The following is a 115,343-nucleotide window of genomic DNA, read 5'->3' on the forward strand; positions in this document are numbered from 1 at the left end:
AAGACCCCGTGGAGCTTTACTGTAGCCTGATATTGAATTCCGGTGCAGCCTGTACAGGATAGGTAGGAGCCTTGGAATCCGGAGCGCCAGCTTCGGAGGAGGCAATGGTGGGATACTACCCTGGCTGTATTGGACTTCTAACCCTTGCCCGTGATCCGGGCAGGAGACAGTGTCAGGTGGGCAGTTTGACTGGGGCGGTCGCCTCCTAAAGTGTAACGGAGGCGCCCAAAGGTTCCCTCAGAATGGTTGGACATCATTCGTAGAGTGCAAAGGCATAAGGGAGCTTGACTGCGAGACCTACAAGTCGAGCAGGGTCGAAAGACGGGCTTAGTGATCCGGTGGTTCCGCATGGAAGGGCCATCGCTCAACGGATAAAAGCTACCCCGGGGATAACAGGCTTATCTCCCCCAAGAGTCCACATCGACGGGGAGGTTTGGCACCTCGATGTCGGCTCATCGCATCCTGGGGCTGTAGTCGGTCCCAAGGGTTGGGCTGTTCGCCCATTAAAGCGGTACGCGAGCTGGGTTCAGAACGTCGTGAGACAGTTCGGTCCCTATCCGTCGCGGGCGCAGGAAATTTGAGAGGAGCTGTCCTTAGTACGAGAGGACCGGGATGGACATACCGCTGGTGTACCAGTTGTCTTGCCAAAGGCATCGCTGGGTAGCTATGTATGGACGGGATAAATGCTGAAAGCATCTAAGCATGAAGCCCCCCTCAAGATGAGATTTCCCATTACGCAAGTAAGTAAGATCCCTCAAAGAAGATGAGGTGGATAGGTCCGGGGTGGAAGCGTGGCGACACGTGCAGCTGACGGATACTAATCGATCGAGGACTTAACCTTAAAGTTATAAAGTACGGTTGAACTTGAAGTTCAGCAACAATGTCTGTTTTATCCGGTTTTGAGCGAACAAAATTATTTATTTTGAAAAAAACGCTTGCTTTATTCGCTAGATATGATATAATAAATCTTGTCTTGTGAAAAAAAATAGTCCAGTGATGATGGCGAAGAGGTCACACCCGTTCCCATACCGAACACGGAAGTTAAGCTCTTCAGCGCTGATGGTAGTAGGGGGCTTCCCCCTGTGAGAGTAAGACGTCGCTGGGCTGTCATTTCTAAAATGAACGTAATAAGATATGAAATACTTATTACAGTACTATTCCGCAGTAGCTCAGTGGTAGAGCAATCGGCTGTTAACCGATCGGTCGTAGGTTCGAGTCCTACCTGCGGAGCCAATTGGAGAGCTGTCCGAGTGGCCGAAGGAGCACGATTGGAAATCGTGTATACGCTAACCGCGTATCAAGGGTTCAAATCCCTTGCTCTCCGCCAGTTTTATTATCCACATATGGCCCCTTGGTCAAGCGGTTAAGACACCGCCCTTTCACGGCGGTAACACGGGTTCGAATCCCGTAGGGGTCACCATTTCTTAAAACTTAGATTCAGCGCAGATCCCGTTAAAATTGGGAGAAGCGAGCAGGACAAGGAAGCGATTGAGAGAGGGAAGGAGCGTACAACGGTACGTGACTGACTGAACGAATGAAGCTGACGCAGTAATGCGAAGCTTATCGCGATTTTAACTGGAGGATTAGCTCAGCTGGGAGAGCACCTGCCTTACAAGCAGGGGGTCGGCGGTTCGAACCCGTCATCCTCCACCATATATTTCATAATTAGTATTATCGCGGGGTGGAGCAACGAGCATAGCAACGTATGCGAGTAACACCGACAGCGAAGCGTAAGGTGTCCCTTATGCAAAAAGCGTAGCAAACATTAAATAGTAAGTATTATCATTATCGCGGGGTGGAGCAGTGGCAGCTCGTCGGGCTCATAACCCGAAGGTCGCAGGTTCAAATCCTGCCCCCGCAACCAAATGGTCCCGTGGTGTAGCGGTTAACATGCCTGCCTGTCACGCAGGAGATCGCCGGTTCGATCCCGGTCGGGACCGCCATTTTTATGTGGCTCAGTAGCTCAGTCGGTAGAGCAAAGGACTGAAAATCCTTGTGTCGGCGGTTCGATTCCGTCCTGAGCCACCATTTTTTATATTATGCCGGTGTAGCTCAGTTGGTAGAGCAACTGACTTGTAATCAGTAGGTCGTGGGTTCGACTCCTATCGCCGGCATATGCTTCTCTTGGTGGGGTAGCGAAGTGGCTAAACGCGGCGGACTGTAAATCCGCTCCCTCCGGGTTCGGCGGTTCGAATCCGTCCCCCACCACCATTATACAGGGGCATAGTTTAACGGTAGAATAGAGGTCTCCAAAACCTTTGGTGTGGGTTCGATTCCTACTGCCCCTGCCATTTCTGTTTAAGCTAAATTTCATGGCGGTCGTGGCGAAGTGGTTAACGCATCGGATTGTGGTTCCGACACTCGGGGGTTCGATTCCCCTCGTCCGCCCCATTCTATGCAGTATACAATTGAAAAATATATAATTATCATGGCGGTCGTGGCGAAGTGGTTAACGCATCGGATTGTGGTTCCGACATTCGGGGGTTCGATTCCCCTCGTCCGCCCCATTTGTTTTTTGGGGTATAGCCAAGCGGTAAGGCAACGGACTTTGACTCCGTCATTCGTTGGTTCGAATCCAGCTACCCCAGTTTGCGGAAGTAGTTCAGTGGTAGAATACGACCTTGCCAAGGTCGGGGTCGCGGGTTCGAATCCCGTCTTCCGCTCCAACTTTCTTACGGCGGCATAGCCAAGCGGTAAGGCACGGGTCTGCAACACCCTTACCACCGGTTCGATTCCGGTTGCCGCCTCCAACTTTCATGTATGCTGTAAGTAAATTGTTGTTATGCCCGAGTGGTGGAATGGCAGACACGTCGCACTCAAAATGCGATGCCGCGAGGCGTGCCGGTTCAAGTCCGGCCTCGGGTATCCACATTGAAAAGATGCAACCCAGGTTGCATCTTTTCTCTTTCCCAATTAGGGATTCTCGTTCAAACTTAAAAACGCTCCTTCCGATTTCACGGAAAGGAGCGTTTTCTATGGAATGGGAATGTATTGCTGTTTGGACACAAGTTATCACAGTTGGAAGGGACCAGTTCCGTCCATTAGAATAGAAGGATTCTCTTTATCCACCAGATAACAAGAGGCTTCTCCGCCGCTGATGGACGTGAACATCTTGCCACATGCCGTAGACAGTTGCAGAGCCTCTTCCTTGGCCATTGAAGGACGGATGAATAAGATATGGAGGGCATCCGTTGTCTCATCGGTGACGGCTGTTCTGATGGAGTCTACATAAGGGCTGCCGAAAGGGCTGTAATCGTCTTTTAATTGAAGTATATGGTTCAATGAGTTGAAGCGGCCATTCAATCCATCATAACCGTCGTCCTCCCCTCCAAGGGTCAATTGGACATCCCCAACAACTTTCGACAAGTCGTAGATGCCAGTCGGGATTTCATATTGGAGGGAGAAAAATGTATTGAGGTCAACCGCAGTATGGATGGTATGTAAGTAATTCTGCTTTTTGATCCTTCGGTAAAGGGCTTCCACGGATGGTCGGTATCGATTAGGGTCTGCTCCAAATGCTTTCCACGTTTCCCTCCATTCTTTGATGCCCGGAAAGTCGTTGAAAGGCTTGGTGTCCAATTCGAAGTAAAGCTGTTCCTGGAATAATTGGAGTCTCCCTTTTAGCATTTGAGGAGATTCCGACACTGTAATTTTGTTATAATGGATAATGCCCAATTTCAATCCGGGCATCTGTTGAAAAAGTTTTTCATCTATAGTTATTTTCATTTTATCACCTTTATCATCTTTTATTTTCAATCCTATCATAAAGGAGGCGGAACGTTGTGAATGTCGCTCAGCTACAGTCGTCAATAAAAGAATATGCAGCTACGATCGGCATCGATAAAATCGGCTTTACGACCGCAGCCCCTTTTTTAGAATTAAAAAATCGTTTGCGGCGTCAACAGGAATTGGGCTTTCAATCCGGTTTCGAAGAAAGTGATGTCGAAAAACGTACGGAGCCTGTCATGTTGCTTGATCGTGCTGAAAGCATCATATCAATAGCAGTCGCATACCCATCCAAAATGACAGATTCGCCAAGAGGGAAGAAGGGGGAGCGACGTGGCATCTTTGCAAGGGCATCTTGGGGAATGGATTATCATCATGTCCTTCGTGAAAAGTTGCAACTGCTCGAAACGTTTATTTCCGACATGATACCGAATGCTCAAATGCGTTCGATGGTGGACACCGGGGAGCTTGTCGACCGGGCTGTCGCGGTTCGGGCGGGAATCGGCTGGTCCGGTAAAAACTGTTCTGTCATCACACCGGAATTCGGTTCGTATGTCTACCTCGGAGAAATGATTACAAATATCCCGTTTGAACCCGATATTCCGATGGAAGACCAATGTGGGGATTGCACACTCTGTTTGGATGCGTGTCCTACAGGGGCTTTGATTCAAGGAGGGCAGCTTAATGCCCAACGATGCATCGCCTTTTTGACACAGACGAAAAAACCAGTTCCCGAGGAGTTTCGTGCGAAAATCGGTAACCGGGTATATGGCTGCGACACATGCCAAACTGTTTGTCCGAAAAACAAAGGGATGTACAATCTTCATCAGCCTGCATTTCAGCCGGAGCCCGAACTGGCAAAGCCGCTGCTTGTGCCGATGCTCAGGTTGTCCAATCGAGAATTCAAGGAGACTTACGGGCATATGTCAGGTTCTTGGAGAGGCAAGAATCCGATACAGCGGAATGCCATCCTTGCGCTTGCACACTTCAAAGACGAGACGGCCGTGCCGACTTTGACAGATCTGCTTGTAAACGATCAACGGCCGCTTATTCGCGGGACTGCTGCATGGGCACTCGGACAAATTGGAACGAGCGACGGTATCGCAGCAATTGAATTGGCGATACAGAAGGAAGAGGATCCCGACGTGCGTCTCGAGATGGAAAATGTATTAGAGACTAATTGAAGGAAGTGCTGAAATGGCGATACATGTCGCATTATTTGAACCATTGATTCCTGCGAATACTGGGAATATCGCCCGTACATGCGCGGGGACAGGAACGAAACTGCATTTAATAAAGCCGCTGGGATTTTCCACTGATGATAAAATGCTCAAGCGTGCAGGACTGGATTATTGGCAATATGTCGATATTACGTATCATGAAAATATACAGGAGTTTATTGGCGCTTATCCGGAAGCGCAGTTTTTCTTCATTACAAAGTTCGGGGAGAGGACCTACTCGGACTTTGATTATTCGGATCCTTCAAAGGATGTTTTCTTCGTTTTCGGGAAAGAGACGACCGGCTTGCCTGACGAAGTGATTGAACAGAACATCGAAAATTGCCTGCGCATCCCGATGAATGATCATATCAGATCGCTCAACTTATCCAACACAGCCGCTATTCTGATATACGAAGCCCTAAGGCAACAATCATTTTTAGATTTAACATAAAAAAACGGGACTGCCAATTAAGGCATGTCCCGTTTTTAGTAGTTCTTATTTTTTCACTTTACCAGGCTTGTCTTCATATCCACCTGTGAAAATCGCCGAAAGGAATGCAAAGGTAACGGCTAGAATAAGGATAAGATTCATCAAATGTACCTCCTGTAAAATCATTAGTCCTTCACATAGTATACCCTAATAAATATTAAATTGAAATGACCGAACTGAAAAATTGTGTCATTCTGATTAACAAATGGCTGGCATTATTCGTCAAAATTATGGAATACGGGTACAATAAATGTATACAAACTGTATAGGAGGGGAACGGAATGCATTATTTTGACGACAAGGTGACTCTATCGAACGGCGTGGAAATGCCTCAGCTTGGCCTCGGCGTTTACAAGATGACTGATTCAGATGAGACAATCAGGGCGATTTCATATGCATTGGAAGTTGGCTATCGGGCTATCGATACTGCTGCAATTTACGAGAATGAGATAGAGACAGGCGAGGCAATCCGGCAATCGGGCATTCAAAGGGAGCAGCTGTTCATCACTTCAAAAGTATGGAACACTGATCAAGGGTATGACGCAACATTGAAAGCGTTTGAAGCTTCTTTGAAGAGACTTGGTATGGATTATTTGGATCTGTATTTGACCCATTGGCCAGTAGCAGATACATTCGTGGATACATACCGTGCAATCGAGCGGCTCTATGAAGAAAAGCTGATCAGGGCCACAGGAGTGTCCAATCATCATATCCATCATCTGGAGAAGGTTTTCAACGTTGCCAATGTAAAGCCGATGGTGAATCAGATTGAATTGCATCCGCGGCTTACACAGGAGCCATTGCGGGAATTTTGCAATGAACATGGCATCGTCGTCACTTCCTGGTCGCCACTGGCGAGAGGAGGACTCATGGATGAGCCTACGTTGCAGCAGATCGGGTTAACATATGGCAAGACGCCGGCACAAGTCATTATTAAGTGGCATCTGCAACATGGATTGGTAGTCATTCCTAAATCAGTGACTCCGGCTAGAATCAAGTCAAATATCGACGTGAAGGAATTCGAGTTGACACCTGAGGATATGATGAAAATCGATGCCTTGAACCGTGATGAGAGAACTGGGACAAATCCAGAGAAATTCGATGAAGTGTGAATAAAGTCATATGAAAAACCCGCGGAATTTGACTCCGCGGGTTTTTTTATATGACTTCTATTGTTGTCTGCTCTTCTGTAAATGGATGCTTGAAGGAAACTTTCTTTGCAACCAAACGATAGTTTCCATCTTCGGTTTCGCTTCCGCCATAAAGTGTGTCACCTTTGACGGGATGTCCTATGTGTGAAAAATGAACTCGGATTTGATGAGTCCTGCCCGTTTCGAGACTAGCTTCAACAACTGTCGACTCATCGTTCCGCTCAATGACTCGGTAGCGGGTGATGGCATCCTGCCCGCCTGGTGAGACGCGGCGTCTCGTCGGATGATGGCGGTCCCGTCCAATCGGATATTGAAGCGTCCCTCTCATCCGTTTTAAACGTCCATCGACTTCTGCGTGATAGATGCGTGTAATAGCACGTTCCTCAATCATCCGATCAAAAAGCGCTTTTGCAATCGGATGTTTCGCAACAAGAACAATTCCGGCCGTACCTTTATCGAGGCGATTGATATGCTCTGCATACGCTCCGCCACTTCTTTCAACATATGCCATGATGGCATTCATAAAAGTGCCGCCTTCATCATGTTCATCTGGATGGGTGGCGATATCGGCAGGTTTCAGAGCTGCAAGTAGATGTTCGTCCTCGAAAAGCACGGAAACATCCGCGTGATCATCCGGCTTGTATGATGATACGGCGTCCTTGAAATGAAAGACAAGTTCTGTCCCAGCTTCCAGGGGCGTACGCCATTCGAAAGGCTGTCCGGCTGTATCCGTGACCGCCTTGTCCATTCTCATTTGATGGACGGTCTTTTTACCGGCTTTCCAATCATCCCGGAGCAGTTCCTCGACCGTAAGTCCATCTCGGTTAATTTGATAACGGAAAACTGTATTTAGTTTTTCCATCATTTATTATCATACTCATCGAAGAAAGCACGGATATCTTCCTCGGGATTCACCGGCAAACCAACGGAGCGGTTAACTTCTTTTCCATCTTCATAATGAATTAACGTCGGCCAAGACGTGATGCCGTATGGTTGGGCTTCTTTTTCGAATTCCAGCATATTATATTGATACACATGGATCCCTTTCTCTTTCGCAATCGGCATTAGGATCGGCGTCATCTCCATGCAATACGAACATTCGGGAGAAAAGAAGTAAGCAGTGACAGATTCTCCGGAAGAGACTTTTTCATAAAGTTCATCCGGGAGGACGATATTGCTGTAATTTTTGTTGCCAATCAAATCGATCGTCGCCTGTTTAAGATTCTTCGAACCATATGGATTGTCCTTTAACTTTTCTTTGTTGGATTGAGTATTCAACACGACAATTAAAGCAAAGATGGCGATGATGACACCACCGATAATCAGTAATTTCTTCAATTTAGTTAGACTCCTTTTGCCATTTCAATAAGAAGAGGCTTGTGATGAGGATCAGCACGAATGCCGTCAAAGCCATGAACGGAATTGTGATGAATCCTAGATAGTTCACATACTGGCCAGTACAGGAAACATTTCCGCAAGCCGGTGCACTGTCTTGTAAAAAACTCAGTTTCTGGATTCCATAATGGTAGAGCGAAATGGAACCTCCGACAATTGCGAAAACAGCTGTCGTCAACGCGATTTTTGCGTTTTTCTGGTATAAAGCGACACCGGACATCAAAACGATCGGATACATAAGGATGCGTTGATACCAACATAGAGTGCAAGGTTCATAGCCCCGAACAATAGAAAAGTATAAAGAGCCGAGTGTTGCAATGAGGGAAATGGTGAAAATGAAAACAAGGCCATTTTCCAACCGTTTGTGCATAATGTCAACTCCTGTTTCTAAGATTCCTCTTTGATTATACGGCGTGGGTGTATTCATGTAAAATAATCGGAACTACATGACTTTTCCTAGTCAATTATGGGTACATATTATGTAGAAAGGGTGAACTATGGATGAGTGAAGAAATTGATTTATCGTCATTTGAAATGAGCATGATCATCCGAGAGATGAAAGAGGATGACATCGTAAACATATTGAAAATGCAGGAGGTCTGTTTCCCGGGCATGGACCCGTGGGAGGAAGAGCATCTGAAAAGCCATCTGTCCATCTTTCCGGAAGGGCAATTCGTCGCTGAGCTGGACGGGAAAATTATCGGTTCCTGTTCGAGCTTGATCATCAATTTTGACGAATACGACGACCGCCATTCTTGGGATGATATTTCCGCAAAGGGCTATATTACGAACCATAATCCCGAAGGTTATAATCTATACGGCATCGAAGTGATGGTCCATCCGGAATACAGGAGGATGAAAGTGGGACAGCGGCTGTACGAAGCCAGGAAAGAGCTCGTCCAACGATTGAATCTGAAATCGATCATTATCGGGGGGAGGATACCGAATTATCATCGGTATGCAGCTGAAATGTCTGCAAGGGAATATGTGGAGGCGGTGACACGCCATAAAATCTATGACCCGGTTCTCACTTTCCAACTATTGAATGATTTCACCCTCATGCGGATCAATCCAAATTATATGCCTGATGACAAAGCGTCCAAAAAATATGCGACGTTAATGGAATGGAATAACGTGGATTATAAAGCAACGACTAAACGGCATTACAAGACAAGCTACCCTGTCCGTATTTGCGTTGTTCAATATTTAATGAGGAAAATATCGTCATTCGAGGAAATGGCCAATCAATGTGAATATTTCGTGGACGTCGCGTCCGATGCAGGTTCAGATTTTGTCGTCTTCCCGGAAATTTTCACAACTCAGCTAATGTCCTTCCTGGATGAGCCTTCTCCGAGCAGAGCGGTGCGGAAGATGACGGAGTATACGCCGCAGTATATTGAAATGTTCACGAATCTTGCGGTCCGCTATAATGTGAATATTATCGGTGGGTCTCATTTCGTCGAGGAAGAAGACGAGGAGATTTACAACATCGCCTATCTTTTCAGAAGGGATGGGTCGATTGAGAAGCAGTACAAAATCCATATTACGCCGAATGAACGGAAATGGTGGGGAATCAGCCAAGGAGATGAGATCCAAGTATTCGACACGGACTGTGGAAAAATCACCATCCAGGTCTGTTATGACATCGAATTTCCGGAACTCGCGAGAATTGCCACGGACAAAGGGGCAAATATTATTTTTACTCCATTCTGTACGGAAGATCGCCAAGGATATTTGCGCGTTCGGTATTGTGCCCAAGCCCGTGCGATTGAAAATCAGATCTACACAGTCATTTCCGGAACGGTTGGCAATTTGCCGCAAACAGAGAACATGGATATCCAATATGCACAGTCGGCCATCTTCTCTCCATCCGATTTCGAGTTTGCACGTGATGGTATCGTTGGAGAAACGAATCCCAATTTGGAAATGGTCCTTATCGGAGATGTCGATCTCGAGATTTTACGGCGTCAGCGTCAAGATGGGACAGTGAAGCAGCTGAAGGATCGCCGCCATGATTTGTATCGTGTGGAGTATAAGAAGGATTCTTGAAGAAATAAAAGACGGCATCCCCCTTTCAAAGTAGGGGAGATGCCGTTTTTATGTTGTTAAGACTCGACCTGTAAGTCGGCCGATCCAATCGCTTTTTCATTTTTTACCGCTTCCAAGTAGAGGATGTGATGTCCTTCCACGTCTTTCACGGTGAATTCATAACCTTGTTCAATGATTTTTTCACCCGGAACCGCCTCGAATTTTTCGGACATGAACCAGCCGCCGATCGTGTCGATATCCTCTTCATCAATATCGATGTCAAGAACGTCGTTAACGTTTTCAATCAACATTTTTGCGTCCAAAATAAAATGGTTTTCATTGATCATTTGTACTTCAGGCACTTCGTCCATATCAAACTCGTCTTGGATTTCTCCCACAATCTCTTCTAAAATATCTTCGATTGTCACGAGTCCGGAAGTCCCTCCATATTCATCCATAAGAATTGCCATATGGATTCGTTCGCGTTGAATTTTCAGCAACAGGTCGCCGATTGGCATCGTTTCGATGACTCGGATGATTGGTTGCATATATTCACTGACAGGCTGATTTCCTGTTGTAGGATCTTTTATGAATGCCGTCAGCAGATTCTTCATATTGACCAAGCCGATGACATGGTCTTTATCGCCATCTGTGACAGGATATCTAGTAAATTGCTCGACACCCATCATTTCAAACATTTCCCGCAATGTGATGTCTTTCTCGACCGTCATCATTTCGGTACGCGGCACCATGATCTCTTTGGCGACTCGATCATCGAATTCAAATATCTTATTGACGAATTTATATTCCGATTGATTGATTTCCCCGCCCTTCAGACTGTCGGTCAGAATGAGCCTCAACTCGTCCTCGGAATGGGCCACATCCGACTCGGAAGCCGGTTTGAAGCCGAAAAGACGGATAATGGAGCGCGCTGATCCATTCATCCCTTTAATGACTGGGTACATGATGACATAAAATAAAACGAGCGGTTTCGCTGTTGCCAGCGTAATGGCTTCCGCCCGCTGGATTGCAATTGTTTTAGGAGCCAATTCACCTACTACCACATGTAAAAACGTTACGACGGTAAATGCGATAATGAAAGAAAGGATAGACCCAGCATGCGGGGCTATTTCAAAGTGGGAGAAAACCGGCTTCATAAGCAGTTTTACGGTTGGTTCACCAAGCATTCCCAGTCCTAAAGCTGTTATCGTTATGCCTAATTGACAAGCAGATAAATATTCGTCGAGATTGCTGATGACTCTTTTTGCTGTGATCGCCCGGCGATTCCCTTCCGCAACAAGCTGGTTGATCCGTGTTGTTCGTACTTTCACAATTGCAAATTCACTCGCAACAAAAAATGCGGTGAGTGCGATCAAGGCAGCAAATGCTGCCAATCGTATGGCAATTTCCAAATAAGTTTACTTTGTTCCGCACCCGAATGAGGGGTAGAACAAAGTACACACCTCCTGTAAAATTAAAATGGTTAGTTAAGATAATGATAAATTATTTACAAGAAAAAAACAAATAGTATTGCTTAAGTCTTGTATAATGGACGAAGTACGTCTGGAGGTGTAGTTGTGAAGAAGCAAAAAAATGCTTTGGAAATTTTGCGCACATCATTGCTGCTTGGGCTTACGTCTTTCGGAGGTCCCGCAGCCCATATTGGTTATTTCAGGGATGAATATGTGAAGAAAAAGAAGTGGCTGGACGATAAAATGTATGCGGATATCGTGGCGTTATGCCAGTTCCTGCCCGGTCCTGCAAGCTCACAAGTTGGGATTGCAATCGGATTGATGCGCGGGGGGCTACTTGGAGGGATTCTTTCTTGGATCGGTTTCACATTGCCGTCGGTATTGCTGTTAATGGCATTTGCCTGGCTAGTTTCCTCGACAGCTTCATTTGATATCGGTTGGATAAAAGGATTGAAGATTGTCGCAGTCGCTGTCGTTGCACATGCATTGGTCGGGATGAGCAAGTCATTGACACCCGATCGGGCGAGAATAACCCTTGCCCTCGTTGCGGCAGTCCTGACATTACTGATTCCGACGGCAGTTGGTCAAATCGCGATCATCATCGGGGCAGGATTCATCGGTTATGCACTATATCGGAAGGAACAGGCACCGAAGCCCGAATCGATCACTCTTTCATTCGGCAAGAAGACCGGAGTGGCGGCATGGACGATTTTTTTCCTACTGCTAATAGGCGTTCCGGCAATCAGGTCTTTCATTGAAAATACGTTCCTCTCAATCTTCGACATTTTCTACCGGGTCGGTTCAATCGTTTTCGGCGGAGGGCATGTCGTATTGCCGATGCTTGAACGGGAAGTCGTACCGGCTGGATGGATGGACGCTGAGACGTTCATCGCGGGATACGGGGCGGCACAAGCTGTACCGGGACCACTCTTTACATTGGCCGGTTATTTGGGGCAACTGATGAATGGACCGTCGGGAGCTGCGGTTGCTGTACTCGCCATGTTCCTGCCGTCGTTCCTGCTAGTCATCGGCACATTGCCATTTTGGTCCGCCATTCGCTCGAAGCCAGGTATTCAAGCGGCTTTGAAAGGAGTGAATGCGGCAGTTGTCGGAATCTTGCTCGCGGCGTTGTATGACCCTGTGTTTACAAGTTCAATTGGTTCTGCCATGGATTTTGGAATCGCAATCATTGCTTTCGGTCTTTTACTGTATTACAAAATGGCTCCTTGGCTCGTTGTATTGATTACTGCTGTATTGGGGGCGCTATCCCATCTTTTGGTTGGGTGATACATACGGCAGGCATTATGTGCATACAATAAAAAATGCCAGGAAAATATCTCCTGGCACGCCCGTTTCTCTATATATACTTTGCCGTGGGGTTCTGATGATATACTTTGCTTTATATCATATACAACCGGTAGTAGACCACATCATTTGTTTCGTTGAGTGGTATATAGTTCATTTGTGTTGAAAGGTATTGACAAATGGAAATTGTCAATGGTACTGTTGAATTATTCGAAAATCAAAATAGTTGGGAAGGTGCGGAAAATGCAAAGAGTTCTTTTTATCAAACAACAAAATATGAATTCCGTGCTGACCTGCTCTTTTTCTATTCTATGAAATGTACCGGGGCGCCATGACTTAGTCGTCCCTTTTTTTTGAGCACACGCTTATCTTAGGAGGCGTGTGCCTTTTTTGTCTTTGGAATGAATTCCCGGTGTTTCCACGTTTACCAACGTGCAACCATAAAAAAACTATGAGAAAGGAGTGCTGATCATGAAAATTGTCAATCAGCAACGGAAACTATTAAAGAAGGAATCTCTTGAAAGTGGATAGTTAAGAGAATTGAAGGAAGAAGGTTGAAAATATGTTCTCGGTTTTATTTAAATTAAAGTGGTTTTTCAAGGAAAACCGCAAAAGGTACACGATTGCACTCATCCTCTTGATGGTGGCGAACGTGCTTGTCATCTTGCCGCCCTGGCTGATCGGGCAGGCGATTGACACCATTTATACAAGGACGATGACAACGCATCTGCTTGCACTCTTCATTGGTGCAATGTTCCTTATCATGCTTGTCGCGTATGTCGGAAACTTTGTTTGGCAATACCAGCTATTCGGCGGGGCGTATGTTATTGAACGGCAATTGAGGACGCGGCTCATGCGGCATTTCCTGAAGATGACCCCAACTTTTTATGAGAAGAATAAAACAGGTGATCTAATGGCGCGTTCGACGAATGACCTTCGCGCAATTTCAGAGACTGCCGGTTTCGGAATTATGACACTCGTCGACTCGACGGCGTATTTAGGAACGCTCATCATTACAATGGGGTTCGTCGTGTCTTGGAAGTTGACGCTCGCAGCGATTATACCGTTGCCGATCTTGGCATTCATTTTGCAGGTGCTCGGCAAGAAAATCCACGAACGGTATATGACGGCGCAGGAGTCGTTCGGGGAGCTGAATGATAATGTGCTGGAGGCCGTGGCGGGTGTCCGGGTCGTCCGCGCTTATGTGCAGGAACGTGCTTCGGAGCAACGGTTCGCGGATATGACGGAAGACGTGTACAAGAAAAATATGCATGTTGAAAAGATCGATGCCCTGTTCATGCCGTTTACGAAGGTGCTCACCGCATTGACGTATATGATCGGGCTCGGGTATGGTGCGTTTTTAGTTTCAACAGGAGAAATTACATTAGGGAAACTGGTCACATTCAATGTCTATTTAGGAATGATCGTCTGGCCGATGTTTGCAATCGGCGAACTGATCAACGTGTTGCAGCGCGGAAATGCATCACTGGACCGCGTTATGGAGACGCTTGATTATGAGGAAGATGTGAAAGATCCTGACAATCCGATTGACGTCGATCAGCCGGAAAGCGTCGGCTTCAACGACGTGAGCTTCACGTATCCGATGTCGCACGCGGTCAATCTGGATCATATCGAACTCCAGTTGGAGCGGGGACAGACGCTTGGCATCGTTGGAAAGACGGGAAGCGGAAAAACGACGTTCGTCAAACAGCTGCTTCGTGAATATCCGGCGGGTGACGGGGAAATCGTCTTCTCGGATGTCGCACTTCAATCATTGAAGAAAGATCAAGTCCGTGATTGGATCGGCTATGTGCCGCAGGATCATGTGCTCTTCTCGCGTTCTGTACGGGAAAACATTCTGTTCGGACGTCCGGAAGCGACAGAGGATGATATCTCGGAGTCTATCCGTCTGTCACATTTCGAAAAAGATTTAGAGATGTTGCCGGCCGGATTAGATACACTTGTCGGCGAAAAAGGTGTTGCGTTGTCAGGGGGGCAAAAGCAGCGGATTTCAATTGCGCGTGCTCTCGTTAAAAATCCTGAAATCCTTATTCTGGATGACTCGTTGTCTGCTGTCGATGCGAAGACCGAAGCGAAAATCATCGAGAACATCCAGTCGGAACGTTCAGGAAAGACAACAATCATTACGACACACAGACTATCCGCTATCCAACACGCGGATTGGATCATCGTGCTCGATGATGGACGTGTAATAGAAGAAGGAAGACATGAGGACTTGCTTGCGAACAACGGATGGTATAAAGAGCAATTCGACCGCCAGCAGATCGGGGAGGTTGAAGTATGACTACGGGTAAACGTTTAGTGCAGTATGCACTTGATTATAAGAAGCTTTTAATTACAGGAATCGTCCTACTCGGCTTCGCCGTCGCGGCGGATCTGATGGGACCGTTAATTGCGAAGAAGATCATTGACGATCATATCGCAACATCACTAGATAAGACGATCAATTTTACACCAATCGCCAAACTGCTGGCTGTATTTTTCAGCTTGGCGGTCGTGACAGCGATTCTAAGGTATTTCCAATATTTATTGCTGCAACAAGCCGCGAACCGGATTATCCAAAAGATGCGGAACGAATTGTATGGGCATATCCAGACGTTGCCAATCCGCTATTTCGATGATTTGCCTGCTGGGAAGGTGGTCGCGCGGATTACGAACGACACCGAAGCAATCCGGAATTTGTATGTGACGGTCGTTTCACAGTTTGCGATCAGCGGCATGTATATGCTTGGAATCTTCATCGCACTCTTTTACTTGGATCCAAAAATGGGAGCCATCACGCTTTTCGTCCTGCCGGTCCTTTACGTCTGGATGAAATTGTATCGGAAGTTCGCTTCAAAAGTGAACCATATTATCCGGAGCAAAAACAGTGAGATGAATGCGATGATCAATGAATCGATCAATGGCATGACGATCATCCAAGCTTTTCGCAGGGAAAAGCAGATGGATGGGGAATTCAATGAATTGAATGATGAGCATTATAAGTATCAAAGCAAATTATTGAAAGTCGAAGCGGCGACATCCCATAATCTCGTAGACATCATCCGGTCGCTCGCTTTCGTCTTTCTGATCTGGTATTTCGGCGGTGCTTCACTGTCGGCGGAGAGCGCCATTTCTGTAGGGATGTTGTACGCATTCGTCGATTATATTACCCGGTTGTTTAACCCGATTACGGGGGTTGTCAACCAGTTCGCTCGACTCGAGCATTCCCTCGTCGCCGCAGAACGCGTTTTTAAACTGATGGATCGCCAAGGGGAGCCGGTCAGCGATGAGAAGATTGCCCGTTATCGTGGAAATGTCCGATTCGAGGATGTCTGGTTCGCTTATAAGGATGAGGAATATGTGTTGAAGGACATTTCCTTCGAGGCGAGACAAGGAGAGACGGTCGCGCTCGTCGGTCATACTGGATCCGGCAAAAGCTCCATCATGAACTTGCTCTTCCGTTTCTATGATGTTTCGAAAGGGAAAATAACGATTGATGGAATGAACATCGCGAATATGTCACGCCAGACAATACGTGATCATATGGGAATCGTCTTGCAGGATCCGTATTTATTCAGCGGAACCGTGGAATCGAACATCAGTCTTGGCGATCCCCGCATTTCACGTGAAAAAGTCCAGGATGCCCTTGACGCAGTCGGCGGCGACCGTGTGTTGAAGCATTTGCCGGGCGGGATTGATGAGCCGGTCGTGGAGAAGGGCAGTACGCTTTCATCCGGCCAGCGCCAACTCATTTCATTTGCACGCGCACTAGCCTTTGACCCGGCCATCTTAATATTGGACGAAGCGACTTCCAATATCGATACGGAAACCGAGGAAATCATCCAACACGCAATGGATGTGTTGAAGAAGGGTCGGACGACGTTCATCATCGCCCACCGTTTGTCTACGATTAAAAATGCAGACCGCATTTTAGTGTTGGATCGCGGTGAAATCGTCGAGCACGGCAATCATGATGAATTGCTTGCGCTTGGCGGACAGTATGCGCAGATGTATAAACTGCAGGCGGGGACTAGTTCGAGAGTTGGTTGACTTATAGGTAGAGGCTGTCACGGAAAGTCGGATAAATGACTTTCTGTGACAGTTTTTTTGTGGTTGAGTTTGCGCGCGTCTAAAACGTGTCTTCCGAGCTCAAAGCGTGTCGCTCTGCGCTCAAAGCAAGCCGTTCCGCGCTCAAAGCATGCCCCGCTGCGCTCATAACAAGTAGTCCGCACAATTTTGCTGAAACTTTCAAGTTGTCGAACCGTAAATGTATTAGTAGAAGAGGGGAGATGATAGTGGTGAAATTTAATGCGAAGGATTGCCCAAAATGCGGCAGCCACGAGATAGGCAGAGGTAAGCAATCAGGATACGCAGGCGTGACACCTTACGAAAAAATGGGTTTTAACCATAGTTTGATACATCTGATTTGCACGGATTGTGGATGGGTAGTCGGTAGTTATGTTGAAAATCCAAAAGTTTTCAAGAAGACTGTAAGTGATTATATCCGTGGTATTTAGCAGAGCTGACCACATTGTACAGGGGAGAATGAGTTGCTTTTATATCACGTTAGATGTGATATAAAATCGGCTCTCTTTTCTATTCAGGCAAAAATTTAACTATCCTAAAAACTCTATTGCAGAATGTTTCACAAACACGTATATTTAGAGTGTCGAAGTAATTGTCAGGGAAAGTTGGAAATGTGGATGAAATGGTTTAGTGAATGGGGACGTAAATTCTCCTCCTTCAATCGGAATGTGAGGCTTTTTATCATAGGAAATGCGCTCATCCAGATCGGAATGGGTGTTTTCATGGTCATGTACAATTTATACATACGGGAGCTCGGAATGCCGGAAACAGTCAATGGTAAAGTCATTTCCATGACGGCAATGGCTTCTGCTATCATGCTCGTCCCTGCAGGCTTTTTAAGCGATCGATTCGGTCGGAAATGGATGATTGTCGGCGGTGCCGTCTTAACAGTGGCGACTCTCTTCTATCGAGGGATTGCAGTTGCAGAGACACCGATTATTGCCGCTGCATTTTTGACGGGTTTATTCATGGCATTTGTTCAAGTATCGGGCATCCCGTTTCTTGCAGAGAACTCATCTCCGACAGAACGGGTAAGGCTATTCAGCGTCAATTTTGCAATCATAACAATTGCGAATGTCGTCGGCAGCTTGGCAGGTGGGATTATTGCGGACGTGCTGGAAACTGTCTTCAATATCAGCACAGTGGAAGCGATCCGATTTGCATTGCTTTTGGGCTCAGCAATTTTCACGATCGGTTTGATCCCTTTATTCAAATTGCAGGAGAAATCAACTGAATCTGATATGGGGGAGAAGGAACATATTGAGGAATCTCCATCAGCGGATGTTAGCTTCAAGCGGAATCTCATTGTCATCTTCCATTTTTCATTCGCAAGCTTGCTGATCGGTTTCGGTTCAGGTTTGGTTATTCCATACTTAAATTTGTACTTCGTAAACCGTTTCGATGCCTCTAATTCCTATATCGGGCTTGTTCTATCATTAGGTTCGGCGATGACTGCGGTGGCGGCGATGATCGGTCCAGCACTTTCGAGGAAAGTCGGCAAGGTGAAGGCGGTAATTTTATTCCAGGCATTATCGATCCCTTTCCTGCTATTGACGGCGTACACGACGTCGCTCATGTTGGCGTCACTCGGCTTTCTCCTGCGACAGGCGCTCATGAACGCCGGCAATCCGATACAAAGTGCTGTAGCGATGGAAGTCGTGTCGGATAAATACAAAGGGCTCGCCAATTCCATGAACCAGATGGTTTTCAATCTGGGTTGGGCAACGATGGGACCTATTGCGACGGGGCTCGTTGTCGCGAACGGATCCTATTGGGGCTATGCGTATGCCTTCACGATTACTGCAGGACTGTATATTATTTCATCAATTTATTATTATTTCATCTTCGGCAGAAGGAAATTGGTTGGAGAATAAAAATAGGCAATCCCAGTTTATTTCTGGGACCGCCCTTTTTTATTCATCCAGACTCCGGGCGCCAGAGGCTCGGGGTCATAAGTCAAAGTTGCTCTGTGGCAAAAGACGCCACGCCGCATCTTCGCCTTATGCCTGAGGCCGGCAGGATGCCGGTCATGCAGTCGTTGCCGCAGGACGCGGCGAACTTAGACTGCGAACCTCTGCTATGCAGGCGCCCTGCGCTTTTGTTATTCGCCTCTTTTATACTGGGTTTCCTTCCAAGCATTTTGCTCTTCAGGCACCCGGCTTTTATCCTCAAAGACGTTTTCAGTTTTCTGGTTTTGAATCTTCAATTGTTCTTTTTCATTGTGTAATTGCTCAGGGGTCTTTTCTTTATCTTTAGCCATACATATCGCCTCCTTATCGAAGGATAGTATGTACGTAAAGTATGTCATCATTCATAAACGTGGAATGTCATTAGCTCATGAATCATTTTTTTGACGTTCTCTTCATCAGACGGTGTTCCACATGTCCAGACGATTGTGCCGTCCGGCTTGTAATCGCCTGTGAATCGTTCATTTTGATAAAAGAATGAAAATGTCCAGCCTGGCAAGCTGCCGCCTGCAAACATCGGTTTATAGCTGAAATGCTGTAGCATCGGATTGCTCCTTTCATAGACAAGCGCCCAACCGCATAAAGTGTACAAAAGATGCGAAAGGGTGCTGACGTGTTTGTTGATAAATTAAAGCAGGCAATTGAGGGTGAATACAAAGACTATTACTTTTACAAGTCGATGTATGATAAAACGGACGATCCGCTTTGGCGGGATTTCATCCAGCACGCGTATGAGGATGAAAAAAGCCATTATGAAATGTTGCAACAACTCTATTATATGATGACGGGGACATTTGTACAAAATCCGAAGAAACCAATTCCGTGTTACAACTTTAAGCAATGCGTTAAACAGGCGCTTGTCGATGAGTTGGATGGGGTGGAGACATATAAGGAAATGCTGTTGACGATTCCTATTCAGCAAGCATACAATCCTTTGTTCATCGCCATGCATGACGAAATGGAGCATGCCATCCGGATGTCTACGATCTATAATTCATTGAGATGAACGCAAACACGAGACCATCTTTACGATGCTCCCGTGTTTTTTACTGTCGAAGACTAGAAAGATGTTCTTGAAAATATACAGAAGCCTCCAACATCCTCGGTCCATACCAGAACATTTCCCCATCGATAAGGACCGGTTCAGTTTCTGGCATCATATCTAAAAACTCTTTTAAATGCTTTTCTTTGAATGGGAAGGGCTCCGATGACAGGAATACAAAGTCCAATTCAGCCCGCAGAAATTCATCCGCCGTGACTGCCGGATATCTGCCATCCGCTTCGGTGAATGGATTGATGAAACCCATCTTTTCGAGTAGCGAATTGATATATGTATCTTTCCCGACAACCATATACGGTTTCCGCCAAATGACGTAAGCTATACGCTTCCCAGTGGCCTTAGGCAAAGATTCAAATTGTCGGATAGCACCTGCCAATTCACTGGCAGCTTCGTTCCGATCCGTCAGGCATCCCATATCTTCGATCATCCTGAATGCGTCATCCACCGATTGCACTTCAGCGACATAGATAGGGAAGTGCTTCTCCAATTCTTCCACAATCTCTTTCGTGTTTTCCTCTTTTTCAACGATGATGAGGTCCGGTTGCACTTCTTGAATCGCTTCTAGTTTAATGTCCTTAGTGCCCGCAACTGCCGGCACATTTTCAACCTTCCCTTTCGGATGGATGCAAAAACGGGTCCTGCCGACAATTTCCGCATCCAGGTTGAGCGAAAATAATGTATCAGTAATGCCAGGACATAATGAGACGATCCTTTTTGGCGGGAAGCTAAAAGTGACACTTCTTCCGACCTGGTCCACAACTGTTTTATTCAAAACGATACTTCATTCCTTTCATACGAAAAACTTAGCTGCTGCCTTTGCCACATCTTCAGGAGCTTTCAAAGATAAAGGTTCCCCATGCAAATAATTGAACACATTCATATCGCTTGTTTCTAATGCTCCTATTGTCATGCGGGGAATCAGGCGGAAGTGGACTTGCTCTGCGCCATGCTTGTTCACAGGGATGAACATAGCGGCATTGAAGCTTTCCAATCCAACTTCCTTGAAATAGCTGAAGAAACGGAGAAGGCTTTTCGCAAGATCATCATAGTTGGCAGTAGTCAGTTCATTAAAGGAAGCCGCTTCGAAAACTCCGATGAAGTCGCAATGGCTCTTCGGAGCAAATGCATGCATCCAGTCAATAGAGCCTGCTTTGCCGATCCACCGTTCGCCAATTGTCCTTTCTTCAGCAACAAGCGAAGTGAAATAATTTTCACCTTCATTTTCATAGAAGGCATGACTTTTAGATGTGACCGCCGCCTGATAATTCGTCGGCTGCTCGGAAGCCAACACATGGATATGGGGATGAAGGATGCTTCCTCCCGAAGGCGGCAAGTAGTTCCAATTGATGGAGACATATTCGGTTTTCGAGTCGAACTCCAATACCTTTTCGATATACTGATGTGCAGCTTTAAAAGAATCCGAAATAAGTTCTTCCGTAAATTCTTCGGGCTTCACATAATGCTGCTCGGACATGCGAACAACGGCATTATGCTTGCTGTAAGGGAATAAATTCGGGAATACGACCGCTTCTTTCCCGACAAACCGTCCGCCTTCCACTAACTCATCGGGGAAACGCGGTGTGATTTTGGATACATTTTCAGTGCAGAAAGGGCATTTCTTACCTTCCGTCGCCTTAGCGAGTTCCGAATAATCCTTCGGCACAAATGGCGCACCCGGGTCAAAAATGATACGGGATGTTTCATCGGTTAACGGATCAAATCTGACTTCAGTTTTTCTGTCGATCAACTTCCCGTCTTGCATCGGATCATGGAAAGTGAAAAATTCTTCATGTTTGCGAAATGAAATTGGCATAGGCGTACTCCCCCTTAAAAACATCTTTCTTCCATTCTATCGTTAACTGACAGAAAAGTCAGCCGGTTGAGAGGTTATCGAAGCGTAGTTTTGACTTTTCCTTTTCCGTTTTCCACAGTCACTCTTCCGCTTGCCCCGTTTACAAATGTAATTTGCGGAGGCACATGACCTACATCGGCATCGTAAACGATCGGCAATCCGGTCAGCTCTTTTATTCTTTCCATTGAATCCAATACGGTGAATCCTTTAACTTCCTGACCGGCAGGGGAGCGACCGAAGAGGATGCCCGTTGAGTTTTCAAACCATCCTGCATAGACAAACTGAAGCATTGTCCGGTGGAAATCGGTAGCGTTCATTTCACAGTTCTCGAAATACCATAAAATCGGCTCATCGTTCAAAAAGTTTTTCTGGAATGAAGTAACATCACCATATGGCGTTACGACAAGGTGACGGATCGTATCCATACAGCCCCCTAAAAAGCGCCCTTCCAATTCAATGTTTCCTGATCCAACCGACTTCCATTCAGTCGGTGAATCCAATTTATAGACGTATGGATCATCCGGAGCATCATGTTGCCATTTGGATTGGAACTTTTCAGATGAATGTTGCTCAATATCTGATCCTGCAGTCGCTTGTAAGACATCCATGAATTTACTTGCAACAGGCTCCCATACATCGCTGCGCAATTCGACGAAGTTCGGTCCGTGCGCGGTTGCAATGCCGGTTTTCACTGTCAGCGCAAAAAGGAAGGTGCTCGTATCTGAATAACCTAAAATCCATTTAGGGTCAATGTCCTCCCAGTTAATGAGAGGCAAAATCTCCATCAGGATTTCCCCGCCCCATGGAGGAATGATTGTACTGATTTCCGGATTTTTGAACATAGCCATTAGCTCAGCCGCACGGATTTCTTTCTCTGCTGAAGCGGACTTGTTTTGTGTCCACACAGTATTGCCGACAGTCACTCGATAACCTCTTTTTTCAAATTGACGTCTAGCGTTTAGGACGAGATGGTGAAGGGTTTCATCAACACCTGACGACGGCGCTGTCACGCCGATTGTATTTCCTAGTTTCAAAGGATTTGGATAGCGGATCATAAGAATCACTCCATTTTCTTTCATAATTTATGGTAAGATAGTTGTATAGTAGTTTATCAAGAATTCTTAAAATTGTCCCGCACTATTTACTGAAGGGGGAGAGGGCTTGCTGAGATACAAAAAGATGTTTGCGCTGAGCGTCATTATTGCGGTTGCTTCCGCATTTATCCTGCCGGGGACTGAATCTGGATTCGGATGGCCGTTGGTATGGATAGAATATAATGGACACCCTCCTATTTCATTCGCATCAGAACTATTTCACCCAGACCATTTCAGATATGTTTCCTTCCACTTATGGAACTTAGTAATTGGGGCATTACTTATTTACGTTGTACTTTTATTGATTTACAAAGGGTTGAATAAAATAAATAAAGAAGTAGAGATAGGGGAAAAGTGAAGATGATCAAGTCCGCTACATTATATACAAACAATCTAAAAGCATTACGACGTTTTTACGGAAACGTGTTGGAACTTGATGTGATGGAATCGACAGTTGAGCAGTTCACCGTGAGGATCGGAGAATCACATCTTACATTCAAGCAAAGTGAACAACCGGCTTTTTATCACTTCGCAATCAACATCCCAGGCAATCAATTTTCTATGATGAAATATTGGATGCTGAATCGCGTGACGTTGAACCGTGAAGAAGGACGGGACGAAGTGTACTTCCCGAGCTTTGACGCAGATGCAATGTATTTTGAAGACCCGGTCGGCAATATCGTTGAGTTGATAGGCCGAAGAAAACGGGATCTATTTGGTGATTTGACAAAAGAATCATTCTTGAATATTAGCGAAATAGGTATAACGACACCGCATGTCGTCGAAGTGGGCGATGAACTGCAAGATCTCGGAATTCCGCTCCGTAATGGCACCGAAGTGGAACCGGATGAACTGAATTTTCTTGGACGAGGCGATAATTACATCGTCCTCGTTCCGCCAGGCCGTCGCTGGTATTTTTCAAAAAAAGTATCGGAAGCATATCCGCTTGAATTGACCTGGAATGAGGCACATATAAAAGTGGATGAAGAAGGAAGACTTTCATTCGAATAAATGATGAAAAGCCGATTGCATTCCAGCAAACGGCTTTATTCTTTTGTTTAAGTTCACTCAGAATACATCAAGCTCTACCATATCGAAAACTTTTTCCAAATCAACTCCTTCTGTTATAATGAAAACCGAACGAATCGGAAATAAGGTGAAGCGATGAATTTCTTATGGACATTGTTGTTTATGGCTTTAATCGGGGCGTTGATCGGGGGATTTACGAATCACTTGGCGATCAAGATGCTGTTCAGACCCCATGAGGCGAAATATATTGGAAAATGGCGTCTCCCTTTTACGCCAGGGTTGATTCCTAAACGGCGCGACGAACTTGCCGTGCAACTGGGGAGGACAGTGACGAACTATTTAGTCACTCCCGATGTATTGCGCAATAAATTATTGACACCTGAAATGGAAAGAAAAGCGGAGGCATTTCTCCAAAGTAAGATGGAAGAGCATGTGCTTGAGTCGGACAAGACATTGCATGATTGGCTGCAAGTGGCGGGCGCACATGACATCGTCGAGAAAGCAGAGCGCAAGATCGAGTCACTCGTCGATGCCCAGCTCATTAGCGTGCGAACGAAATTGACATCGGGCACGATTGAAGAGATCGTTCCGGCGGAGTGGCAGGAACGGGCGATAGCACATATTCCTGTAGTGACCAACTATATCCTGCAGCGAGCCGAGCAATTTGTGGATTCGGATGAAGGGAAGGTGATGTTCCAAAAACTGATCAATGATTTCCTTGAGTCAAAAGGGACATTTGGCGGTATGTTGAACATGTTCTTCGGGGATTCCAACTCTCTTGTTGAGAAGGTGCAGCGCGAAGCATTGAAGTTCATCAATGCGCCAGGCACGTACAATCTTCTGCATTCGTTGATCGACAAGGAATTTGCAAAGCTGCAAAAGCGTCCGATGGAGGAACTGCTTGCCGGATTCGATTGGGAGGGACTGTTCACTTCCATTAAAGCATATGCTAACAAGGAACTTGCGCTAGATACCCGTTTGGATAAAACAATCCACGATTACTGGCCAAAAGGTTCCGAGTGGACTTCTGAAAATTTGACGCCTAAAGTGATGCAATTCGCTTTCGATCAAGCCCAAAAGCAACTTGAGGAATCATTGAAAAGGCTGAAGCTAGACGAAATTGTCAAGGAGCAGGTAGATACGTTCCCGGTTTCTGTACTGGAAGATCTCGTCCTTGGCATTTCAAGGCGCGAATTCAAAATGATTACGGTCCTTGGCGCACTGTTAGGTGGTATTATCGGGATTGTGCAAGGCATGATCGTCTTTTTCACAAACTTATCATAGGGGGAATAAAAAATGGCTGTTAATATTTATGATGACTTGAACAAATTGGAGTCGACACTTCGAAAGACTGATGAATTTGCAGAAGTGCAAAACGCGATTGAGGAAGTAAAAAATGATGAGCAGGCACTAGAACTGTTCAAGAGCTTCCGAAAAATCCAAATGGATCTTCAGCAAAAGCAAATGCAAGGCGAAGAAATTGCGCATGAAGAGCTGGAGTATGCACAAAAGACAGCACAACTAGCTCAGCAAAATGAAAAGATCATGCAAATGCTTCAAGCGGAAATGAAGCTGAGCGGCCTGATTGAAGAAGTGAACCGCGTCTTAATGAAGCCGGTTCAGGAAATGTATGAAAGTATGCAATAAAAACCGGCTCAGCCGGTTTTTTTGTGTTATTATTTCAGTTAGTTAATGTTAGTTAATGATGAAAGTTGGAGTAAACCATGCAAAAAATAATCCTTACAAAATCATTCGAACAAGATTGGATCCGGATGTTCACCCATCTAGCCAATCTATTCTTCGAGCAATCTAAAGTGAGTACTGATCCTGAGGACGAAGGTATACTTATAGATTTATCCGTACATAAAGACAGTGCGGCAATCGTTGGCCAAGCCAATTTAACGTATGACGGCATTGAATACAGCGCCACTTTTTCTGAGGAAATGACAACCGACAATTCGGAAACTGAGACCCGTCAGCTGAAACGGATTTATTCTCACGTATTCCTTGAAGTTTTGGAGCAACTCACCGGAATGAAACAATCATGGGGAATACTCACCGGTATCCGTCCGATGAAACTATATCACAAATACCGCCAGCAAGGTCACGGAGTCGAAGAGGCAAAACGTCTCTTAATGGAGAGACACCGGATTTCTGAAGAGAAGAGTGAGCTATTGGCGACGATTGAAAATGTCCAGCTCCGGGCGATTCCCGATTTACATCAGATTCAAAACGATGTGAGCATTTACATCGGCATTCCGTTTTGCCCGACAAAATGTGCTTATTGCACGTTTCCGGCTTACGCCATCCATCGGAAAAATGGCCGCGTTGAATCGTTCCTCGACGGGCTCCATGAGGAAATCCGTGAAATCGGGAAATGGTTGACGGAACGTAACATCAAAATCACGACAATCTATTTCGGCGGAGGCACGCCGACTTCCATCGAAGCGGATGAAATGGATGCCCTTTATCAGACGATGTATGATTCATTCCCACATATGAAAGAAGTAAGGGAAGTGACCGTCGAAGCGGGACGTCCGGATACTATCACCCCTGCTAAAATCGATGTTCTGAAAAAATGGGGAATCGATCGGATCAGTGTCAATCCACAGTCGTATACCGATGAAACGTTGAAAGCGATTGGAAGGCATCATTCCGTCCAAGAAACGATCGATAAATTCTGGTTGTCCCGAAACATGGGGATGAAAAACATCAATATGGATCTGATTATCGGCTTGCCGAATGAAGGACTGGAAGAATTCCGCCACTCGCTCGACGAAACAGCAAAAATGCAGCCGGAGTCATTGACAGTCCATACGCTTTCATTCAAACGGGCTTCCGAAATGACGCGGAACAAAGAGAAATATAAAGTCGCTGACAGGGAAACTGTTGAACAGATGATGAAGATGGGGGAGCAATGGACGAAAGAAAACGGCTACGTCCCTTATTATTTGTATCGTCAAAAAAACATCCTCGGTAACTTGGAGAATGTAGGGTACGCGAAACCCGGCGAAGAAAGTATATACAATATTATTATCATGGAGGAAGTCCAAACAATCATCGGAATCGGCTGTGGCGCATCGAGTAAATTCATGGATCCTGTTACCGGCAAAATTACTCAATTCCAAAATCCGAAAGATCCCGCTGCCTATATCCTTACGTTTGAAGAATATATCGAAAAGAAAATTGAACATCTTGACAGGATTTTCCCTCAAGCGATTCAAGTAGACTGAAGTCGACTGAAGTCGAAATAAAAACCTTAGCACTCGAAAAGTGTTAAGGTTTTTATTTCGATTTAAGAAGGATTTTCTCAACACTCAACGAATAAGTACTAATGAATGTTTATTCATCTTTTAGAGGGGGTATTTATCTTGTATTCTACAATCGAATTGATAATGGAAGGCCGGCTTGCGCGGCTGACGATGAACAGGCCGGACTCCATGAATGCAATGGATGACACGATGATGGGAGAACTGGCTGATGCCTTCGAATCTCTTTCATCAAATGATGAAGTTCAAGTGTTGATTATTAATGGTGCTGGACGCACATTCTCGGCGGGCGGGGACATTAAGAAAATGATTGATCCCAATGCGCCAATGGATATTGAAAAAGTGATGATCAATGTGTCGCGCCTCGCCAAGGCATTATACGAACTTCCGCAAATTACGATTGCCGCAATCCACGGATCTGCTGCAGGACTCGGTTTCAGCTTGGCGCTCGGTTGCGATGTCATTATTGCTGAAGAGAATAGTAAACTCGCAATGAATTTCATTGGTATCGGGCTTGTGCCTGACGGGGCAGGCCATTTCTTCTTAAAAGAGCGGATCGGAGTGCCACAAGCTAAGCAACTCATCTGGTCTGGGGAAGTGATGCGCGCGGAAACCGCTAAGGAGAAAGGGCTCATCGACCAAATCGTTCCGGACGGAAGCGTCAGTCAAGCATCTGATGCGCTAGCCCAACAGTTTCTGTCTGCCCCAATCGCGGCAATGCTTGCTTCCAAAAAGATATTACATGAGCAAAAGATTGGTGAATTGGAAAATGTATTACGCATGGAAAGCGAACAGCAAGTCGCGATGCGCAAGACAAAGGATCATTTAGAAGGAATCAATGCATTTGTAGGAAAACGAAAGCCTGCATTTGTAGGAGAATAATTACATGTGCAGCTGTTGCCTGTAATAGAGGGTAACAGCTGTACCCGCCTGTAAAAATGGGATTACACCGGAGGGAAATTATGACAAACGAACTTAAAAATGCATTGAATAGATTCATCCAAGAAAACGGGGAGAGTTTTGAAGAGGAATTATTATTCGAAGCGTCAACAGTTAGGGCGAAAATTAATACGATCCTTGAGGTAGGCAACATTGACTTAATTAACAATGCACATAAACTTGTCAGTTATGCTTTGGAAAATAAATTGGATGAGCTTCGGCAATTCGCCAAAGTGGAAGGGATTGCTTGGGCAACCCATTCATTGACACTGTCGTTCAAATTGGAGTGGGTCCAGGCGATCCGAAGGACACTTTGGACATTCCTTCAACGATATATCGCTGAAAACAATGCGGAAATCAAGTTCTTTCAGTTGGAGAGACAGATTAACAGCTCTATCGATCAATTCCTGAATGCGTTTTTCATTAGTTACTCTGCCTATAAGGATGAGCTGTTGAAGGCGCAAAGGGATTTGGTTGAAAACCTATCCGTGCCTATCATCCCGATCACCCCGACTGTTTGCATTCTGCCTATAATTGGCTCAATCGATTATTACAGGGCGAAAGTGATGGAAGAGAAGGTATTGACGGAAGTCGGCCGATTACATATTCAAACATTGCTGATGGACCTATCTGGAATCGCGGACATGGAAGCTGAAGTGATTGATCAGTTGAAGAAGATCATTGACGGGGCAGCGATGATGGGATGTTCGACTGCAATTACTGGATTAAGGCCGGATGTCGTCCGTAGCATGGTACGTCTCGGCGTACAGTTCGAGAGGAATACGCAAATGGTCGGAACGCTTCAACAAGCTCTGAGCATTTATTTTACGAATTAAAAAAACTTAATCCTCTATGGGATCAAGTTCTTTTGATCTGTATTTATCTGCTGTGTCCCGCCAAGTGAAATATCCTCTTTCCACCGCCGCAATCAATAATTCGGCAGTCGCGATATTCGTAGCGAGCGGTATTCCGTATACATCACAAAGTCGCAATAATGCGCTAACATCAGGCTCATGGGGCTGTGCGGTCAATGGATCGCGGAAGAACAGAATCAAGTCCAGCTTTCCAGTGGCGATCATCGCTCCGATTTGCTGGTCCCCGCCTAAAGGTCCGGACATCATGCGGTGAACTTTAAGGCCTGTCTCCTTCATGATTCGTTTACCGGTAGTGCCTGTTGCATACAACTCAAATTTCGAAAATACGTGTTCGTACGCAATCGTGAAATTCACCATTTCATCTTTTTTCTGATCATGGGCAATGAGTGCAATGTTCAAAAGAAGCACCTCCATACTGTGGCTTGCACCATTAACATATCATAGCGGCAAGATTGCCGCCAAACTTTACATCAGACATGAAATAGCAAAAGTTTTCCTGCGGGCGAAGCAAGGCGATGTGTTTGTTCAAGAAGATTTTTTTCTTCGAGCAATGCATGGCCTTTTTCTTTTGCCTTTTCATCATTATCTGCCGTGAACGTTTCTTCTGTAATTAACTTTCCTGTCTTCTCGTAAGCCGTCAATTTATAAGTTCTCAAGCTGCTCATCCTTCCGTGCTTTTCTCCATTATACTATGAATGTCTAGAAAATGAATAGTTATTCATTTCAAAAAGATATTGTAAAGGTTACTTGACATCCCACATATAGTAAAGTAACCTTTACGTAAAGCTACCTTTACAATTGAAAGGGGGAGCATGTAACTGAATAACTTGATTAAGGAAATGCGTACTGAAATGGGATTGACGCAGGATGATCTTGCGGAGAGGTTGGAAGTGTCGAGACAGACAATTATCTCTCTCGAAAAGGGAAGGTATAATCCTTCGCTAATTTTGGCCTTTAAAATCGCAAGGCTCTTTAATTGCCGTATTGAAGATATTTTTCAACCGGAGGAGGAATGAGTATGTACGAAGGGTTTGATATTTGGGCGTTTTTAGTTGGTTTGCCATTGGGGTTAGTCATATGGGCAATCGTCTGGTTCTTTGTAAGGAAAAAAGGGATGAAAGAGCGCATTTTTGATGAAAGATATGCGAATCTCCATCGACACGCGAGATCGATCTCCTGGAAGGTGATGACTGGTGCAATTTTAATTGCTTGGATCATCGTCATGATTGTTGAAGGGGCGAAATTGGCGTTTTTCATCCTTACCGCGCTTTGGGTCATTCATATGCTTTCATGGGCGATAGGAGCAGCGATTGTTAATAAACATCACTGATCGAAAGGCGGGGAACTATGATTCCGACAATTGAAAGTTTGGCAGGGTTTATAACGGGAGCAGGCGTCGTATTATTTATAGCATTTCTCTATTTTAGGAAAGGCAGCAAGGAACGCCGCTTCGATGAAAGATATCAGGAAATCCATACAAAAGCGAGGACGATTTCATGGACAGTAACACTTGTTCTTCTTGCGGTTATGTGGCTAGGGTCTTTGATTTATGAAGGTCCGAAGCTCGCATTCCTCCTTGCGGTATCTGCATATGGAGTGATGCTCATCTCATATGTTATCGGTGTTCTGATTATTAGTAAGCGGGTTTAACGAAACTATCTCTCTAGTAATTACGTAGTAGAAAGAAGCCTGTAAAGGAAAGGGGATAAACAATGTCATTGCAACTTGAAAACGTAACGAAGCGGTTCGGGGATTTCACCGCTGTCGATCATTTGAATCTTACCGTGGATAAAGGCTCCATGTACGGATTCCTTGGCGCAAACGGGGCGGGTAAGACGACTACGTTCCGGATGATTCTAGGATTATTGAACGCGAATGAAGGTCATATCACTTGGAACGATAAAACAATCTCTTATGCAACGAGTCCTGAAATCGGCTATTTGCCTGAAGAGCGGGGACTGTATCCCAAGATGAAAGTTGAAGATCAGCTCATTTTCCTTGGCGAGCTGCGCGGGATGAAAAAGGCGGATGCGAAGAAGTCGATCGATTATTGGCTCGAACGGTTCGAAGTTTCCCAAAACAAGAACAAAAAAGTGGAAGAGCTGTCGAAAGGGAACCAGCAGAAGATTCAAGTTATCGCAGCACTTATGCATGATCCGAAACTACTCATCCTCGATGAACCGTTCTCGGGCCTTGATCCGGTGAACGTAGAAATGTTGAAGAAGGCGATCACCGATTTCAGGAATAACGGCGCAACCATCCTATTTTCCAGCCACAGGATGGACCATGTGGAAGAATTATGCGAGAAGCTGAGCATCATCCATCACGGCAAGCAGATCGTAAGCGGCTCGCTCCGGGATGTGAAACGCTCATTCGACAGGCAAAATGTGCGAATTCGTTCCGATTATGATCTGACGGGACTCGGCAGCGTGCCGGGAGTCCTTTCCGTCGCTCATTCGGTCGAAGGAGCTGTATTCCAAATCGAAGATGAAAAAGTCGCAAATGATTTGCTATCTGCTGCATTGGAAGCGGGGCCTCTCCGTCATTTTGAAATCGAAGAGCCTTCCTTGCAAGACATATTCATCGCAAAGGTGGGGAAAGAATATGCGTGAGTTTTGGATCATCTTTAAACAGGCATTTACGTCAAAGGCAAAATCCAAGTCTTTCATTATTACTACTGCACTCATGATTGCAGGTATATTCCTGCTCTCAAATATATCAAAGATCATCGATACGGTGCAAAATGTAACCGGAGCAGGAGATTCACAAGAAGTCCTTCAAGTTGTGGATGAGAGCGGCATCATCGTTGACAGGCTTCAATCACAGTTGGAAGCTGGAGAATACGATATTTCAGTCAAAGCGGCTACTGAATCGGAGGCAGTTCTTGCCGATAAAGTATCATCTGGCGAGATCGAGTCATTCCTAGCTCTGTCAGTTGATGAACATGGAACAATCCATGCTAATTATACGACAATGAGCATGATTGACTTTTCAATACCGAGACGCATCCACGACGCATTGCAATCAATTCAGACAGAACTGAAAGCCGAGGAGCTTTCACTGACAGGTGCACAAGTGCAAACGTTGTTTACACCGATCCAGTTTGAGCAGAAGAATGTTTCGAGGTCTGCAAAATCGGAAGAGGAGCTTGGCCAAGCGAGAGTCCTTGTCTATGTCCTTATGTTTGTCATCTATTTTGCAGTCATATTGTATTCGAGCATGATTGCGATGGATGTAGCAAACGAAAAATCTTCAAGAGTGATGGAAATCCTCATCTCGAGTGTCTCACCTGTGAAGCATATGTTTGCAAAGGTGCTAGGTATCGGATCACTAGGGATTTTACAGATCCTCATTTATGGAGTAGCAGGCTTTATCGCCTTGAAGACGTCTTCTACGGAAGTGCCCGGCGAGTTTTCCGATTTCTTGAGTATACAGGATGTAAGCATCAGCACATTAGTATACGCAGCAGTGTTCTTCCTGCTCGGCTATTTCCTCTATGCGACACTTGCCGCATTATTAGGTTCTCTGGTCAGCAGGACGGAGGATGTCCAGCAGATGATCATGCCGATGTCCTTACTCATTGTGGCGGCATTCCTCATTGCCATGACGGGCTTGGGTAATCCTGAAGTCGGCTATGTCACGTATTCATCGTACTTCCCGTTCTTTGCACCACTCGTCATGTTTTTACGGGTAGGTATGCTCGATCTTCCTATGTGGGAACCGTTGCTGTCGATCGCCATTATGCTGTTGACGATTTTCATCCTCGGTTGGTTCGGAGCGAGAGTGTACCGTGGCGGCGTACTCATGTATGGACCTTCTCGTTCACTGAAAGACATCAAAAAAGCGATTCAATTAGGGAAAGAGTGATAATTGCCGTTTTTCGTCGCGAAGTTCGACGGAGAGCGGCTTTATCTATGATATATATTTTCTATTATCCTTTCACATATGGTAAAATTAGAACAAATATTCGTCAGGAAGGGGGAGGGGCTCCTTGTCCACATTTCGTTTTCTCCATACGGCTGATTTACATCTCGACAGTCCTTTCAAAGGGATGACAGGACTGCCGCCAGCACGTTTGAATGAATTGCGGGAGAGCACGTTCACCGCATTCAACCGATTAATTGACTATGCCGTGGAAACGTCTCCGGACTTCATTGTAATTGTGGGAGATTTATATGATGGCGAAGACCGTAGCTTACGGGCACAGCGGAAGTTCCAAGATGGAATGGAAAAGCTTCATGAAGCGGGAATTCCTGTCTATATCACGTATGGGAATCATGATCATCTAAGTGGGAATTGGACCCGTTTCGAACTGCCGCCGAATGTCCACGAGTTTTCAGGTGACGTGGAAGAAGTATCATTGACGGTGAGAGGCATGGACGTTGTGCTCCATGGCTTCAGTTATCCGAATAGGCATGTCCGGGAAGAAAGGATCAGCAACTACCCGACCGCATCGGATAATCAATCCTTCCATATCGGACTATTGCACGGCAGTCTCGCCGGAAATGAATCGCATGCGGTCTACTCGCCTTTCACAATCGGGGAGCTGCAATCAAAGCGTTATGATTACTGGGCACTTGGCCATATCCATGTACGCCAACACTTATCGGAAGATCCGCCAATTGTTTATCCGGGGAATATCCAAGGGCGCCACCGGAATGAATCGGGTGAAAAAGGTTTTTACGATGTAGAGCTTAGTAAATCGGAGGCGATCTTGACATTCATTCCGACATCAGCCGTTCATTTTGGGAAAATCCAAATTCCTTGTGTCGATATCCAACATGCGAATGAATGGCTTGCCGTCTGTGAGGATGCGCTACTTTCATTCGTTTCCGAACATGGACCGTCTGTCGTCGATATTGAAATTCTCAATCTCGACGAGGAAACCGCCGCCTTTTTTGCACAAACAGCCGAAGACATATGGCTGGAAACAATCCGTGAAATATTGGATATGCATGAACCTTTTGTGTGGGTACAGCGTTTGACCGTACTAAACACTTTCCATAGGCAAGAAAACAATTCGCTCCTGGAATCCGTCCTTGGACAAGTCGACAGCTGGTCAGAAAACGATTGGAAACATGTGCTTGGAGACGTTTATCAACATGTCCGGACGGCCCGCTACCTTGACCCGTTGAAGAAAGAAGACATTCAAGATTTACGGAATGAAGTTGAGAAACTCCTGTTGAATGAATTGCCGACAGTGCTGGAGGTGAATAGATGAAAATTCGAAAGCTAGTCATTTACGGCTTCGGGAAGCATGAAAACAAGACAATCGATTTCACGGATGGCATAAATGTAATTTACGGCCACAATGAAGCGGGCAAGACGACAATCCAGCAATTCATCGTGCAGACGCTTTTCGGCTTTCCGCAAAAGAATAGCGCACAGCTTCGATATGAACCGAAAGCAGGCGGTAAATTTGGCGGTCAAGTCCATTTGCATGATGAAGTTTATGGAAATTGCATCGTAGAACGGGTACAAGGAAAATCATCTGGTGACGTCACCGTCTATTTCGAGGATGGCACGACAGGCGGCGAAGAAGCTGTAAAAGCATTGGTACGGCAATATGACCGGGCTTCATTTGAATCGATCTTTTCGTTCTCTATTCTTCAATTGCAAGGCTTCGAACGGATGGACGAGACCGAATTAAGCCGGACGCTCCTCTCTTCGGGCACAACAGGTGTTGACACATTATTGCGTGTTGAAAAAAAGATGGAGAAGGAAATGGGGGATTTATTCAAGAAATCCGGCCGTAATCCTGAAATGAATGTCCGGGCCATCGAGTTGAAGGAAATGGAGAAAGAGCTGAAAAGTGAACAGGAGCGAATGGCAACCTTTGCTCCGAAAATGGATAGGATCCATGAAATTGACAGGGAATGGCAGGAATCGAAAGCGTCATATGAATTGTTGCGGGAGCAATATCGGGCACTCGAACTGGAGCTGCAATTATCGCCGTTGAGAGAGCGGAAGCGTAACCTTGCAAGAAGGCTGGACGAAGTACGGAAATCATCCTTTCCGTCTGACGGCATACGTCGCTTTGAGATGATCAGCGGCAGATTGACGGAGATGGAGGCGAAGAAGCGCGGTCTGGAAGCTGAGCTAACAGCAATGGCGGAGAAAATCCCTACTTATCCGCGTCCCGAAATGCTTACGGAAATGGAGCGATTGCTTGCACGAGAGCCGGAATGGCATGAGTGGCGATCAGCTGTTGGCTCCATCCGTGATAAGTTAACTCAACTGAATGTGAAGAGGATGCGGTTGCTCGATCGATTAGGCTTGGATAAATCGGACGAGCTGTTGCAGGCTGACGTTTCGATTCATCAGGAAGAGTATCTATATGGGCAACTGCAGGAAATGAGTGAAATGAATCAACAGATCGGGTATATAGATCGGCAGCTTACCCAATTGGAGAACGAACTGCGCGATATTCGAACCGACCAGCTTACATTGCAAAAAAATTCCCCTACGGAAGCCGAAAAGAAGCGAGCTGAAGAGTGGCCGTCGATCCGAAGGCGATTGGCTGAAGCGAAAGCGTATGTACACATGAGCCGCTCAAGCCGGGTTGACGGAACCCCGCAACTGCTTTGGATGCTTCTTATTGTCGCAGCTGTCATCTCCATAGTAGGGTTGATCGGGGACCAATGGATAGTCGTCGGACTTGGTGCGTGCCTAGCGGTCATTTCTGCACTTTCAAAAATAGGCAAGCGCAGCGATCAGCCGTCACCCAAGAATGTTGAAATGGAGCGTTTCATTAACGAATATGCAGGACAGGAAGCGGAGATGGAAGCGCTCATCGTAAAAGTGCAAGACTATGAACAGAGGCACAGCTTGCTAGAAGAGGCAGCCAAGGCGAACGAACGGAAGATGGGTGTGCTGGAGGAAGAGTATGGGGCAATCGTGCAGGAGAAGGAACGTCTTGAACAATCAATAAGCGAATTCTTTGTTGCCTATGGCCTGCGAAAAATCCCGAATCCGGGCATCCTTCATGAGTTTTTCGGCATGGCACGCTCGTTGCAGGAAATAGAACGTGAGCTGGAAGACGCCGCACGGCAATCTGAAGAGATACAAGAAAAAATCCGCTTGAGGCAAACAGAGGTTGAACGGCTTGTTCCGGCGGGGGCATCGGAATCATCGATCTATGAGAAATTGCGGTCTGACTATTTGTCTGTAAAAGAAGAAGCGCAAACGTTTAAAGTCTTAACGCAGAAGATTGAAGAAACCCAAATGCAGAAACAGGAAGCGGGAGAGCTGCTATCTTCCTTGCGCAGTCAACAACAAGATTTATTCACAGAAGCTGGAGTAGAGACGGAAGAGCAGTATTACAAAGCTTATGCCGAATATCAGGAAACACTGACGTTGATGCAACAGATCAGGGATATAGAATCCCAGCTGTCTGTGCATGGCGCTGTTGAGGATGTTAGCGGCCGTTCGGAAGGAGAGCTCCGAGTAGAAGTCCATGAACTTGAAAGACGTCTAGCAGACCTCGAAGAAATAATGAATTCGTTTGTGAAAGAAAAAGCCGCATTGGAAGTTGAAACGGAGAAGCTGTTGACGGATGACTCCTATCAGCGGAAACAGCAACTGTTTGAAATGAAGAAGGCGGAGTTTGATGAGCTTGCGAAACAATGGTCGGTCCGCCAAGCGGTTGTTGAAGCGATTAAAGGCATGATGGAGGAATTAAAGGAGAAGAAGCTGCCCGAAGTTCTAAATGAAGCGGAAAAACTGTTTAGTGAACTGACGGGAGGCACTTACATGTCACTCGTATTATCGGAAAATGGTTACTTCCATGCCGTTGCCAGAGATGGAAGGAGGTATCCGATCATTGAACTTAGCCAGGCGACGAAGGAACAGGCGTATATTGCATTGCGCTTGTCGCTTGCAGCCGCAAAAGAAAAGACGGCTCCATTTCCACTAGTAATGGATGATCCTTTTGTCCACTTTGATGAAATGAGATTTTCACGTATGTTGAAAATAATGGAGCGGCTAAGTGCGAAGCATCAGTTCATCTATTTCACATGTCATGATAAGATAGTAGAATACTGGACAAATGCTACGATTATTAACGTTTCCGACATTGGAAGCGCCAAGGGGGCGATGATAAGGTGAAAAAAATATTGGAACATCAAGTCGGGGAGCCGGTTGAGCTATATTTACTCATTAAACAATCGACGAAGGGGATCACCCAACAGGGAAGCCCGTTCATGACACTCATTTTGCAAGATAAAAGCGGTGATATCGAGGCGAAGCTTTGGGATGCCGGTGAAGAGCATGAACGTCTGTATGCGGCTGCGACAATCGTCAAAGTCGGCGGAGAAGTGCATGAATATAGAGGGAAGAACCAGCTGCGCATTAAAAGCATCCGTCCTGCGAAAGAAGACGAAGGTGTAACGATATCGGATCTCGTTCCATCTTCCGCAAAGAGCAAGGAAGTGCTTTATGAGGAGCTGCTGCAATACTTCTTTGAAATGAAAAATCCGCATATCCAGCGAATCACGAGACATCTATTAAAAAAGCACCAATCAGATTTCCTCGTTTACCCTGCTGCTACTAGGAACCATCATGATTATGTGTCTGGGCTTCTCGATCATGTCGTATCCATGTTGAAGCTCGGAAAGGCGATTGCCGAATTATATCCTTCTTTGAATAAGGATCTTCTATATGCAGGCATCATCTTGCACGATGTTGGGAAAGTGATTGAGCTATCTGGTCCTATCGGTACGCAATATACAGTGGAAGGGAACTTGCTCGGCCATATTACAATCATGGTGAATGAAATATCGAAAGCAGCGGACGAACTCGAAATTCATGGGGAAGAAGTGATGCTTCTTCAGCATATGGTCCTCTCCCACCACGGCAAAGAAGAGTGGGGAAGCCCGAAACGTCCGATGTTGATGGAAGCGGAAATACTTCATTATATCGATAATATCGATGCGAAAATGAATATGCTTGATCGGGCGATGTCTAAGACGGTGAACGGTGAATTCACAGAAAGAATTTTCCCACTGGACAACCGATCTTTCTACAAACCGAATATTGAATAGAAAAAAGGGCTGTCTGCAAGTCGATGGATGATCGATTTGCAGACAGCCCTTTACAATCTTATTTCTTTTCTTTATCTTCCTTATCAGCTGTTGCTGGCAAGTAGCTGTCCAAAGCTTTCTTGAACTCATCGACTTTAATATCGACGTCAGCCGCTTTAATCAATTCTTGAAGCTTCTCTTCGAATTGGACACGTTTCAATCCATCTTCAATTTCAGTTTTAATTTCTTCTTCTGTCTTCTCAGTTTCAGCTTTACGAGTGTCGAGCATTTCAATGATATGGTAACCGAAGCTTGTCTTTACAGGTTCACTGATTTCACCTTTTTTAAGGGAATATGCCGCATCTTCGAACTCTTGTACCATTTTGCCCGGGCCGAACCATCCGAGGTCTCCGCCTGTTTGTTCTGCAACAGGTTCAGTGGAATATTCTTTCGCCAATTCAGCGAAATCTCCACCATCCTTCACTTTCGCCAATACCTCTTTCGCAGTATCTTCGTCTTTAACAACGATATGGCGAGCATGAATTTCCGTTTTTGCACGTTCCACGCCTTTTGCGATCTCTTCATCGGACACTTTCAATGACTCGATCATTTTCTTCTGGATCATTTGGGATTTTACGTTCTTTTCAAAGAATTTTTCAGAGACGCCTTGTTGTTGGAGATACATCTCGAAATTATCTCCTAGCGCATCTTTTTGTGATTTAACTTCTTCTTTCCATTCCTTGTCCGAAACTTTGTACTCCGTTTCCAACACTTGTTGAAGAAGCAAGTTTTCCATTACTGGTAGGCCAACTGCATCTTTCATTTCCTCATATAGATCTTCTTTTGTAATAGTTCCGACTTTAGTTGTGGCGATGATTTCCTCATCAGCCGCTTTTTGATCACTACATGCAGCCATTGTTAATACTGAGGCCGCCATTGTCATAGCAAGGACTGTCTTTTTCATGGTTTTTTCTCCCCTAACTTTTCTCTACAACAGTTGATACTATACCATAAAAACGATCATAAAACAAAAAGGTTCCTTACCAAATGCCTAAAACGAGTAATCATTGGTTGCATAGGATACTAGGAGAGAGGAGGTGCCCTAATGAGTGGATATGGCCATGGCTCTTCTGGATTCGCGTTGATTGTTGTGCTGTTCATTCTGTTGATCATCGTCGGAGCTGCGTACTTGTACTAAAAGAAAAAGTCCAACTCCCTGAAATAGGGGGCTGGACTTTTTCAATCTTATACGTTCAATAGCACTTCAAGATAGAACGAAAGAATCAAGATCGTAATTAAGATATTGACTGTGCGATATATTTTTGGTTGCTTTTCTTCAGGGATTTCCCGCGATTGACATAACGCGAAAGTCATCTTATTGATTTGGAATAAATAAAACAATGAAAACATGACAGTAACGATAAGGATCAAATCAATTCCTCCTCTTTAAACCTTCACTTCATCATAGCAGAATCATGTCGGAAATGACATTATTTTTCATCGGCCGTCTGTAATTCAGCGGTCTTATTCAGTTCTCTTTCAGAATGGTTCAAAGAGGCCAGGTCATCGTCAAAAGAATTATCAATCCGTTTGAAACCAAGTTCGAAGATTTCCATGAAATCTTCCCCGTAAATATTCCGGATGACTGACATGACTTCCAAAAATTCAGGGAACTTCCCATAAATGCCTTTCATCGGAAGCGAGCCGTCCAAGATTCCATGATCTGAGTCATAATAGCGTTCATTCATGCCGTTGAGGAGTTCTTCACCTTCCTCAGTGACAGATACATATGTATTCCGACGATCGTCGTCTTTCTTAAAGAATTGCAGGTATCCCCGCTCTTCAAGTTTCTTTGAAAAATTGAAGGCTGTGGAGACGTGCATGACGCCGAATTTTGCGATGTCCGAAATGGTTGCGCCTTGAAGATGGTATGCAATCCATAGAATATGGTGTTCATTAATATTCAAGTCATAAGGTTTTATCCATTGCTGCCAATCCTTTTCTACTGCTTTCCAAAGTGCTTTTGACATCTGGGCAACGCGTTGACTATAAATCATTGCTTCTTTTGGGGAAAATTTTTGCTCAGTCATGAAATACCTCCAACATCAAATAGTTTGTCTTTTTCATTATAGCAGGAAAATATCAAATAAAGAAGTTGAAATTCTAAAAATACTATGTATTCTTAAATGAATTGAAGTGTTCACTAACTAAATGGTGGGGTTTTCCATAATTATTGAGATATTGAAAAGTTGTTTTCTGCACGTTGATTTACGTTTCAGGCGGACGCTTTCCGGGGGGCGGGCGGTAAGCCTCCTCGGTCGCTTTTCTCCACTGCGGGGTCTCACCTGTCCCGCTTATCCCCCAGGAGTCGCCGCCTTACACTTCAATCAACTAAGATTCGTTTTACAAATGAATGCATATTAAACGCACTGAGAGATTTCATTCAGTGCGTTAGATACCTTCATAATTTAATGGAGATGCCCCTATTCTCCCACAATTTCCAACTGCTTGTAGTAATTATCTACAATCGGATGAATATCTGGGGTTGAGTCATAATAGGTGTTACCAATATTATTTAACGTGAATTTAAATTCTTTTTCACCATCAAAAAGAGTAATACCGTACCGCCAACCTTCACGTTTTTCTTGATTGTTTTGCGGAGTAAATTCTATATCTTTAATTAAAGATAGAAATTCATCAATCTGTTCTTGATTAGTTATTGTTGTTGACGCGCCAGTTGAACCGTCTTGAATGATGACTTTATCTACACTTATGATCTTTGCATTCGTATAAAATGTTTCTAATGATTGTGTCTTTCCATTTGTACAAGCCGAAACCATAAATAGACTTGCCAACAAAATTAAAAACGCATTTTTTTCAATTAATCCACCTCCAATGGTAGTGAAAATTCAGACCTTGTTCAAATGACAATGCGGGTTGATGTAAGAGGAATAAGATGTTTGAATGTAGAATTCATTTATAGTAACATACTTCCATTTCTGAAATTAGTAAAGGGGATGCACGTAATGACGGAGGGCTTGTTAAAAGTTCAAGACGTACTTGAAAATTACAGATCGGCTGTTTACGAAAAAGATGTTGAAAAGTTCTTATCTCTGTATGCTTCCGAAGTGCATATTTATGATTGCTGGGGGAAGTGGGAGAGCAAGGGTATTTCTTCATGAAAGGAGAATGTGGTGGAGTGGTTTAAAGGACTGAGTGCGGATGGTATTTTACTAAAAGTCGAGTTTGATGATCTAGTAGTTGAAGAAAATTCAGATCTGGCATTCGTTCATTGTGCTGTGACGTTTGCTGCTTACCTAGAAGATTCTTGTGAGAAACTTCGTCAAATGACAAATCGGTTTACATTTGGTTTAAAAAAATCGAATGAATCGTGGGTCATCGCTCATGAACATTCATCATTACCTATAAATATGGAAACTGGTAAAGGGATATTTAATGTGAAATAAAAAAAGAGCAGCGGCCGACGGAAAGCAATATAGCCAAACTCAATATATATCGAGTTTGGCTATTATCAAGTCTATGATTTCTGTTGTTCTGCTATCGATTGTTCCAATTCAGCTAGTGACGTCTGAATCGCTGAAAGTTCCTTCTCGAGCTTTAGTCTATTCGAATCGGTCGAGAGTTGCCATTGTTCGATAGACCCCTTAATTCCATTAACCGCATCAGGAACTAACTCACTCGCTTCCTTCGTCATATGTGTGATAGAGTTTTTCAACTCAGCAATTCTTCCTTTCACGTCACTCAATTTATGTTTCATGTCAGTTGAAGCGCCCTTAACGGTCGAGCGGATTTCGCTGCCCGTTTGCGGAGTGGAAAATAATACAGTGACAGCGGCCGTCACCGAACCTGCAAGTAAACCCGCCAAAAACGTAGATGCTTTCATGGAGTGCACTCCTTTCATTTCGAATAGTATTCCTTTTCATAGTTTAATTAAAACATGGCAAACTGTTTCGGGCAAATGAAAAAAGCTTTCCCCATGAGAGGAAAGCTTTTAGTTTCAATTGGATAATGCTGTTTTAAATGAAGTACGCTTCAACAAAGTTTGAATGATCGGGTAGATGATGAAAAATACTATCCCGTTCATAGCGATTGCGGGTAGGACGACTGTTACGAACAATAATCCGAAAGGTACTTTCGCGCCAATGACGAAAATGGCGACGGATAGAAAAATTGTTCCTGAAAGCAGTGTTCCGCAGCAAGCGATGATTGTTGAAACGATTAAATGGTTTGCGGCTTTTCTAAGCAGTGCAATGACCGCAAAAACAACAAACGCCGTAATGAACTTATCGATGATATTCGGTATGAATCCTCCTGGGAAACTTGTAAAGATCCCTGATAGGACTCCGGTCGTCGCTCCCAGTAAAAAGACGCTCTTGACGTCCGGGAATAAAAAGATGCCGATGAACATCATCGTCAGCATGAAGTCAGGCTTCATGCCTTCACCGTAACCCGGTATGACCAAGTACAAAGCAGCACCGACTGAAACCAATAGCGCCATCAACATAAGATTTTTCGTATTCAATTCTCATCTCTCCTCAACTGGACTCTATTTTTCGCTCTCCTGACGTATCCTCGTGATCGTCAGCGAAAACTTATGAAAAGTATACTGGTGATTTCATGGAATTGCAAGTCTTATTATTCGCTGAAACGGCTTCGGATCTGATTCGCGATTTCTTGGATCCGTTCTTGAGGAAATTCCTCTACCTTCGGATTCCAGTCTGACTCGAAACCGTCCGTTTGATCATATCTCGGGATGAAATGCATGTGAAAGTGGAACACGGCTTGTCCAGCTGGAGCTCCATTGTTTTGAAGCAAGTTCATTCCGGCAGGCTTGAACTCCTCTTTTAAAAGGTTCGCGATTTTCGGGGCTACAGAAAAAAGTTGCGAAGCTTCTTCTTCCGTCAAATCATAAAGGTTTTCCCGATGGATTTTCGGGATAAGCAACACATGCCCTTTCGTCACAGGCATGACATCCATAATGACAACGACGTTCTCGTCTTCATAGATTTTCTCGCTGGGGAGGGTGCCTTCTACAATTTTACAAAAGATACATGATGTCATTTGCGGTCATCCTTTCCGATTGTCAGTCTCCACATTAGGAGTAGTATTCATTAATGACACAAGTGTAGCATATTTTCAGGTAATGCGTGAAAGATGGACAAAGCATTCCGGTCTGATGTTTGGTAAAATGGAAACTAGAATGGAGGATGACTATGGCAATTCTTGAAGTGAAAGAAGTGACAGGCGGGTATACACGTAAGCCTGTTCTGCATGAATTATCATTTGAAATCGGCAAGGGTGAGCTCGTCGGCTTAATCGGCTTGAACGGTGCCGGGAAAAGTACAACGATTAAACATATTATCGGACTGATGAATCCGCATGAAGGCGAAATTGTAGTGAATGGCGTCACGTTTCGCGAAAACCCTGAAGTGTACCGTAAAGCGTTCACATACATTCCGGAAACACCAATTCTATATGAAGAGCTGACACTGAAGGAACATCTTGAATTGACAGCGATGGCATATGGACTGGATCATGAATCGTTCGAGGCGCGTACTGAAATACTTTTGAAAGAGTTCATGATGGAGAAGCGGCTGAATTGGTTTCCATCTCATTTCTCGAAAGGGATGCGGCAAAAAGTCATGATTCTTTGCGCTTTTTTAGTGGAACCTTCCCTTTATATTATCGATGAGCCGTTTGTCGGACTTGACCCGATCGGGATTCGTTCTTTGCTCGATCAAATAGAAGAAAGAAAAGCAAATGGCGCTTCCGTATTGATGTCTACACATGTGCTTTCCACTGCTGAAAAGTATTGCGACCGGATTATTCTGCTGCATGAAGGACGGGTAAGGGCACAAGGGACAATGGATGATTTGAGGAAAGCCTTCAACAGGCCAGGTGCCACTTTGGACGAGCTCTATATTTCAATGACCGGGGATCATGATCATGAACAGCTTGCGTGAGATTTGGGGCGATCGTTTTATCCGTTATATGAATGAACTGCAAAAGTATATGAGGTTCGTCTTCACCGGTCATTTGGCAATTGTTCTTCTCTTTACGATAGGGGCGGGCGGATACGCGTACAGTGAATGGTTGAAGGAAGTGCCATCCGAATTTCCTTCAGCAATCCTCGCTGCAGTCCTCATCGGGGCGGCTTTATCAATAGGCTCACCGATTACGTTACTGAAGCCTGCAGATATCGTCTTTTTCCTTCCGATGGAAAATAAGCTTGAAGACTATCTGAAACGGTCACTGCGCTATTCACTAGTTTCCCAGCTTCCAGTGCCCTACATTCTATTCATCGTCCTATTGCCATTGTTGGCGGCAACTGATGTCGCTGGAAAACCGCAATTCATTCTGACGGCCATCGTCATTTTCCTGGTTAAATGGAAGTATGTAGAGACGGAGTACTATTACCGCCGCGCCAATGAAGGGGTGGGAATGTGGAAGGACCGTCTTGTCCGGTTCGTATTGGCATCTCTTCTCTTGTATGCGGTGCTTACAGGAATTTCTTATTTAATCCCGTTAATTCCTCTAGTCGGTGTTCTGATGGCAGTCTATTATTTATTCTGGAAGAAAAGAAGCGTTGCAAACCCGTTTCCTTATGAACATTTCATAGCGCTAGAGCAAAATCGTATGATGCGTTTTTACCGATTCGCAAACTATTTCACGGACGTTCCACATTTAAAAGGATCGGTCAGTCGCCGTGCATGGCTCGGATTCCTTATGCGTCCTGCAAAATACGGACAAGCATCACCTCAACGCTATTTGCTGCGAAGGACTCTTGTGCGTACAGACGATATTTTTTGGCTATGGGTCAGATTGACCGCATTATCGGTAGTAGGCGTCGTTCTCATTCCTTTCCCGATCGTCGTCTATATTTTCATTGGGGCATTGGCATTTGCATCATCCATCCAGTTGGTCCATGCACTACGGGCGGGGGATGACTTCAGGATGGATATGTTGTTCCCTGAAACGGACAATACGAGGCAGTCTGCCATCCGGAAAACAGTTAGCGGCGTTCAACTGCTGCAGTCAATTTCTGTTCTCGTGGCTGGCCTCCTGACATTCGGCGTATCCTTGACGCCTGTCATCATGGCGGTCATTGTCTTCGTCGTTTCCGAAGCGACAATCCGTGTTTCCAATGAAAAATCGGAAGAAGTATGAATAATTGATGTGAAAAAAATAAAAATAGAATATTCCCAAAAACCTTGCAACTGATGCCCGAAGTTATGTATAATGAAAAAAAGGCATCAGGGGTGAGGGAAATGGAAAACAATTATTCATATGCCGAGTTCTTAAAAGCCGTGGGGAAAAATAGTACATCGCTTCAAGCGGAGAGATTGTTAAATGATATTTATATGGATCTATTCCTGAACCATATTCATCGGGAGCAAACGAAAAAACGTCTCTTGCGGCTGATTGATCTTGCACTTGATGATAAGGACGAGTACGCCTTCAAAAGTCTGACAGATGAACTGATGAAACTTGAAGAAAATTAAACAACGTAAGCGGGCTGCTAGCTAATCAATCAATTAGCTGAGCAGGCCCGCTTTTTATTATTGTATCGGCTAGTTCCGGCGGCCAGCTCCTCGAGTCGCTTCGGTCTTGAAGCAAAAGGCAAATAGCACCTTTTATTCAAGCCCTCCATCGCTTGTCGGAGCTAAACAGACCGCCTCCACTTTTATTTTGAACGTATGTTCTCTTATTTCTTTGGTCTTGGCATTGTCTATGGTAAAATGAAGATAATTCATTTGGGGAGGGGCTTGCATGGTCCAGAAATTCGATTTACACGCTCCTTACGTTCCGTTGGGCGACCAGCCTGCCGCCATTTCACAGCTCGTGGAAGGCATCAAGGAAGGCAAAAAGCATCAGACGCTTTTAGGGGCGACCGGAACAGGGAAGACGTTCACAGTTTCAAATGTTTTAACAGAAGTTAATAAACCGACACTAGTCATTGCACATAATAAAACACTCGCCGGCCAATTGTACAGCGAGTTCAAAGAGTTCTTTCCGAATAATGCGGTTGAGTATTTCGTCAGCTTCTATGATTTCTACCAACCGGAAGCATACATGCCGCATACGGATACTTATATAGAGAAGGACGCGACAATTAACGACGAGATCGACAAGCTGCGCCACTCCGCTACATCTGCCTTGTTCGAAAGGAATGATGTACTGATCGTAGCATCCGTATCTTGCATTTACGGCCTTGGTTCGCCTGAGGAGTACGGAAAGCATGTCGTTTCGCTCAGGTCAGGCATGGAAATCGGTCGGAATGATCTCCTCCGGCGATTCGTCGATATCCAATATTCAAGAAACGATATTAGTTTCACACGGGGGACATTCCGTGTCAGGGGTGACGTCGTAGAAATATTTCCTGCTTCACAGGACGAACACTGCATCCGCATCGAGTTTTTTGGCGATGAAATTGACCGTATCCGTGAAGTCGATGCTCTTACAGGTGAAATTTTAGGTGAACGTGAACATGTCGCGATCTTCCCTGCATCCCACTTCGTCACGGGCGAAGAGAAAATGGTGAAGGCAATCGCGAATATCGAAACGGAATTGGAAGAGCGCCTCGCCGTGCTGCGCAAGGAAGATAAACTCCTAGAAGCGCAGCGGCTTGAGCAGCGTACCCGCTATGATTTGGAAATGATGCGGGAAATGGGCTTCTGCTCAGGGATCGAGAACTATTCGAGGCATTTGACATTACGACCTGCCGGGGCAACCCCCTACACGCTGCTCGACTACTTCCCGGAAGATTTTCTGATGATTATCGATGAAAGCCATGTCACCTTGCCGCAAATCCGCGGCATGTATAACGGAGACCAAGCGCGGAAACAAGTATTGGTCGATCATGGTTTCCGTCTTCCGTCCGCCTTGGACAACAGGCCGCTCATGTTTGACGAATTCGAGGGGTATGTCAACAAAGCCATCTACGTATCTGCAACACCAGGTCCTTACGAACTTGAGCATACACCGGAAATGGTTCAACAGATCATCCGGCCAACCGGTTTGCTTGACCCGATCATTGAAGTACGGCCGATCGAAGGGCAGATCGATAATCTGATCGATGAAATTAATGAGCGTACAAAGCGCAACGAAAGGGTATTGATTACTACATTGACGAAAAAGATGTCCGAAGACCTTACCGATTATCTCAAGGATATCGGCATCAAAGTCCAATACTTGCATTCAGAGATCAAAACATTGGAGCGGATTGAAATTATCCGGGAACTCCGATTGGGCACCTACGACGTTCTCGTAGGCATCAACTTGCTGAGGGAAGGGCTCGACATACCCGAAGTTTCGCTTGTCGCGATTCTTGATGCCGACAAGGAAGGGTTCCTCCGTTCCGAACGCGCCCTCATTCAAACAATCGGCCGGGCTGCTCGTAACTCTGAAGGAAGAGTTATCATGTATGCGGACCGTTACACGGATTCGATGAAAAAAGCGATTGATGAAACCTCGAGACGTCGGGAAATCCAAATTGCGTACAATGAAAAGCATGGAATCACTCCAACGACGATTAAAAAGGAAGTTCGCGACGTCATCAGGGCGACCCAAGTAGCGGAAGAGGATATCTCCTTCTTGGAAAAAGCGACGAAAGGCAGGAAATTGTCGAAGGACGAAAAAGTGAAATTGCTCGCGACTCTTGAGAAGGAAATGAAGGAGGCGGCAAAAGCGCTTGATTTCGAAAGGGCTGCCGAATTGCGCGATACGATACTAGAATTGAAGGCTGAAGGGTGAAAATGCGATGAAAAACACGGAAATAGTCATTCAAGGTGCAAGGGTGCACAACCTGAAAGATATCGATGTCCGCATCCCGCGTGACAAGCTCGTCGTTATGACCGGCTTGTCCGGCTCGGGGAAATCGTCCCTTGCATTCGATACGATTTATGCGGAAGGGCAAAGACGGTATGTCGAATCGCTCTCCGCTTATGCGAGGCAATTTTTAGGACAGATGGACAAGCCTGACGTAGACGTGATTGAAGGGTTATCGCCCGCAATCTCGATCGATCAGAAGACGACAAGCCGCAATCCGCGTTCCACCGTCGGAACCGTAACTGAAATCTATGATTACTTACGATTGCTATTTGCACGGGTCGGCAAGCCGATCTGTCCGAATCACGGGATTGAAATCTCCTCCCAAACGATCGAGCAGATGGTCGATCGGATTATGCAGCTGCCGGAACGTTCAAGGCTTCAAATCCTAGCGCCTGTCATATCCGGCAGGAAGGGGACACATGCGAAGTTGATCGAGGACATCAAGAAACAAGGTTATGTCCGGATCCGCGTCAACGGTGATGTAATCGACCTCGATGATAATATCGAGTTGAATAAAAATAAGAAACACACGATCGAAGTCGTCATTGACCGGATTGTTGTGAAAGAGGGTATTGAGGCCCGTTTGAGCGATTCCCTCGAGTCGGCATTACGTTTAGCCGAAGGAAATGTATTGGTTGATGTAATTGATGTTGAAGAATTGCTGTTTAGCGAGCATCATGCATGTCCGATCTGCGGATTTTCAATCGGGGAACTGGAACCGCGTATGTTTTCATTCAACAGTCCATTCGGGGCATGTCCGGATTGTGATGGCCTTGGGACGAAGCTAGAGGTAGACCCTGATCTCGTCATCCCGGACAATTCACTAACTTTGAATGAAAACGCCATTGCACCATGGATACCTACGAGCTCCCAATACTACCCGGAGCTGTTAAAAACAATTTGCAAGCATTTCAAGATACCAATGGATGTTCCGGTGAAAGACTTGCCGGATGATGATCTGAATATCATCCTCTATGGTTCGAAGGAAGAAAAGATCAAATTTCAATATACGAATGAATTCGGCAATACACGGGTGAACAACATTTATTTTGAAGGCGTTCTCGCAAATGTGGAGCGCCGTTTCAAGGAGACATCCTCCGATTATATACGTGAACAAATGGAGAAATACATGGCAAGCCGTGCATGTCCGGCATGTCACGGATACCGATTGAAAGAGGAAACGCTCGCAGTTAAGGTGAACGGGACGCATATCGGGGAAGTGACGTCATTGTCCATTACGGAAGCCGACCGATTTTTCAACGATCTGGTCCTATCCGAAAAGGATATGCAAATCGCGAGACTTATCCTGCGGGAAATCGCCGAGAGACTAGGATTCCTCATCAATGTCGGTCTGGATTATCTGACGTTGTCAAGAGCGGCCGGCACATTATCAGGCGGAGAGGCGCAACGTATCCGGCTTGCCACGCAAATTGGATCTCGCTTAACAGGCGTCCTCTATATATTGGACGAGCCTTCGATCGGTCTTCATCAGCGTGACAATGACCGTCTCATCGGCACACTGCAAAGCATGCGGGATATCGGGAATACACTCATTGTCGTTGAGCATGATGAAGATACGATGATTGCTGCGGATTATTTGATTGATATCGGACCGGGTGCAGGTGCTGCCGGAGGGCAGATCGTTTCAGCTGGGACACCGGAAGAAGTGATGAATGATCCGAAATCATTGACTGGTCAATATTTGAGCGGCAAGAAGTTCATCCCATTGCCGATAGAACGACGCCAGCCTGATGGCAGGATCGTTTCAATCAAGGATGCGTCAGAGAACAATTTGAAGGATGTTGATGTGGACTTTCCACTAGGACAGTTCATTGCCGTGACAGGCGTTTCAGGCTCCGGGAAAAGTACGCTCGTAAATGAAGTGCTTTACAAAGTGCTTGCCCAAAAGTTGAACCGATCCAAGCAGAAACCTGGGAAATTCACTTCCATAACGGGTCTTGAGGAATTGGAAAAGGTCATTGAGATTGACCAATCCCCAATCGGACGGACGCCAAGATCGAACCCTGCAACCTATACAGGAGTTTTTGATGACGTTCGTGATGTCTTCGCCATGACAAACGAGGCGAAAGTGAGAGGCTACAAAAAAGGGCGATTCAGTTTCAACGTAAAAGGCGGTCGCTGCGAAGCTTGCCGCGGAGATGGAATCATCAAGATTGAAATGCATTTCCTTCCTGATGTGTATGTCCCTTGTGAAGTATGTCACGGGAAAAGATATAACCGCGAAACGCTTGAAGTGACGTACAAAGGGAAAAATATTGCGGATGTCCTTTCGATGACTGTCGAAGATGCACTCGTCTTCTTTGAAAACATCCCTAAGATTAGCAGAAAACTGCAAACGATTGTCGATGTTGGCCTTGGGTACGTTCAACTTGGACAACCCGCCACGACGTTGTCAGGCGGAGAAGCGCAACGGGTGAAACTCGCCTCGGAATTGCATAAGCGATCCAACGGTAAATCGTTTTATATACTAGACGAACCGACGACGGGACTCCATGTCCATGATATTGAAAAGCTGCTTCTCGTCTTGCAGCGGCTCGTCGATACCGGAAATACCGTCCTTGTCATCGAGCATAATCTCGACGTTATCAAAACCGTCGATCATATTATTGATCTCGGACCTGAAGGCGGCGACAAAGGCGGCCAAATCATTGCAAGCGGAACTCCAGAGGAAGTGGCTGAAAATGGAGTCTCCTATACCGGCCACTATTTAAAGCCGATTTTGGAACGCGACCGACAAAGAATGAAAGAGCTGATTGAAACCGCCGCTGGAAAAGAATGAAACCTTCTGATCGATGATTCGTATATATAGTAAGTGTTGAAGAAGTCTCCATCGGTTTTGCTAAAGGCGGGGACTCTTATGCAAAGGAAATTTCAAGCATACCTAGGAGGCGGAAAGATGCAGAACGAACGCAAACGTATCTTGACAATGTTGGAAAACGGCACAATCTCAATGGACGAAGCCTTGACTCTTTTGGAGACGATGGAGAAGAGACAATCCACGACCGATTCATCACAAATGGATGAAAAGATAGTCTATAATGAAGAATTTCAGCAAGACAGCTCGAAGGATGACTCCGGAAGATCGCAAGGCAAGGACCCATCGATGGATGAATTCATTGAAGATATCCGGAAGGATTTTGTGACGGTGGGAGATCGTTTCATGCAGTTCATGCAATCGACAGTTGAAAGAGTGAAAGGATTCGATTTCGACGCTCCGTTTGGCGGAAGCTCTATTTTCCATCACACGATTGTGAAGCAAGCGGACGGTTTGGATGAAATCCTAGTCGATGTGGATCATGGAAGCGTCTCGATCCATGCAACGGACAACTCGGAAATACGGGCTGAATTCACTGTGAAATCCTTTAACGGCCGATCAGAAGAAGATGCAAAGAAAGAATTTCTTGATAAATTGATTTTCCTGAAAGACGAAGGCAAACTGCGTTATTTAAGTGATTTGAAATCAAGTCAGGTCAATGTCGACCTTTTCATACCAAAACAGGAGTACCGGAAGATTTCTGTGCGGCTGCTCAATGGTAACTTCAACTTGAAGGACATTTCTGTCGATCGGATCTACACGAAAACGGCGAACGGAAAAGTGGATGTTGAGCGGATCGACTTTAAAGAGGCAGAGTTGGAAGCGGGGAATGGATCAATCCGTTTGAATGATAGTACAGGCGAAACGTTGGAAGCCGAAACGATCAACGGTCGCGTCTACGTCTCCGGAAAATTGAAAGATGTCGAGGCGAAATCGTTGAATGGCCATGTAGTCGTGACTACGACTGATGCCGCAGCACAAAAAATCGATGCCAAAACAGTGAGCGGTTCCGTTGAAATCTATATTCCATCCGACGCGCCTCTTCGTGGTGAAATCTCCACAAATATGGGACGTTTGGATCTTCAGCTCAACGATGTCAGTAAAACGACTGAGCAAGAACAGTTTCTGCACCGAACAATCATCTTCAACAAGGATCTGGAAGGCGACGCCACACCAATCCATATCCAAGGAGAAGCGAAAACAGGATCTGTAATTGTTTGTTACAATGTAAAACATGATTAACAGCAATAAAGACTGCCCAGAAAGTCAGTAAAAACTGACTTTCTGTGGCAGTCTTTTTTATGCAAATCGGTAATAAATCAATAAAAATGTACTTAGCACAAATAAAAAGTTCAAGAAAACAAATATCATTTGGTCCATTCTATTCTTATGCATTTTAACCGGAGGGTGATAAAAGGATATTCCTTCGATAATGAATAGTATTAAAACGATGTGAATCATCCCATGTCCCACTACTTCGGTATAGCCAAATATGGTCGTTGTCAGGATAAATAAAATTGTTACGACAACAGCCAATAAACGGTTAAGAATACCAACGACTAATAGATAACCAACAACGAATTCAATAAATGCTGAGAGAACAATAAATAGTTCTGGGGGAAAGCCGAAAGTAGGGACGTCATGGCGTTGGATAATATCGATCGTCATGCCAGGGTATACCCATTTTTCTACTGCAACCCAACATAAACTTAAACCTGTACCGAGGTAAAGGAATGGAAATCCTGCTGTCTCCAATTTTGTTCTTCCTACCAGCAAAACACCGATGATAGCAAGGTAAAACCCATAATCTAACATATGAAACCAACCGGAATAACTCCAAATATAAAGAAAAAAACCAAGCATTGCTACGGCAGCTATTTTCGTCGTTACATGATAAGGAATAATGAGTAAAACGATAATGGCCCACATAACAGCCGTTTGCCAACTATGGTGGATAGTGAACTCAGGTGCAAACATTGTTCTGTTTACTACTTGTAGGATAAATGCCGCCGCTGTCCCATACTGAAGAATATAACGAGAGTATTTCCGGTATCCATCTAATTTCATATCGATGGTAGCGACACCCGGGATCTTCATCAGCTGTGGTATGAATTGAGATAATAACGCTAAGAAGAGAGCAATTAGTAAGGATAAAACGATGAATTCTCTCGAAAGAATTTGCTCAATAGAAACCTTTTCCGGCTCTAGTTCTGTAAACCATTTTACATGGGCATTTGCAATAATCGGCGAAAAGCAAAATAGCCCTATTAGTAGTATGAAATTGTATTTCTTCAACGTATATCCCTCTCCTTTTGTAACAGAGCATAAAATTTATTATTCCCTAAGAAATCGCCGATTATGCTGACGCTTACTGTAAGTAGTCGCACTGAGAGCAAGCTGCTCCGCGCTCAAATTCAGTCATCCCGCGCTCAAAGCAGTCCGCTTCGCGCCCAAAGCAGTCCGCCCCGCGCCCATAGTCAGTCCTCTCGCGCCCAAAGCAGTCCGCTCCGCACCCAAAGCAGTCCGCCCCGCGCCCAAAGTCAGTCCTCTCGCGCCCAAAGCAGTCCGCTTCGCGCTCAAAGCAGGCCTCTTCGCGCCCAAAGCAGTCCGCTCCACGCCCAAAGCAGGCCACTCCGCGCTCAAAGTCAGTTATCCCGCGCTCAAAGTCCGTCATCCCGCGCCCAAAGGAGGAAATCCATTTTAAGTGGTTTTCTCATGATATAGCCAATTCAGTATACCGAAGCCGATCGCTCTTGCACATTGAACGCGGTACGCTCTCGAGAGCAATAGTCCCGCCTCTTCGCGATTCGTCATAAAACCGCACTCCACTAATACTGCCGGCATTTTCGTCTCCCTCAATACTGCGAAATTTGCGGGTTTCATCCCTCGGTCTTTCCGTCCGCAAGCGGTAATCATCGAGTGGTGCACCTGTTCAACCAATGCCGCAGTCCGTTTGCTCGCTTGCGGATACATATATGTTTCGATGCCTTGCGCTTCATTCCAACTGTTGCCGAATGCATTGGCGTGGAGTGACACGAACGCATCTGCATCCAACTTGTTTGCAATTGCAGCCCTTTCCGTTAATGGTACATCCCGGCTATTTTCATGCGAATAAAAGACGTCGACCCCTTCCAGAAGCAAATAATGCCTGATCCGATCAGCCAACTCCGAGTTGAACTGGTATTCCAACAGCTTGCCGTCAGGTGAACGTTTTCCTGGGGTAAGTGGGCCGTGCCCTGCATCAAGTATGATTGTTGCCATCTGATCTCCTCCTCGCCATCTATATAGTCTGTTTCGCATCATTAGTGGACAAATTCGGACGAAATCATTTCAAATGAATCTGTTCGTGGTAAAATAGAGGTTATGGATGACTTGAACTGACAGAAATCTTTCGCTTTGTGAAGCGGTCGAATACAAGTTCAACATAGAAAGGCGGCGAGCTAATGTCGGTTGTTACAGTGGAAGACGTTCAAACTCATTTTGGACTTGAAATTGTTGCAGGCGGGGCAGGTATTGAACGGAATATCCTTACGAGCGACATCTCCAGGCCAGGTCTGGAAATGGCTGGCTATTTCGATTTTTACACGTCGGCAAGGGTTCAACTACTTGGAAAAACGGAAATATCCTTTTTCAACAAATTGGAAGAGGCGGAACGGTGGAACCGGATGGATCGCCTTTGCACGACTGAAACTCCGGCTTTCATCCTGGCACATAATATCGTATGTCCGATTGAACTTAAGCAAATTGCGGAAGAACGGGGAATTGCGGTGTTGCAGACAGAGCATCCGACTACGCGGTTTTCAGGAATGTTGACGAATTTCCTGGAAGGCCAGCTGGCTCCGATGACGACAGTTCACGGCGTGCTTGTCGATGTGTACGGGATAGGTGTTTTGATTACCGGGAAAAGCGGTGTAGGGAAGAGTGAAACTGCTTTGGAGCTTGTGAAACGCGGCCATCGTCTCGTAGCGGATGATGCTGTTGAAATTAGGCAAGTGGCGAAGAACGTCTTGATCGGAAATGCGCCGAAGCTTCTCAGCCATATGCTTGAAATCCGTGGTGTCGGCATTATTGATATGATGACGTTGTTCGGTGCAAGTGCGGTGAAGGATGATAAGCGGATTCTCATGGTCATCGATTTGGAAGTATGGGATCCGGATAAAGTGTATGACCGGTTAGGCATCGATGAAGAAAAGATGAAAGTTATGGATTCGGACTTGACGAAGCTTACTGTACCCGTGAGGCCAGGGCGGAATTTATCAGTCATCATTGAAGTTGCGGCCATGGATTATCGGATGAAAAGGTTAGGCATTAATGCAGCGGAGACATTTTCGAAAAAGCTGGATTTGGCGATCAGCCAAGATGCAGGGAATTCTGACGTAGAGGGGATAGAGTAAACTAATGTTCGATTTACTGACGATTGATCCAACGGCCTTCAGTTTGGGGCCAATAGATATACGGTGGTATGGAATATTAATCACAACCGGCATCATCCTAGCATTCATTGTCGTACAAAAAGAAATGGTGAAACGTGGGATGCATCCGGATTTCTTAACGGATCTGCTCATATGGGCGGTGCCGTTATCCATCATAAGCGCAAGAATCTACTATGTCATATTTACGTGGGACTCCTATAAAGATAACCCAATCGATGCCATCAAAATATGGGAAGGTGGCATTGCCATCCATGGAGCGTTGATTGGAGCCTTTTTAACGACTTACGTTTACACAAAACTCCGTGGCGTATCATTCTGGAAAGTGGTGGACATTGCTGCTCCGGGTTTATTGATCGGTCAAATCATCGGGCGATGGGGAAACTTCATCAATCAGGAAGCGCATGGCGGTCCTGTATCGGAAACTTTTCTGAAAAACACGTGGATTCCCGATTGGATCATGAACCAAATGACGATCAACGGCGTAACGTATCATCCGACATTCCTCTATGAATCGTTATGGAATGTCGTCGGCCTCATTATCATTCTGCTTTTACGCAGGGTCCGATTGAAGCGGGGGGAAATGTTCTTCTTCTATCTGACGTGGTATTCAATCGGCAGATTCTATATTGAAGGAATGAGGACGGACAGTTTGTACGGCGGCGATCTTCGCGCTGCGCAGATTGTGTCGATCATCGCAATCGTATTTTCAGTTACATTATTCATTTGGAGAAGGTTTATTAAGAAAGTCAAAGTGGACTATCAAGATAAATAGAAGAGGGATGGGGAAATGCAAACGCTTCGAAATGGGTTAAAAGCTGGATTGAAGACGACATGGACGTTAGGGAAAATCATTTTCCCGATCACTGTCCTAGTAGTCATTTTGCAACATACACCTGTTTTGCCGTGGCTAGTCAAATTGATCTCGCCATTCATGGGATTGTTCGGATTGAGCGGGGAAGCCGCAATTCCCTTAGTGCTCGGCAATGCTTTGAATTTGTACGCCGGAATCGCAGGAATCCTCTCACTTGAGCTGACGGTGAAGGAAGTATTCATTTTGGCTGTGATGCTCAGTTTTGCACATAATATGTTCATTGAGACGGGAGTCGCTTTGAAGGTCGGCGTCAAATTATGGATTGTGCTCGTCGTGCGATTCGGTTTGGCGGCGTTTTCCGGCATCATTATTAATTTGTTCTGGAAAGGCGGCAGTGAAATTGCACAGTATGGCATGGCGCCTGAAGTGACTGCTGTTCCGGATGGGTGGCTGGAAATCGGATTGCTCGGTTTACAGAAAGCGTCGTTTGGTGTATTGCAGCTTGCACTTATCGTCATTCCGCTTATGATCGTCGTCCAATTTTTGAAAGACCGCAACTACTTGCAGAAGTTTTCGGAAAAACTGGCGCCGTTCACGAAAGTTATCGGCGTGCAGCCGAATGCCTCGATGACACTGGTCGCGGGCCTTGTTATTGGTCTTGCCTACGGTGCAGGCGTCATGATCCAAGCGGTTCAGGAAGATGGCGTCAGCAAAAAAGACGCAACGCTTGCTTTCATTTTCTTGATTGCCTGTCATGCCGTCGTTGAAGATACACTCATTTTCGTACCTTTAGGCATTCCAATCCTGCCGTTGCTAATCATCCGTCTCGTCACAGCATTCGTGTTGACGATTGCGGTCGCTTACATTTGGAAACAGGCAGAACGGAAAAGGGAGAAGGAGGTTACCATTCTCAATGGATAATATTACAACACTATTATTTGACTTCGATGGAACTTTGCTCGACACGAATGAGCTGATCATCCAGACGTTCCAAACGGTTTTGAACGCTCATTATCCGGGAAGGTACGATAGGGAAGACATCCTGCCCTTCCTTGGACCAACGCTGAAGGAAACGTTTGAAAGTATCGACCCGGAAAATTCGGAACAACTGATCGCTGAATATCGCACGTGGAACCTTGCCAATCATGACGCATTCGCCTCTGAATTCGATGGGGTGAGCGAAACATTGCGGCAGTTGAAAAGTTCAGGGTTTAAAATGGCGATTGTATCAACGAAACGAAATAATATGATTATGAAAGGTCTACGGCTTATGGAAGCTGAAGATCTGTTCGACACTGTCATTGGATTGGATGATGTGGAACACGCAAAGCCGCATCCGGAGCCGTTGCTTCTTGCAATGGAACGACTGAATTCGATTCCGGCAGAAACATTGATGATCGGCGATAACGTCCACGATATTCTCGGAGGGAAAAATGCCGGAGTTCGCACGGCCGGAGTTGCTTGGTCGGCAAAAGGCGAGAAGTTCATCCGTGAGCAGGAACCAGATTTTGTTTTGCAACATATTTCGGACCTGTTGAAGATTACAGCCGGAGTCGAAGCTTGAGACGGACGGAGCGATATCCTGCCGGAGGAAATGCGAACTCCCTTTGGCATATATATAAAACAGTATCTTTTTTCAAGGTAGCGAAGAACTTCATATTCATCCAAATCGGGCGATACACACCATTCATTCCGTTGAAGAATTTCATCTATCGGACGTTTCTTGGAATGAAGATAGGTGAGAAAACTTCATTTGCTTTGATGGTCATGCCCGATACGATGTTTCCTGAGCGGATTACGGTTGGCAGCAATTCAATCATCGGATTCAATACGACGATTCTCGCTCATGAGTATTTGATTGAGGAATACCGTATCGGCGATGTTGTCATCGGAGACCGTGTGATGATAGGTGCGAATACGACAATCCTTCCCGGCGTGGAAATCGGGGATGGTGCCATCGTATCTGCTGCTTCACTTGTCAACCGAGATATCCCTGCGGGCGCCATGGCAGGGGGGAATCCGGTACGGATCATATACACTGCCGAACAATTGGAGGAGCGTCGAAGAGCTTCCCAACAATCGGATTTTGACAAGAAATAGAATGACGGAACTAGAAGTTATGATATAATGAAGCAAGTTTTTAACTTGCTTCGGCAAGTTAAGCCTCCGGCGGATGTCACAGATTTTGAAGGGAGTTAATTGCGCAAGCGCAATTCAGAATCTGGACGCAATTACGCCGAGGCGTAATTGATCGGGGGAACGTGTAAAGCGTTCCTTCTAATTTTTTTCGGAGGAATTTGATTGGACAAAAAGTATAGGAACATAGATAAGAAAGTCATTTCTTTTATCCCTGACGGTGAATTCTACTATCAGAAAGGCGTTAAAGCTATGCAGCGGGAACGCTTTGATGATGCCCATAGATACTTGCAACGGGCTGTTGAACTAAGTCCGAATGATCCACTCATCCTTATGCAATACGGCATTCTCATCATGGAAGAAGGCATGTTTGAAGAAGCGTATGAAATTTTGGCGGCAGCGCATGGCCTTGATCCGGAAGAAGAGGACATCATCTTTTATTTGGCGGAAGTCCATGCTCATCTGGGTCTTCTTCGTGATGCGAAGATTTATGCAGAAAAGTATATCGCACTTGCCCCTGATGGACCTCTGGCCGATGATTCGATGGAAATCATCGATTTTGCAGAGCAGGAGGAAGGCTTTTTCAGTGAAGAGGAAATACCGGATGGTGAAGTGTATTTTCTTCAGGAGAAAGCAAGAAGACTGATGGAGGATGGCGGATTTGAAGAGGCAATAGAAATTTTGGAGTCGATCATCGTCGATTATCCTGATTTTTGGGCCGCTCATAATAACCTTGCACTCGCCTACTTTTATATCGGCAAAATCGAGCCTGCAAAGGAATTGCTATCTGACGTGCTTAATAAAGACAAAGGGAATCTGCATGCATTGTGCAATCTCGCCGTCTTTTATTATTATGAGAAAGATAAAGAGGACTTGGACGCAATGCTCGAGCTCCTCATGAAAATAAAACCCTATCAATTTGTGCACCGCTATAAATTAGGGGCTACATTTGCGTTGGTCGGCAAGCATAAGGAAGCGTACGGTTGGCTGAGAAGTTTGCAAAAACGGGGCTTTGAAGGGGATGCAGGCTTCTACTTCTGGCTAGCACATTCCGCTTATTTTTCAGGCCAGGAACAAGCAGCAAAGGAATCGTATGCAAAACTTGTTGAACTGGATCCGACCAAGGCCGGCTTTGAACCATGGAAAGACGTGCATCCGTCGGCTAAACCGGAGTCCTATGAACAGGACCGTGAATTTTTATTAAGCAAAATTACGAATAAATATAGAAGTGAAAGACTGTTAGGGTTTTATTTATTAGGGAAATCGGCACATAAACAGGAGATTATCTCACATCCTACGTATATCGATCTCGATAAACTGAGTGTCATTGAGCAATTGTTTTTGGCGCACAGTCTCGACTATGAATTCACGACGGAAAATGAGTTTGATCACTCCTTCATGCGCGCGTTGGAAACGACGGAATTGCTTTATGAAAAGTATAAGCCGTTAGAGCGGCAAGGGACCCATCTATTTCAAATGTGGTTTACTCTTTGTGAAGTAGGTCTCATGCGTTCCTATCCATTCAGGAATCCCGCGGCATTGGCGGCAGCAGCAGATTATATGTTCCAATCTTCCCGATATAAAGGGGTCACAAAAAAATCCATAGCCACAAATTACGGCATATCTGTGCCTACATTAACGAAATATGTCAGCGAGCTGATCGAGTTTTTGCCTCAGTTCAATGTGTAAGTGCAACCCATGATCGTGTAGGCATATATATTGATTGGCTCCACGGAATCTTATACGATTTGGACAGTGGTATATGTACTGGAGGAGGATAATGTATGACTACCGAGAAAATATACGACGTCATCATCATTGGTGCAGGTCCGGCTGGAATGACTGCTGCGGTTTACACGTCCAGAGGGAGTCTATCGACGTTAATGTTGGAGCGCGGCATCCCGGGAGGCCAAATGGCAAACACGGAAGAGATTGAGAACTATCCGGGATTTGAGACGATCCTCGGTCCCGACCTTTCGACAAAAATGTTTGAACATGCGAAAGCTTTCGGTGCGGAATATGCCTATGGCGACGTAACCGAAATTATAGATGAAGGCAATGTGAAAATCATTAAAGCTGGCAAGAAAGAATATAAAGCTCGAGCCATTATCATTACAACAGGCGCCGAGTATAGAAAAATGGGCGTACCGGGCGAGAAGGAACTGACTGGCCGTGGCGTCAGCTATTGCGCAGTTTGTGACGGAGCCTTCTTTAAAGGTAGAGAAATCGTCGTCATCGGCGGCGGTGATTCCGCAGTCGAAGAAGGTGGATACTTGACGCGCTTTGCAAATAAAGTGACGATCATTCACCGACGCGACGAACTTCGCGCACAGAAAATCCTTCAAGACCGTGCGTTTGCAAACGACAAGATCGACTTCATCTGGAATTCGACTGTCAAGCAAGTGAACGAAAAAGATGGCAAAATCGGCTCAGTGACACTCGTCTCTACAGTGGACGGCACTGAAACGGTCATGGATACGGAAGGCATGTTCGTCTATATCGGCATGGATCCGTTGACAGCCCCATTCAAAAGCTTAGGCATCTTGGATGATCACGGCTATATCGTAACGAATGAAGAAATGGAAACGTCAGTGCCTGGCATCTACGCAGCTGGCGACGTCCGCCAAAAAACGCTTCGCCAAGTCGTCACAGCTACTGGAGACGGCAGTATCGCAGCACAAGCATGCCAGAAATACATCGAAGAGCTCGAAGAAAAAATGGCTGCTGAAGTTTGATTATGGAAAGGGATCCTGTATGGGATCTCTTTTTTACAATATAATTTGTGGATTGAAGCGAAAGGCGGCGACTCCTGTGGGAAAGCGAGACAGGGGAGACCCCGCAGGGAGCGCAGCGACTGAGGAGGCTCACCGCTCGCCCACGGAAAGCGTCCGCCTGTAGCGGAAATCTTGATCTGTATCAACATTAATCTAACCTTAATCTTCCTGTAACCGTCCTGCAATACAAAAAGGTTATGATAAGAATATCAATTGACCCCCCTTTTTGATATAGCAACATTTTAAAGACGATCTGCCCTTCAAACGGCAGGTGGTCTTCTTTTTTTGTTGTTTGCTTTCAAAACATTGTATAATGGGAATTAGCGCATTGATAGAAGTGAGGAAATGGTCATGCAGAGAATCGCAAATTTATTAGTAGTAAAAGACAACCAAGTGCTTTTATTGAAAAAACCGAGACGGGACTGGTACGTGGCGCCGGGCGGCAAGATGGATCCGGGTGAATCGATTTACGACGCAGCTATCCGGGAGTTCGAGGAAGAAACCGGAGCAACCCCCGTCCAACCGCATATTAAAGGCATCTACACAATGATGATCGTAGATAAAGAAACAAAAGAATTGCAGAACGAATGGATGCTGTACACGTTCGTTGCGCGGGATCTACTAGGTACTCCTTATGAATCGAACAGGGAAGGCCTGCTCGAATGGCATCCTGTCGAAAGCCTGAAGACGCTTCCGATGGCGGAAGGAGACCGGACGAATTTATTATTTGCAGTCTCCCAAATGGGCGTGCAATATGGTACATTCTATTATACAGAAGAGTTTGAACTGTTGGATGAACACATACAAAAATCAATGGAAGGTGACCAGGATTAATGGAGAATGAATTGCCGAACAGCGATGTCGAATTAGTTATCATCACTGGTATGTCAGGGGCCGGGAAAACAGTTGCCATGCAGAGTTTCGAAGACCTTGGGTTCTATTGCATCGATAATTTGCCTCCTGAGCTGCTCGTCACTTTTCTGGATTTGATGATGAAATCCGAAAACAAGATGAGGCGGATTGCCGCTGTCATGGATACACGAGGGGGCGACCTGTTTGACGCATTGATTGGAGCATTGGATAACTTGCTGAAAATGGAAGGCGTATCCACAAAGCTGCTCTTCTTGGATGCGGACGATGAGACGCTCGTCAGGCGGTACAAGGAAACGAGAAGGTCCCATCCACTTGCAGAAGGCGGACTGCCGCTCACAGGCATCCGCAAGGAACGGAATCTCTTATCTGAACTGAGAGGCCGTGCCCGTTCCATCTACAACACATCCAAATTGAAGCCGCGTGAGTTAAGGGAAAAGATCATGTCGGAATTCTCCTCTACGGGAGAAACTTCATTTACCCTGAACTTCATTTCTTTCGGTTTCAAGCATGGTATGCCGATTGATGCTGACGTCGTCTTTGACGTTCGTTTTTTACCGAACCCCTATTACATCGAAGACCTGAAACCGTTGACCGGTTTACAGAAAGAAGTATATGAGTATGTGTTAAAATGGAATGATACACAAGTGCTGATCGAAAAATTGACAGATCTGTTCAAATTCATTATTCCTCAATATAAGAATGAAGGAAAATCCCAAGTGGTCGTCGCCTTCGGATGCACGGGCGGCCAACATCGGTCCGTGTCGCTGGCGGAATACTTCGGAAACCGTTTAAAAGAAGAATACAAGACGTTGATTACCCATCGGGATGTAGAGAAGAGAAAGGGTTGACACCATGTTGCAATCCGGGAAAAAGAAAAAAATTGTCGTGTTTGGCGGCGGGACCGGATTGTCCACGTTGCTTCGGGGATTAAAAGCCTATCCAGTCGATCTCACCGCGATCGTTACGGTCGCGGACGACGGAGGCAGCTCCGGAAGGCTGTTGGATCAATACAATATCCCGCCGCCCGGAGATATCCGTCAAGTGATGGCAGCGCTTTCAGATGTCGAGCCGTTGATTGAGAAAATGTTCCAATATCGATTTTCCAACTCGGACGATTTGAAAGGGCACTCCCTAGGCAACCTCATGCTTGCCGCCCTGACGGACATTACAGGAGATTTTGCACGCGCTGTAGAAAAAATGGGTCGTGTTTTGAATATTAAGGGAAAAGTGTTGCCAGCTGCAAACCAAAAGATCACCTTGCATGCGGAGCTCGATGATGGCACAATTGTAACCGGTGAGTCTAAAATCCCGGTGTATGGACGCAAAATCCGGAAAGTCTATGTGTCTCCCCAAGAGGTCGAACCTTTGCCGGAAACGGTAGAGGTCATCAAAGAGGCGGACTTGATCATTTTTGGACCTGGGAGCTTATATACGAGCATTTTGCCGACGATACTTGTAAGTGACATCCGTAATGCCGTCCTTGCATCCAACGCGAAGAAAGTATACATCAATAACTTGACGACGCAGGAAGGCGAAACGTACCAATACACGGCATCCGAGCATGTAAAGGCGTTATATGATCATGCAGGCAGTCAATTCATTGACACAGTGTTATTGAACAAGACGGATTTCCAGACGTTATTTAACGGGGATGCGCCGTCAGATATCCAGCTTCCTGTAGAAAATGACATCGAAGCATTGCAATTGCTCGTCCCGACAATCGTCTTAGGGGACTTTTCGACTGTTGCAGAGGGAAGAATCATACATGATGCAGGTAAAGTTGCATCTTGGATCATGGGTTATATGGAAGGTACAATCGTTAGCGAGGAGACCTGATCATCGCCGAGAGAGAGGGGGAAAATCATGTCTTTTGCATCTGAAGTGAAGAAAGAATTGACGCAAATCGATTCCAAGGAATGCTGTGTGAAAGCGGAAATCGCCGCCTTTATCAGGATGAACGGCGCCTTATCGTTTTCAAATAAACAATTGAGCCTCGACGTACAGACAGAAAATGCGGCGATCGCAAGAAGACTTTATTCAAACATTAAGCGATTGTATCCGCATAAAGTCGAGTTGCTCGTCCGAAAAAAAATGCGCCTGAAGAAGAACAATGTCTACATATGCAGAATCCGTGACGGAGCGAAGCATTTATTGGAAGACTTGTATATACTGACAGGAACCTTTCAATTTAAGAACGAGATTGTTGAGCAATTGGTGAAAAAGAAATGCTGCCAAAGATCCTATTTGCGTGGAGCGTTCCTCGCAGGCGGATCCGTAAACAATCCCGAAACTTCCTCCTATCATTTAGAGATTTTCTCTTTTTATAAAGAGCATAGCGAAGCATTAGTGGATTTGATGAACAAATTCCACTTGAATGCAAAATCGATCGAACGGAAGAAGGGCTTCATTGCCTATTTGAAGGAAGCAGAGAAAATCTCGGATTTCCTAGGATTAATCGGTGCGCACGTATCCTTGATGAAATTCGAGGATGTCCGGATTATACGGGACATGCGGAATAGCGTCAACCGGCTTGTCAATTGTGAAACCGCCAATATGAATAAAACAATCGGTGCGGCACAACGACAAGTGGAGAATATTAAATTCATCCAGAGCACAATCGGGCTGGATCAATTGCCTGATCGTTTACAAGAGATCGCGTCGCTGCGCATCGAAAATCAAGATGTCACATTAAAAGAGCTTGGAGAAATGGTGAGCGGTGGCACGGTTAGCAAGTCCGGAGTGAATCATCGTCTTCGGAAAATCGAAGAGATTGCGGAAAATCTTCGCAACGGAGGAATTGTAAGCCGTTGAGAAAGGTAAATAACGCATGAGGAAGGAGTCGAATAATATGGCAGAAAAACTGGTTGAAGTGAAAATGAAGACAGGATTACAAGCACGGCAAGCTGCGCTTTTCGTGCAAGAAGCAAATCGCTTCACGTCAGACGTCTTTTTGAAAAGGGATGAACGTCAAGTGAACGCGAAAAGCATCATGGGTGTCATGAGTTTGGCAATAGCGAGAGGTGCTGAAGTGACATTGATCGCAGAAGGCGTCGATGAAGAACAAGCAATTGAAACTCTTACAGCACTAGTTGAGAAGGAAAATTAATATGAAAACAGCCGTTTCTCTATGAAGATAGGAGACGGCTGAACAATAAAAAAAGCCGTAAACATGACTACATGTTTACAGGCTTCTTTATCAACTCTATTATGCCCTCGGCGGGAGTCGAACCCACATTTCAAGCTTCGGAGGCTTGCGTGCTATCCATTGCACCACGAGGACTTGTCAGTAACAGACAAGATTAATTGTACTAAATAAGTGGTATGAATGCAACAACTAATTTAAAAGCGTTATATTTGACCTTTATTGACCATAATATGTATGATAGAAGTACAGTTGAAACAACTGGTTTCAGCAGAACGAAAATCCTGACCCATTCATAAGGAGGAAATAAGATGAATTTAATACCTACAGTTATTGAGCAAACGAACCGTGGAGAACGTGCTTATGATATCTACTCCCGTTTATTGAAAGACCGGATTATCATGCTGGGAAGCGCAATCGACGACAATGTCGCAAACTCGATTGTTGCACAATTGCTTTTCCTAGAAGCAGAAGATCCAGAGAAAGACGTATCGATTTACATCAATAGCCCGGGAGGCAGTATCACAGCGGGTATGGCGATCTACGATACAATGCAATTCATCAAGCCGGACATCCAAACAATCTGTATCGGTATGGCTGCATCTATGGGATCTTTCCTTTTGACAGCAGGAACAAAAGGGAAACGTTATGCGCTTCCTAACGCAGAAGTGATGATTCACCAACCACTTGGCGGAGCGCAAGGGCAAGCGACTGAAATTGAAATCGCTGCAAAACGCATTCTCTTCCTACGTGAGAAATTGAACGGAATTTTGGCAGAGCGCACGGGCCAACCTGTTGAAGTAATCGCAAAAGACACAGACCGCGATAACTTCATGACAGCTGAACGTGCGAAGGAATACGGTCTAATCGACCACATCATCACACGCAGCGACATGAAAGAATTGGACGCGAAGAAATAATAGAAGTACGAAGAGCCGACTCTGCTTTTGAGTCGGTTTTTTTGTACTTATTTGTTGTGAGGGCACGATTAATTGTGCAAGGGCTCATTCTTTGCGGCTCAGGACCCATTCTTTTCAATAAGGGCTCATTCATTCCGGTTCAGGGTCCATTCTTTTCAACAAGGGCTCATTTATTCCGGTTCAAGGTCCATTCTTTTCAACAAGGGCTCATTTATTCCGGTTCAAGGTCCATTCTTTTAGACAAGGGCCCATTCTATCTGGTTCAAGGTCCATTTTTTTTGAACAGGGGCTCCATTATTCTTCTAAAGTTAACCCGTTAGCAACCCGAGTTCTCGTTTCACGCTGAAGAGTTCTCGTCCTTTACTGGAAAGTTCTCATACATCCGCTGACAGTTTTCGTTTGCTGCCAAAGTCCATTCTTCATTCTAGTGAATCTGGAATCCTTAACTTGATTTATTTCTCAATGTTTGAAACCTTTTCGCTCGACATACGATAAATAGTGTAAAGCTTCTTACTTGTTTGGAATGCAATGCCACTTGGGTATTGCAACTATATCGAATGGAGAGTGAAAAGATGAAAAGAATATTGGGGCCAATCGCAATCATTGTTGTCATTCTTGTTATCCTTGGCATCATGTTCGTGCCGAGTTATAACAAATTCGTCAACTTGGAAGAGAACGTCGATGAATCATATGCACAAGTTGAAAATCAATTGCAGCGCAGGCTCGATTTAATTCCCAACTTAGTGAGCACTGTGAAAGGATATGCTAGTCACGAGAAGGAAGTGATCGCTGATATAGCCGATGCACGGGCGAGACTTGCAGGAGCGAGAGGACCGGAGGAGCAGGCGGCTGCTGATACCGAGCTTTCGAATGCGCTTGGCAGATTGCTCGTCGTTGTGGAAAATTACCCTGATTTGAAAGCAAATCAGAACTTTACACAATTGATGGATGAGCTTGCCGGAACAGAAAATCGGATTGGTTTCGCAAGAATGGACTATAACACGGTCGTAGCGGACTACAATAGGCAAACTAAGCGTTTTCCAGGTAGACTCGTCGCTTCGATATTTGGATTCGAACAGAAAGAATATTTCAAAGCGGATGCAGCTGCGAATGAAGCACCGAAAGTTGATTTCGGAGATGACAGCAAGTGATCCGTAGGGCATTCCGATGCATGATCGCCGTTTGTCTTAGCATCATGATCATGCCGGCAATGGCGTTGGCAGCTGACGTCCCGCCATGGAATTTCTCGGATTACTATATTCAGGATCATGCGGGCATACTTTCCGCGGAACAGAAAGCCGAACTGAACCGGTTGGGTCAACAGTTGAATGAGGCGACAGGTGCTGAGCTTGGGGTGTTGACGTTGCCCACGATTGGTGCGGAACCAGCCGAAGAGTTTGCCGTTAAGGCGTTGCGACAATATGAGCTTGGTAAAAAGGGAGAGGACAATGGCGCCCTATTGTTTGTCACGACAATTCCATATCCGGAAAATAGTGATACGGGTCGACATTTCGAATTGACCGTAGGCTACGGATTGGAAGGTGCACTGCCTGATGGGAAAGCCGGCAGGATTATGGATGAGGTTGCTGTGCCATACCTAAAGGATGAACAACCCGACATGGCAATCATGAATGCATATAAGTCTTACTATAATGAAATTGCTGCGGAGTACGGATGGAACGGAGAAGTGGCCGAAGTGAACACGCTTGCTGGCCAAGGCGGCGGTTCAGGCATCGGCATCCCTTCACCTATCATCATCTTCATCATCATTTTTCTGCTCTTCCGCTTTATGGGTGGTGGCCGCGGAGGTGGCGGCGGTCCGGGAGGTAGACGAAGAGGAAGAGGCGGAATGATCTTCTTCCCTGGCTCCTTTGGCGGAGGCGGCGGTTTCGGTGGTGGAGGTTTCGGCGGCGGTGGCGGTGGCGGCTTCTCCGGCGGAGGCGGTTCCGGAGGCGGAGGCGGCGCTGGTCGTGGTTGGTAATAAAAAAGGGTAGTCCATAAGTCCTTAAATTCAAAAGTTGGAGAAAAACAATTCGTTTTTCTCCACCTTTTTTGATCATAAACCCTGGCAAGTGATCATAAACCCTGGCAAGTGATCATAAACCCTGGCGAGTGATCATAAACCCTGGCGAGTGATCATAAACCCCGGTGAGTGATCATAAACCCTGGCGAGTGATCATAACTCACGGCAAGTGATCATAACCCCTGGCGAGTGATCATAAACCCCAGCAAAGTGATCATACACCCACTCTCACACAAGAAGACTGTCACGGAAAGTCGTGGTAACTTTGATTTTGTAGACAACCTGTTTTTCATCTATACTAAAAGAAAAAGAAATTCGAGGTGTTCTACATGCATATTCAATTCTACACAAAAAAAGGCTGTCATTTATGTGATGAAGCAAAATCGATGATGAAGCTCGTTCAAGAGGATTATCCATTAACATGGTCAACCATCGACATCGAGTCCGACGATGAGAGCCATGAGAAATATATGTTGATGATTCCAGTCATTGAGAAAGACGGCGAAGTTCTATTATACGGTTCAATAGGCTATGTCGACTTGATCGATCTATTCGAAATTAGATGAAGAAGTTTGAATTTAATGGCGGCGGGGTATATACTAGTAGTAGGATTTATATTTTTTTTGCATTAGGTGGGACAAATAATATATAGGTGGGCAGAATTCGTCCTATCATGAAAGAGGGGCTTTTCTTTGATCCCGAAAATTATAGAGGCACAACGAAAGCTTGTGCCAGAAATGATGGAGTTATTACATCAGCGGTACAAAGTTTTGAAGTTCATTGAAATAGCAGGTCCAATTGGACGAAGACCGCTTGGCCAGATGGCTGATATTTCGGAGCGGGAATGTAGGAACTTGATGGAAACGTTGCGAACGGAAGGACTTATCCGAATCGCCAAAGAGGGCGCAACGATTACGAGCGAGGGGGCGACCGTCCTTGAATCGCTCAGACCTATTAGTGACGAATGGACCGGGCAAGGGCTGATTGCAAGGAAACTGGGCGATTTATTAGGAATCCGAAGCGTACAAATCGTCCCGGGTGATTCGGATGAAAATCCGGCTGTGAAAAGCCTTATAGGCAAAGAAGCAGCCGCGGAATTCATGAATCGGATTGGCGACGGCCATATCATTGCCGTGACTGGTGGTAGTTCGGTAGCTGCGATTCCCCGGCACATCCATTCGCTTGAAAATGCCGATCAATTGCACTTCATTGCAGCAAGGGGAGGGGTCGGCGAGGATATCGGATTGCAGGCGAACGTCATCGCCGCCTCATTCGCAGAAGCAAGCGGGGGAACGTACAGCTCATTTTACTACCCCGAGTCGCTTAGCGTCGAAGCGCATGAAGTTTTCAAACGGGAGCCCACTGCTATCCAGATGGTGGAGCTCTACGAAAAAACGGATTGCGTCCTCCATGGAATCGGGGATGCACTCCGGATGGCGGACTTGCGGAACACGCCGGAGAGCGAATGTCATCTTCTGCGTGAACAAGGGGCGAAAGGTGAAGCGTTCGGCTATTACTTTGATGATAAAGGCAAAGTCGTCCATCGAATCAGAACGGTTGGCATCCAGACGGAGCAGCTGGAAAAGGTTCGGCTCATCATCGCTGTGGCAGGCGGAAAAAGCAAAGCGGAAGCAATCCTGTCTTATATGGCAGGCGCTCCACGCCAGACGATTCTTGTCACCGATGAAGGGGCAGCACATGCCATGCTTGAAAAATTGGAAGGTTAACATGAACGAATAACGTAAATAACTGAAACCAATCATAGGAGGTAATGGAATTGACAATTAAAATGGCTATTAATGGATTTGGACGTATTGGAAGAGTTGTGATGAGGGAAGCAAGTAAGCATGAGGAAATTGAAATCGTTGCAGTAAACGATTTGACGGATGCACAAATGCTTGCACATCTTCTGAAGTATGATTCGGTGCACGGAATTTTTGACGCTGAAGTCGGTTCAGAGGAAGATCATCTTGTAGTCGATGGCAAGAAGATAAAGGTGTACGCTGAAAAGGATCCTTCAAATTTGCCGTGGGGTGAATTGGATGTTGATGTCGTCATCGAAGCGACAGGCGTATTCCGGGATGAAAAAGCATTGATGAAGCATATCGAAGCGGGTGCGAAAAAAGTTATCTTATCGGCACCGGCTAAAGGGGAAATGAAAACGCTCGTTATGGGTGTGAATGAAGAGTCCTATGATCCGGAAAACGACAAAATCGTTTCCAATGCATCGTGTACGACAAACTGCCTTGCACCAGTCGTCAAAGTGTTGCAAGACCAATTCGGTATTAAGCGGGGTATGATGACGACAGTCCATTCTTACACGAATGACCAACGTATTCTGGATCTGCCGCATTCCGACTACCGTCGAGCGCGTGCAGCTGCTGAGTCGATGATCCCTACAACGACAGGCGCCGCTTCAGCAGTGACGAAAGTTATTCCGGAATTGAAAGGGAAATTGGATGGCATGGCAGTCCGCGTTCCAACACCGAACGTATCCCTCGTCGATTTCGTTGCTGAACTTGGAACAGAAGTGACTGTGGAAGATGTGAATGCCGCATTGAGAAAGGCTTCAGAAAACGAATTGAAGGGCATCCTTTACTATAATGAAATTCCGCTCGTCTCTACGGACTACAACGGAAATACAGCATCTTCTACAGTCGATGGGCTTTCGACAATGGTATTGGACAACAATATGGTGAAGGTCATCGCATGGTATGACAATGAAACAGGATATTCCGCACGCTGTATCGATTTGGCTCTTTATATGAGTAAAAAAGGCATCTAAGCTATACGTCTAGACTCCGGGCGCCAGGAGCTCGGGGTCATAAGTCAAAGATACTATGTGGCGAAAAGCGCGCCACGCCGCATCTTTGCCTTATGCCTGTCGCTCCTAGGAAGGCCTCTGCTCGCAACGCTACGCTTGTGCTCGCAAAAGCCGTTCTGCGTAACGGCTTTCGCTTTTGTCTAAAACATAGCCATTCTTATGGCGATTCATTATAATAGATAGATGGGTAGGAGGAACGGAGAGACCCGTTCCTTTTTTTATATTCCCCGCCGTTTCTGGCGCTCAATTTTCTTAGAGGGGTGCGGTTTACATGATAGCCAAACAAACGATCAAAGATATTGAACTGAACGGGAAGCGCGTATTTTGCCGTGTCGATTTCAATGTGCCGATGGAAAACGGTGAAGTTACGGATGATACAAGAATCCGTGCTGCTGTTCCGACAATTGAATTCATGGCGGAAAAAGGCGCAAAGGTCATTCTCGCCAGCCATCTTGGAAGGCCAAAAGGTGAAGTGAATGAAGACATGCGACTCACTGCGGCTGGAAAAAGATTATCGGAGCTCCTTGGGAAAAACGTGAAGAAGCTTGATGCTTCCATCGGAGAAGAAGTGGAACAAGCGGTTGCCGACATGAAGGCAGGCGACATTATTCTTCTGGAAAACGTCAGATTCCACGCTGGGGAAGAAAAGAATGATTCCGAGCTTGCGAAAAAGTTCGCGGAACTAGCGGACGTCTTCGTCAACGATGCTTTCGGCGCGGCGCATCGTGCACACGCTTCCACAGCGGGTATCGCGGAGTTCATTCCAGCTGTAAGTGGATTCCTTCTTGAAAAGGAATTGGAAGTCCTCGGGAAAGCGTTGTCAAATCCGGAGCGGCCGTTCACAGCGATTATCGGCGGCGCGAAAGTGAAGGACAAGATCGGTGTCATTGATAATCTGTTGGACAATGTGGACCATTTATTGATCGGTGGCGGCCTTTCCTATACGTTCACGCGAGCGCAAGGGTATGAAACAGGCAATTCGTTAGTCGAAGAAGATAAAATCGAGCTTGCAAAATCCTTCATTCAAAAGGCGAAAGAGAAGAACGTCAAACTCCATTTACCGATCGATGCGGTAGTGGCGGATGCGTTTTCCGAAAGTGCGAATGTGAAAACGGTCAAGATCGACGATATCCCGGAAGGTTGGATGGGACTCGATATCGGTCCTGAAACAGCTGACCTGTATGCGGATGTCATCAAGAATTCCAAGCTCATCCTTTGGAATGGACCGATGGGAGTTTTCGAAATGGAACCATTCGCTGCGGGCACGAGGAAAGTTGCATTAGCGATGGCTGAAACGGAAGCATACACAGTGATCGGCGGTGGGGATTCCGCTGCAGCTGTCGAAAAGTTCGACTGTGCGGATAAAATGGATCATGTGTCAACAGGTGGCGGCGCGTCCTTGGAATTCATGGAAGGAAAAGAATTACCTGGCGTGACTGCGCTGAATGATAAGTGACGGAGGAATAAAAATGCGAAAACGAATCATTGCAGGAAACTGGAAAATGTATAAGACGCTGGGAGAAGCGAAAAACTTTGTGACAGAAGTGAAAGATCGCTTGCCGGAAACGGACAAGGTCGATGCAGTCATTTGTCCACCTTCCCTTTATTTGTCCACGCTCGTGGAATTGACGGAAGGCACACCATTGAAAATTGGAGCCCAAACGATGCATGACGTCGATGAAGGAGCGTTTACAGGTGAAGTAAGTCCAAAAATGCTAGCGGATTTGAACGTTCCATTCGTCATCCTCGGTCATTCCGAACGACGCCAATATTTCAATGAAACGGACGAAGCTGTGAATCGTAAAGTGGTGGCAGCATTTTCAAAAGGCTTAACGCCAATTGTCTGTGTCGGAGAAAGCTTGGAGGAACGTGAAGCTGGGAAGACAGTCGAAACGGTTGCAGTCCAAGTGAAGAAAGCGTTTGAAGGTATCAATGCTAAGCAGGCTCAGGAAGCGATCATCGCCTATGAGCCGATCTGGGCAATCGGAACAGGCAAAACTGCAACCGCTGAAGATGCGAATGAAGTATGCGGCGAGATCCGTGCTGAAATCGGCAAGCTATATGATGACGAAACAGCAGCGGCTATTCGCATCCAATACGGCGGCAGCGTGAAACCTGGCAATATTGGCGAGTTGCTATCGATGGAACATATCGATGGCGCACTTGTCGGGGGAGCGAGCCTAGAACCGGAATCATTCCTTGAAATGATCGGAGTTGCGGCGAATGACTAACGGGCCTGTCGCATTGATCATCCTGGATGGCTTCGGGCTGCGGGATGAACGGTTCGGCAATGCTGTGGCACAAGCGAGCACGCCGAACTTCGATATTCTATGGAATGAATACCCTCATTCGACGCTGACTGCTTGCGGGGAAGCTGTAGGGCTTCCAGAAGGGCAGATGGGGAATTCGGAAGTCGGCCATCTTAATATCGGTGCAGGCCGGATTGTCTATCAGAGCCTGACAAGAATCAATAAATCCATCAAAGACGGGGACTTCATGACGAACACTGCGTTGCTAGGGGCAATTGAACACGTTAAACAGGAAGATTCCTCACTTCATTTGATGGGGCTGCTTTCGGACGGCGGTGTACATAGCCATTATGAGCATCTATTCGCCCTCTTTCGCCTCGCAAAAATGAATGGAATCAAGAAAGTTTATCTCCATGCATTCCTCGATGGACGGGACGTCGGTCCTGAAACTGCTCCGGGTTACATCGAGCAGACCGAAAAGGTGATGGAAGGACTTGAAGTCGGTGAAATCGCCTCGGTTTCCGGACGTTTTTACGCAATGGACCGTGATAAAAGATGGGACCGAGTGGAGCGCGCATACGAGGCGATTGTCAATGGTAAAGGTGAAATATTTACGAATGCCGGACAAGGCATCCTGTCTTCCTATGAGAAAGGCATCCATGATGAATTCGTGGAGCCGTTCATCATTGCGAAGGAAGGCAAGCCGGTTGCTACGGTGAAAGACGGCGATGCGGTCGTGTTCTTCAATTTCCGTCCCGATCGCGCGATTCAATTATCGAGGGCGTTCACGGATCCGACGTTTGACGGTTTTCATACCGGATCTAAGGCGTTCGAGAATTTGAAGTTCGTGACATTTACACAATATAGTGATGAAGTCCAAGCTGACGTCGTTTTCACATCTCAGAACCTAGAGAACACGCTAGGCGAAGTGCTGTCGAACAACGGACTTCGGCAGCTGCGGATTGCCGAAACCGAGAAATATCCGCATGTAACGTTCTTCATGAGTGGCGGCAAAGAGGATGAGTTCGAAGGCGAGAAGAGGATCCTCATTGCAAGTCCGAAAGTCGCAACCTATGACTTGAAGCCCGAGATGAGTGCGGTTGAAGTGACGGAAGCTTTATTGAAAGAGATTGAAGCCGAAACGCAAGACGCGATCATCCTCAATTTTGCGAACCCCGACATGGTCGGACATAGCGGAATACTCGAGCCGACGGTCAAAGCGATTGAAACGGTCGATGCGTGCCTTGGAAGGATCATTGATGCTCTTCTGCTGAAAGGCGGTACAGCGATCGTTACAGCGGATCACGGGAACTCAGACGAGGTCGTGACGCTGGAAGGGAAGCCGATGACTGCGCATACGACAAATCCCGTACCGGTCATCATCACAAAACCAGATATCGAATTGCGGAAAGGCGGCATTCTGTCGGATCTTGCACCGACGATGCTGAAGCTTTTAGAAATCGAACGGCCGGAAGAAATGTCCGGAACACCATTATTCTAAATTAAGGGAGAGATTGAAATGCCAATCATTACTCATATCCAAGCTAGAGAAGTTCTTGATTCACGCGGTAACCCGACTGTTGAAGTTGAAGTGTTTACAGAAAGTGGAGCGTTCGGCCGGGCCATCGTTCCTTCAGGCGCTTCCACAGGTGAATACGAGGCGGTTGAGCTGCGCGACGGCGACGCATCCCGTTATCTAGGAAAAGGTGTTTTGAAAGCGGTCGATCATGTCAATGAAATTATTGCGGATGAAATCGAGGAAAATTATTCTGTACTTGATCAAGTCGTTATCGATAATGCGCTTATTGAAATGGATGGTACGCAGAACAAAGGCAAGCTTGGCGCGAACGCGATCCTTGGCGTCTCAATGGCTGTTGCACATGCGGCAGCGGACTACTTGGACGTTCCACTTTACCAGTACCTTGGTGGCGTCAACGCGAAAGAGCTGCCTGTTCCGATGATGAATATTTTGAATGGCGGCGAGCATGCGGACAACAACGTCGATATCCAGGAATTCATGGTCATGCCGGTAGGTGCGGAATCATTCCGACACGGTCTTCGCATGGGAACTGAAATTTTCCATAGCTTGAAAGACGTTTTGAAATCGAAGGGCCTCAACACGGCGGTCGGTGATGAAGGCGGATTCGCTCCGAACTTAGCATCGAACGAAGAAGCGCTATCCACAATCATGGAAGCGATCAAAAAAGCAGGCTATGAACCGGGAGAAGAAGTATTGCTCGCAATGGATGTTGCTGCTTCCGAGTTTTACGACAGCGAAACGAAACAGTACCGTTTAACGGGAGAAGGAATTACAAAGACATCCGAAGAGATGGTCGCTTGGTATGAAGAGCTTTGCTCGAAATATCCAATTGTTTCAATCGAAGACGGCCTTGACGAAAACGACTGGGCTGGCCACAAGCTATTGACAGAGCGTCTAGGCTCGAAAGTCCAATTGGTCGGGGACGATCTGTTCGTCACGAACACCGAAAAATTGGAGCGCGGCATTGAAGAAGGCGTCGGCAACTCGATCCTTATCAAAGTGAACCAGATCGGCACATTGACAGAAACATTCGATGCGATCGAAATGGCGAAACGTGCTGGCTATACAGCAGTCATCTCCCACCGTTCCGGAGAATCCGAGGATACGACAATCGCAGACATCGCGGTTGCGACAAACGCGGGTCAAATTAAGACGGGTGCACCTTCGCGCACGGACCGCGTCGCGAAATACAACCAATTGCTCCGCATCGAGGACCAATTGGATGAAACAGCAGTCTACCGCGGAACAAAAACGTTCTATAATTTGAAAAAATGACACGAACAACCAGCCGGCTTTCGTCGGCTGGTTGTTTTTGAGATTGTCCAGCTCCAGGCGCCAACAGTGTGCCTTAATTTCTGCACAAACCGCAGAAATACGGCAAATCGAACTCTTCGTGGTTCGATTGGCTCGAGGTCATAAGTCAAATCTGCTCTGTGGCAAAAAAACGCCACGCCGTGTCCGCATGATGCGGGTATGCAGTCGTTGCCACAGGACGTGGCGAACTTAGACTGCCTTCCTTGATTCGCCTTATGCTTGTCGCCCCTAAGCAGGCGCCTTCCGCTTTTCGTAGAAACTTGTTGTAACAGTGAAAAATGTTTGATAGAATATAAATGTTGTGATGCTCTATGCAGGAGGTGGAACAAAGTGCATGCTTTGTTAATGACGTTGCTATTAATCGTATCATTGGCGTTGATCGTTGTTGTATTATTACAATCCGGAAAAAGTGCAGGTCTGTCTGGAGCCATCTCCGGTGGTGCCGAACAACTTTTTGGGAAACAGAAAGCACGTGGGCTAGACTTAGTGCTTCAAAGAGTGACAATTGTACTTTCAATTTTATTTTTCGTTTTGGCAATCGCCATCGTGAAAATTTAATCGGAACTATATAATCGTATAATTGATAAACGCCTGGCCACCCGTATGGTCGGGCGTTTTTTTCACTATGAAAAGGGAAAGATAGGATACATAAGGATTTTTTATTTAGATCTATATCATTTTTAGCAATGATAGAGAAAGGGTGACGGATATGAGAATCGCGCAACCGAAGCCATTCTTTTTCCAAAATGGCAAACGGGCAGTATTACTCTTGCACGGCTTCACAGGAACATCAGCTGACGTACGAATGCTTGGCCGTTTCCTAGAGAAGAAAGGCTACACATCACTGGCGCCGCACTATAAAGGACACGGCGTCCCGCCTGAACAATTGATCGAAACAGGTCCCGATGAATGGTGGGAAGACGTCATTTCAGGTTACAATCAATTGAAGGAAGCAGGCTACGAAGAAATCGCAGTCGGCGGATTATCTCTCGGCGGTGTATTTTCATTGAAATTAGGGGTTAAAATGCCTGTGAAGGGTATTGTAACAATGTGCTCGCCGATGATAATGAAAACACCGGAAAAATTATATGAAGGCGTATTGAAGTATGCTTCGGATTATAAAAGATATGAAGGAAAAACGGCAACTGAAATCGAAGAAGAAGTCGATGCACTACGCGGTAAAACGATGCCGTCGCTCGCTGACTTGAAGCCACTTGTCGATGATGTCAAAGAGCAGCTTCCGGATATCGATGCACCACTCCTCGTCATCCAGTCACGGAACGACAATGTGATCGATCCGGATTCCGCAAATGTCATTTACGATAATGCCGCGTCTGATGAAAAGCAGATCGAGTGGTTTGAAAAATCCGGACATGTCATCACACTCGGTCCGGAAAAAGAACAGCTTCACGAAGATGTATATCAATTTCTTGAATCACTCGACTGGAACGTGTGAAAATGGAATCAGTTGACGATAGTTATGAATGGAGGGATAGTAATTGGATTTTATTGATGAGGAATTAAAATCAAGGCTATTGAATTTCATGAAAGAGGAATCGTATAAACCAATGACGGTTCAGGAAATCCAAGAGGCATTAGAGATTCAAGGGGCAGCTGAGTTCAAGGAACTCGTAAAAATGCTCGTGCAGCTTGAACAAACAGGTGAGATTGTACGCTCCCGCACAAACCGTTACGGCGTTCCGGAGCGCATGAACTTAGTAAGAGGTAAATTCATCGGACACGCGAAAGGGTTCGGTTTCGTCACGCCGGAGACGGATGGAATGGACGACATCTTCATTCCGCCGCCGGAAGTTAACGGGGCGATGAACGGGGATATTGTACTTGTCCGAGTTTCGAAAGGCGACTATGGCGACCGTCGCGAAGGATCAATCATTAGAATCGCTGAACGGAAAACGACGAAGGTTGTCGGGACCTATCAGGATAACCGCGGCTTCGGCTTTGTCATCCCGGACGATAAGAAGCTGCCGATGGATATTTTCATCGGAAAAGGGAATTCACTCGACGCCGTCGAAGGACATAAAGTCGTCGTGGAAATTACAGAATGGCCGAGCGAGTTGAAATCCGCAACCGGTATGGTCGTCCAAATCCTTGGACATAAAAATGATCCTGGCGTCGATATTTTATCGATTATCCATAAACACGGGATAGAAGTAGAGTTCCCTCCTGAAGTGATGGAGCAAGCAAACAAGACGCCGGACGAAGTGCAGGAAAAGGATCTGTTCAAACGCCGCGATCTACGAGAGGATCTTGTCATTACAATTGACGGAGCCGACGCGAAGGACTTGGATGATGCCATTTCCCTCGTGAAAAATGAAGACGGAACGTACACATTATCCGTCCATATCGCTGATGTCAGCTATTATGTAGAGGAGCACACACCGCTCGATGAAGAAGCGTACGACCGGGCGACGAGCGTCTATTTGACGGACCGAGTCATCCCGATGCTTCCGCATAAGCTATCGAATGGCATCTGTTCCTTGAATCCTCACGTGGATCGTCTGACGATGTCTTGCCAGATGACAATCGACCGGAACGGAAAAGTGATCCACCATGAAATATTTGAAAGTGTCATCCAATCGAAGGAACGGATGACGTATACGGACGTCTATAAGATCATCGGGGAAAAAGATGAAGAGCTCATGAAGAAATACGAGCATATCGTCCCGATGCTGAATAATATGGCGGACCTTGCATCAATTCTGAGGCAGAAACGGATCGACCGCGGAGCCATCGACTTCGACTTCAAGGAATCAAAAGTGATTGTTGATGAACAAGGTTGGCCGACCGATATCGTGATTAGGGAACGTACAGCGGCGGAACGCCTCATCGAGGAATTCATGTTGGCTGCGAACGAAACGGTTGCCGAGCATTTCCACTGGATGCAAGTGCCGTTCCTCTACAGGATCCATGAAGATCCAAAGGCGGAAAAGCTCCAACGATTCTTTGAATTTCTGACTAACTTCGGAATCGTCGTCAAAGGGACGGGGAATAAAGTGCATCCTCGCGCGTTGCAGGAAATTGTCGAGTCAATCGAAGGCATGCCGGAAGAGACAGTCATTTCAACAATGCTCCTCCGCTCGATGCAACAGGCGAAGTATTTCGAGGAAAGCCTCGGCCACTTCGGATTGTCAGCTGATTTCTATACGCATTTCACATCACCAATCAGACGTTATCCGGACTTGATCGTTCATAGATTGATCCGCACGTATTTGATTAACAAGGATGTTTCATCCGAAACGATCGCACATTGGAACGCTAACATGTCTGAGATCGCTCAGCACACGTCCGAGCGTGAACGACGGGCAGTCGATGCGGAACGCGATACGGACGCACTGAAGAAGGCACAGTACATGCTCGATAAGATTGGTGAAGAGTTCGATGGAGTCATTTCATCGGTGACAAACTTCGGTATGTTCGTGGAACTGGAAAACACCGTAGAAGGGCTCGTCCATGTCAGCTATATGACGGACGATTATTACCGTTTCGATGACCGTCAAATGATGATGATCGGCGAGCATACCGGCAAGCAGTTCAGAATCGGTGATGAAGTGACAATCAAAGTCGTTTCCGTCAAACCTGAGGAATCGGCGATCGACTTCGAAATTTCAGGAATGAAGCAATCATTCCACCGAGCACGGAAAGAGTCGCCGAAAGTTATCCATGCGAAGAAACCATCAAGTGGCGGCGGGCGTCGGGGAGATTCCGATAAGCCTAAAGGCGACAAGAAAAAAGGCGCACCTAGCCAGAAGAAGAAGTTTTACGAAGGTGTAGCGAAAAAGAAGAAGAAACAAGCTCCGAGAAAGAGAAAATAAACGTGGCGGCATTCGTTGAAACGAGTGCCGCGGCATTTTTAATTAGTGGGGGGTAATAGGACTATGGCAAAAGGTGCAGGGAAAGTACTGGCCGTAAATAAAAAAGCGAATCATGATTTTGCAATTGAAGAAACAATTGAAGCAGGGATTGTACTGCAAGGAACGGAAATCAAGTCGATCCGTAATGGCAAAGTGCAATTACGCGATGCTTTCGTTTTGATCCGGAACAATGAAGCATGGATTTCCAACATGCATATCAGTCCGTACGAACAGGGAAATCAATTCAACCACGACCCATTGCGTTCACGAAAGCTGCTGCTCCATAAGAAACAGATTGCAACGCTGCTCGGGCAGACAAAGCAGGAAGGCTTCGCAATCGTTCCGCTGAAAATGTACTTAAAAGACGGCTTCGCGAAAGTATTGATCGGCATCGGTAAAGGAAAGAAGCTCTACGATAAACGTGAGGATCTGAAGAAGAAGGAAGCGAAACGCGAAGTGGAACGTGCATTCAAAGCGAAACAGCAGTATTGATTTTTACGTCAAAATGTAGTATGATACTAGTAGTGATATAGTTCAGAAGCCTTTCAACAGGCATTCCTGACATCCCTTAAAGGTATAACAACCTTTACTAACGGGGACGTTACGGATTCGACAGGGGTGGTCTGGGCTTGAGCTGCGCGTCGGAGGGATCGTCTCCGTCAGAAACGACAGTTAATAATAACTGGCAAAACAAACAACAACCTAGCATTCGCAGCTTAATAAGCTGATGAATCTGCCTAGCAGTTCCATCGCCCATGTGGCATTGTTAGGCTCACTTATTAGTGGGATACGGTAACGGTCGCCTCCTGAGGCAGTTGCAAGAGATTATCAGGATAGCGCTCAAGACGCCTTGATTGACGGCATAATGCAGTGCGAATCGCAAGTAGTCAATCTACACGCGTAGACGCTGAAGTAGCAGAGCCTTTGGACGCGGGTTCGACTCCCGCCGTCTCCATAATTAAATGGACTGGTACAAATAGTCGTATAGAGATAGGGGTATTGAGCGGGAGCTGGACTCTTGGGCAATATCCCTATTTTTATGCTTTAGGATGGATGTTCATCAAAAGTCAGCGAATTAGAATGAAAGTTACTAATAAAGGTCAAAGGTATACTTCATTAATATAAGTACATTATATTTATTGAATGGGTTTTCTTTATAGAAGAGAATAGAAAAGTAGGTGAACAAAGTGGGGAAATATCAATTGGATAACAAAGGTAAAGCGGCTGTGACAAAGTATCATGAAAAAAACAAGCCGGCCAAATTTGATAAAAAGCAGCAACTGGAAAAGCTACGTGCGGAGTATTTGAAAAAAAAGCAAAAACAAACAGATAATGAATAGCAATGAAAACATAGGAAGACGAAAATCTCCCTATGTTTTTTCTTGTCCTAAGTTATGGAAATAAAAGAAATAGAAGAGAGACCTTCTATTTCTTAAAGGGAATATTCAACAATTCCGGAACTGTGACAAACTCGTACCCTTGCCCTTGGAGTGTCGGAATAATTTGTTGAAGTGCTTCGATTGTATTGGTCCTATCTCCACCCGATTCTGCTCCATCGTGCATGAGAATAATCGCGCCTGGATGAATAATGTCTAACACATTTGAAGCAATAACTTCCGGCGGGTCTTCCTGCCAATCCAACGAATCAACCGACCAGCCAATCACGTAATAGTCCATGTCGCGTAGCTTTTCGACTAATTCATTGTATAAGAAGCCATATGGTGGTCTAAATAATTTTGTCCGGTAACCAATAATACCGTTTAGAGCGTCCTCCGTTCGAGTTACTTCCCCCTCTAGGGTATCGAGGTCGGATTCTTCCACAAGATTAGGATGGGCGTACGTATGGTTTCCGATTACATGCCCCTCGTTTTGCATGCGCTTGACAATTTCAGGATTTGCAACCGCTCTTGAACCTAACACGAAAAATGTTGCTGGTACATTGTACTGTTTCAATACATCTAATACATCATTTGAAAACCGCGGGTCAGGACCATCATCAAAAGTTAAAGCAACTCGTTTTTCATCGGTAGGGCCTTGCAAGAAAAATATATCTGGATACCGCTGTTGTAAAATTCTTAGGTCAACAGGCTGCTGAGGGTCTCGACCGGAACTTTCAGATCCTCCGTCAAGGTCAGGCAAATCCTCTTCAGGAACACCTTGTATGACCGCTTTCGGCCATTGCCACGATACATTTACCAACGGTTCCTCATTCGCTTGAACAGTCGTGATATCTGTTATATGAAAACTAAATAATAACCCCGTAACCAACAACCACTTGAATAGTAGATCTTTCATCCATTCATCTCCTTTTTGTATTCCTTCGTGTTGATAACAGAGGCTATTTAATATCACCATTGTTATTTTTGACGAAAGCGGGTTATTTATTCAAAAAGAAGTGAACGAGGCTAAACGGGGACTTTACGGATTCGACAGGGGTGGTCTGGGCTTGAGCTGCGCGTCGGAGGGATCGTCTCCGTCAGAAACGACAGTTAATATAACTGGCAAAACAAACAACAACCTCGCATTCGCAGCGTAAGCTGTTGAATCTGCCTAGCAGTTCCATCGCCCATGTGGCATTTTTAGGCTCACCTATTAGTGGAATACGGTAACGGTCGCCTCCTGAGGCCGTTGCAATAAACTACCAGGATAGCGCTCAAGACGCCTTGATTGACGGCATAATGCAGCGCGAACCGCAAGTAGTCAATCTACACGCGTAGACGCTGAAGTAGCAGAGCCATGGACGTGCTATCTTTATCAGCCATATTTAACTATGGAGACGGTGGGAGTCAAACCCAGTCGTAACAATGATTAAAAAGATAGGGGTATTGAACGAGAGCTGGGATCTTGGGCAATATCCCTATTTTTAAGTTATAGGATGGATAAAAAGATTATATGCTCATTCATCTAAAAGTTCTAAGCACCTTTAAATGAAAGTACCTACACCAAAACCAGTACACTAATAAAGGTAAAAGGTATATCTCATTGGAATAGGTACATTATATTTGTTGATAGGTTATCTGTAATGAAGAGAAATGAAGAGTAGGTGAACAATGTGGGGAAAAATCAATTAGATAACAAAGGTAAAGCGACTGTGACAAATTATCATGAAAAAAACAAGCTTGCCAAAATTGATAAAAAGCAGCACCTTGAAAAAATACGCGCGGAATATTTGAAGAAAAAGCAAATACAAACAGATATATAATTATGAATGAAAAAATAGGAAGACTAAAATCGCCCATGTTTTTCTTATTCTAAGTTCACTTGTTCAATTTTAATTAAATAATTATACGAGTTCCTGGTATTGTAACTAAACAAGGAAGGGTACAATATATATGTGTTTGGTTGCCATATCAATATCCATTTTACGAGGCCGTTGCAAGAGATTATCAGGAAAGCGCCCATGACGCCTTGATGGACGGCATAATGCAGTGCGAATCGCAAATAGTCAATTTCCAAGCATAGACGCTGAAGTATTGGAGCTTATGGAAGGGGTTCGACACCCACATTCTCCATAAAAATTATAAATAGCATGGAAAGAAGCATGAACTCTCTGGAATGGAGAGTTCATGCTTCTTTATTTTAAGTTAGGGCCGTATTTAATCTGAGAAGCACAAAATAGCAGTAAATAACCTGTATTCCAATTCATTCCTCAAATATGATAAAATAGTCATAATGTATGTGGTTAAATTTACTTAATCCCAGCGCAACTGCAATATAAAAGATGGGGAGTTGATACCGCTTGAACAAGTTTACTGCCAACTACTGTTACTCAAACTCAAATTTTATCATATCGAACCTCCCTGTCCAACCAATAGATAGTACTTTTTCTAACCTAATACGCATCACACAAAATATAATTATGCGGGGCGCTCCTACTATCGCATCTATTTATATTCGTGAACAATTAGGATTAAGTCGGGACTATCTTAAGGATATGGAAAAGGTAGCATTTTTATCAGATGAGAATCTTAATTGGACACGGACCATTAAAGGTGATGTTAGTAGAAACGACTTCCCGGCACATCAATTTTATAATGACTTGCCTGAAATTCTGAAAAGTGTCGGTTTTATACGAAATCTTATTATTGCAGAATGCCCGATTCATGATATTCTTCCTGAAGTAAATGGGGCTTTTCATAGACAACAAGTCGATTTCTATATTCCGTTATTACGAACAGTAATCGAAGTTGATGGAAGCAGTCATCAGGTGCATCAGCAGAAAAAACACGATAAACAGCGGGACAATCTCTTCAGCCGTAATAGAATCAAAGTAATCCGAATCTTAACACACGAAATCCGTATGAGAAATTATGAGCCTTTCAAACAGCAATTCCGAAAAGTATATATGGATCATAAAGAGACGATTAACGTTTATAAAAAGTACTTATCTATATCACCCGAACAAATTGAAACTCAAGTACAGCTATCGTCAATTGTTCGTATACAAATTCTTATTTTAGAGCTGCTGGATAGAGGAGTTCTATCTCTTGAAGATAGAACATGGCGATTAAATATTCGAGCTCACGATGCGGAAAGTTTTTTGGAGATAGCGATTATTGACTTAGAAAAATGGCTTGGAAATATCGCTGCTCTTCTTGATATTAAAATTGAATTTCCAGAGATTCAAATTAAGGTATTCGACAATGCTAATGATTTGCCTATTGATCAAGAGCAGATAAATATAGATTTTGACATATTTAAACGTTGGGATGAAACGGTACATCAAAAAAATGTCTACTTTATCCGAACGGATTTTGACGATAATGCAAATTATTTTTCAGTTAAAATAAATGAGTCTGTTACCTACAAGTTGAGAAAGGAATTTCATGAAAAACAATTGAAGTTCTTACTAGAGAATATTTTTGGTCACAAAGAATTCAGAGACGGACAACTTGAGATCATTATAAATTCATTAAATGGAGAGGACACAGTTGGTCTATTGCCAACTGGTGGAGGAAAATCACTGACATATCAGCTCTGTACGTTATTACATCCTGCGATCAGTTATGTAGTAGCCCCAATCAAATCCTTAATGGCTGACCAAATTGAAAATGCGAAAACAAGGCACTATATCAGCCATGTCGCTTTCATCAATAGTGATTTGTCTCCAGGAGAAGCAGAAAGTATCCTAAATGATTTTTCTAAAGGAAAGTACATTTTCTTAATCATCTCCCCGGAGCGTTTTCAAATAAAAAAGTTCAGGGAAGAGCTGGAGATAATTAATCGGAGCAAAGCTATCGCAATTGCGACAATTGATGAAGTGCATTGTCTTTCGGAATGGGGACATGATTTTCGTACTGCTTACCTATCTTTGGCCAATACGATCAGGCGGTATACGCCTTCAGCACGGTTTTTGGCGTTGACTGCAACAGCTTCTTCCAAAGTGCTAAAGGATGTTATGACCGAGTTAGGGATCGAGCCGTATAATATCATTACTATTTCTGATTTTAAACGACCAGAATTACTTTTTGATATCCGAAATGTACCAAGAAACAAGAAAACAGAACAACTAATTGAGATCCTAGGTGAAAACAAGAAGATAGAAGGACCGACCGTAGTATTTACACCTTTAGTGAACAGGAATACCGGATGTTACGAATTGAGCTTGGCCGTCAAGAATAAGACTGGAATGAAGTCTAATTTCTATTCAGGAAGCAAGCCTAAAAAATTTGAAGTTGCAAATTTTAATAAATATAAAGATGAGATTCAAAGGTCCTTCATGAATGATGAGATTGATGTTCTGGTAGCAACAAAAGCTTTTGGAATGGGCGTTGACAAAAGCAACATTAGAAGAACAATCCATTACGGTATACCGAATTCCCTTGAATCCTTTTATCAAGAGGCGGGAAGGGCCGGACGGGATAGGGAATCCTCAGAATGTATTATCCTATATAGCCCCGATAGGCTCGATAGTGAAAGTGAAGTTGTCATTTTCGGTATGGCGACGGATGTGGAAAGAATGATATTGCATGAAAGAAAGTTATCAGGTGATTTGACCACATCACTCTTTTTCCTGAGAAATTCATTGATGAATATCGAATCTGAAATCGTGGCTCTTTGCAAATTCTTTGAGGGGTATCTGTTAAATGCCGGAAATACTATTTTAATTCCATTCAAAAGCGAAAGTGAGATGGGGATGATTGAGAGATCCATTTATCGATTCACTCTTATTGGGATCACGTTAGATTGGACGATTGATTGGAACAAAAGATTGATTGAAGTTGAGATAGAAGACTGGACAGAGGAAATTGTGTTAAATGCTTTGGAAGCACATATCCAAAAATACGATTTCAATTTTTCTATTACTGATGAAAGTTCCACTAATGAACTATCAAAGCGTTTCCACGAAAGTAATGAGGGGATTATCAAAAAAGCTCTTCGTGTCCTATTGACTTGGTATAACGATAATATCAGCTATTCTAGAAAACGCTCACTGTTATTAATGAAGCAATATGCAGATGAATTCACAGACAGTGCAACTATGCAGGACAAGCTTGCGACATATTTCAAGAGAAATGATGATATTTTTCTATTGGAAAAGATTGTCGGGGATAAAAAGAAAATAAAAGACTGGTACAAAATCTTCTTTATTCAGGAGGAAGGTAAGGAACTGCAACAGCGTCAGTTAAGTTCTTTCAAGGATCTTTCGATTCAATGCAGCCGTTTTTTGGAAAGCGAGAACAATAATACTGCATTAAATTTAATTTCCGGAATGCTTAAATTGCAGCAAGGGAATTTCGAATCTATAGATGGCAAACAAAGGATGGAATCTGCAATAAGGGAGATATCTAAGTTGCAAAATAGTGTTAGAAAACAGATGCTTGTCTCTATACTTTACACCTCCAAAAGTTATTTTGATGACGAAAAAAGAAATGAACTGAGCCGAACCTTAATAGATAATGGTTATGATCAAATGGATGATCTTAAAGAAATTCATCTTACCTTAGAAGACCCTACAAGTTACCGTTGTATGATAAAAGCATTACACACAAAATTACAAGGACAGAAAGGAGTGGGGTATCCGTGGGAGATTTAAAACAAATCGAATTGCTTGAAGTATATATAGAGGATTTTGGTAAGGAGTTGAACAATGTTAAAAAAGCTTCTGATTATTTAGAGCTAATAGAGAAATTTCAAGAAGAAGTAACCCGGACGACAAATATTTTAGATCAATCAAAAGAAAGTATCGTAATACATCAAGGAATAATTGATTCTAAGCTAGCTCTTTATCAGTCAATTCTTCAAAATATCGAACAAAAGCAAAAAGTAATTGAGGGAAAACAAGAAGAACTAACACAAAAGTTTGGCATTCAATTTGAAAGACAGAATGATCAACTAAATGAACTTTTAGAATCAATGAAGGAATTCAACCAGCTAACAAAAGGTATGATTGAACATCAGTTTGAAACACAGCAGGCTGCGTTTAAGAAGCTATCAGCCAAAAATTTTGTTTTCTTCTGTGTGAATGCGGTTTTTGGAATCGGAATTATTGTGTTAATAATAATAAAGTAGTGAACTGGCAACACAAACAACAACCTAGCATTCGGAGCGTAAGCTGATGAATCTGCGTAGGATGAGGACGGTTCATTACAATAATCTAATATCTTCGCAAATAGATGCTTCGGAAGAAAATGATTGTGCGGCAGGTAGTTTTTTATAAATGAAAGTAGTTATGGCCCTATCTTATACATTCATCGGTAGTATTTCTTATTCAATTATTTATCTTTTAAAGACCAAGTCATAGGATATATATATTAAGATGTACTTATTGTGAATAATTAGTAAACCCTTATGGTATGGATGAGATATTAAGAGGTGGCGAGGAGAAATGAGAAAGCTAGTAATTATTTTTTGCTTTCTACTTGCAGGTTGTAGTGGTTACTCCGAAAAAGACTTAGGAAAAGCAAGAGATGAAGGGTATAAACAAGGGTATGAAGAAGGATATGCTATGGATGAAGAGGAAGCTCAAGAGAGTATGAAAACAGCATATAATGATGGACATGAATATGGTTTTACTGAAGGATTTTCTTTAGCTCAAGAGGAGGCTAAAGTGAGTATAGAAACAGCATACAATGATGGACACGAAGATGGCTTTACTGAAGGTTATGTTCTAGCTGAAGAGGAAGCTCAAAAGGTTCAAGAAACAGCATACACTGAAGGTTATGTAGCGGGGGTAGCAGCATCACGAAGCTATTCGAATAATTCGGATGGCAACTTGGGTGACATTTCTTATTCAATTAAAGGTAGCTTAAATACCCTGGGGACACCCTCGATTGATATTGATGGATATGATTGGAGATTCATGCTGGATTACGATAAGAGGGATCTAATTGAGGCTATTGCAGAAAATCAGGGTAAATATTTATCTCGTGACGAAGTGGATAACATCATTTATTTAATAGATGGTTATTATGAAAATGGTATGAAGTACAAAACAGTCGGAGAAGTACTGGAAGAATTATAACTTTCATAAATATTAAACGGAAGAATTAGAAACACCCGAAATGAACGAGTCAATTCCACTATGGAAAGGCTCTTCCGAATATGGTCTTAGCTTTTCTGAATCCTTGCTTACTCCCAAGCAAAAAAAATGATTATCATGTACCATTGTAAATAAATTGTTTTCTTATAACTCTTTTTATTTTGTGGAGGATAGATATGATCATAACACCTTTTGGTACATACAATGGAGACAGTTGGGAAGAACACTGTCAAGTCTTTTTAAAGATGAAATATGAAGCTGATGGTTATCAAGAGATGACTGCACATACAAATGGTGATTTAGGTATTGAGGGCTTTACAAGAGAAGGAATTGTTTTTCAATGTTATTGTCCTGATGAAGAATATGATTCCAGTAAACTCTATGAACATCAAAGGGACAAGATTACTGAAGACTTAGGTAAATTACTGAAATTCAAGAGCCAATTACTTAAGTTTTTTCAAGGAGTAAAAATTAAAAAGTGGATTTTTATCACTCCGAAAATTACAAATAAAGAGCTGATTAGGCACTGTCATGCAAAAGCTGTCGAATATAGAAGTAATGAAACAATGAAAGATCTATTGGATGACACTTTTGATGTTCTTGCACATGATGAGTTATTTTACGGAAGAGAAATTATTCAGGCAAAGCAGATTTTAAATGAAAAAATAAATATTAATGTCCAAGTACCTGATGAGGATGAGATTATTAACTGGAAACAATGCCAAACGGCATCAATAGCTATACTGGATAGGAAAATAGGAAGCCTTTTTCTTGGTCTAGACGAGCCAAGCAAATCTAAGAGAACTAATCAATATATTGATGTGCAAGTGAGAAACTATATTAAAGGCCAAGAAATTTTAAATCATATGCAGCAGACATATAGTTCTGCATATGAGAAACAAGTGAAGATAAAGAGTTCGATTGCAAGTCATTTGGAAGCAGAGGTACTACTGACTGATTTAGCACCAAAAGAGTTACTATATGATACTTTGGAAAAATATAAGACAGCACTTATGGGGGAAAAGTTTCATGATATTTTTGAGTTCTCAGTGTATAACGATTTATGTCATGAAGCTATTGCAAGCTGGTTAATTGACTGTCCATTAGATTTTGGAGGGTAAAATAATGGATCTACCATTTGATGAAATAAAAGAAATTAGATTTAGTAGAAAAAGAGTCCCTATCTCTCCCGAAATGCGACCAATTTACAGGATTTCACAGATTATTCTCGTCCTGCATCTTTCATCAACTAAGCAAACTGCATCGCTTTTAAAATTACAGTTATTTAATTGGGGATTGCAGAATGAAGGCCGCTATGAGCGATTGATCAAACTAAAGGAAACAAGTTATTTCCCAATTATTCACTTTGACCCTTTTTTGAATAGAGCATTAACCTTGGGTGTTGCGATGGGAGTTTTTTCATTTAACGATAAGACTGGTAAATTCTCATTAACAGAAAAAGGGGAGATTTTAGCACAAAGTATATTAAATGAGGATGTGTTTTTAGAAGAAAAAAAATTCTTGAAAACAATTAGAAAGAGCCTATCTGATACTTATATTTTGAATTTATTTAAAGAGAGGTATTCCTCATGAATCGATTAAAATTGAATCACCTCAAGATAACGCTTGATACGGCAGAAGGAGTATTTGGCGCAAGTATTCCTTTCCAAGATGGATTTAATATATTAAGAGCCAGAAATACAAAAGGAAAAAGTTCCACTCTAAATTCAATCCTATACATATTAGGAATCGAAGAAATGCTTGGTGGAAGAAATGCGAAAACAATGAAGCCTGCGTTAAAGGACAAGCTGTCATTTAAGGGAAAAGAAATTCCTATCTTAGAATCCAAAGTACAGTTGGAGATTTCCAATTATAAAGGGGAAATCATTACACTTACTAGGTGGATTAAGTCATCCGGTTTTGATGAAAGACTAATTAGAATTCATTTTGGAGCTCTATTGTCAAAAGAAGATAATGTGAATTTCCGAGACTTTTACGTTCATATGCATGGTTCTGCATCAGAGAACGCAGGATTTCATACCTTCTTATCCCGTTTTATAGAGTGGGAATTGCCACAGGTTCCAACATTCGAAGGTGGAGACAGGATTTTATACATTCAGACACTATTCCCTTTATTTTTCATAGAGCAAAATAAAGGCTGGAGTAGCTTTTATTCCCCCATTTCAGGAAGTTTTGGAATAAGAGATTTATCTAAGCGTGCATTCGAATTTTTATTGAAAATGGATGTTACCATGAACACTAAGGAACGTGAAGAATTAAAAATTATGAAAGCTTTACTAACTAATAGATGGTCCATTTTAAAACAAGAGGTGGAGGAATTAGCAGTCACTATTCACGCAGAAATTCCAAGTTTACCTGAAAAACCTACACTCTTAGATGAATTAAATTTGAATGTTTATGATGAAAACAAAAAACTAATATCCATTGATGACCATATATTTGAATTAGAGGGTGCAATAAAAGCAAAAGAAAAATATAGTGTAGTAAAGATATCAGACGTAACATCCGAATACGAAAAAAAAGTAAAAGAGCAAGACCTTTTAGTATTACAGTTGCAAAGTGAAATAAATTCAATACGACAGGATTTATATTTAGAAAGAAACAACCAAGAATCAATGAATGAAAATCTGAAGAAATTAGAACTAGATTTAAAAAGAAACCGAGAAGCTGAAAAACTTTATAAACTAGGATCAAATGTAGAATCAACTTTTTCGCTAAGTATCTGCCCAACATGTAACCAACATGTTGAAGACTCACTTATGCCACCTGAAACAAATATTCAACCGTTGGGTTTATCTGAAAATATAACCTTCATAAAAGAGCAAATCAAGACGTTGATATTTGGTATTATGCAATCTCATAAGGTCGTACAAAATAAACAATCAAAGCTAGCTGTAATTTCTGGTCACCTTGAAAATGCCAGAAGGGAATTAAGACTATATAAGTCTGAGTTAAATGAAAATCCCGAGTTGCCGACTAAGCTTGAGCTGAATAAATTAGTAGAATTAAAAATTCATTTAAATAAATTATATGAAGCGAGCAGCTCTTTCGATAAAATAGAACAGCGTTTTGAAGTAATTAAAGGAGAGTGGCGAGATTACTTACAAAGACAAGGAGATTTGCCGAAAGATTATTTCTCATCGCAGGATAAGAGAAAGTTAATCTATTTTGAGAGAGAGTTTCTAAGTTTATTAGAAACATTTAACTTTTCTAGTATTAATACGGAGGATATCATGATTTCATATGATAAATACACACCTGTTGTTAGCGGTTTTGATATCAAATTTGATTCTTCAGCTAGTGATAATATTCGTCTGATTTGGTCTTATGTAATTGCTATTTATAAAACAAGTCAACAGCTTCATGGGAACCATCCAGGACTTATCGTGTTTGATGAGCCAGGTCAACAGCAGATGGATGAAAAAAGTCAAAGGCAACTTTTTGAAGTGTTATCAAAAACAAAGATGCAATCTATCATTGGGACATCACTTAAACCAGAAGAGATAAAAGAGATGACGAAAAACCTTGATCTAAATGTAATTGACTTGGGAGAAGATTATATTATTAAGCCCTTATCAAACTAGAAATTCAGGACGCAAAAACGTTGTACTTTAAAATAGATGTTATATTTTTGATTAATCCTAGTCAAACGTTATAAATATCAGCAATAAACGGCGGTATATCAGCGATTTAACGGACTAGGGATATTGAACGGGGGTTGAACCCTTAAACGTGTGCCTGGTACCCGTCACTAGAAAGCGGGGACATGAGAAAGTTAACAAATAAGAGATTCGAATGTTATGAGGCCGTTGAAAGAGATGTCAGGTGAGCGTGCAAGACGGCTGGATTGATGTAAATATGCGGGCGAATATTGACAAAATGAAGCACAAATTCCTCATATAGAGAATTTGTGCTTTTTATCTTTATAATAATTAGGGAGACGGTGGGAGTCTATCCCACGTCTCAGGGCTTTAATACTATAGCGTCTACACGTGTAAAATTGACTACTTGCGTTGATATTCACATTTCCTTTTGATTACGGCCACCCGATTTTACCACTTGTGAAATCTTTTTTACCATTGAACGTCAAGGGATTTACCTGGTAACGCCTACTCGTGTACCAGTTACAATGAAATGGCGTGCTAGCTGGGAAGAGGGCGGTTTCAACGGAATTATCACAATGCGAAATGTACCGGTTAACAACTTGACACCGAGCCTCTGCGGGCATGAGTCCCAAGCCAGGAGACCAGCAGCAACACTTTGCTGGTTTTTTCTGCCAATGCTATCATGCCCGCCACTCGTTGTAAAGTTGTGATTATAAGAATCGACAGCCTTCCCAGTTATTGTGGATCATGTACACATGTCTCTTATGCAAGGAGCAATGGTAAGCTACTTGTCATTCGCTGGTACATCTGTTGTCACTCTGTGGTAAAAAAGATGGCAGAGGGGGTACATTCCCTTGGCTGTAATCATTCCTTTTGGCAAACTGACTCCGCCGCTATCAAGTTAAAGTACTGTTGCTCTTAATTGCAACCTCTTTAATACTACAACATCACTATCAAGTGTTAATTGCCAGGCACCCAAACAGTTCAGATGTAAACAGTGCCTGGTACTGGATCCTTAGTCTCCGACCTGTTATCTGGAGAGATACTTAATGATACAAGTATTAATCGTATATCACATTTTTTCCTTGTTCAGTTAACTTTTGTAAAGATGTTAGCATAAGATTTATTTCTTCGTTAGATTTAGTTATTTGAGTTATAAGTTCTTCGCAACATCTCCATTCTTTCGTTTTTAGTAGCTTTCTTGTAGGAATTATTTTTGAAATCTACCTGATTACTCTTATTGTTTTCTTTATAGCCTTTCCAAATTTTTGATTCCGGCTTGATACGTATAACCCCTTCTCGCTCTTGGTTACTGCGCATGAGCTTTTCTTGTTCTTCAGCATATAATGCCTTAGCTCGTTGGAAGGTTGCGGCATATTGTTTTTGCTGTTCGCTTTCGATTTGCAAATCAGATAATGTTAGTGAATCATTATCTAATTTAAATGCTTTAGAAAACGTTAATTTATAGGGTTCACTTAAAAAGTATGCTCTTGCAGGTGTAGCGTTCTTCTGTTCCAACACGCGAAATGATTCAATAGCAATTTCCTCGTTTGCAGGTGTAATGTATAAGATGCTTTTTACAATCAATTCAGTGTTAGGGAGCTTTAATACTTTTTGTTGTTCATTCATCGGAGCCAACTTGGAAAGGAATTCTACCCAATGTAAATCCGCTTTCTGTGTAGATAAAGCCTCTCGTTCCGCCGCCCAAAGGACCAAAGAGCGGCCATTTGTATCGACGCCCAAGTTGTTCCTCTCTATAAAAAATAATGCATCGAAGCCAAGCGATTTATAATAGATTCTTTCTTGTTGAATACTCTTTGCGATTGATGAATCTGTCGAGTTACTTATATTGGTGAGAATCGTAATAGCATATTTATTAGCATTAATTTTCAATGCTAAATCAGGAATATATTTTTTGAAATCTGAGTTTAAATAGCCATATGAGATAGAAAGATGTGGATAAACCCTTGATAGCACTTCTAGTTCATCATTCATTAAAGCTAGTATTTGGAGATGTCGTGGCGTATCGTTTTTCTTTTGCTTTTCATATTTACGGTAACGTGCCTCACTTAGTTTGGAAGGTTCGCATCCTTCACCGTGTTGATGAGAAAAGAAGTTACCGAGTACCTCTCCGCTTTTTACAATCAATTTCGCTTTACAATACGGACATATAAAAGTTCCTTTCCTTGCAATTTGTTTATGGTTCATTACTTCACTTTCAGATAAGCTTTGTGGAATTATATAAATTTTACTGTCGTTTTTATGCCATGCCTCTTTCAAGATAACCCCTCCTATAAAATAGTAATTATAGTTTATACGTATGATATAGACAGAGGTTTCAAATAAATTAATAAATAAAACAATTAGGAGTACAGTAACTCTTTAACTAGAATAACTCGCCCTTCGGTTCGGAGTTTTCAGCTATTGATTTATTGGATAACTTATCCTAAACAGCACATTACTAAGGAGAAGAAGACTTTAGGGCTGAGGACAAGAAAAGTTTAAATTAGCATATTAATGTAATACAGACCCCCGGTTATCATTAAAGAAGTTTAGAATTAACTTGGTTGTAGTTTGGTAGGTTTTGTCTTCCCAATATGCTAAACTAAAACGTTCGAAAGGCAATCAAGAAGGTGGAATTCAAATGAAAAGAACGGAACACAAGCAACAACAGAAACAATTGAATAGAAAGAAGAAATGGTCTACCATACAAAAACCTATCCGGATACTATTACTTGTAATGCTACTTGTAGTCCTCGGTGGATTGGTCAAGGTGAATCAATTAATAGCATCAAGTGATGTGAGTAAACTAGAAGTACCTGAACCGAGACCGACGTTTATTTATGATCAAAACGGAGAGATCGTAAGTAAAATTTCAAATTCTAACATTGAAGGAGTTCGTCTGGACCAAATACCAAAAGAGTTGATTGAAGCAGTCATCTCCGTGGAGGATCAGCAGTTTTATAAACATACTGGGGTTAATTATTTTGGGATTGCCCGGGCATTTACTCAAAATACATTAAAAGGAGAAGTTGTTGCTGGTGGGAGTACAATCACTCAACAGCTTTCGAAAAATGCGTTTTTGACGCAGGAACGTACATATTCTCGTAAATTCAAAGAATTGTTTATCGCGATGAAAATTGAGAGAGCGTATTCGAAAGATGACATTCTGGAACGCTACCTGAATCAAATCTATTTTGGCGAAGGGGCATGGGGTGTTCAACGAGCTGCGGAAGTCTATTTCGGGAAAGATGTAAGCGAATTGACGTTGAGCGAATCTGCTACATTAGCGGGATTGATTAAAGCACCTACTCATCTATCTCCTTATAAGGACATGGAGAAGTCGATGGAACGACGTAACATTGTTTTATCGTTAATGAAAAGTGAAAAGTATATTAGTCAAGCAGAGTTCGACGAAGCGATCGGCCAAGAAATTGTGTTAGCTGATTCAACAATGCCTAATTATAAAGGGAAGTACCCATATTATATTGACCATATTATTGACGAGGCTGTTAACAAGTTCGGACTAACGAAAAATGAAGTGCTATCTGGAGGATTACATATAAAGACAGCGTTAAATCCTGTCATCCAAGATGCCCTTGAAGAAGTCTATGAGGATGAAAGTTACTTTCCAGAGAGTAAGCCCGATCAACTCATTCAAAGCGCTGCGGTCTTCTTGGATCCTAAAACGGGCGGCATTACCGCCTTGGTAGGGGGCAGAGGAGAATATACGTATGGACGCTTCAATAATGCGACCCAGCTCGTTAGACAGCCGGGATCGACCTTGAAACCACTAGTGTACACTGCTGCGCTCGAGCAAGGCTATCAAATTTCGGATATGCTCGTTGACGAGCCAATCAACATTAATGGCTATTCTCCCAAGAATTTCGATCATAGATTCAGAGGACAAGTGACAATGTACGATGCGGTCGCTCAATCGTATAATATCCCTCCCGTCTGGCTCTTGCATCAGATTGGAATTGAAAAAGGAGTGCGCGCCGTAGAGCGGTTCGGAATTCCGTTGGATGAAAATGATCATAATCTTGGCCTGGCATTAGGGGGCTTGCACAAAGGTACATCACCCTTGCGAATGGCTCAAGCTTTTTCTGCATTTCCGAATAATGGGGTCATGATGGAAGCTCATGCGATTGTAGAAATAAAAGATTCAGAAGGCGAAGTCATTGGCAAATGGCGTGAACAGTCTGTAGAAGTAACAGAAGCGGAAGTTGCCCAGCAAATGACCTATATGCTGAAAGGTGCTGTCGAAGAAGGTACAGCCCAGAAAGCTCACCTTTCAGGGATGGATGTAGCCGGTAAAACAGGTACTACTCAGCTGCCATTCACGGGTGTGGATGGATCAAAGGATCATTGGTTCGTCGGGTATACACCGGACATCGTAGGTGCAGTTTGGTTAGGCTATGATAAAACGGATTCCGAACATTACTTAACATCGACTAGTAGTTTTACAGTGCCGCCAATTTTCGGGGAAGTCCTATCCAGATCGATCAGTGAATTGCCTACGAAGAAATTTGATTTACCATTAATCGCGAAAAAGCAAAAAGAGCTAAAGGAACAGAAGGAAAAGTTGAGGGAGAAAGAACAGAAACGAGAAAAAGAGAAGAGGAAAAAGGAGAAGGAAAAAGAGAAAGACCGGAAGAAAAGAGAGAAGAAAGATAAAAAGGAAAGAGAGAAAGAAAGGGAAAAGAGAGAGAAGAGAGAAGAAAAGGAACAGAAGAAACGGGAAAAAGAGAAAGATAAAGAAAAAAAGAGAAGTCATAAGTCGGAAGAAGAAGATGATGATGATGATGATTGAACGGTGCAGGTTGGTCGTGCACGATTCTCATTAATTGAATACTACAAGCCGGTTCAAATCATTATAGTAAGATGATTGGAACCGGTTTTTTGCTTGAACTCAGGGTAGAAGTGCATGTATCGATAATGGGGTAGAATACTCACAAAACCATTTCCCGTTTAAAATAATTCCTCAAGGGAAAAAATACACCGAATGAAAAACTCAGGAGGTGAATCCATGAATACGAAATATGCAGAAACCCTAAAAGTGATTCTAGAATGTGTGGAGGAATGCAATACTTGTTTCGATGCATGTTTGAAAGAAGAAGATGTTAAGATGATGGCTGAATGCATTCGGTTGGACCGAGAATGTGCCGATGTTTGTGCATTCGCTGCGCAGGCGATAATGCGTAATAGCCCGTTCACAAATAAGATTTTGGAGCTTTGTGCAGAGGTCTGCGACCGTTGCGCGGAAGAGTGTGCTAAACATGAGGCAGACCACTGCAAACGCTGTGCCGAATCTTGCAGAAAATGCGCGGAAGCATGCCGTCAAGCAGTGGCGTAAACGTTCATTGAAGGAGCTATCCCGAGAAGCTGCTGGGCAACGGATAGTGAGTTGTCGGCCAAATATAGACTTATATCGGAAGCTATATATCCCCCGTCGTGAAAACGAGCGGGGGATTTAGGTATTAATTAGGCTCAACATGAACGTGTACATCATATACTCCATAATCATTGATCATGATCTTTTCCAATTGTGTAGCGATATTATGGGCATCTGTAATATTCAGCGTCGGATTTACAAGTATCACAATATCGATAACCTCGTTATTTCCGTAGTATCTACCTTTTATTTCTTTAATCCCTCTAACCCCATCCACTTCTGCGATGACTTCTTGATAAATTTAAATCAACATCAATCCATCTAACAGTTCTTGGTAGGCTTGCTTAAAGATATCCCAAGCAGTTTTACAAATTAATAATCCGACGATAAGAGCAGTTAGTGTATCGAGCCAGGGAGGGCGATTACTTTTAAGAGTGCTTTTCTGTTACAATTACTTTGAATTCAAGGCGGTATTTCCGCTATTAGGAGGAAGGGAAGACATGAAGAGGATTATAATTGCGGCACTGATATTAATGTTCGCATTTTCAGCGAGTGCCTCTGCACATACAGGTTTAACAAGTTCGACACCTTCCGATGGTGACATTATAGCTGACGATATTTATGAAATTACTTTGGAGTTTAATACAAATATCGAATCGACAAGTACTGTGAAAATCTTTAGTGAGAACAACGAGGAAATAACGGGAAATACGATAGTGAATGACAATGTGATGATAAGCGGATTTAACGAACCTTTAGATGATGGTATATATACAGTCGAATGGAAAATTATTGGTGCAGATGGTCATCCGATTCAGGGAACCTATTCATTCGAGGTAAATCAAGAAGAATTAAATGATCCCGCTGATTCTGGAGAATCTGGAGAAACAACTAATGCACCCAGGGAAGTGTCAGTAGAGAAGTCGGAAGAGCAAATGGTTGAAGTCCCTTCAAAAATTGCTTCGAATGATCTTCTAGTGATAATACTTGTCGTCTTATTTACAATAGCCGGTGGATTTTTTGGCTGGATCATAGGAAGAAGGCAAAAATAAATGATTTGGATTTATTTAACGGAAAGTTTACTGTATCTCTGCTTCTCGCTATTGATGGGCGCTTTTATCATTCAATTCATCCCGGAAAAATTGAAGCCTACTATTCATATCCCGAAGCGGATAATCCAATTGGCAGTATTGGGAGTTGTGTTCTTTTCGGCTGCTCCAGTGCTAAGGGTCATTCTGTTTCTATATGAGGATATCGGCCTGTTCACTACGTTGGAAAGCGTCCTGAGTGGTTTTGAAGTAGGAAAGGCATGGAATCTTACAGTCATACTTGCAATCTTCTTTTACCTTTTTGTGTCACTGTTCCCGGTTTTGAAGAGTAAAGCGCTGTCTGGTATTGCTCTCGCTTTCACTCTAGTCCTGCTTTTTGCATTGGGATGGGCAAGCCACGCTGCTTCGCTAACGGAATGGAGTGGATTCGTTTTCCATTCATTGCACTTTTTAGCCGTCACGGTTTGGATCGGAATCCTCCTGATCGTCGGTTGGTGTTCAAAGGACCTAGAGAATTGGGTTTCTTATTTAAAGTGGTTTACCCCTTTGGCGATCGTATGTTTTCTTACAATAGCAGGAACCGGTTTATTCCTTATGACATTGGTCATAAATGTGAACGAATACCCGGATGCCTGGACAGTACCATATGGACAAGCCTTATTGATGAAGCACCTGACGATTATTCCGGTTTTGTTTTTTGCTTTTATAAATGGATTTTGGATCAGGCGAAAACTGAAACGGCAAGAACAAATCAACCCAATACCTTGGTTAAAGTTCGAAAGCATTCTCCTGTTCTTTACGTTTGTGTCGACCGGCATGCTTGGACAACAGGAGCCTCCGCATAGTATTGAGATCACACTCGCGGGTAGTGGCCCTTCGGCTATTTTCGATTATTTTTATTCAGGAGTCATTGAACCTTCAATGCGTTTGGAATTCGGGTTAAACACGTTAAATATACTGTTTTTCATCGTAGCTATTATTTTTATGTGGCTGATCATGTACAGCTTTAGAAAAAAGACGCCTGCAGTAGTTCCTTTTTTCATGGGAATGTTCTGTGTCCTTTCTCTATATTTCGGGTTAATGGCTAGCATTCAATAAACAAAGGTCAATAACTCACGGACAATAAAACCCTTCCACTGGCTTATCAAACAGCATAAAAATGTCCTTGAAATACGTCTCATCAACCAACTTGTCCAACACTCCCTTGTAATACCCCGGCAAATTACGGATAGCCTTCTTCTTTGTTGCCATTACAGTGATCATCAAAGCACGATACGCAAGGTCTTCGAAGACAGACTTGTCGTCTTTATATATATCATATTTTAGCATCCTTCCGGAAATGGCCCTGTGAATTCCGTAAAATTCACGGGCGATTTTTGTGTCACCGATTGTTGAGGCAAGCAGTTCTTGCATCCGACTGAAAAGACTTGTGGATAACTTCGGTGATTCCGTAGGAGACGTGTAGTTAAGATCTTTAGATTTTAATAGAGATTTAGAAAGAAGAGCTTCACCTGCTGGAAGTTGCTCGTTTTCCTCGTCCTCATGCGGTTTATCAACGTTGTCTCGGTCGTTCATTTTCCCTTGGTCATCGAAGGGTAAAATGATATAAATGTTAGCGCCGAGTCCGCTCATGACCGGGCGTATGTAATGGACTTTCTCGATAATGCCTAAGTTGACGAGTTTGCGGATTGCGCGTCTTACCGTCACATTTGATTTCCCTGTTGCATCTTCGATCGTTCCGTGTTTCAGATGTGCCGCTCCGTATTTGACAGAGTATCGACGGATGATGTCGAGCACTTGGCGGTCTGATTTCGTCAATTCATCCCAGTGTGTATTCACATGCTGTTCAGCTGCAGCGTCCATTTCTTTAATCGTGTTGAAACGTGAGTATTCTTTCAAGTAGTGTGTCATTTACAATTCCCCCTTTGCCCTCTATATAGATGGGAGGGATCAAAAAGGATACTATGTGTAGAGAAAAGTTTGAAATGATTCTAAATGACTATGACAGCTACTCCGATTATAGACTAAGGGACAGGCATCTAAGAAACGGATGCCTACCTTTTTATTTGGTACTTATATTTAATTTAACATCCACCTCCCTGCGAATAATCCAATTGTCATGGTATAATAGACACACTGAGATTAAACATATTAAAGAAGAAACTGGCGGCAGGGGGAGATCCATTATGTTGAAAAAGATCATTGCATGCATTACTGTTATTTCTCTATTTCTAGTGACTTTCAGTAGTATCACATTCGCACAATCAAGGTATTATATCAGTACACCGAAACAAGAATATACATATGAGAAAATGACCAAGGATATCCAGCAGTTAGCAAAGGATTACCCGGAGTTGGTGGAATATAAGTCACTTGGCAAGACTGCGTATGGCAGGGATATTTGGGCGATGAAAGTTGGGAAAGGAGATTCCACTCTTTTAGTTACGGGCTCACACCATGCTAGAGAATGGATGTCTACCATACTAACAATGCATCTGGCTTACAAATATGCTGCTTCCTATGAAAGCAATCAATCCATACAAGGGTACAATGTGAAGGAAGTTCTTGATCATACGACGATTTGGTTTATTCCCATGGTAAATCCAGACGGTGTTACATTGCAGCAAAAAGGATTGAGCGCTTTTCCGAAAGAAATCCATAATCAATTAATTAAAATGAATAACGGCAGCAGAGATTTCAAGCGTTGGAAGGCAAATGCCCAAGGGGTTGATCCCAACAGGAATTATGATGTGGATTGGAGTAGGATACAAAACAATTCCGCAACTCCATCTTGGAGAAATCACAAAGGCTCAAAACCTGGCCAAATCGCAGAAGTGAAAGCTGTTATGAAATTGGTTAGTGAGGTATATCCAGAGATGCTCTTGGACTACCATTCTTCAGGTGAAATTCTGTATTGGGATTATAAGATTGAGTACAAAACGAAGCAGCGTGATCGAATTATAGCCAATAAAATAGCAGGCATGACAGGATATAAACTAATGTTTGCACAAAATAAAGCTACTGGCGCATCAACAGATTGGTTTATAGCTAAGTTCGGGAAGCCTGCATTGACACCGGAGCTTGGCAAGTTTGCAGGAGAGACAAATCTTCCGTTAAGTGCCTTTGATCGGATTTGGAAGCAAAATCAGGCCGTACCAATGTATGCCGCAACTGAAAGTTATCAACTTTGGTTAGATAAACAAAAGCTTGTTTATTTGAATGATGTACGGGTTGATTTATTGAATGAAACAACGTTATATTCCAAACCTCTCAAATCAGCTAATCACTCTTTGAATCCACAAAGAGTTTCCGTCGTTGGAGAAAAAGCTGACTGGTACCTTATTAGGACGGATAAGGGCAATATGTGGATTAAGAAAGCCAATACGAAGGAATATACTGTCCAAGGCTTTGTAGATTATAAAGAGGGGGAATACTGGTCAGAGCCTATTTTATGGTCCGTTAATAGAGGGTTGATGTTTGGCAGCGTTGTCAATAACCGAAGATATTTGAAGCCTATGGACAATTTAACGGAAGCGCAATTCTTGGCGATGTTATTCCGCTTCGCAAAACCAGATGAACTAGCTACTACTGCGCCGCAATCAAATCATTGGGCTTCTGTTCCTTATCAATTAGCGACTAACTATAAACTTCCTGTAGAAGGGAGTCTTGAAAATTTGGCAAAGGCGAATCAACCTATTTCCAGGGGCAAAATGGCGCATTTATTAGCTTCTTTCCATTTTAACAATCCGGATATCAGCATAGAGGAATCTGTACAATTCATGTATGATGCAAATATTTCCAATGGATATGATGCTTCCAATATGACATTCGAAAACTTTGGTGTGAATGAAGTCTTGAAGCGTGGTCATATTTCAACATTTTTCATGAAGTATGAGGATTATATAGTAAATGAAGGTCTAAATGATATATCTATTGATACTATGGAAGACTCAAGTGAAAAATAACACGGTAAGGAAAAACCACTTTGCGCGTATAGCAAAGTGGTTTTTCAAATGCTTTGAGCTCATTCAACCCACAAGCCTCAAGTAATATAGTTTTGCTTCTTGCAACGCATTGTTTAATTCAATAGACGCATCGGCTGCAAAATACAATGCAATACCGCTTGCTATTACAACAGCTATTGCACCACCGTATTTAAGTGCTTTTCTATTTCTTGCATAAAGGAACAATGCAATTGCTACAACGAGCAAAAGGTAGATTAATGAATAAAAGACCGTAGAGAGCGATGATTCGATATCATGAATAGCAGTCGCATAATTCACTAATTCATCTATATTGTCCTCGTTCTTTTCGATTACAATAAGATCGCCTTTATTATCAAGCTCCCAAAGAATCGTCCCGCTCTCCTCTATAGTAATCGTGAAACCGTATCCCATCGCATTACCACTGCCGATCAATCCGTAATATTCTTCAGTGTCTGCTTCATCGTTTTGGCTGCAGGCTGCTACTAGGAAAGTTAGGCATACTAACGCAATCGGAATATATCTTTTCATACGAATCCCTCCTAAAAGCACCGCCACTTAATAGACGATACCTTCTCCGATATGACTTCTGAACACTTCTTACGTTGTGAAAAATTCGCATTAAATTTCCTTATTTCGCTATCAGAGTTAATTGGTCCGTTTGAGAGATCAAATCAATTCTATGTCCTTCTTTTTCATAAAAAGTTGAAGCACCTTCTCTGCCTGCTTTGCTCCATCCTTTTGATTTGATTATTATCTCATACATAAAAGGAATTCCGTCTTCTTCAGAGGCTTTTGACCAGTTATAAACAGCAACGTCAGCTTTAGTATGGAGTAATTCCGCGTTTTTGGGTATCGGAAAGTAAAAGAATTTATTGTTTTCCTCATATGCAAGATAAGTGGCGAAAAAGAGAATACCACCAATTAATATTGTGGATATAATCACTATGCTGATTTTATTCTTCATAATTTCTCTCCATCCGTTTACAATTTAACGATAATTACTTGCCTTACAACCTAACTGTAGCAAACTATGCTCATTTGTGAAATTGGGAAAATCATATGGGCTCATGGGTAATTAATTGAAGAAATTATAGGTGATTATCCTTATATTTTTAGTGGTTTTCGCAAGAAGTATAGTCTGTTGTAATGGAAGGCCTCCAGTTATCTCTTGACTGATATTGGGAAAATTCCTATCAGGTATTCACACTTCTTTTGGTATACAGGACTAAGGTTCTGCACTTCCCCAAATTCCAAAATCCGTTAATTATAAAAATGTGCTTCACAATTCTAAAAAGATTGTGATAAAATAAAGCCTCAGTCTACTCTAACGGGGAGAGATGATTGAAGATTTTATACAACGAGAGATATTGGGGGTAGACGAATGAGAAATGTAGTTGGTAAATGGAATCAAATAAGCCTAGTAAAAAGAATCATTGTCGGTATTCTTGTCGGTCTTGTCTTAGCTTTAACAGTTCCCAAAGCCGCTAGTTGGGTCACCATTTTTGGTGCATTATTTGTCGGGGCATTGAAAGCGGTTGCACCTGTATTAGTCTTATTCTTGGTGATGCATGCAATTGCAGTGCATAAGAGCGGCACGAAAACGAATATGAAATCGATTCTTGGTTTGTACGCTATTGGTACATTGCTGGCTGGTGCTGTCGCTGTAGTAGCGAGCTTTTTATTCCCAGTGAAACTGACATTGACAACAGGGGCTGAGGATCTTTCACCTCCTGAAGGCATAATGGAAGTATTGGAAACATTATTATTCAACCTGGTTTCTAATCCGATTGATGCATTAGTCAATGCGAACTATCTAGGTATTTTAATGTGGGCAGTCGTATTAGGGATTGCATTAAAAAAGGCAAATCAACATACAAAAGATATGTTAGGAAGTTTTTCGGATGCGGTCACGAAAGTCGTGCAATGGGTGATCAATTTGGCGCCGCTCGGTATTATGGGTCTTGTATTCGATGCAATTGTATCGACGGGGCTTTCCGCTTTGCTTGTTTATGGACGCTTAATCTTAATTTTAGTGGGATGTATGTTGTTTATCGCACTTGTTGTGAACCCGTTAATTGTATATGTCTATACGCGCAAAAATCCATATCCACTAGTATTCATGGTGTTAAGAGAAAGTGGAATTACCGCATTCTTTACACGTAGTTCTGCTGCTAATATTCCAGTAAATATGAAGTTAGCTGAAAAACTTGGTTTGGATGAGGATACGTATGCAGTCTCAATTCCTCTAGGTGCAACAATCAATATGGCTGGTGCAGCCGTTACAATTGCTGTACTAACACTTGCAACAGTTCATACGCTTGGGATTGAAGTCGATATTCTGACTTCGCTTATGCTTTCAGTTGTTGCGGCTATCTCTGCAGCCGGTGCATCCGGTGTTGCAGGCGGATCACTTTTGTTGATTCCGCTAGCATGTAGTTTGTTTGGAGTTCCAAATGATATCGCAATGCAAGTTGTTGGCGTTGGTTTTATCATCGGAGTTATTCAGGATTCTTGTGAAACTGCATTGAATTCATCTTCGGACGTACTGTTTACAGCTACAGCTGAGTATGCGAATGAACGTAAAGAAGGTAAAGAGGTTTCTATGCAATCTTCTTGGAAGTTCCGGAAAGTTTAAGATATTCATTAAAAAACAGCTAAAAAGCCACGATTACTGAAGATAATTCAGTGATTGTGGTTTTTTAATGTGTCGTGTTTGACAATGCAGACACCCTTATGTTTATACTAGGTAGTTCTATGTGGTATTCCAGAGCTCGGATATGATAACACTACATAGCGAAAAGGAGAAATCCTTTTGGCCGGCATATGTTTCAACTTTACTCTAAGGGGTTCATTACTCTTGGAGTGTAATTCAGTAGTCGCTATTGAAGAATGGTAAGGGTCTACTAGTAATGCTTCTCTGCAACGCAGAAAAGAACTAAGGTTTAGACCGGGTTTTTCAGCGCATACTTGAGTTACTAAATACTTATTAAAGGGGACTAATATTATGAGCGGATATAACGCAGTATCAGCAAAAAACACGGAAAATGCACCAAGCGGTAACGGTCTGTTTTCACATTCAGTAGCTTTCTCTCACTACAATAACCTTTCAGCTCAATTGCCTGTAGATCCATCAACAGGTAAATTGGTTGCTGGTGGCATAACTGAGCAAGCGGAGCAGTGCTTTACGAACATTAAGTCAATTGTAGACAGCATCGGTCATGTTATGAGCGATATCGTTCGAATCACAGTATTCGTGAAAGATATTAAAGACGTTGATGCAGTTAACGAAGTTTATAAAACATTCTTCCCAACTTATGTTCCTGCACGCACAAACGTTGCAGTTGCAGCTTTGCCAATGGATGCTATGGTACAAGTTGAAGCACTTCTTTCACACGGAGAAGGTTCAATTCCAAATGCTCCACAAGCAGGCGACCTTATCAAGCTAACGAATAACACTGCGAATGCGCCTACATGTGCATTATCTACTCAAACTGTCGCATTCTCTCACTACAATTACCTCTCAGCTCAATTGCCGATCGATCCGAAAACAGGCAGATTGGTTATTGGTGGCGTAAAAGAGCAAGCTGTACAGTCCTTGAAAAACATTAAAGCAATTCTAGAAAGCATTGACGTTCCTTTTGACGATATCGTTAAAATGACGATCTTCGTTAAAGATCTTGCAGATATGGAAGCGGTAAACGAAGTGTATTCAACATTCTTCCCAGACTCCGCTATCGCTAGAACTGTTGCCTATGTCCCTGCACGTACAGTAGTTGAAGCATCAGCTCTACCTATGGGTGCTTTGGTACAAATGGAAGCAGTTGTGTCACACGGTGATGGTACGCCTCCACAAGAAATTGAAGACAGACATGGCATCGTTATTTGGGCTAACAACACGGACAATGCACCAAAGAGCTCTCTGTCTACACAAACTGTAGCGTTCTCTCATTACAATCACCTTTCAGGTCAATTGCCTTTGGATGCTAAAACAGGCCAATTGGTAGCTGGTGGCGTAAAAGAGCAAGCTGAACAATGTTTGAAAAATGTTAAAGCAATTGTTGAAAGCATCGACCACGCTATGGAAGATATCGTTAAAGTAAATCTCTTCCTTACAAACATCGAGGATATCGATGCAGTAGATGAAGTTTACAAAACATTCTTCCCGGGCGGAGTTCCTGCACGTAGAACAGTTGGTGTATCAGCTCTACCTGAAGGTGCTTCAATCCAAATCGATGTAGTCGTATCAAACGCTGAAGGAACACCTCCACAAGCGTAACTAATTATAAAAAGGAGCTATCTTCAATGAAAATTGAAGAAGCTCCTTTTTACGTTCTTTTGTCTCACGCCTTTCTCTTCGAGTACACGAACAAACCTAATAGAAGTGCGGTTTGTCCAAGAAAAGCGATGGCGTCCCAAAATGCGGAAGGCGTCTTAGACGAGAGTAAATTAGAAAAAACATGTGAATAAGCAAAATAAGCCTGCGGCAGAAAGTAAAAAACAAGTAGACTAAGCGTCAACAAAATCCCGGCGATATAAAACAAGCTGTACAGACGAACAATTCTTTGCTCTCCATCGAACGTTTCTGCATCAGAATCACTTCTTAAAAATGGCAGCCACCTACTTAAATATTGCTTTCCGCTTTCCATCAAGTTGTAGCATCCGGTACTGTTTTCAACGAAATAATAGACATCTGTTTTCATGTAAAAACAGCATTGATACAAGGTTTTTATGAAAATATCCAATACGACTATTCCTAAAAAACCTAGTATAATGCTGTTGGCTTCCGGCATAAGAAGTTGTAACGTTAACGCGATTAATACAACTACTTGCTCAAAAGACATCCCGGCAAAATAGAGGACATTTCTTTGCCTCGGCGCGAGTTTCCATGCTGCAGTTAAATCCGTTTCAAACACGACAAAGATAAGCCGGTTCCCAATACCTAATGTAGCCGGTAAATCATAGGAGCGGATCGCTAAAACATGCCCGAACTCATGAAAGATGATTAAAAGGAGAGAAATCAACATGTAGGTAATGATATTGAACATCATCGAATCAAATATAAATATATCTTTATAATGAGGGAATAATCCAGGGTTCCAGACGATAAGTGAAATGTTGATCAGTAATAAAATAACATAAATCTTATTTGTTATCCCATTGAAAAAGAAACGCCCAACTGAAGAGGGGATCCATGTAAATCCACTTGAAACTTTGCTTTCCTTTTTTCGAGGCGTTTTTTCCCCATCTACCTCTTGGACTAGACCTAATTCAATGAGCTGTCCGCCAAATTCAATCATATCGACAGTTTCATTCGGATATTTTTCCCGCAGCTCATCTTCAATTTCGCCTAATGTTTGGCCTTCATTTATCCTTTCAATCGCATCTATGCAAATCGTTGGCATCTCGAAAAAATCACCAGAGACAGGTTCTTCTACGATATAATTCTTTTTATCTTTCTGAATGGATAGAGGATAAAGAGTGAATTGTGATTCTGACGATAATTTCAAACTAAGTCCCACCGTTCTTTAAAAATGAAAATAGGATGCTATCGTGATAGCATCCCATTTGTAAGATTCTTTAAACCTTTGGAATAAAGAAACACCACCAGCATGTTACTTTAACTTGCTTAAGTTTACGGATTTTCATGTTTGAGCGCCTCCTTTGGTGTATGAATTTTATTATATTGTATAGAGATTGTTATCCAATCTGGATACACTTGTTTAAAAACCTCCACTAATTCAGGATCGAACTGAGCGCCTTTTCCCTCTATTATTCGTTTATATGCTTCTTCAAAAGGAAGTGCTGGTCGATAAGACCTTGTGGAAGTCATCGCATCGAAAGCATCTGCAACAGCTGTAATTCTGGCAACAAGGGGTATTTCTTGTCCTGCTAGCCCATCTGGATAACCCTTGCCATCCCATCTTTCATGATGATGATAAACGACAGCAAGATTAGCACCGATTCCCTCTACATCTTCAATTGCTTTAGCTCCTACAACAGGGTGGGTTTTAATAACTTCATACTCTTCCTCTGTTAGTTTACCATGTTTAGCCAAAATGGTGTCGGGAATATTTACTTTTCCTATATCGTGCAACAAACATGCATAATAAAAATAACTTAATTCGGATTCATTTACCTTTCCTGTTGCTTTTGCAAGACTCATCGCATATTCCGCCACACGCTCACTATGTCCACGCGTATAAGGATCCTTGAGCTCTAATGTGGCAATAACTCCTTTTACCATTCCAGCTAATTGCTCGTCATAGGAAGTTGTCAATACCTTCACGTAACTTAAAAATCGATGAAGAAGGATGTAAGCAATAATAGCCAATATGATGTTTATAATAACAGGGAATAATATGACAGGATCTTGTATGAATACTCCTACCAATATATATTTTAGAATTACACCAAACGTAACTAAATAGAAAAATCGCTTATTAATAAAAATTGGCGAAAATAATATAATAACTAATTCTACAAGGTTACCACTAGAATAAAATTCTGCTTTGCCAAAGTAGTAATAAATATCCGTTACTATGTTAGTAACTAAATAAGCAATGACAACAATGTATTTTACCTTCTCAGGCATTCCCTTTTTAAAGAGATAAATGGTAACAGGGATAAGACAGATAATGATTAGGTGTTTAATGAAATTTAAAGAATACCAAACTGTATCTGGTATTACAGTCGCTGTCCATGGAAATAATGGAAACACTTTATAATAAATAATTTCATATAAAAAAAACACAATATAAAATAACCACATAAATAAGATAGTAGCTCTTTTTTCTTCTTGTAATATAGATGTTTTATTCATTTTTCTCCCCCTGTAAGTACAGCTATAGGGTGATGTAGTAATGACTATCTCATAATGACTAGCTGCCTTCGATATAGACTTTATATTATACATTACTGTTATCGGCAATTATTAGTAAATCTGAAGTGTTTTGTCCATCTTCAGGATAGTACTACCGTAACTAAGAGAGGACCATCCCTAAAATATAGGGAGGTCCTCCTTTCTTACCTAACTTTCTGTTTTCTCATCCATTGTGTTGCGACCCATTTTTCACCGGTTATAACGGGCGCGCCACCATGCAAAGTTAACTCATTCATAGCTTGATCATTATAGAAATACTCGAAGTAAACGGCCATACCCTTTTTAGGTGACACTGAAAAATTCAGTTTAGGGAAGTACGTTTCTCCACCTTCTTCAACATCGTTTAAATACATAACGAGTGTACTGATTCTATTATTGTCTGCTGTTTTAAAGAAATCATTATGAGCTTTGTACTGTTGACCAGGTGTATACCGTAGGATTTGCAAACCTTCACCGTGTTCAATAGGTATATTCATAATAGAAGAGACTCTATTTTCAATTCTAACGACAATTTCATTTTCACTTTCTTCAATAAATGTACTGCTACTCGTTCTCTGGTCATTTACTTCGCGTGACGTTCCAATTTTTGAACGGTTTAATTTATCCTTAGACAATTGAATCAGTTCATCGCACTCTTCGTCGCTAAGAACGTTCCCTAAAACGACTATTAAGGGTTCATTTAATCTAGTGACGATGTCAATCTCTCTATCTGTCATAATTTTACTTCCAACGTGATCGAATATTGTTTGCTCTTTATTTTCCGTTATCATCTTCCAACCACCTCTTAGACTATTTATAAAACTAATTTGGGTAATGAGCATGCGTGGTTTAACGGTCTGCAACTTTCTTTTGGAATTAATTTCAATTTATTTTATCACGTATTTACACATGTCGCAAACTTGCACGTATTTGAAAGAGGGGTACTTATCGGAATGTTCATGATGGAGAAAAAGAGAGGCTGGAAAATGATATCATTTTCCAACCTCTCTACTAGGGTTAATTATATTTGTGTCAATCCAGTTCTTTTTCCAATACTTCCTTCAATAACTCACGCACCTCATCCGTCGACTTCGTATCCATCAATCGGTTCCTCAATTCACCTGCGCCTCTAAATCCTCGAATATAGATCTTGAAGAAGCGGACAAGTGGTTTGTATGGGCGTGGTTCGAGCTCGTTTGAGTATTTATCGTGGAGATCCAAGTGCAGTAGTAATAAATTGAGATACTCCTTCACGCTGCGTTCTGTAGGTTCCTGTTCAAAAGCGAATGGATTCGTGAATACGCCGCGGCCAATCATGACGCCGTCTACGCCGTATTGTTCCACTAATTTCAACCCTGTTGCACGGTCTGGGATATCTCCGTTAATTGTTAACAATGTATTTGGAGCAATCTCATCCCGTAGTTTTTTGATTTCCGGGATCAGTTCCCAGTGTGCATCCGCTTTGCTCATTTCTTTTCTTGTGCGTAGGTGGATGGAAAGATTCGCGATGTCTTGTTTCAGTACATGTCCTAACCAATCGCGCCATTCGTCAATTTCACTGTAGCCTAATCTTGTTTTAACACTGACTGGCAATCCACCAGCTTTTGCAGCTTGAATAAGTTCTGCTGCAACTTCCGGCCGTTGTATCAATCCAGCACCTTTACCGTTGGCTGCTACGTTCGGCACTGGGCATCCCATGTTCAAATCGATGCCACGGAAACCGAGTTTTTTCATATCGATACTCATCTGTGAAAAGAACTCAGGTTTATCGCCCCAAATATGAGCGACAATCGGCTGTTCGTCTTCTGTGAATGTTAACCGTCCGCGCACACTATCTCTTCCTTCGGGGTGGCAATAACTTTCCGTATTCGTAAACTCCGTAAAGAATACGTCGGGTCGTGCCGCTGCACTGATCACGTGACGAAACACGACGTCTGTTACATCTTCCATTGGTGCTAATATAAAAAACGGCTTCGGCAATTCAAGCCAAAAATTATCCTCGTTATTCATCTTGTATCCTCCTGTTGCATGCAAAGTCCTTTGCTCATCAAATAGTATCATTTTTTATAGTCTAATGCACTGATACATTCTTGTTAAGGATCTAGGGCTCAATTAATCAATTAAGGGCTCCATTAATTCGACAAGGGCTCAATTAATCGATTAGGGGCTCCATTAATTCGACAAGGGCTCAATTAATCGATTAAGGGCTCCATTATTTCGACAAGGGCTCAATTAATTGATTAAGGGCTCCATTATCTCGACAAGGGCTCAATTAATCGATCAAAGGCTCCATGCTTTCCTACAAAGGCCCATTAGTACTGCTAGCTGGCTTCGTTTTGCCCCGGTCCAAATAAATTCAAAATTACCACTCCAACAAGTATGAAGGTGATTCCTACAATGCTTGCCAAATTGATTTTTTCCTTCCAAATGCTAACTGAAATGATCACAGTCGCAACAATTCCAATACCTGACCAAATAGCATAGGCAGTGTTTAAAGGAATTGTTTTCAGGGACAACGATAAAAAGAAAAAGCAGCTTATGAAAGCGATGATGACTCCTAGGGTAGGGAACAGTTTTGTAAACCCCTCTGAGGCTTTTAATAAAGAAGTACCAATAAGCTCCAGAGATATAGAAAGTGCTAAATATAGATAGGACATCGTTAAATTTCCTCCTGAAACATGTAGAATGAGGTAGCTACTAACCATTGACAGTAACCTCATTGTAACGCCCATACGTTTTTAATCAAATGCTTGGACCCCCGGAAGCTTTTGCTTAAATGATTAGTAATAAATGACAGATTTCTTCATCTGTCTTCCGCTTTTAAGTGTTATACTTTTTGTATGAAACTTGTAAACTTTCAATTAAAGAGAACCTTCGAAGGAGACTACCTTTATGAACAAGTGGCTATTTGCATTTCTAGTCGTATTGACGACATCGCTAATGGGGTCTGCTTTCACAATTGGAAAGATTGGATTGGCATACGCTACACCGATCATGTTGGTTGCGCTACGTTTTCTCATTGCTGGGGTCATTATGGCGATTATTGTAAAGTGTTTACGAATCCCATTTCCGAAGCATGTTTCGGTTTGGTTGAAAATAGCATTGATTGGATTCTTTCAAACAGCAGCTGTCATGGGATGCATCTTTGTCAGTTTGCGCACGATAACAGCGGGGCAATCATCTATATTAACATTTACGAATCCACTATTGGTTGTACTATTTGGAACACTTTTCATGAAAATGACGTATAGTTGGCGACAATGGTTTGGTGTTATTTTGGGTTTTATTGGCGTACTGATTACGCTTGGTGCACAGGTGGACTTACGAATTGGAACACTCTATGGTTTTTTATCAGCCATTTCGTGGGCGATCGGCACTCTACTAATTAAAAAGTGGGGCACACAGATTAATACATGGGTATTAACGGCTTATCAAATGTTGTTTGGTGGGCTGATTCTGTTCGTTGGCAGTTTTCTATTGGAAGACCCTTCGTTTCAAATTACTCCCTTGTCAATTGCCATTTTAGTATGGCTGGCATTAATGGCTTCCATTGTACAATTTGCAGTTTGGTTTTACCTTTTACAGAAAGGTGACCCGGGAAAGACAAGCGCATTTTTGTTTTTAGCCCCATTTTTCGGCGTTCTTACGGGTTGGCTATTATTGGATGAAGTGATTTCGTGGAACGTAATATTTGGCGGGGGTTGTATATTTATTGGCATCTTCCTAGTGAATTGGACGGCTAAGGTAAGGTAGATTGCATATGAGGATTGCCTATTAGAAGGGTGAAATAACCCTATTAGTAATAAGAGAGGATGTGTAGAATATGAAAGTAAGTATACATAAAGCTTTTTTGATTACCGGTATAGTTATCGGACTCCTGCTTGCAACGGTTTTAGGTATCTATGCTCAAGACTTTTCCTACTATTTGAATGACCGTTACCCAACAATTGAATTAACGACCGCAATAACGATCTTCACTTTTCTTAGTATTGGATTGTACGTAATGATTCCACTGCTATTATTGATTTTCAAAAAACTTAATCCAATTTACCTGATTGCTTGTTTCCTAATAGGTCTGCCGATTTCATTATGGTCATTTTTTGTTTGGGCGATGTGGATGGGATAAATAAGCATAGGTTAGGAAAGGGAGGCGGTCAAACATGACGCTAAACTATAAGGAGACATTTGATCGTTTTTCTCTCTACTTTTTCACGATTTTCATTTCTCCCATTCTCTTGGGAGTTTTCATGGCACTTTATTCGATGATTGCATTTCAAGACTCTTGGGGTTTTGGCCCGACTGTCTTGGTGGTGGGAATATATTCGTGGCCGTTCTTCGGATTTGGGGCATTTCCTGTATCACTGTACATCGATTTTTCTGCCCGAACTAAAATGTATCCGAATTGGGCAAAGGCACTTTTGTATATAGGTTTCGGCGGTTTAGCGGGACTTCTTGGTAGTGTGATTCTATTTAATCTTTATTCAATCATCTTCACGTTCATAGTAGGTATGTTTGGTGGAGTCATTCATTTTTTCGTACTGGCATTGATGAAAAAGGTATTCAAGTAGTAATAGAGCGAGAAAAAAAAGACTCAGAATAATGTCTGAGTCTAAACGACTTTTTACTATTTCCCTACTAGTGACATTAACCCTTTGTATAGTAAGAGCAGGGAGAATAGTAATATAGCTAATATACCTATTATGTTAGTTATTGGCTCTATACCTGCTAAAAAGGTGCTTGATAAGGGAGCCTTTAATAATGCAAAGCCAGCTAAAATACAACCTATTATCAAAAGAATAGATCTATCCAATTCACTTGAGCCTCCTCTACTACATTATATGAACACATTGGCTGTTACGACTGTGAAAAAATTAAAAGGGAGATTGCAATGGATACATTAGCTATTAAAGAACTTCACTCTCATAAGGAAATTTTAGAAGCCTTCCCGGTAATGAACCAACTACGTACTCATTTAGATGAAAAAGATTATCTTGAACTGGTGGCGGAGGCCAAGGAAAAGGACATGTATCGTTTATTTGCCTTATATGATCAGGGAGAAATCGTTGCGGCAACTGGGTTTAAACCAATGATCACTCTTTACTATGGGCGTTTTGTTTGGGTTTGTGATTTAGTTACTGATAAAAACAAACGGTCAAATGGATATGGTGAAAAACTGCTTTCATATGTACATGAGTGGGCTAAAGAAAATGGGTATGAAAGTGTCGCCTTGTCCTCGGGATTACAAAGAACGGATGCACATCGATTTTATGAAGAAAAAATGGACTATGACAAAGTGAGCTATGTGTTTAAAAAAGAAATATCTCCGCAGATGAAAAAGCGCTAAGTGATCATAAATCCTGTTGAGTGATCATAACCCCCGTTGAGTGATCATAAGTCCTGTTGAGTGATTATAAATCTTGTTGAGTGATCATAAACCCCGTTGAGTGATCATAAATCCCGTTAAGTGATCATAAATCCCGTTAAGTGATCATAAATCCCGTTAAGTGATCATAAATCCCGTTGAGTGATCATAAACCCCGTTGGGTGATCATAAATCCCGTTGAGTGATCATAAAATCCGTTGGGTGATCATAAATCCCGTTGAGTGATCATTAATCTTAAAAAGATTTCAATTAACACTTGAAAACTCCTCTAAAAACGAATAATATATGTAAGGTGTTAAAAAACGTTCGGCTTTGGAGGAGTTTTTTCGTGTTTAAATTACAAGAAAACAATACAACTGTAAAAACGGAAGTCCTAGCAGGGTTCACAACCTTTTTTACGATGGTATATATCGTAATCGTCAATCCGATCATATTGAAAGACGCGGGCGTGCCATTTGATCAGGTGTTTACGGCTACGATCATTGCTACTGTTATCGGAACCCTATGGATGGCGCTTGCAGCAAATTATCCGATTGCGATTGCACCGGGGATGGGTATGAATGCGTATTTCGCCTATTCGGTAGTCGGAACAAATGGGATTACGTATGAAACAGCTTTCGCAGCAGTTTTCGTTGCGGGCCTCATTTTTGTTATTTTGTCTTTGACATCTTTCCGGAAAGTATTGATTGAAGCGATTCCTGATAACTTGAAAAATGGGATTACGGCGGGGATTGGCTTGTTTATCGCCTTTATCGGGATGAGACAGGCAGGGATGATCGTATCGCATCCGTCCAATCTCGTTGCGCTAGGGGATCTTCATTCACCAACAGTGCTGTTTGCCTTGCTTGGTCTTACTGTCACGCTAATTCTCATGGCGTTGAAGGTGCATGGAGCATTGTTCTTCGGAATGATCATTACGGCAGTTGTCGCCTTATTCACAGGGCATCTTTCCTTTGACCATGGTTTCGTTCAAATGCCGTCGC

Annotated in this window: 112 protein-coding genes, 17 tRNA genes, 2 rRNA genes, 2 other RNA genes and 1 pseudogene (2 of these 134 only partly in view); 100 read left to right on the plus strand and 34 right to left on the minus strand. The window is 43.5% G+C overall.

The window, feature by feature from the left end:
* From OC538_RS15860 to OC538_RS15945, 18 genes are all read left to right on the plus strand, one after another.
* A 23S ribosomal RNA gene (locus tag OC538_RS15860) occupies positions 1–841 on the plus strand (it extends 2,093 nt beyond the left edge of the window).
* A 148-nt stretch (positions 842–989) separates the two neighbouring features.
* Positions 990–1,105, plus strand: a 5S ribosomal RNA gene (gene rrf, locus OC538_RS15865).
* 53 nt (positions 1,106–1,158) lie between these two features.
* Positions 1,159–1,233 (plus strand) — tRNA-Asn (locus OC538_RS15870).
* A gap of 3 nt (positions 1,234–1,236) precedes the next feature.
* Positions 1,237–1,327: transfer RNA gene (locus OC538_RS15875), tRNA-Ser, on the plus strand.
* An 18-nt stretch (positions 1,328–1,345) separates the two neighbouring features.
* Positions 1,346–1,420 (plus strand) — tRNA-Glu (locus OC538_RS15880).
* Between the two features lie 157 nt (positions 1,421–1,577).
* Positions 1,578–1,653, plus strand: a tRNA-Val gene (locus tag OC538_RS15885).
* A gap of 136 nt (positions 1,654–1,789) precedes the next feature.
* Positions 1,790–1,864: transfer RNA gene (locus tag OC538_RS15890), tRNA-Met, on the plus strand.
* 3 nt (positions 1,865–1,867) lie between these two features.
* Positions 1,868–1,943: transfer RNA gene (locus OC538_RS15895), tRNA-Asp, on the plus strand.
* 9 nt (positions 1,944–1,952) lie between these two features.
* Positions 1,953–2,028: transfer RNA gene (locus OC538_RS15900), tRNA-Phe, on the plus strand.
* A gap of 13 nt (positions 2,029–2,041) precedes the next feature.
* A tRNA-Thr gene (locus tag OC538_RS15905) sits at positions 2,042–2,114 on the plus strand.
* A 12-nt stretch (positions 2,115–2,126) separates the two neighbouring features.
* Positions 2,127–2,211 (plus strand) — tRNA-Tyr (locus OC538_RS15910).
* A 6-nt stretch (positions 2,212–2,217) separates the two neighbouring features.
* A tRNA-Trp gene (locus OC538_RS15915) sits at positions 2,218–2,291 on the plus strand.
* A 24-nt stretch (positions 2,292–2,315) separates the two neighbouring features.
* Positions 2,316–2,391 (plus strand) — tRNA-His (locus OC538_RS15920).
* A gap of 40 nt (positions 2,392–2,431) precedes the next feature.
* Positions 2,432–2,507 (plus strand) — tRNA-His (locus OC538_RS15925).
* Between the two features lie 9 nt (positions 2,508–2,516).
* Positions 2,517–2,588, plus strand: a tRNA-Gln gene (locus tag OC538_RS15930).
* A 3-nt stretch (positions 2,589–2,591) separates the two neighbouring features.
* Positions 2,592–2,666 (plus strand) — tRNA-Gly (locus tag OC538_RS15935).
* Between the two features lie 10 nt (positions 2,667–2,676).
* Positions 2,677–2,750, plus strand: a tRNA-Cys gene (locus OC538_RS15940).
* Positions 2,751–2,784: 34 nt separating this feature from the next.
* Positions 2,785–2,865, plus strand: a tRNA-Leu gene (locus OC538_RS15945).
* A gap of 147 nt (positions 2,866–3,012) precedes the next feature.
* Here OC538_RS15945 and OC538_RS15950 read toward each other — a convergent pair.
* Entirely contained in the window at positions 3,013–3,726 is a 714-nt protein-coding gene (locus tag OC538_RS15950; protein ID WP_251697017.1) for a B3/4 domain-containing protein, read from the minus strand.
* Between the two features lie 56 nt (positions 3,727–3,782).
* On the opposite strand from OC538_RS15950, the gene queG reads away from it, so the two are divergent.
* From queG to OC538_RS15965, 3 genes are all read left to right on the plus strand, one after another.
* Positions 3,783–4,910, plus strand: coding sequence for a tRNA epoxyqueuosine(34) reductase QueG (queG, locus tag OC538_RS15955; protein ID WP_262177238.1), 1,128 nt, complete (start codon positions 3,783–3,785; stop codon positions 4,908–4,910).
* A gap of 13 nt (positions 4,911–4,923) precedes the next feature.
* The gene (gene trmL, locus OC538_RS15960) at positions 4,924–5,397 is read left to right on the plus strand and encodes a tRNA (uridine(34)/cytosine(34)/5-carboxymethylaminomethyluridine(34)-2'-O)-methyltransferase TrmL (protein ID WP_251697013.1); all 474 of its coding nucleotides are present in this window, start codon (positions 4,924–4,926) and stop codon (positions 5,395–5,397) included.
* 320 nt (positions 5,398–5,717) lie between these two features.
* Positions 5,718–6,548, plus strand: coding sequence for an aldo/keto reductase (locus OC538_RS15965; RefSeq protein ID WP_262177240.1), 831 nt, complete (start codon positions 5,718–5,720; stop codon positions 6,546–6,548).
* A 46-nt stretch (positions 6,549–6,594) separates the two neighbouring features.
* Here the strand turns inward: OC538_RS15965 and OC538_RS15970 are convergent, their stop codons facing one another.
* From OC538_RS15970 to OC538_RS15980, 3 genes are read right to left on the minus strand one after another with little or no spacing between them, the layout of a single operon-like run.
* Positions 6,595–7,452 (minus strand): RluA family pseudouridine synthase, encoded by an 858-nt coding sequence (locus OC538_RS15970; protein WP_262177242.1) that lies wholly within the window; start codon positions 7,450–7,452, stop codon positions 6,595–6,597.
* Entirely contained in the window at positions 7,449–7,925 is a 477-nt protein-coding gene (locus OC538_RS15975; protein WP_251697008.1) for a thioredoxin family protein, read from the minus strand. Before OC538_RS15975 ends, OC538_RS15970 begins: the two co-directional genes overlap by 4 nt.
* Position 7,926: 1 nt before the next feature.
* Positions 7,927–8,352 (minus strand): disulfide oxidoreductase, encoded by a 426-nt coding sequence (locus OC538_RS15980; RefSeq protein ID WP_251697006.1) that lies wholly within the window; start codon positions 8,350–8,352, stop codon positions 7,927–7,929.
* 131 nt (positions 8,353–8,483) lie between these two features.
* Between OC538_RS15980 and OC538_RS15985 the strand changes: the two genes are divergently transcribed.
* Positions 8,484–10,031: a carbon-nitrogen hydrolase family protein gene (locus tag OC538_RS15985; protein ID WP_262177245.1), complete on the plus strand. Its 1,548-nt coding sequence runs from the start codon at positions 8,484–8,486 to the stop codon at positions 10,029–10,031.
* A 56-nt stretch (positions 10,032–10,087) separates the two neighbouring features.
* On the opposite strand, the gene OC538_RS15990 is transcribed toward OC538_RS15985, so the two are convergent.
* Positions 10,088–11,404, minus strand: a complete 1,317-nt coding sequence (locus OC538_RS15990) for a hemolysin family protein (RefSeq protein WP_262177247.1) — start codon at positions 11,402–11,404, stop codon at positions 10,088–10,090.
* Positions 11,405–11,587: 183 nt separating this feature from the next.
* On the opposite strand from OC538_RS15990, the gene chrA reads away from it, so the two are divergent.
* From chrA to OC538_RS16015, 5 genes are all read left to right on the plus strand, one after another.
* Positions 11,588–12,769, plus strand: a complete 1,182-nt coding sequence (chrA, locus tag OC538_RS15995; protein WP_251697000.1) for a chromate efflux transporter — start codon at positions 11,588–11,590, stop codon at positions 12,767–12,769.
* A 197-nt stretch (positions 12,770–12,966) separates the two neighbouring features.
* Positions 12,967–13,122, plus strand: a complete 156-nt coding sequence (locus OC538_RS16000; RefSeq protein WP_262177250.1) for a hypothetical protein — start codon at positions 12,967–12,969, stop codon at positions 13,120–13,122.
* A gap of 227 nt (positions 13,123–13,349) precedes the next feature.
* Positions 13,350–15,092: an ABC transporter ATP-binding protein gene (locus tag OC538_RS16005; protein ID WP_251696996.1), complete on the plus strand. Its 1,743-nt coding sequence runs from the start codon at positions 13,350–13,352 to the stop codon at positions 15,090–15,092.
* Entirely contained in the window at positions 15,089–16,840 is a 1,752-nt protein-coding gene (locus tag OC538_RS16010; RefSeq protein WP_251696995.1) for an ABC transporter ATP-binding protein, read from the plus strand. Before OC538_RS16005 ends, OC538_RS16010 begins: the two co-directional genes overlap by 4 nt.
* Positions 16,841–17,493: 653 nt before the next feature.
* Complete coding sequence (locus OC538_RS16015; RefSeq protein ID WP_262177835.1) at positions 17,494–18,750, plus strand: MFS transporter; 1,257 nt, start codon at positions 17,494–17,496, stop codon at positions 18,748–18,750.
* A 227-nt stretch (positions 18,751–18,977) separates the two neighbouring features.
* Here OC538_RS16015 and OC538_RS16020 read toward each other — a convergent pair whose 3' ends face one another.
* Both OC538_RS16020 and OC538_RS16025 read right to left on the minus strand, forming a co-directional pair.
* Positions 18,978–19,136 (minus strand): hypothetical protein, encoded by a 159-nt coding sequence (locus OC538_RS16020; RefSeq protein WP_251696991.1) that lies wholly within the window; start codon positions 19,134–19,136, stop codon positions 18,978–18,980.
* Positions 19,137–19,183: 47 nt separating this feature from the next.
* Positions 19,184–19,387, minus strand: coding sequence for a YheE family protein (locus OC538_RS16025; RefSeq protein WP_262177254.1), 204 nt, complete (start codon positions 19,385–19,387; stop codon positions 19,184–19,186).
* A gap of 51 nt (positions 19,388–19,438) precedes the next feature.
* Between OC538_RS16025 and OC538_RS16030 the strand changes: the two genes are divergently transcribed.
* Entirely contained in the window at positions 19,439–19,849 is a 411-nt protein-coding gene (locus OC538_RS16030; protein ID WP_251696987.1) for a ferritin-like domain-containing protein, read from the plus strand.
* Positions 19,850–19,889: 40 nt separating this feature from the next.
* Here OC538_RS16030 and OC538_RS16035 read toward each other — a convergent pair whose 3' ends face one another.
* The 3 genes from OC538_RS16035 to OC538_RS16045 form a co-directional block, all read right to left on the minus strand.
* A complete protein-coding gene (locus tag OC538_RS16035; protein WP_262177256.1) occupies positions 19,890–20,675 on the minus strand; it encodes a helical backbone metal receptor in 786 nt (261 codons plus the stop codon).
* 18 nt (positions 20,676–20,693) lie between these two features.
* Complete coding sequence (locus tag OC538_RS16040) at positions 20,694–21,716, minus strand: hypothetical protein (protein ID WP_262177259.1); 1,023 nt, start codon at positions 21,714–21,716, stop codon at positions 20,694–20,696.
* A gap of 74 nt (positions 21,717–21,790) precedes the next feature.
* Positions 21,791–22,810: a S66 peptidase family protein gene (locus OC538_RS16045; protein ID WP_262177261.1), complete on the minus strand. Its 1,020-nt coding sequence runs from the start codon at positions 22,808–22,810 to the stop codon at positions 21,791–21,793.
* A gap of 106 nt (positions 22,811–22,916) precedes the next feature.
* Between OC538_RS16045 and OC538_RS16050 the strand changes: the two genes are divergently transcribed.
* The 7 genes from OC538_RS16050 to OC538_RS16080 all read left to right on the plus strand — a co-directional run bounded on the left by OC538_RS16050 (position 22,917) and on the right by OC538_RS16080 (position 28,922).
* The gene (locus tag OC538_RS16050) at positions 22,917–23,207 is read left to right on the plus strand and encodes a hypothetical protein (RefSeq protein WP_251696981.1); all 291 of its coding nucleotides are present in this window, start codon (positions 22,917–22,919) and stop codon (positions 23,205–23,207) included.
* A gap of 2 nt (positions 23,208–23,209) precedes the next feature.
* A complete protein-coding gene (locus tag OC538_RS16055; protein WP_262177265.1) occupies positions 23,210–23,860 on the plus strand; it encodes a glyoxalase in 651 nt (216 codons plus the stop codon).
* A 153-nt stretch (positions 23,861–24,013) separates the two neighbouring features.
* Positions 24,014–25,162 carry a DUF445 domain-containing protein gene (locus OC538_RS16060; RefSeq protein WP_262177268.1) on the plus strand — a complete coding sequence of 383 codons (1,149 nt, stop codon included), beginning with the start codon at positions 24,014–24,016 and terminating at the stop codon, positions 25,160–25,162.
* Between the two features lie 12 nt (positions 25,163–25,174).
* The gene (locus OC538_RS16065) at positions 25,175–25,525 is read left to right on the plus strand and encodes a YlbF family regulator (protein WP_262177271.1); all 351 of its coding nucleotides are present in this window, start codon (positions 25,175–25,177) and stop codon (positions 25,523–25,525) included.
* A 77-nt stretch (positions 25,526–25,602) separates the two neighbouring features.
* Complete coding sequence (locus OC538_RS16070) at positions 25,603–27,111, plus strand: coproporphyrinogen III oxidase (protein WP_262177273.1); 1,509 nt, start codon at positions 25,603–25,605, stop codon at positions 27,109–27,111.
* A gap of 135 nt (positions 27,112–27,246) precedes the next feature.
* Entirely contained in the window at positions 27,247–28,029 is a 783-nt protein-coding gene (locus tag OC538_RS16075) for an enoyl-CoA hydratase (RefSeq protein WP_262177837.1), read from the plus strand.
* Between the two features lie 80 nt (positions 28,030–28,109).
* Positions 28,110–28,922 carry an STAS domain-containing protein gene (locus tag OC538_RS16080; RefSeq protein WP_251696972.1) on the plus strand — a complete coding sequence of 271 codons (813 nt, stop codon included), beginning with the start codon at positions 28,110–28,112 and terminating at the stop codon, positions 28,920–28,922.
* A gap of 6 nt (positions 28,923–28,928) precedes the next feature.
* Here the strand turns inward: OC538_RS16080 and mgsA are convergent, their stop codons facing one another.
* Positions 28,929–29,375 (minus strand): methylglyoxal synthase, encoded by a 447-nt coding sequence (gene mgsA / locus OC538_RS16085; RefSeq protein ID WP_251696970.1) that lies wholly within the window; start codon positions 29,373–29,375, stop codon positions 28,929–28,931.
* Between the two features lie 56 nt (positions 29,376–29,431).
* Positions 29,432–29,617, minus strand: a complete 186-nt coding sequence (locus tag OC538_RS16090; protein WP_262177278.1) for a YhzD family protein — start codon at positions 29,615–29,617, stop codon at positions 29,432–29,434.
* 162 nt (positions 29,618–29,779) lie between these two features.
* On the opposite strand from OC538_RS16090, the gene OC538_RS16095 reads away from it, so the two are divergent.
* The 8 genes from OC538_RS16095 (at position 29,780) to yhaM (ending at position 38,002) form a co-directional block, all read left to right on the plus strand.
* Complete coding sequence (locus OC538_RS16095) at positions 29,780–29,977, plus strand: helix-turn-helix transcriptional regulator (protein WP_251697023.1); 198 nt, start codon at positions 29,780–29,782, stop codon at positions 29,975–29,977.
* Positions 29,978–29,979: 2 nt separating this feature from the next.
* A complete protein-coding gene (locus tag OC538_RS16100; RefSeq protein ID WP_262177281.1) occupies positions 29,980–30,291 on the plus strand; it encodes a hypothetical protein in 312 nt (103 codons plus the stop codon).
* 17 nt (positions 30,292–30,308) lie between these two features.
* A complete protein-coding gene (locus tag OC538_RS16105) occupies positions 30,309–30,611 on the plus strand; it encodes a DUF3796 domain-containing protein (RefSeq protein WP_262177283.1) in 303 nt (100 codons plus the stop codon).
* A 62-nt stretch (positions 30,612–30,673) separates the two neighbouring features.
* Positions 30,674–31,573, plus strand: a complete 900-nt coding sequence (locus tag OC538_RS16110) for an ABC transporter ATP-binding protein (RefSeq protein WP_251696966.1) — start codon at positions 30,674–30,676, stop codon at positions 31,571–31,573.
* Complete coding sequence (locus tag OC538_RS16115) at positions 31,566–32,828, plus strand: ABC transporter permease (RefSeq protein ID WP_262177286.1); 1,263 nt, start codon at positions 31,566–31,568, stop codon at positions 32,826–32,828. The genes OC538_RS16110 and OC538_RS16115 overlap by 8 nt, the downstream gene beginning before the upstream one ends.
* A gap of 124 nt (positions 32,829–32,952) precedes the next feature.
* A complete protein-coding gene (locus OC538_RS16120) occupies positions 32,953–34,182 on the plus strand; it encodes a DNA repair exonuclease (protein WP_262177289.1) in 1,230 nt (409 codons plus the stop codon).
* Positions 34,179–37,067, plus strand: coding sequence for an ATP-binding protein (locus OC538_RS16125; protein ID WP_262177292.1), 2,889 nt, complete (start codon positions 34,179–34,181; stop codon positions 37,065–37,067). The genes OC538_RS16120 and OC538_RS16125 overlap by 4 nt, the downstream gene beginning before the upstream one ends.
* Positions 37,064–38,002: a 3'-5' exoribonuclease YhaM gene (yhaM, locus tag OC538_RS16130; protein WP_262177295.1), complete on the plus strand. Its 939-nt coding sequence runs from the start codon at positions 37,064–37,066 to the stop codon at positions 38,000–38,002. The genes OC538_RS16125 and yhaM overlap by 4 nt, the downstream gene beginning before the upstream one ends.
* Before the next feature lie 58 nt (positions 38,003–38,060).
* On the opposite strand, the gene OC538_RS16135 is transcribed toward yhaM, so the two are convergent.
* Positions 38,061–38,945, minus strand: coding sequence for a peptidylprolyl isomerase (locus OC538_RS16135; protein WP_251696961.1), 885 nt, complete (start codon positions 38,943–38,945; stop codon positions 38,061–38,063).
* Between the two features lie 141 nt (positions 38,946–39,086).
* On the opposite strand from OC538_RS16135, the gene OC538_RS16140 reads away from it, so the two are divergent.
* The gene (locus tag OC538_RS16140) at positions 39,087–39,179 is read left to right on the plus strand and encodes a YjcZ family sporulation protein (RefSeq protein ID WP_251696959.1); all 93 of its coding nucleotides are present in this window, start codon (positions 39,087–39,089) and stop codon (positions 39,177–39,179) included.
* Positions 39,180–39,226: 47 nt separating this feature from the next.
* Here the strand turns inward: OC538_RS16140 and OC538_RS16145 are convergent, their stop codons facing one another.
* The 3 genes from OC538_RS16145 to OC538_RS16155 form a co-directional block, all read right to left on the minus strand.
* Positions 39,227–39,412: a hypothetical protein gene (locus OC538_RS16145; protein ID WP_060210602.1), complete on the minus strand. Its 186-nt coding sequence runs from the start codon at positions 39,410–39,412 to the stop codon at positions 39,227–39,229.
* Positions 39,413–39,471: 59 nt separating this feature from the next.
* Complete coding sequence (locus OC538_RS16150; protein ID WP_262177302.1) at positions 39,472–40,071, minus strand: HTH-type transcriptional regulator Hpr; 600 nt, start codon at positions 40,069–40,071, stop codon at positions 39,472–39,474.
* 393 nt (positions 40,072–40,464) lie between these two features.
* Complete coding sequence (locus tag OC538_RS16155; protein WP_262177303.1) at positions 40,465–40,839, minus strand: hypothetical protein; 375 nt, start codon at positions 40,837–40,839, stop codon at positions 40,465–40,467.
* Between the two features lie 168 nt (positions 40,840–41,007).
* Between OC538_RS16155 and OC538_RS16160 the strand changes: the two genes are divergently transcribed.
* Positions 41,008–41,163 carry a hypothetical protein gene (locus OC538_RS16160; RefSeq protein ID WP_262177306.1) on the plus strand — a complete coding sequence of 52 codons (156 nt, stop codon included), beginning with the start codon at positions 41,008–41,010 and terminating at the stop codon, positions 41,161–41,163.
* Positions 41,164–41,175: 12 nt separating this feature from the next.
* On the plus strand, positions 41,176–41,448 hold the full coding sequence (locus tag OC538_RS16165) for a YybH family protein (RefSeq protein ID WP_262177308.1): 273 nt from the start codon (positions 41,176–41,178) through the stop codon (positions 41,446–41,448).
* Positions 41,449–41,519: 71 nt separating this feature from the next.
* Here the strand turns inward: OC538_RS16165 and OC538_RS16170 are convergent, their stop codons facing one another.
* From OC538_RS16170 to OC538_RS16180, 3 genes are all read right to left on the minus strand, one after another.
* Positions 41,520–41,885 (minus strand): YtxH domain-containing protein, encoded by a 366-nt coding sequence (locus tag OC538_RS16170; RefSeq protein ID WP_262177311.1) that lies wholly within the window; start codon positions 41,883–41,885, stop codon positions 41,520–41,522.
* A 114-nt stretch (positions 41,886–41,999) separates the two neighbouring features.
* Positions 42,000–42,524 carry a tryptophan transporter gene (locus OC538_RS16175; protein ID WP_262177313.1) on the minus strand — a complete coding sequence of 175 codons (525 nt, stop codon included), beginning with the start codon at positions 42,522–42,524 and terminating at the stop codon, positions 42,000–42,002.
* 113 nt (positions 42,525–42,637) lie between these two features.
* Entirely contained in the window at positions 42,638–43,063 is a 426-nt protein-coding gene (locus OC538_RS16180) for an HIT family protein (protein ID WP_262177315.1), read from the minus strand.
* Positions 43,064–43,215: 152 nt separating this feature from the next.
* On the opposite strand from OC538_RS16180, the gene OC538_RS16185 reads away from it, so the two are divergent.
* The 6 genes from OC538_RS16185 to OC538_RS16210 all read left to right on the plus strand — a co-directional run bounded on the left by OC538_RS16185 (position 43,216) and on the right by OC538_RS16210 (position 51,911).
* Positions 43,216–43,965, plus strand: coding sequence for an ABC transporter ATP-binding protein (locus OC538_RS16185; protein WP_251696946.1), 750 nt, complete (start codon positions 43,216–43,218; stop codon positions 43,963–43,965).
* Entirely contained in the window at positions 43,949–45,169 is a 1,221-nt protein-coding gene (locus OC538_RS16190; protein WP_251696944.1) for an ABC transporter permease, read from the plus strand. The genes OC538_RS16185 and OC538_RS16190 overlap by 17 nt, the downstream gene beginning before the upstream one ends.
* Before the next feature lie 101 nt (positions 45,170–45,270).
* The gene (locus OC538_RS16195) at positions 45,271–45,504 is read left to right on the plus strand and encodes an IDEAL domain-containing protein (protein WP_251696942.1); all 234 of its coding nucleotides are present in this window, start codon (positions 45,271–45,273) and stop codon (positions 45,502–45,504) included.
* 268 nt (positions 45,505–45,772) lie between these two features.
* Entirely contained in the window at positions 45,773–47,755 is a 1,983-nt protein-coding gene (gene uvrB, locus OC538_RS16200) for an excinuclease ABC subunit UvrB (RefSeq protein WP_262177320.1), read from the plus strand.
* Positions 47,756–47,762: 7 nt separating this feature from the next.
* A complete protein-coding gene (gene uvrA, locus OC538_RS16205; protein ID WP_262177322.1) occupies positions 47,763–50,633 on the plus strand; it encodes an excinuclease ABC subunit UvrA in 2,871 nt (956 codons plus the stop codon).
* A gap of 117 nt (positions 50,634–50,750) precedes the next feature.
* Entirely contained in the window at positions 50,751–51,911 is a 1,161-nt protein-coding gene (locus OC538_RS16210; protein ID WP_262177323.1) for a DUF4097 family beta strand repeat-containing protein, read from the plus strand.
* Positions 51,912–51,968: 57 nt separating this feature from the next.
* On the opposite strand, the gene OC538_RS16215 is transcribed toward OC538_RS16210, so the two are convergent.
* Both OC538_RS16215 and OC538_RS16220 read right to left on the minus strand, forming a co-directional pair.
* Positions 51,969–52,964: a DoxX family membrane protein gene (locus OC538_RS16215; protein ID WP_262177325.1), complete on the minus strand. Its 996-nt coding sequence runs from the start codon at positions 52,962–52,964 to the stop codon at positions 51,969–51,971.
* A gap of 405 nt (positions 52,965–53,369) precedes the next feature.
* Positions 53,370–53,930 (minus strand): N-acetylmuramoyl-L-alanine amidase, encoded by a 561-nt coding sequence (locus tag OC538_RS16220; RefSeq protein ID WP_262177327.1) that lies wholly within the window; start codon positions 53,928–53,930, stop codon positions 53,370–53,372.
* A gap of 182 nt (positions 53,931–54,112) precedes the next feature.
* Here OC538_RS16220 and hprK point away from each other — a divergent pair, with 182 nt between their 5' ends.
* From hprK to OC538_RS16280, 12 genes are all read left to right on the plus strand, one after another.
* Complete coding sequence (gene hprK, locus OC538_RS16225) at positions 54,113–55,063, plus strand: HPr(Ser) kinase/phosphatase (protein WP_262177328.1); 951 nt, start codon at positions 54,113–54,115, stop codon at positions 55,061–55,063.
* A gap of 4 nt (positions 55,064–55,067) precedes the next feature.
* Entirely contained in the window at positions 55,068–55,874 is an 807-nt protein-coding gene (gene lgt / locus OC538_RS16230) for a prolipoprotein diacylglyceryl transferase (protein WP_262177330.1), read from the plus strand.
* Between the two features lie 15 nt (positions 55,875–55,889).
* Positions 55,890–56,834: a nucleoside recognition domain-containing protein gene (locus OC538_RS16235; protein ID WP_262177331.1), complete on the plus strand. Its 945-nt coding sequence runs from the start codon at positions 55,890–55,892 to the stop codon at positions 56,832–56,834.
* Positions 56,827–57,477 (plus strand): pyrophosphatase PpaX, encoded by a 651-nt coding sequence (gene ppaX, locus OC538_RS16240; RefSeq protein ID WP_262177333.1) that lies wholly within the window; start codon positions 56,827–56,829, stop codon positions 57,475–57,477. The genes OC538_RS16235 and ppaX overlap by 8 nt, the downstream gene beginning before the upstream one ends.
* Positions 57,474–58,013, plus strand: a complete 540-nt coding sequence (locus tag OC538_RS16245; protein WP_262177334.1) for an acyltransferase — start codon at positions 57,474–57,476, stop codon at positions 58,011–58,013. Before ppaX ends, OC538_RS16245 begins: the two co-directional genes overlap by 4 nt.
* A 201-nt stretch (positions 58,014–58,214) precedes the next feature.
* Positions 58,215–59,738, plus strand: coding sequence for a tetratricopeptide repeat protein (locus OC538_RS16250; protein WP_251696923.1), 1,524 nt, complete (start codon positions 58,215–58,217; stop codon positions 59,736–59,738).
* 95 nt (positions 59,739–59,833) lie between these two features.
* On the plus strand, positions 59,834–60,784 hold the full coding sequence (gene trxB / locus OC538_RS16255) for a thioredoxin-disulfide reductase (RefSeq protein WP_251696921.1): 951 nt from the start codon (positions 59,834–59,836) through the stop codon (positions 60,782–60,784).
* Positions 60,785–61,174: 390 nt separating this feature from the next.
* Positions 61,175–61,657 (plus strand): NUDIX domain-containing protein, encoded by a 483-nt coding sequence (locus tag OC538_RS16260; RefSeq protein WP_251696919.1) that lies wholly within the window; start codon positions 61,175–61,177, stop codon positions 61,655–61,657.
* Positions 61,657–62,544, plus strand: coding sequence for an RNase adapter RapZ (gene rapZ, locus OC538_RS16265; RefSeq protein WP_262177339.1), 888 nt, complete (start codon positions 61,657–61,659; stop codon positions 62,542–62,544). Before OC538_RS16260 ends, rapZ begins: the two co-directional genes overlap by 1 nt.
* 4 nt (positions 62,545–62,548) lie before the next feature.
* Positions 62,549–63,532, plus strand: a complete 984-nt coding sequence (gene yvcK / locus OC538_RS16270; protein ID WP_251696915.1) for a uridine diphosphate-N-acetylglucosamine-binding protein YvcK — start codon at positions 62,549–62,551, stop codon at positions 63,530–63,532.
* 27 nt (positions 63,533–63,559) lie between these two features.
* The gene (whiA, locus tag OC538_RS16275) at positions 63,560–64,507 is read left to right on the plus strand and encodes a DNA-binding protein WhiA (protein ID WP_262177342.1); all 948 of its coding nucleotides are present in this window, start codon (positions 63,560–63,562) and stop codon (positions 64,505–64,507) included.
* A 37-nt stretch (positions 64,508–64,544) separates the two neighbouring features.
* On the plus strand, positions 64,545–64,802 hold the full coding sequence (locus OC538_RS16280; RefSeq protein WP_251696912.1) for an HPr family phosphocarrier protein: 258 nt from the start codon (positions 64,545–64,547) through the stop codon (positions 64,800–64,802).
* Between the two features lie 102 nt (positions 64,803–64,904).
* On the opposite strand, the gene OC538_RS16285 is transcribed toward OC538_RS16280, so the two are convergent.
* Positions 64,905–64,976, minus strand: a tRNA-Arg gene (locus OC538_RS16285).
* A 173-nt stretch (positions 64,977–65,149) separates the two neighbouring features.
* Here OC538_RS16285 and clpP point away from each other — a divergent pair.
* From clpP to OC538_RS16365, 16 genes are all read left to right on the plus strand, one after another.
* The gene (gene clpP / locus OC538_RS16290) at positions 65,150–65,758 is read left to right on the plus strand and encodes an ATP-dependent Clp endopeptidase proteolytic subunit ClpP (protein ID WP_262177345.1); all 609 of its coding nucleotides are present in this window, start codon (positions 65,150–65,152) and stop codon (positions 65,756–65,758) included.
* A 572-nt stretch (positions 65,759–66,330) separates the two neighbouring features.
* Positions 66,331–66,909, plus strand: a complete 579-nt coding sequence (locus OC538_RS16295) for a LemA family protein (protein WP_262177349.1) — start codon at positions 66,331–66,333, stop codon at positions 66,907–66,909.
* Complete coding sequence (locus OC538_RS16300; RefSeq protein WP_262177351.1) at positions 66,906–67,739, plus strand: TPM domain-containing protein; 834 nt, start codon at positions 66,906–66,908, stop codon at positions 67,737–67,739. Before OC538_RS16295 ends, OC538_RS16300 begins: the two co-directional genes overlap by 4 nt.
* 371 nt (positions 67,740–68,110) lie before the next feature.
* A complete protein-coding gene (locus tag OC538_RS16305; protein WP_262177354.1) occupies positions 68,111–68,347 on the plus strand; it encodes a glutaredoxin family protein in 237 nt (78 codons plus the stop codon).
* Between the two features lie 126 nt (positions 68,348–68,473).
* Complete coding sequence (locus OC538_RS16310) at positions 68,474–69,508, plus strand: sugar-binding transcriptional regulator (RefSeq protein ID WP_262177356.1); 1,035 nt, start codon at positions 68,474–68,476, stop codon at positions 69,506–69,508.
* 50 nt (positions 69,509–69,558) lie between these two features.
* Positions 69,559–70,566, plus strand: coding sequence for a type I glyceraldehyde-3-phosphate dehydrogenase (gap, locus tag OC538_RS16315; RefSeq protein WP_262177359.1), 1,008 nt, complete (start codon positions 69,559–69,561; stop codon positions 70,564–70,566).
* Between the two features lie 313 nt (positions 70,567–70,879).
* Positions 70,880–72,061, plus strand: a complete 1,182-nt coding sequence (locus tag OC538_RS16320) for a phosphoglycerate kinase (RefSeq protein WP_262177840.1) — start codon at positions 70,880–70,882, stop codon at positions 72,059–72,061.
* Positions 72,062–72,074: 13 nt separating this feature from the next.
* Complete coding sequence (tpiA, locus tag OC538_RS16325; RefSeq protein WP_262177360.1) at positions 72,075–72,836, plus strand: triose-phosphate isomerase; 762 nt, start codon at positions 72,075–72,077, stop codon at positions 72,834–72,836.
* Positions 72,829–74,355: a 2,3-bisphosphoglycerate-independent phosphoglycerate mutase gene (gene gpmI / locus OC538_RS16330; RefSeq protein ID WP_262177363.1), complete on the plus strand. Its 1,527-nt coding sequence runs from the start codon at positions 72,829–72,831 to the stop codon at positions 74,353–74,355. The genes tpiA and gpmI overlap by 8 nt, the downstream gene beginning before the upstream one ends.
* An 18-nt stretch (positions 74,356–74,373) precedes the next feature.
* Positions 74,374–75,669 (plus strand): phosphopyruvate hydratase, encoded by a 1,296-nt coding sequence (gene eno / locus OC538_RS16335; protein WP_262177365.1) that lies wholly within the window; start codon positions 74,374–74,376, stop codon positions 75,667–75,669.
* A gap of 369 nt (positions 75,670–76,038) precedes the next feature.
* Entirely contained in the window at positions 76,039–76,266 is a 228-nt protein-coding gene (secG, locus tag OC538_RS16340) for a preprotein translocase subunit SecG (RefSeq protein WP_262177367.1), read from the plus strand.
* A 151-nt stretch (positions 76,267–76,417) separates the two neighbouring features.
* Positions 76,418–77,164 carry an alpha/beta hydrolase gene (locus tag OC538_RS16345; protein ID WP_262177370.1) on the plus strand — a complete coding sequence of 249 codons (747 nt, stop codon included), beginning with the start codon at positions 76,418–76,420 and terminating at the stop codon, positions 77,162–77,164.
* Positions 77,165–77,252: 88 nt separating this feature from the next.
* The gene (rnr, locus tag OC538_RS16350; protein WP_262177842.1) at positions 77,253–79,541 is read left to right on the plus strand and encodes a ribonuclease R; all 2,289 of its coding nucleotides are present in this window, start codon (positions 77,253–77,255) and stop codon (positions 79,539–79,541) included.
* Positions 79,542–79,604: 63 nt separating this feature from the next.
* Entirely contained in the window at positions 79,605–80,072 is a 468-nt protein-coding gene (gene smpB, locus OC538_RS16355) for an SsrA-binding protein SmpB (RefSeq protein WP_262177372.1), read from the plus strand.
* Between the two features lie 102 nt (positions 80,073–80,174).
* Positions 80,175–80,538: a transfer-messenger RNA gene (gene ssrA / locus OC538_RS16360) on the plus strand.
* Positions 80,539–80,782: 244 nt separating this feature from the next.
* Positions 80,783–80,920: a hypothetical protein gene (locus OC538_RS16365; protein ID WP_262177871.1), complete on the plus strand. Its 138-nt coding sequence runs from the start codon at positions 80,783–80,785 to the stop codon at positions 80,918–80,920.
* Positions 80,921–81,005: 85 nt separating this feature from the next.
* On the opposite strand, the gene OC538_RS16370 is transcribed toward OC538_RS16365, so the two are convergent.
* On the minus strand, positions 81,006–81,875 hold the full coding sequence (locus OC538_RS16370) for a polysaccharide deacetylase family protein (RefSeq protein WP_262177374.1): 870 nt from the start codon (positions 81,873–81,875) through the stop codon (positions 81,006–81,008).
* 124 nt (positions 81,876–81,999) lie between these two features.
* Between OC538_RS16370 and ssrA (OC538_RS16375) the strand changes: the two genes are divergently transcribed.
* The 8 genes from ssrA (OC538_RS16375) (at position 82,000) to OC538_RS16410 (ending at position 91,667) form a co-directional block, all read left to right on the plus strand.
* Positions 82,000–82,327, plus strand: a transfer-messenger RNA (tmRNA) gene (gene ssrA / locus OC538_RS16375).
* 305 nt (positions 82,328–82,632) lie between these two features.
* Positions 82,633–82,782 (plus strand): hypothetical protein, encoded by a 150-nt coding sequence (locus OC538_RS16380; RefSeq protein WP_262177376.1) that lies wholly within the window; start codon positions 82,633–82,635, stop codon positions 82,780–82,782.
* 537 nt (positions 82,783–83,319) lie between these two features.
* Positions 83,320–86,616, plus strand: coding sequence for a RecQ family ATP-dependent DNA helicase (locus OC538_RS16385; protein ID WP_262177378.1), 3,297 nt, complete (start codon positions 83,320–83,322; stop codon positions 86,614–86,616).
* Positions 86,604–87,092 (plus strand): hypothetical protein, encoded by a 489-nt coding sequence (locus OC538_RS16390; RefSeq protein ID WP_262177379.1) that lies wholly within the window; start codon positions 86,604–86,606, stop codon positions 87,090–87,092. The genes OC538_RS16385 and OC538_RS16390 overlap by 13 nt, the downstream gene beginning before the upstream one ends.
* A 316-nt stretch (positions 87,093–87,408) precedes the next feature.
* Positions 87,409–88,044, plus strand: coding sequence for a hypothetical protein (locus OC538_RS16395; protein WP_262177381.1), 636 nt, complete (start codon positions 87,409–87,411; stop codon positions 88,042–88,044).
* A gap of 194 nt (positions 88,045–88,238) precedes the next feature.
* Positions 88,239–89,183, plus strand: coding sequence for a hypothetical protein (locus OC538_RS16400; RefSeq protein WP_262177383.1), 945 nt, complete (start codon positions 88,239–88,241; stop codon positions 89,181–89,183).
* 4 nt (positions 89,184–89,187) lie between these two features.
* Entirely contained in the window at positions 89,188–89,655 is a 468-nt protein-coding gene (locus tag OC538_RS16405) for a hypothetical protein (protein WP_262177385.1), read from the plus strand.
* Positions 89,652–91,667, plus strand: a complete 2,016-nt coding sequence (locus OC538_RS16410; protein ID WP_262177386.1) for a hypothetical protein — start codon at positions 89,652–89,654, stop codon at positions 91,665–91,667. The genes OC538_RS16405 and OC538_RS16410 overlap by 4 nt, the downstream gene beginning before the upstream one ends.
* Positions 91,668–92,828: 1,161 nt before the next feature.
* Here OC538_RS16410 and OC538_RS16415 read toward each other — a convergent pair.
* Positions 92,829–93,968, minus strand: a complete 1,140-nt coding sequence (locus OC538_RS16415) for a competence protein CoiA (RefSeq protein WP_262177388.1) — start codon at positions 93,966–93,968, stop codon at positions 92,829–92,831.
* Positions 93,969–94,326: 358 nt separating this feature from the next.
* Here OC538_RS16415 and OC538_RS16420 point away from each other — a divergent pair, with 358 nt between their 5' ends.
* Entirely contained in the window at positions 94,327–96,501 is a 2,175-nt protein-coding gene (locus OC538_RS16420; RefSeq protein WP_262177844.1) for a transglycosylase domain-containing protein, read from the plus strand.
* A gap of 216 nt (positions 96,502–96,717) precedes the next feature.
* The gene (locus tag OC538_RS16425; RefSeq protein ID WP_251696847.1) at positions 96,718–97,044 is read left to right on the plus strand and encodes a four-helix bundle copper-binding protein; all 327 of its coding nucleotides are present in this window, start codon (positions 96,718–96,720) and stop codon (positions 97,042–97,044) included.
* 124 nt (positions 97,045–97,168) lie between these two features.
* On the opposite strand, the pseudogene OC538_RS16430 reads toward OC538_RS16425, so the two are convergent.
* Positions 97,169–97,498, minus strand: a pseudogene (locus OC538_RS16430) (cation diffusion facilitator family transporter); the annotation flags it as partial.
* An 85-nt stretch (positions 97,499–97,583) separates the two neighbouring features.
* Here OC538_RS16430 and OC538_RS16435 point away from each other — a divergent pair.
* Both OC538_RS16435 and OC538_RS16440 read left to right on the plus strand, forming a co-directional pair.
* Positions 97,584–98,135, plus strand: coding sequence for a copper resistance protein CopC (locus OC538_RS16435; RefSeq protein ID WP_251696845.1), 552 nt, complete (start codon positions 97,584–97,586; stop codon positions 98,133–98,135).
* Positions 98,136–99,230, plus strand: coding sequence for a copper resistance D family protein (locus OC538_RS16440; protein ID WP_251696843.1), 1,095 nt, complete (start codon positions 98,136–98,138; stop codon positions 99,228–99,230). It begins immediately after the preceding gene.
* A 15-nt stretch (positions 99,231–99,245) separates the two neighbouring features.
* Here OC538_RS16440 and OC538_RS16445 read toward each other — a convergent pair whose 3' ends face one another.
* Positions 99,246–100,043, minus strand: a complete 798-nt coding sequence (locus OC538_RS16445) for a helix-turn-helix domain-containing protein (RefSeq protein ID WP_262177393.1) — start codon at positions 100,041–100,043, stop codon at positions 99,246–99,248.
* Positions 100,044–100,318: 275 nt separating this feature from the next.
* Here OC538_RS16445 and OC538_RS16450 point away from each other — a divergent pair, with 275 nt between their 5' ends.
* The gene (locus OC538_RS16450; protein ID WP_251696839.1) at positions 100,319–102,097 is read left to right on the plus strand and encodes a M14 family zinc carboxypeptidase; all 1,779 of its coding nucleotides are present in this window, start codon (positions 100,319–100,321) and stop codon (positions 102,095–102,097) included.
* A gap of 63 nt (positions 102,098–102,160) precedes the next feature.
* Here the strand turns inward: OC538_RS16450 and OC538_RS16455 are convergent, their stop codons facing one another.
* Complete coding sequence (locus OC538_RS16455) at positions 102,161–102,646, minus strand: hypothetical protein (RefSeq protein ID WP_251696838.1); 486 nt, start codon at positions 102,644–102,646, stop codon at positions 102,161–102,163.
* A 100-nt stretch (positions 102,647–102,746) separates the two neighbouring features.
* Positions 102,747–103,082, minus strand: coding sequence for a hypothetical protein (locus OC538_RS16460; protein WP_251696836.1), 336 nt, complete (start codon positions 103,080–103,082; stop codon positions 102,747–102,749).
* A 417-nt stretch (positions 103,083–103,499) separates the two neighbouring features.
* On the opposite strand from OC538_RS16460, the gene sstT reads away from it, so the two are divergent.
* On the plus strand, positions 103,500–104,753 hold the full coding sequence (gene sstT, locus OC538_RS16465; RefSeq protein ID WP_251696834.1) for a serine/threonine transporter SstT: 1,254 nt from the start codon (positions 103,500–103,502) through the stop codon (positions 104,751–104,753).
* Between the two features lie 369 nt (positions 104,754–105,122).
* Positions 105,123–106,394 (plus strand): RidA family protein, encoded by a 1,272-nt coding sequence (locus tag OC538_RS16470; protein ID WP_251696832.1) that lies wholly within the window; start codon positions 105,123–105,125, stop codon positions 106,392–106,394.
* A gap of 64 nt (positions 106,395–106,458) precedes the next feature.
* Here the strand turns inward: OC538_RS16470 and OC538_RS16475 are convergent, their stop codons facing one another.
* From OC538_RS16475 to OC538_RS16495, 5 genes are all read right to left on the minus strand, one after another.
* On the minus strand, positions 106,459–107,625 hold the full coding sequence (locus tag OC538_RS16475; RefSeq protein WP_251696830.1) for a peptidase: 1,167 nt from the start codon (positions 107,623–107,625) through the stop codon (positions 106,459–106,461).
* A 125-nt stretch (positions 107,626–107,750) separates the two neighbouring features.
* A complete protein-coding gene (locus OC538_RS16480; protein ID WP_251696828.1) occupies positions 107,751–108,938 on the minus strand; it encodes an HD-GYP domain-containing protein in 1,188 nt (395 codons plus the stop codon).
* Positions 108,939–109,141: 203 nt separating this feature from the next.
* Entirely contained in the window at positions 109,142–109,768 is a 627-nt protein-coding gene (locus OC538_RS16485) for a 2OG-Fe(II) oxygenase (RefSeq protein ID WP_251696826.1), read from the minus strand.
* Between the two features lie 241 nt (positions 109,769–110,009).
* Positions 110,010–110,987: a tRNA dihydrouridine synthase gene (locus OC538_RS16490; RefSeq protein ID WP_251696824.1), complete on the minus strand. Its 978-nt coding sequence runs from the start codon at positions 110,985–110,987 to the stop codon at positions 110,010–110,012.
* 311 nt (positions 110,988–111,298) lie between these two features.
* The gene (locus tag OC538_RS16495) at positions 111,299–111,634 is read right to left on the minus strand and encodes a DMT family transporter (RefSeq protein WP_251696822.1); all 336 of its coding nucleotides are present in this window, start codon (positions 111,632–111,634) and stop codon (positions 111,299–111,301) included.
* A gap of 235 nt (positions 111,635–111,869) precedes the next feature.
* On the opposite strand from OC538_RS16495, the gene OC538_RS16500 reads away from it, so the two are divergent.
* The 3 genes from OC538_RS16500 (at position 111,870) to OC538_RS16510 (ending at position 113,545) form a co-directional block, all read left to right on the plus strand.
* A complete protein-coding gene (locus tag OC538_RS16500; protein WP_251696820.1) occupies positions 111,870–112,730 on the plus strand; it encodes a DMT family transporter in 861 nt (286 codons plus the stop codon).
* A gap of 70 nt (positions 112,731–112,800) precedes the next feature.
* A complete protein-coding gene (locus OC538_RS16505) occupies positions 112,801–113,103 on the plus strand; it encodes a hypothetical protein (protein WP_251696818.1) in 303 nt (100 codons plus the stop codon).
* A gap of 34 nt (positions 113,104–113,137) precedes the next feature.
* On the plus strand, positions 113,138–113,545 hold the full coding sequence (locus OC538_RS16510) for a hypothetical protein (RefSeq protein WP_251696817.1): 408 nt from the start codon (positions 113,138–113,140) through the stop codon (positions 113,543–113,545).
* A 56-nt stretch (positions 113,546–113,601) separates the two neighbouring features.
* On the opposite strand, the gene OC538_RS16515 is transcribed toward OC538_RS16510, so the two are convergent.
* The gene (locus tag OC538_RS16515) at positions 113,602–113,787 is read right to left on the minus strand and encodes a hypothetical protein (protein ID WP_251696815.1); all 186 of its coding nucleotides are present in this window, start codon (positions 113,785–113,787) and stop codon (positions 113,602–113,604) included.
* A 78-nt stretch (positions 113,788–113,865) separates the two neighbouring features.
* Between OC538_RS16515 and OC538_RS16520 the strand changes: the two genes are divergently transcribed.
* Both OC538_RS16520 and OC538_RS16525 read left to right on the plus strand, forming a co-directional pair.
* Complete coding sequence (locus tag OC538_RS16520; protein WP_251696813.1) at positions 113,866–114,321, plus strand: GNAT family N-acetyltransferase; 456 nt, start codon at positions 113,866–113,868, stop codon at positions 114,319–114,321.
* Between the two features lie 367 nt (positions 114,322–114,688).
* Positions 114,689–115,343, plus strand: the 5' portion of a protein-coding gene (locus tag OC538_RS16525) for an NCS2 family permease (protein WP_251696811.1). The gene runs 644 nt beyond the window's last position; 655 of the gene's 1,299 nt are visible here — the first part of the coding sequence; its start codon is at positions 114,689–114,691; its stop codon lies beyond the right edge, outside the window.

This window comes from Saccharococcus sp. Marseille-Q5394, from assembly GCF_946901335.1.
Lineage (GTDB): Bacteria > Bacillota > Bacilli > Bacillales_A > Planococcaceae > Sporosarcina > Sporosarcina luteola_C.

Bases quoted from the DNA above. Each gene is read 5' to 3' on its own strand.
- OC538_RS16495 (WP_251696822.1), bottom strand. From the start codon at position 111,634: ATGTCCTATCTATATTTAGCACTTTCTATATCTCTGGAGCTTATTGGT.
- OC538_RS16505 (WP_251696818.1), top strand. From the start codon at position 112,801: ATGAAAGTAAGTATACATAAAGCTTTTTTGATTACCGGTATAGTTATC.
- OC538_RS16125 (WP_262177292.1), top strand. From the start codon at position 34,179: ATGAAAATTCGAAAGCTAGTCATTTACGGCTTCGGGAAGCATGAAAAC.
- eno (WP_262177365.1), top strand. From the start codon at position 74,374: ATGCCAATCATTACTCATATCCAAGCTAGAGAAGTTCTTGATTCACGC.
- hprK (WP_262177328.1), top strand. From the start codon at position 54,113: ATGTCGGTTGTTACAGTGGAAGACGTTCAAACTCATTTTGGACTTGAA.
- smpB (WP_262177372.1), top strand. From the start codon at position 79,605: ATGGCAAAAGGTGCAGGGAAAGTACTGGCCGTAAATAAAAAAGCGAAT.
- OC538_RS16510 (WP_251696817.1), top strand. From the start codon at position 113,138: ATGACGCTAAACTATAAGGAGACATTTGATCGTTTTTCTCTCTACTTT.
- OC538_RS15950 (WP_251697017.1), bottom strand. From the start codon at position 3,726: ATGAAAATAACTATAGATGAAAAACTTTTTCAACAGATGCCCGGATTG.
- OC538_RS16080 (WP_251696972.1), top strand. From the start codon at position 28,110: ATGACAAACGAACTTAAAAATGCATTGAATAGATTCATCCAAGAAAAC.
- OC538_RS16490 (WP_251696824.1), bottom strand. From the start codon at position 110,987: ATGAATAACGAGGATAATTTTTGGCTTGAATTGCCGAAGCCGTTTTTT.
- OC538_RS16045 (WP_262177261.1), bottom strand. From the start codon at position 22,810: ATGATCCGCTATCCAAATCCTTTGAAACTAGGAAATACAATCGGCGTG.
- OC538_RS16180 (WP_262177315.1), bottom strand. From the start codon at position 43,063: ATGACATCATGTATCTTTTGTAAAATTGTAGAAGGCACCCTCCCCAGC.
- OC538_RS16210 (WP_262177323.1), top strand. From the start codon at position 50,751: ATGCAGAACGAACGCAAACGTATCTTGACAATGTTGGAAAACGGCACA.
- OC538_RS16220 (WP_262177327.1), bottom strand. From the start codon at position 53,930: ATGGCAACAATCATACTTGATGCAGGGCACGGCCCACTTACCCCAGGA.
- OC538_RS16395 (WP_262177381.1), top strand. From the start codon at position 87,409: ATGAGAAAGCTAGTAATTATTTTTTGCTTTCTACTTGCAGGTTGTAGT.
- OC538_RS16100 (WP_262177281.1), top strand. From the start codon at position 29,980: ATGTACGAAGGGTTTGATATTTGGGCGTTTTTAGTTGGTTTGCCATTG.
- OC538_RS16305 (WP_262177354.1), top strand. From the start codon at position 68,111: ATGCATATTCAATTCTACACAAAAAAAGGCTGTCATTTATGTGATGAA.
- whiA (WP_262177342.1), top strand. From the start codon at position 63,560: ATGTCTTTTGCATCTGAAGTGAAGAAAGAATTGACGCAAATCGATTCC.
- yvcK (WP_251696915.1), top strand. From the start codon at position 62,549: ATGTTGCAATCCGGGAAAAAGAAAAAAATTGTCGTGTTTGGCGGCGGG.
- OC538_RS16485 (WP_251696826.1), bottom strand. From the start codon at position 109,768: ATGATAACGGAAAATAAAGAGCAAACAATATTCGATCACGTTGGAAGT.
- OC538_RS16190 (WP_251696944.1), top strand. From the start codon at position 43,949: ATGAACAGCTTGCGTGAGATTTGGGGCGATCGTTTTATCCGTTATATG.
- OC538_RS16020 (WP_251696991.1), bottom strand. From the start codon at position 19,136: ATGGCTAAAGATAAAGAAAAGACCCCTGAGCAATTACACAATGAAAAA.
- OC538_RS16480 (WP_251696828.1), bottom strand. From the start codon at position 108,938: ATGAATAAAACATCTATATTACAAGAAGAAAAAAGAGCTACTATCTTA.
- OC538_RS16445 (WP_262177393.1), bottom strand. From the start codon at position 100,043: ATGACACACTACTTGAAAGAATACTCACGTTTCAACACGATTAAAGAA.
- OC538_RS16055 (WP_262177265.1), top strand. From the start codon at position 23,210: ATGATCAAGTCCGCTACATTATATACAAACAATCTAAAAGCATTACGA.
- OC538_RS16370 (WP_262177374.1), bottom strand. From the start codon at position 81,875: ATGAAAGATCTACTATTCAAGTGGTTGTTGGTTACGGGGTTATTATTT.
- OC538_RS16460 (WP_251696836.1), bottom strand. From the start codon at position 103,082: ATGAAGAATAAAATCAGCATAGTGATTATATCCACAATATTAATTGGT.
- sstT (WP_251696834.1), top strand. From the start codon at position 103,500: ATGAGAAATGTAGTTGGTAAATGGAATCAAATAAGCCTAGTAAAAAGA.
- OC538_RS16025 (WP_262177254.1), bottom strand. From the start codon at position 19,387: ATGCTACAGCATTTCAGCTATAAACCGATGTTTGCAGGCGGCAGCTTG.
- OC538_RS16400 (WP_262177383.1), top strand. From the start codon at position 88,239: ATGATCATAACACCTTTTGGTACATACAATGGAGACAGTTGGGAAGAA.
- OC538_RS16110 (WP_251696966.1), top strand. From the start codon at position 30,674: ATGTCATTGCAACTTGAAAACGTAACGAAGCGGTTCGGGGATTTCACC.
- OC538_RS16005 (WP_251696996.1), top strand. From the start codon at position 13,350: ATGTTCTCGGTTTTATTTAAATTAAAGTGGTTTTTCAAGGAAAACCGC.
- OC538_RS16235 (WP_262177331.1), top strand. From the start codon at position 55,890: ATGCAAACGCTTCGAAATGGGTTAAAAGCTGGATTGAAGACGACATGG.
- OC538_RS16115 (WP_262177286.1), top strand. From the start codon at position 31,566: ATGCGTGAGTTTTGGATCATCTTTAAACAGGCATTTACGTCAAAGGCA.
- OC538_RS16015 (WP_262177835.1), top strand. From the start codon at position 17,494: ATGAAATGGTTTAGTGAATGGGGACGTAAATTCTCCTCCTTCAATCGG.
- OC538_RS16065 (WP_262177271.1), top strand. From the start codon at position 25,175: ATGGCTGTTAATATTTATGATGACTTGAACAAATTGGAGTCGACACTT.
- OC538_RS16455 (WP_251696838.1), bottom strand. From the start codon at position 102,646: ATGAAAAGATATATTCCGATTGCGTTAGTATGCCTAACTTTCCTAGTA.
- OC538_RS16440 (WP_251696843.1), top strand. From the start codon at position 98,136: ATGATTTGGATTTATTTAACGGAAAGTTTACTGTATCTCTGCTTCTCG.
- OC538_RS16260 (WP_251696919.1), top strand. From the start codon at position 61,175: ATGCAGAGAATCGCAAATTTATTAGTAGTAAAAGACAACCAAGTGCTT.
- OC538_RS16140 (WP_251696959.1), top strand. From the start codon at position 39,087: ATGAGTGGATATGGCCATGGCTCTTCTGGATTCGCGTTGATTGTTGTG.
- OC538_RS15980 (WP_251697006.1), bottom strand. From the start codon at position 8,352: ATGCACAAACGGTTGGAAAATGGCCTTGTTTTCATTTTCACCATTTCC.
- OC538_RS16450 (WP_251696839.1), top strand. From the start codon at position 100,319: ATGTTGAAAAAGATCATTGCATGCATTACTGTTATTTCTCTATTTCTA.
- rnr (WP_262177842.1), top strand. From the start codon at position 77,253: ATGAAAGAGGAATCGTATAAACCAATGACGGTTCAGGAAATCCAAGAG.
- OC538_RS15970 (WP_262177242.1), bottom strand. From the start codon at position 7,452: ATGATGGAAAAACTAAATACAGTTTTCCGTTATCAAATTAACCGAGAT.
- OC538_RS16405 (WP_262177385.1), top strand. From the start codon at position 89,188: ATGGATCTACCATTTGATGAAATAAAAGAAATTAGATTTAGTAGAAAA.
- OC538_RS16170 (WP_262177311.1), bottom strand. From the start codon at position 41,885: ATGAAAGCATCTACGTTTTTGGCGGGTTTACTTGCAGGTTCGGTGACG.
- uvrB (WP_262177320.1), top strand. From the start codon at position 45,773: ATGGTCCAGAAATTCGATTTACACGCTCCTTACGTTCCGTTGGGCGAC.
- OC538_RS16040 (WP_262177259.1), bottom strand. From the start codon at position 21,716: ATGCCAATTTCATTTCGCAAACATGAAGAATTTTTCACTTTCCATGAT.
- OC538_RS15965 (WP_262177240.1), top strand. From the start codon at position 5,718: ATGCATTATTTTGACGACAAGGTGACTCTATCGAACGGCGTGGAAATG.
- clpP (WP_262177345.1), top strand. From the start codon at position 65,150: ATGAATTTAATACCTACAGTTATTGAGCAAACGAACCGTGGAGAACGT.
- OC538_RS16105 (WP_262177283.1), top strand. From the start codon at position 30,309: ATGATTCCGACAATTGAAAGTTTGGCAGGGTTTATAACGGGAGCAGGC.
- OC538_RS16425 (WP_251696847.1), top strand. From the start codon at position 96,718: ATGAATACGAAATATGCAGAAACCCTAAAAGTGATTCTAGAATGTGTG.
- OC538_RS16030 (WP_251696987.1), top strand. From the start codon at position 19,439: ATGCGAAAGGGTGCTGACGTGTTTGTTGATAAATTAAAGCAGGCAATT.
- OC538_RS16435 (WP_251696845.1), top strand. From the start codon at position 97,584: ATGAAGAGGATTATAATTGCGGCACTGATATTAATGTTCGCATTTTCA.
- ppaX (WP_262177333.1), top strand. From the start codon at position 56,827: ATGGATAATATTACAACACTATTATTTGACTTCGATGGAACTTTGCTC.
- OC538_RS16520 (WP_251696813.1), top strand. From the start codon at position 113,866: ATGGATACATTAGCTATTAAAGAACTTCACTCTCATAAGGAAATTTTA.
- rapZ (WP_262177339.1), top strand. From the start codon at position 61,657: ATGGAGAATGAATTGCCGAACAGCGATGTCGAATTAGTTATCATCACT.
- OC538_RS16410 (WP_262177386.1), top strand. From the start codon at position 89,652: ATGAATCGATTAAAATTGAATCACCTCAAGATAACGCTTGATACGGCA.
- OC538_RS16160 (WP_262177306.1), top strand. From the start codon at position 41,008: ATGACGGAGGGCTTGTTAAAAGTTCAAGACGTACTTGAAAATTACAGA.
- OC538_RS15985 (WP_262177245.1), top strand. From the start codon at position 8,484: ATGAGTGAAGAAATTGATTTATCGTCATTTGAAATGAGCATGATCATC.
- OC538_RS16345 (WP_262177370.1), top strand. From the start codon at position 76,418: ATGAGAATCGCGCAACCGAAGCCATTCTTTTTCCAAAATGGCAAACGG.
- tpiA (WP_262177360.1), top strand. From the start codon at position 72,075: ATGCGAAAACGAATCATTGCAGGAAACTGGAAAATGTATAAGACGCTG.
- uvrA (WP_262177322.1), top strand. From the start codon at position 47,763: ATGAAAAACACGGAAATAGTCATTCAAGGTGCAAGGGTGCACAACCTG.
- OC538_RS16070 (WP_262177273.1), top strand. From the start codon at position 25,603: ATGCAAAAAATAATCCTTACAAAATCATTCGAACAAGATTGGATCCGG.
- OC538_RS16500 (WP_251696820.1), top strand. From the start codon at position 111,870: ATGAACAAGTGGCTATTTGCATTTCTAGTCGTATTGACGACATCGCTA.
- OC538_RS16135 (WP_251696961.1), bottom strand. From the start codon at position 38,945: ATGAAAAAGACAGTCCTTGCTATGACAATGGCGGCCTCAGTATTAACA.
- OC538_RS16060 (WP_262177268.1), top strand. From the start codon at position 24,014: ATGAATTTCTTATGGACATTGTTGTTTATGGCTTTAATCGGGGCGTTG.
- OC538_RS16000 (WP_262177250.1), top strand. From the start codon at position 12,967: ATGGAAATTGTCAATGGTACTGTTGAATTATTCGAAAATCAAAATAGT.
- mgsA (WP_251696970.1), bottom strand. From the start codon at position 29,375: ATGGAGGTGCTTCTTTTGAACATTGCACTCATTGCCCATGATCAGAAA.
- gpmI (WP_262177363.1), top strand. From the start codon at position 72,829: ATGACTAACGGGCCTGTCGCATTGATCATCCTGGATGGCTTCGGGCTG.
- lgt (WP_262177330.1), top strand. From the start codon at position 55,068: ATGTTCGATTTACTGACGATTGATCCAACGGCCTTCAGTTTGGGGCCA.
- OC538_RS16470 (WP_251696832.1), top strand. From the start codon at position 105,123: ATGAGCGGATATAACGCAGTATCAGCAAAAAACACGGAAAATGCACCA.
- OC538_RS16185 (WP_251696946.1), top strand. From the start codon at position 43,216: ATGGCAATTCTTGAAGTGAAAGAAGTGACAGGCGGGTATACACGTAAG.
- OC538_RS16295 (WP_262177349.1), top strand. From the start codon at position 66,331: ATGAAAAGAATATTGGGGCCAATCGCAATCATTGTTGTCATTCTTGTT.
- trmL (WP_251697013.1), top strand. From the start codon at position 4,924: ATGGCGATACATGTCGCATTATTTGAACCATTGATTCCTGCGAATACT.
- OC538_RS16280 (WP_251696912.1), top strand. From the start codon at position 64,545: ATGGCAGAAAAACTGGTTGAAGTGAAAATGAAGACAGGATTACAAGCA.
- OC538_RS16010 (WP_251696995.1), top strand. From the start codon at position 15,089: ATGACTACGGGTAAACGTTTAGTGCAGTATGCACTTGATTATAAGAAG.
- OC538_RS16195 (WP_251696942.1), top strand. From the start codon at position 45,271: ATGGAAAACAATTATTCATATGCCGAGTTCTTAAAAGCCGTGGGGAAA.
- trxB (WP_251696921.1), top strand. From the start codon at position 59,834: ATGACTACCGAGAAAATATACGACGTCATCATCATTGGTGCAGGTCCG.
- OC538_RS16150 (WP_262177302.1), bottom strand. From the start codon at position 40,071: ATGACTGAGCAAAAATTTTCCCCAAAAGAAGCAATGATTTATAGTCAA.